The organism is Fibrella aestuarina BUZ 2 (genome assembly GCF_000331105.1).
Lineage (GTDB): Bacteria > Bacteroidota > Bacteroidia > Cytophagales > Spirosomataceae > Fibrella > Fibrella aestuarina.
Window position 1 is genome coordinate 1,619,626 of record NC_020054.1, and the last position, 115,343, is coordinate 1,734,968.

A 115,343-nucleotide genomic window follows, 5' to 3' on the forward strand; every position below is an offset into this window, starting at 1 on the left:
GGTACCACCAGAGCGTCTGCTCGGCCCGAAACATGCGTTCGTATTCAGCGCGTTTGTCAATCATAAAAGAAAGCATGGGGCAAGGGGCTGGGGACGTGGGGCATGGGTTAGGGGTAAAATCACCCCTAACCCATGCCCCATGCTTACTTACCCGTCAATTCCAGCAGCAGGCGGTCGGCTTTGTAGATATAGCGTAAGGCGGCTACAATGCCTCCGGCGTGGACAGAAACCGCCCGGTTGAGGTCGGGCACGAAGATAAAGGAGCCAGGCAGGCTTTCCATATTCCCGTCGAAAACCAGCCCTACCGCTTCCCGGTTTTTGTTGATCATCGGGCTGCCCGAGTTGCCACCGATGATGTCGTTGGTTGAAATAAAGCACATGGGCTGCTTCAGAAGCTCGGCGGGTGGGTTCATCCAGCGGGCGGGCAGGTTCCAGGGGGCTTTGTTGCGGAACGAGTAGTTGCGGTCATACAGCCCGGCGAAGGTGGTCATGATGGGGGCCTGCGTGCCGTTGTACGGATATCCTTTCACCACGCCATCGTTGATCCGCAGCGAGAAGGTCGCATCGGGCGGAATTGTGGTGCCATAGGTATCGAACAACGCTCGGCCCAGCTGGCTGCGGAGCACCTGATCGCGGGTGTTGAGGTCGCGGACCAGGCTGTTGGCCACCAGAAACCGCTGACCGCCAATTCGCCCCAGCGCCAGCAGCGGGTCGGTTGATTGGGTGATAGCTTTGGCATCGCCGCCCAGCAACTTCTCCACCACGTCGCGCTTGGTCAACTGCGTGTTGGTCAGCAGGTACGTGGCGGCTTCGGCCGGGGTACGTGTCTTGCCATCCGGGCCGGTAAGCGCGGCCTTAACGTACGGATCGTCATTGCTGAGGGCGGCTTGCGCTTCGGTCAGGTGGGCTGCCAGATAAGCCGTTTCGAGGGCGCGACTCTTCGGGCGGGGCAGTTCGTCGATTAGCCCCCGGGCTTGCTCCATCACCTGCGGGTTGAACGACGCTGCTTCGGCAATCAGCCCCAACGTCATGGCAAAGGTGGCCGTCTCGCCCAACGACAGCGGGTTGGGGGCCAGGTAGGCGTAGTCGTTGAAGCTCTGGCGTAGCTTGGCCACGTCGGTAGCAAGGGCATCCCAGGTATCGGTGGGTAGCCCTTTCTTGGCCGCGTCGGCTTTGAACTGTTTCTCAAAGGCGGCTTTACGCGCGAGCAGATACGGATCGCGCAGGCCGTCGAGCTGCCCTTTGCTGGCTTTGTAGCTGTTCTCCAGGTTGAAGATTTCGTTCAGGATGCTGTCGCTCTTGACTGTTGCGTTGTAGGCTTGCAGGGCGTTGGAGCGGTTGCGCAGCAGGGTGAGCATCTGGGGCAGGCGCAGGTCGCGGTCCAGCTCGAGTTCGGCCACGGTTTTGAGCCGTTCGGTGCTGCCGGGGTTACCCGTAACAAACGTGGGCTCGCCCTCCCGAATGCCGTTGGGGTTAAATTTGAAAAAGTGCGTTGTCTTTAGTGGTTTTCCCCCGTCGTAGACCCGGAAAAACGAGCAGTCGAGGGCGTAGCGTGGGTACGTGAAATTGTCGGGGTCGCCGCCAAAAAAGCCCAGTTGCAGTTCGGGCATAAACACCAGCCGCACGTCGGTGTAGCGTTTGAAGCCGTAAAGTGAATAACGCCCGCCATCGTAAAACGTAATCGTCTGGAGTTCGAGCCCTTTCCAGCCGGGTTTCTGCGTGTATTCGGCTTTGAGCTCGTCGAGGGCTTTTTCGCGGGCCTGTAACTGTGCCTGATTGTCGGTGCCCGCCGCCGAAATGGCATCCTGCACCCGTTTGGTTATGTCTTCCAGCTTCACGAGCTGATCGACAAACAGCCCCTCGACGCGGCGCTCCTCGGCGGGTGTTTTGGCAAAAAAGCCGGTGGCGTTGAGGTCTTCGCCTTTGCGGGCCACCCCCGTTCCCGACTCGCGGGCGCAGTGGTGGTTGGTCATCACTAGCCCGTTGGCCGACACAAACGAGGCCGAGCAATAATCGGCAAAGCGCAATGACGCCAGCCGAACTTCCTCAAACCATTTTTCGTCGGGGGTGAAGCCATACGTTTTCTTGAAATAGTCGGCGGGTGGGGTGTCGAAGGTCCACATCTTCCCCATGTCGTATTGGCCGGCTTTTACCGTATCGGCGTTGATGGGGGCGGTTTGTGCCGATGCCACAAGGGTCGTGAAAAGGCAGAAAAAGCTCGTCGCAACGATACCCTTTTGGATACAAAACTGATTACGCATGACTTATTGGTGATTGGTGGGCTAAACCTACTACTTTTAGGTACAAAAATTGCTGCGTAGCAGGCTTACGCCGTTCCGTACATTTGTGTGTGAAGAACCAACAAATCACGTAGCTTCGCTATGAAATTTGCCCGTTTCGGCATCTTCTTTATTTACCAGCGCACCTCAACCCTGGACCGATGAAAAGCTTGACATCTCCCCAACTTGCTCAACTCAGGACGCACCTGCAACGGTCAGGGGCCACACCGAGGCAAACCAGCGTTTTATTGCCATTGCTCGCTCAGGAAGTCGAGCATTATATGTGGATCGGCCTGCCGTTTGAATCAGCACTGCATAAGGTGCAGCTCGAGGCTGATCATAACCCCGTGACGTACCTGCGCCACAAGCATCAGGATGCCCTGGTAATGACCGATGAAGACCTCGATCAGATGACTCTGGACGATATTGTTTTTGCCGATCGCAACCAGGCGTATGGTGCCTACGATCTGCGCCGGGCCTACAACCGCGCCCTGATCAATGCCTTCGTGATGTCGATCGGTATTGTATTGCTGGTGCTGTCGGCCATGAACGCCTGGCAGCGGGGCGAGTGGGTATATGTGAGCTGGGGCGGGCTGGCCTGGGTAGCGGGTATTCTGCTGGTGGCGTTTGCGGGCTTCCGCTTTTACGTCGAAAACCTTAGCCAGCGGGAGGACTAGCCGCACTCGTTTTGGTTATAGTAGACAGGAGCCGAAAGGCACCCTACTAGACCATGCAAACACACTACGATATTTTAATTATTGGGGCCGGTTCGGCCGGGTTGGGCGTCAGCATCGCCATGCGCCGACTAGGCTTTTCGGTCTTGCTCATCGAGCGCGACGAACACCGTGTCGGGGGCGACTGCCTCAACGACGGTTGCGTACCCAGCAAGGCACTTATTCACGTAAGTCGACAGGTGCATCAGGCCAAGCGGGCGACCGCCTTCGGGATCACTACGGGTGATTCGGTAGATCTGGCAAAGGTGATGGCCTACGTGCGCGAGAAGCAGGACGTGATTCGGGTCCACGAAAACGCGGCCTACCTGCGGGCCACCGAACACCTCGATGTCGCGATTGGGACGGCGCGTTTTCTGGACAACGAAACCATCGAGATCAACGGGCAGTCGGTGACGGCCAAAAATATCGTCCTCTGCACGGGCTCCAAACCGCAACCGCTTGAGGCCGCTGGCGTGGAGCAGGTCGATGTGCAGACGCACCAGACCATTTTCGGCCTGACTACGCTGCCCAGTCGACTGTTGGTCGTTGGGGCGGGGCCAAACGGAATCGAGATGGCGCAGGCTTTTGCCCGGCTGGGTAGCGACGTGACCGTGGTCGGGCGCGAAGAACGGATTCTGAGCAAAGAACCACCGCCTGCCTCGGCCCTGTTGCAGCAACGCCTTGAGCAGGAAGGTATCACGTTTCACCTCAACAGCCGTGTTACCGCCTTCACCGATGCCCATACGGCCCAGATTGAGGGGCCTGACAAACAGCGAATCGAGCAGTCGTTTGACGTGGTGCTGGCCACCATCGGGCGCACGTTTGACCATTCGGCGCTTAACTTACCAGCGGCGGGTATCGATGTGGACGAGAAGGGCCGGATTGTGATCAACGATCTGTTGCAAACGACCAACCCCCACGTGTTTGTAGCAGGCGATGCAGCGGCCGCTGCGCCAGCCGGCGAGCGGTATTTTTCGCACGGTGCCGAGGTGCACGCCTCGCTGCTGGTGAGCAATTTCATCACGCCGGTATTTGACAAAAAGCTCAGCTACGACCATTTTTCGTGGGTTACTTTCACCGACCCAGAAGTAGCCACGTTTGGCCTTCTGGCCGAACAACTCACCCAACGCGGTATCGACTTCGACACCATCGAGTATGATTTTGGCAAAGATGACCGCGCCGTAGTAGAAGACTACGAATACGCCCGCATGTGGCTGCTGGTTGAACCGGCGGGCCTGAATCCCTTCAGCCGGAAAGTGCTGGGCGGCACGGTGGTCGCACCCAACGCGGGCGAGCTGATTCAGGAACTGATTCTGGCCAACCAGCAGGGCCTTCCGATCAGCGCGTTTTTCAACAAAATTTACCCGTACCCAACGGCCAGCCGGGTCAATAAGTCGGTGTGGGTGGATACCATCTCCGATAACCTGCCCGATGCCCTCAAGAAAGCCCTGAAGTGGGTTTACTGAACCAACGCAGGCAAGTAACGCTCGCGGAAAACGGCGATGTGGTTAGCCTCGTGGCCGGGTAGTATGTAAGCCAGCGCCCGTACGCTCATGGGGCCGTTACTGGCCGTGCCGATGCGGTCAAAAGCCGCGTCGGGGAAGCTGGTGAGCAGGGTAAGCGTGGCCGCCCTGACGGCATCGTACTCCGCCCAGATGTCGGCCAACGATCGGGCATCGGCGCCCGACTCCGGTACGTAGTCGTTCTGATCGAAGCCGGGCAGGGGCGTTTGATCGCCGCGCCCGATGCGCAGTGCCCGGTAAGCGAATATCCGCTCCGTATCGATGATGTGCACCAACGCTTCTTTGATGCTCCATTTACCCAGTGCGTAGCGGAACAGCGCCTGCTCGTCGGAGAGCGGCGCCAAGAGGGCTTTCAGCGTGGTGGGTTGCTCCCGCAGCAACACAAGCGGGTCGGCGCCTTCGGGAATGAGGTTGATGTAGGTGCCGTAATACGGGCTGTGTTCGGCAGCGGCCGGGCGTGAGAGTGGCATGGGTGAATCGGTTGGTTCAGTTGGCCCGACGGATAGACTCGTTAGGTACGTTATCGGGTAAACGAATAGGCGTCGTATTCGACAAAATCACTCGCTTTAAGGTCGAAACCGGTCGCTTTGCCATCGGTGATAGTGAAGGTCAGTGGGAAGATGCCAAAGGCCTGATTGCTGTACCGGAGCCGGAAGGTCTGTCCATCCATGTAGTCGAGCTGGGCAGTCAGGCCGGGGTGATGCGCAAACGACATCCGCAACCCCGTCTCGACCGCTCTGATCGTAACGGTGCCGTACAACTCGTTGGTGAACGTACCCACATAGGCCGCAATCGGGAGAGGGAGTGGACTGCGCTTCAGCACACGGGCCTGCATATCAGCCAGTTGTTTGGTCTGTTGCGCCTGCTCGGCCCGGGCGTCTTTCAGTAAAAATGCGCTTCGGTTGGTGTACGGTACGCCCAGATAGGCGTCGAGCAGTTGGTAACGCAGGGCTTCAAAAAAGCTTTGGTTGTCGTTGTTGGTCAGGATCGTGATCGCCAGTTTCTCTTCGGGCACAAAGCAGGTGTTGGTGACGAAACCAAAGGCCCCGCCCGTGTGCCAGTAAATTTGCCGACCAGCGTAGTCGGCCTGAAAAACGCCTAACCCATAGGCCTGAAAGTGCATCGGCAGCCAGCTCGATTTGCGGGTGCTCACCAGGGTCGTACCCGTGCGGGTACGTTGCACCACGGCCCAGGGTACAATTTGTTTTCCCTCGAAACGGCCACTGTCAAGCTGCATCATAAGCCAGTGGCTGAGGTCTTTCACGCACGAGACCATGCTACCCGCCGGGCCAAGGTTATCGACCTGATCGTAGGGCAGGCGTTGCAACGAGCCGAAATTACTAGTGTAGGGGCGGGCTACGTTGGGTCGGCTTTCGGCGCCCTGCGTAAGCATGTACGTGTTGGTCATGCCCAACGGACGCACGAGGGTCTGCTCAACGTATTGTTCCCACGATTGCCCGGTTGCCTTCGGGATCAGCTCGCCCGCCGTCAGGAAACCCGAGTTACAATAGCCATAATCCTGCCGAAACTGGCCCGGTGGTTTGAGCAGCCGCATCCGGCGGATGATTTCGGCACGGGGTAGGTCGGTGTCCCAGAAGGTGAAGTCGCCCTGAAAGGTCTTGGTGCCGAGGTGGTGGCTGAGCAAGTCACGCACCGTCACGAGTTGCGTGGCGGCCGGATCATACAGCTGGAAATCGGGCAGGTGTTTCGTGACCTTGTCGCTGAGCGAAAGCTTCTTTTGCGCGTCGAGGTTGGCGATGGCGGTGCCGGTGAACAGTTTGGTGTTGGACGCAATCAGGAAAAGCGTGTTTTCGTCGACCGGCTCTTTGCCCCCAATTTCCCGCACGCCATACCCTTTGGAAACCACTACTTTCCCATCTTTCACGATGGCAATAGCCAGGCCCGGAATTTGCCAGTCGGCCATACCGCGGCGGATGTAGGTATCGAGGCTGTCACGCACGAAAGCGTTGCCGCTGGGGCGGCTTTGAGCCAGGGCTGGGTACATTGCCGATGCGGCAAAGGCGGTCAGGAACGTACCTGTGTAAAGCAGGAAGCGGGTTGAGAAGCGCATAAGGTCACAAGCTGAAAAGCGGGATCAAGATACCAAACAAAAAGGAGGTGCGCGGCTTACCCCGGCACCCCCTCTACAGAAAAAACGATAAAGGCTTATAACTTTTGCCAGGCCAATTGCCAGCCGTTGGCCATTTCTTCGCGCAGTGGCATCTGTACGCCGGGTTTATTACCCTGCCCAACCGCAATGAGTTTGATCGGCAGTGTCTCGCGTGTTTGCGACGACATCACGCGGTCGGCCCGCAGGTAGATCCGCCCCGAAGTGGGTTCGATGAGCTCGATGAACGCGTAGACCAGATCACCAATTTGCAGGGTCTGCCCGTCGATGGTCTGCGCTGAGGTCACCTCAAACACATACATCTGCCCCTCGCGCACTTTGTCCTGGCTAAAGCTGCGCGTTTGTACGGCAGGCCAGCGGTGTGGCGCCAGCGATGGCTCCGAGGCGACGATCTTGGCGGCGGCTACCGGCGTCGTCGCCGGGCGGGCCGTTACTTTCCGACTGGTGCCTGGGGTAACGACGGGCGCAGCCGACGACGCCTCGGTTGGGCGATCATCGTTGCTCAATAACACCGTTGAGTTGGCCAGTGCCGACGACGACATTTCGGCAACGCGTTCACTGACAACTTCGGGGTGAGGCGTCTCCAGTGCCGACAGGATGTTGGTGCGCTCACTGGGCGAGAGAACCTCCGTGTGCTGGCTGAGGGCCAGCACCGTCTGGCTGTTCAGCAGGTAATCGTAGGCGGCCGGGCGGGTGAGCAGTTCCTTATAAGCCAGTGCCTGATACACGTATTGCTGGGTCTCGGCTTTGGCAAAGGGCAACATCAGCGGGTGCTCGGCCGGGTATTGCTTCGTGAGTTGGGCAACGTAGGACGGACCCGCGTTGTAGGCCGACGCGGCCAGCATCCACGAGCCGGTTTGGCGATAAAGCGCCCAGAGGTACTGGCAGGCCGCGTGTGTGGCCTTGCGGATGTCGTAGCGCTCGTCGTTCCGGCGCCTGACGCTCAGCCCCATTTTGCGGGCCGTTTGCGGCATCAGCTGCCACAGGCCCGCTGCCCCCTTGCGCGAGAGGGCGTGGGTTTCGAGTTCACTTTCAACCAGCGCCAGGTATTTCAGGTCTTTGGGAATCCCGTACTGCTCCAGAATCGGTTCGATAATCGGGAAAATCGCCGCTGCCTGCCGTTGAATCGCCAGCAGATCGTCGGTAGACCGGGCGCGCCGGACGATGGTCCGTTGCCAGCGCTGCGATACGGTGGGTAGATAGGTTGGGAGTTGTTCGCCGCAGAACCGGATGTCGTCATCGGCGGGCGAAACGGCCCTGACGGGTGGTGATGCCTGAACGACCGGGCTCTGAAAAAGCCCCAGACCGGCAGCGGTGGCCAGTAACAAATGTTTCATCTATGGGTAAGGCCCGAAGGCAGAAAATGGAACTACAAGCCTGACAAACCTGCCCGATGCAGGCCATTGACTATCGTCCTGATTTTCGCCTCGTTCGCTCCCTCGCCCGGCTCAGTCCAATAGCCGAATCACAAAGTTTTTCAACGCGTTTTTCTTAATCACTTTCACCAGCCGACCCTGCTCGTACACATACTCATCCTCACGATCGGCCAACTGGGCGCGATAACTGGACCGGGGGGTGGTGGTCAGGGTAAAATAATCGCCAAAGTACTCGGCGTAAGCCCGTTGATGGCTGGTTGGTTCGCTAAAGTAGAGCATAGAAACGGTAAAGTCAATCTTGCGCGTTTCGGTGGCCCGGCGGCTGTATTTATACTGATCGGCCCGTATATCATAATGTGTGCCAGTCCATTCGGTGAGCGAACTGAAATCGCCCTTGTTGGTGTGGGCCTCCACCGTCGAACGGAGCAGCTGCCCGTTTTTCATGAGGCTGACAACCTTGTAATACACCTTGAGCTTGTACACAAGGAAATTCACCTGAACGTCACTTATTTGTATGAACATAACTTCATTATTGGCACGACTTTCGCGACTAGCGGTCATGGTACCAATGCGCGCACCAGCCACTTCGATTGCATAATGATGCGTTTCGGATAACGACTGAGCCACGGATAGAGAAGTAACCAGTAAGAGGATTGTGAGGGCTAATAGTTTACGAGCAGCCTTTTTCGTATTAATCATTAGTGTATAATTGGTGGTTTTTACTTAGTAATCGAACTGCGCGGGTAGCTGTATTGGTGTCCCAAAGTACGCGTTCCCTGACCCCTCTCTGTGTTTACGTACACTATGATCCAACGCTATCGATTTGTCGTCTATGTGTTTTTTTTCATTGCCTGGCTGCCAACAAACGCTCAGAAAAAGACACCGCTTCTCCGCTGTGCTGCCCCCGACTTAACCGATGCTCAGGTGCACCGGCTCGATCGGGAAGCCCAACTTGCCTTATCGCTCAAACAGGCCTCCGGCGCCTTCGCCAGTCTGACCTACGTACCCATTCGGCCGCATATTTTCCGGAGTCTGCTCGGCTTGGGGGGGATCGACCTGCCTAAGCTGAACCGCGTGCTGGCGGCTACGAACCGCTACTACATGCTTAATGGCACCGGCATTCAGTTCTATTTTGCCGGGGCCACACCCGATTATATCGATAACGATCTGTACAACCTGCTGTTTACGGTCGGTCTGGAAGATCTTATCATAGGTAACCGCGACGCGAGCAACGCCATGAACCTGTATATGGTCAATGGGTTCGATGACAACACACTGGGGGGGTATGCTTATTTTCCGGCCAATGTTCTCTCCTCGACCCGGGCTATTATCCTGAATGAAGTCGATGAATTTGATCTGGGTAACCGGCTGCTACCGCATGAGATCGGGCATAATTTCAATCTGTTACACACGCATCAGGGCAGCACCGGCGCAACCCCCGAACTCGTCACGCGGGGCGCCGGTGCCAACTGCATGACGGCCGGCGATCTGGTCTGCGACACCCCCGCCGACCCGTATGGCCGACCGGGTGCATCGGTCGTGAACGTGAATGGCTGCCCACAGTACAACGGCACGGCTACCGACCCGCAGGGCGCAACCTACAACCCGTCGATCACCAACCTGATGTCGTACTACTTTCCCTGCACCCATGAGTTTACGCCGGGGCAGTTCGATCGGCTGGCGGCGGGGCTGGCGTTGCGCCAAAGCCACTCGGCCTACTCGCTGTCATACCCGCCCACGGCGGTGGCCGCACCGGTGAATCTGTCGGCGGTTCTGGCGGCCAACGCCAAAACGGTTTCGCTCAGCTGGCAGGACATGGCCAACAACGAAATGGGCTTTTTCGTCGAACGATCAACCAACCCCACTAATGCCTTCGTGGCTGTTGGGGGGACCGGCCCCAACCAGACGACGTTCGTGGATGCCAGCGTGCAGAGCAACGTGACGTACTACTACCGAATCCGGCCATCCAACACAACCACCGGTAGCCTGAGCCCGGTCGTGCCGGTCGATGTGCCGGTTTGCCGCCCGACCTATTCGGCCTCGTGCAACTCGACCAACGGGCTGGCGCGGGTAATGGTGAACGGGGTGGCGTTGAGTACGGGATCGGGCTGCGCCGTATCGGGTTACTCAACCACTACGGCCGTTACCACCACGGTAGGAGCGGGGCAAACCATTCCGGTGTCGGCCTCACTGCTCAACGCCGGTACGTCGTTGTTCGCCGCTGTCTGGGTCGACCTGAACCGAAACGGGGTTTACGAATCGACCGAGCGGCTGGCCAGCCGTTCCACAGCGAGCACAAGCCCGCTCGCCCTGAGTCTCACGCTGCCCGTTGGTCTGGCTTCAGGCGTGTTGCCCATGCGGTTGGTAACCGCCACAAACGTGACGCCGGGCGATCCTTGTGGCGGCTATGCCGGCGGCGAAACCGAAGATTATGTGCTGACGGTCGGAACGGTGGTCAATTGCCCAACGCCGACTGCCCTGACGGCTACCAACGTAGCGAGCACGTCGGCCCTGATCAACTGGTCGGCGGCGAGCGGCCCAACGGGCTTTGGCGTCCAATATCGGCCGTCGGGGTTCAGCAACTGGACGGTTGTGAACGTACCCAGCGCGCCCTACGCGCTCACGGGGCTCGCAGCGGGGGGGAGCTACGAATGGCAGGTATTGAGCGTGTGTGGTACGGCGGGTAGTTCGCCCTTGTCGCCCGTATCGTCGTTGAGTACGCCCTGCGCTGTACCCACAAGCCTGACCACCACGGCCATTTCTGGCAATTCGGCGCAGCTGAACTGGGGCAACATGAACACCAGCTATCGATTGCAATGGCGGCCAGCCGATAACCCAACCTGGGCGACGGTGCCGACCGTAACGGGAACGACGTTTGCCATGACGAGTCTTTCCCTGACAACGGCCTACCAGTGGCAGGTTGCGGCGGTTTGTCCGTCTGGCGTCGTGTCGGCGTTTACGAACCCCGTGAGTTTTACCACAACCGACAGGCTGGTGTATTGCCAGCCGCCCGCCAGTAGCTGCGACGATGGCGACGGGCTGGCGAGTTTTCGGCTTGGGTCTGTCAACCTGAGCAGCGGATCGGGCTGCTCGGCGGGCGGGTACCAGTCGTTTACGGCGGTGTCGGCCAATTTGCTACCGGGCCAACCTTATGCGTTCACGGCCACATTGCTGAGCGATAGCTGGCCCGAGGGACTGGCGATCTGGGTCGACCTGAACCGGAACGGAACGCTGGAACCCGCCGAACGACTCTATGCGTCGCCGGGAACAGCCACGGGCAGCCTGCTGGGTACGTTGACGCTGCCCGCCGGAACAGCCTCCGGGCGGTACCTGCTGCGGGCCCGGGTGAGTTTCGACAACGTCACGGCGGATCCTTGTGGTTTTGTTGAATTTGGCGAAACGGAAGACTATAGCATTAACGTCTGCTCACCCCCAACGGCTACGCTGACGGGGTCACAAACCCTGACGAGCGGTCAGGCAGCCACCCTCACGGCCCAACTGACGGGGAGTGCGCCGTGGTCATTGACGGTGTCGAGCGGCGCTGCGTTTACCAGCGTCGTGGCGTCTCCTTTTACGTTTACGGTCAGCCCGGCGGTGTCGACGACCTACACGCTGAGCCGTGTGACGAATGCCTGTGGCGTAGGTACGGTTGATGGGGTTGCGGCGGTGACGGTTGTGGCCCCGCCCGTGCTGATGACCGACCTGGCCTTGGCGATGACCACCAACAGCCGGATCATCCGAACCGGTGATACGTGTGTGCTGACCGTGGTGGTGAGTAACGAAGGCCCCCGGTCGGCCAGTGCAATTTGGGCGACGAGCCTACTGCCACCGCACATGGTTTTTGTGGGCAGTACGCAGGCCGCCGTCACTAGTAGCAGCGGTGCCGTGTCGATTGCGGTGGGTACGTTGCAGCCAGACGAGTCAGGTACGTTCTCCTTCAGTGTGCGGGTGACCGATCCGGGGACGTATCGCCTGGCCGCCCAACTAACCGCCGCGAGCTTGCCCGATCCCGATAGTTACCTGAATTCAGGTACGTCGGACGGCGACGATGACATGGCGCTGGTGGATCTGCGCACGAGCGAGGCGGGAGATTCGGTCTATGTATCGCCAAACCCAAACCCGCGTCCGCTGCCCGTTGTGCAGGGCAATCAACCAACGCCACCGGCAACCGAAGCCGACCTGAGCCTGGCGCTGTGGGCCAGTAATCGGGTGCCGATAAGTGGTTCGGTACTGAGCCTGTCGGTGGCCGTAACGAACCGGGGTGGATTGGTTGCTACCAACGTAGTCGTGCAACTGACCCTGCCGGCTGGCTGGAGCGTGACCAATGGGGCGGGTTTGTCGGTAGCTGGGCCACTCGTTACGGTACCGATAGCCAGTATTGCCGTTGGGCAGTTTGTCCGAGCGGGGATACCGGTTCTGGTCAGCGGCACGGGCGAACAGGTGGTGACGGCCGTTATTACGGCGGCTACCCAGCCCGATACCGATTCGCCACACACCAATGCCTACGGACAGGGCGAAGACGATGAGGCAAGTCTAAATGTACGAGTGCAGTAGGGTAAAGGAGCAAAGGGCGGTAGGTAGGGGTAGTAAAGAAGTATGGGGCTTCCTTCTTCCTCTTACTGCCTCCCTTTTTTCGGTTATCTTGCGGCAACACGGCATCTAAACAAACAAACATGGCTCAGCCAACTGCTACTACGCCCGAAACCGCTGAACACTTTAACCGATCGCTTAGCCTGCTCGACTCCACCCTGATCGTATCCGGGTCCATGATCGGGTCGGGTATTTTCATTGTTACGTCGGGGATGGCGCGTAACCTCGGCTCGTCGGGCTGGCTGTTGCTGCTGTGGGTGCTGACGGGCGTGCTGACGGTCGCGGCGGCGCTCAGCTATGGCGAACTGGCCGGGATGATGCCCAAAGCCGGTGGGCAGTATGTCTACATCCGGCGGGCGTTCAATCCGCTGCTGGGCTTCGTGTATGGCTGGACGGTATTCACCGTGATCCAGACTGGTACCATCGCCGCCGTAGCGGTGGCGTTTACCAAGTTTACGGCGGTCTTTTTCCCGGCGCTGAATCCCGAAAATACCTGGTTCTCGCTGGGACCTGTCAAATTTTCGCTCGGCAAGTTCTTCGCCATCGGGAGCCTGGTTTTCCTGACGTGGCTCAACAGCCAGGGGGTGCAGAGTGGCAAATGGGTGCAAAATATTTTTACCTCCGCCAAAATTATCGCCCTGTTTGGCCTGATCCTGCTCGGTATCGGCTTCGGCATTTCGAACGGCACACTGACGGCCAATTTCCAAGATGTCTGGTCGGCCTCGAAAACTACCGTCGATGCCGCCACCAACACAGTCAGTGTGGTACCGCTGGCGGGGCTGGCCCTGCTGCTGGCGTTTGGCAGTTCGATGATCGGCGCCCTGTTTTCGGCCGATGCCTGGAACAACGTGACCTTCATTGCGGGCGAGATCAAAAACCCGCGTCGGAATATCCCGCTGAGCCTTTTCTTCGGCACGCTGCTCGTGACGACGATCTACCTGCTGGCCAACATTGGTTATCTGGCCGTATTGCCCCTGAAAGGCGTTCCCGGCGCCACCGACGTATTTGGCCGGGGGATGCAGTTTGCCGAATTCGACCGCATCGGTACGGCGGCAGCCTCGGTAGCGTTTGGCGATGGGGCCGTGGCGATCATGGCGATTCTGATCATGATTTCGACGTTTGGCTGTAACAACGGACTGATTCTGGCCGGGGCGCGGCTGTATTACGCCATGGCCAACGACGGGCTGTTTCTGAAGGGCGCCTCGCACCTGAACAAAAATGCCGTGCCGGGAGCGGCGCTCTGGCTGCAATGTGCCTGGGCCTCGGCGCTGTGCCTGTCGGGAACCTACGGCGACCTGCTCGACTATTGCACGTTCACGTCGCTGGTATTTTACATCATCACCATTGCCGGGCTGTTCCGCCTGCGCGCCACCGAACCCAACGCTGAGCGGCCCTACCGGGCGTTTGGCTACCCCATCGTGCCCGCCTTTTACATCGTGGCTACTACGTCGATCTGCCTGCTGCTGCTCATCAACGAAGCGACCCGTTTCAATACCGGCATGGGCCTGCTAATTGCCGCCCTGGGTGTACCTGTCTATTACTGGACAAAACGGCGGGAAGCCTGATGAGCAATGCCAAGGAAAACGAGACGCTGCGGTTAGAGACCTTCAGCGACGGTGTGTTCGCCATTGCCACCACCCTGCTGGCGTTTCAGCTCGAAGCCCCCAAACACCCCGAAGGCGAGTTCAGAAGCGGTCTGTTGCTGCATGCGCTCGCTAAACAGTGGCCTGCATACATCGCCTTCTTCCTGAGCTTCGCCACCTTGTATATTCTGTGGGTGAATCACCATCGGCTCTACAACGTCATCCACCGGAGCGACGCGCGGTTTATGTTCTACAACGGCCTGCACCTGCTGTTGATCAGCATGATTCCGTTTACGACTTCGTTGCTGTCTAATTTTATCAATACCGACGCGATGGCGCTGGCCGCCCTGGTGTATATGTTCTTGTTTGCCTGTATCTGCGGCACCCTGCTGCTCATGTGGATACACGCGTCGACTGACTTCTACCTGCTCAAGCGCCCCGCCGCCGACGTGAAGGTAAAAACGGTGCGGCTGGGGCTCATCATCAGTGCCAGCGCGTATGGGGTCGCCGCCCTGTTGGCGTTGCTGGTGCCTTACGTAAGTCTGGTCATCGGGTTGGCTATCGTGATCTACCTCGCCCGGCTGAAATATCACCGGGAGCGGGTCGTTTAATAAGATGTTACGAGGCCGCAGGCAGTTGGCCATTCATGGGGGTTTTCTCTACGCCAACTGACTAATGACCAACGCTACCGTATGTATCTTATATCCTTACGCCTGCTGGTGGGCGGCTCCCTGCTGGCCCTGGCGGCGGCCTGTACCACCAACGGCCCCAACACGGGGCTGTTCCGGAGCAATACCCCGCACGAACAATACGAACGGTCATTGAAAACGGCCAACCTCGACCGTACGGCACTGGGCCTCGACTGGGTGTCGGCGGGGCAACAGGCCCTGTACGACTCATTGACCATCAGCGTGCCTTACCGGGAAAGTGGTTATTTCGGGGCTAACCGGCCCATTGCCGTGGGCTACCGCATCAACGGCAGCCGGGGCGACAAGCTCATCCTGCGGGTGGAGGTGCAGGGTCGGCAGGCCGGTCAGGTATTTATCGACGTGTTTTCGCTGGGAAGCCGCACGCCCGACGTGGTGGCGTTTGCCAAGGCCGATACGTCGGCCAACGCCGTGACCGAACTGATTTGGGAACCCCGACGTACCCAGACGTACCTGATCCGGCTTCAGCCCGAGCTCTTGCGGTCGGGGCGGTATACATTTTCGGTAACGCGCGAACCGGTGCTGAGCTTTCCCGTCAAAGGGCGGAGCAGCCGCCAGATCAGCAGCTACTTTGGTGTACCCCGCGACGGTGGCAAACGCCGCCACGAAGGCATCGACATTTTTGCGCCGAGGGGCACCCCGGCGGTTGCGTCGGTCAACGGGACGATCTCGCGGGTCGGCACCAGCAACCTGGGCGGCAACATCGTCTTTCTGTCGGACAACGAGCGGCAGCAACGCCTCTACTACGCTCACCTCGACCGGTTCAACGTGGCCGAAGGGCAGCGGGTCAGTATCGGCGATACGGTCGGCTTTATCGGAAATACGGGCAACGCCCGTACCACTGGCCCGCATTTGCACTTTGGCGTGTACACCTTTAATGAAGGGGCCGTCGATCCGTTGCCCTTTGTGCGGCAGGGGTCGGGGGCGGCCCGCCAAATACCCGTGGCGCCGGCCTTGCTGGGCGATTCGGTGCGGGTAGCGACTAACCGGGGCTTGCTGCGGGCCGGGCCGAATGGCGACGCGCCCATTGTGCGGGAGCTGGCCCGGAACCAGCCATTAACGGTGCTGGGTGGCCATGCCGACTGGCTGCGGGTTGGCTTGCCCAATGGCGTAGCTGGGTACGTGGCCAAAGGTAGTTTTGAGGCCATCAACCAGCCCCTGCGTACCGAATCGCTGCCGACGCCCCGCCCCTTGCTCGACGAGGCGCACCCGCAGGCGGCGATCCTGCGTTATCTGCCCGCCAACGCGACGGTTCGGGTGCTGGCGCAACTGCCCAATTTCTGGCTGGTGCGCACGGCAGCGGGGCAAACGGGTTGGCTCTTGTTGTGAGATTAATCCCAACCGTCGGGCTTAGCCTGGCTATTGGGCTTGGGAACACTGTCGGCTTGTAACGACGCGCCTTGCTGAGCCTGTTTCCGCAGGCGGCGGATCTCAACCTCCTGGCTGTCGAGCCGGTAATGCAGGTCATTGATTTCGTCGGCGTAACGACGTACCCGGCGGCCGTCAACCCAAACCAGTACGGCTAGTCCGGCTAATAGCATGCCAATGGCTACTAGTAGGGCATAGACTGTACTTCGCGTTGGATTCGACATGGAGAAAGCGTCTGTTTCGAAGGCGGCTTTGTCCAAAAACAAAAAGCCCCCGGTCTATTAGACGAGACCGGGGGCTTGTGGTTACTATAAAATCCGTCACTTATCGCGCGGCACCGTAATCCTGACCGGCACTTTGCGGGAAGTTTTTCATGATGCTGGCCACCGTTTCGCGGAAAGCCAGATCGCGGTTGCGCTCATTTTTGCGGGTGTTCAGCTGACCGGTTGCCCAGCCCTGCCATACGATATTGTTGGTGCGGGAGTCATATACGTTGACAACGACCCGGTTTTCTTCATACTGACGCGAGTAAACCTGGTTGTTGGGATAACCCCAGCCGCCCCAGCCCCAGCCCCAAGGGCTACCCATCCCGTTCGACTGGATTTGCTGCCGGTCTTTCGAATCGGTAAAGAAGCGCACGATCAGGTCGGCACCCAGGTCTTCGGTGGGTTTGTAGCCCAGGCCCTGCAACGATTGGTCGAGGGCTTCGGCAATCCGGCGCTGGTTCAGGTTGCTACCCACGATGGGGTCAGCGTTGCGTTGCCGATCAGCCTCAATGCGATACGTGCTGAACTGGCGCACATTCACTTTGGGGTCATAATCATACTTCACGTTGATCGACGGAGCGCAGGATGCAAGGAGGCCTGTGACAAACAACCCTGCTACTAAGCCTTTGATATTCATGGTATGTGGTGCAGTCCGCTGTGTACTGCGTGTTTGTTAAAGTAGTTAGACAATCAATCGTCTGCCCGAAGCAGGGTAAGGAATTGCGCCCCCGAGACAACGCCGACAGACTACCAATAAACGGTACGCCGCTCGTTGCTATTGTGTGGCATTAAGATAACCAAATTCACAGATCGAAGGTTCGTTCGATGCAGGCCGTTATATAGCTATTTGTTTACTGTAAATCATTGTTAATCAATGAGTTGTTTTGTCGATTGGATGCGCCTCACGAGCTTATCGGCTGCTTTCTAATAAACTATTAATCTTTGGTATGCACCAGCTATTTATTGCTAACTGGTTAGCTGAATGGTCAGGCTGAGGTTGTAGTGGTCGGTTGTGTTAGATACGACCAGATCGGCCCGGTTGCGATAGACCATGTACAGGCGTTTCCGGCAATTCTCCACCCCAATCCCTGACGAATGCTCCTTCATACCTGCCTTGTGTAGGTTGTGAATGTGTAGCTGCACGTGTTCGGCATGAACAAACAGGTAAATCTGAGCCGGGTTGTCGGCGTCGTGCAGTTCCCCATGTTTAAACACGTTTTCGATAAACGTAATCAGGATCAGCGGCAGAATGCGCAACGTACCTGGGTTGCCAATGAGGCGGTAGTCGATTTGAAGCTTGTCGCCAAAGCGCAGTCGCTGCATCTGGATGAAGTTCTCGACGTGTTGCACTTCGAGGCGGAGCGGCACTTTCCGGTCGGGTTGATCTTCGCTGAGGGCATAGCGCATCATATCCGACAGCAGAATGACCCCGTTGGCGAGGGGTTGGCTCACGGGTAGGGCTTTGCTGTAAAAGAAATTGAGCGTGTTGAACAGAAAGTGCGGGTTGATCTGGAGCCGCAGGTATTCCAGTTTCGAGTTGAGCAGTTCGGATTGCAGCTTCGCCTTTTCGCGTTCGAGCCGGGTAACGCCCGTGGCAAACCAGTACACAAACGAGTAGATCAGAAACTCGATGATGTAGAACAGGTTCAGCACCACAAACTGCTGAGGGGTTTCGGAGATATGGCTCACCGACCAGTTGACGGCCGGAAACAGGCTGTACTGCCACCAGTACTTGATCAGCAGCGTGCCGCCGACCGTCAGCAGCAGCCCGATGGCATACGATCCGTAGGCCCGGTTCTGATAAAAACGGGGCAGTAACCAAAGCGCATTGATGTAGAAGGGAATACTGAAGGTGATGTAATACGCCAGCAGATAGGGTACACTCAGCGATCGGCCAAGTACTACATTGACAATCAGCACACCTTCGTAAAAGCCGTAGGCCAGCCAGGCGAGCAGGTGATACAGCACCATTCGGCCATAGCGCTGAGTGAAAAAAACGAGTCGGTCAGGGAGAGGAAGTTGATTCACGCGGGTAAAAAAACGGGTTTTGTAAGGAATTTTAGGTTTAATAAATCATTGATAATCAGTTATATAGAATTTTGTTTAAGAAAAGTGTCTCAAGATTGGCCGGACGAACTCCCCGTTGCCAGCGACCAAGTAGAAATGGTCATCCAAGATACAGTTTATACGGTCGATCCGTGAGTAGGTGTAGTAAAATAGACAGGGTTCAGAGCGGGCTGCACTTTTGATTCAGCAATGTCGCTAAAGCCTCTTCTAACTGTCCTGTCTCATGCAAACGACTACACAACCCTCGAAACAGCCCATCTCTCTCAACAAGAAGCGCGTGTACGGATTCAATCAGCCGTCTGGTCAGAAACTAACGACCGGCACGACCATGACCACCATCACGCTGTAACGATGCGCGCCATGCCGATCTACATCCTCAGTGGTTATCTGCTATTGACCGAAACACTCGGTGAAGCATTAGAGCGGAGAGGGTACAAACCAACGATGCTCACCGAGGTTAGTCAGGCAACGCAACTCATTCTGACCACCAAAGAACCCGTTCTGCTGATCGGCTACGCGACGGAAAATTCGCTAACCGACCTGACAGCCATCAGCCGGCTGATTCGCTCGAATGGCGATGAGAGCGCTTCGGTCGCGCTGGTGGCTATCTGCACCACCTATCAGGTCGCCAACGACCTGGTGCAGATGGGCGGCATGCCCGATGCCCTGCTCCTCACGGCAACGGGGCTGTGCGAGGTGATCTTCGCCATCGAAGAGATCAAACGCGGCGCCCGCTACCGCACCGCCCACCTGCGTAACATCACGGAGTCGTCGGGGCAACCGATGACCGCCCATCCGAGCCAGTCGATTCAGACGCTAACGAAGCGGGAGCGGGAGATTATGCGCTACATCGCCGATTCCAAGACGTCGGATAGCATCGCCCAGCACCTGTTTATCAGCGTGGCTACGGTCAACAACCACAAGGCCAACATCATGGGGAAGCTCAATCTGTCGGGGCGGCATACCCTGCTCACCACGGCGCTGATGCTGCGCCCCTGGCTCGACGTGATGGCCTGAGGCAACGTACCTGTTCATTCTAGCTCAAAAGGCATTCCTTGTATGAAACCACTACACGTTTGTTCGCTGCTGCTTTGGCTGGCATACGTGCCGGTCTGCCTCGCCCAGGAGGCCGTTGTGTCGGGGTCGGTGTTCGATCAGCACGACGCCCGGCTGGCGGGGGCAAACATCAGCCTCAAAGGCACGTATGAAGGCGTCAGTGCCGATTCGCTGGGCAATTTTGTCTTCCACACCGAAACGCTGGGCCCGCAAACCTTGCTGGTATCGCTGGTGGGATACCAGACGGCCGAACTCCCCGTGTTGATTCAACCCACGGCCCCCGCCACCCTGACGGTCCGCCTGCGCGAAGCCGCCAACGAACTGAACACCGTAACGGTATCGGGTAGCTCCTTCATCATCAGCGATTCCAAGCGGATGGTGCTGATGAAACCCCTGGACATTCTGACCACGCCCGGTGCTAATGCCGACATCGTGGCCGCGCTCCAGACGTTGCCCGGTACAACCAAAGTGGGCGAAACCGAAGGGCTCTTTGTGCGCGGTGGCGCAGGCACCGAAACCCGCACCTTCCTCGACGACGCGCTGGTTGCCAACCCGTTCTACAGCGGCGGGCCCGACGTGGCGCAACGCAGCCGGTTTTCGTCGGCGGGGCTACTCTTCAAAGGTACGTCGTTTGGCAAAGGCGGGTTCTCGGCGCAATACGGGCAGGCGCTGTCGGCCATGGTAGCGCTCGAAACGCAGGACACCGATCCTATGCCCGGTACGACCCTCGCCCTCAACACGGGGGGCGTGGCGCTGACCTCGGCGAAGGAGACGGGTAAGTTCTCCTACTGGCAGAACACCTACTACACCAACATGGCGCTGTTGTTTCAGCTGATTCCGCAGAACATCAACTGGCAGCGTGCGCCCGAATACCTTGGCACCAACTTTCTGATGCGCTACCGACCCAACAGCCGGAGCATCCTGAAGCTCTACGGAATGGTGTCGGGCAACCGGTCGGCCCTGTCGTGGCGCGACACCGCCCGCCTCGATCCGCAGATGGCGCGTTACCAGATTGGTAACACCTATTACATGGGCAGCGTCAACTACCGGGCGACGTTTGGGGCCGACAACGGCTGGGTGCTGAAGGCGCTGGCTAGCTACAGCAACAACGTCGACGACCTGAACCTCACCGGTACGTTGGCGGGCCGCTCCGATGAATTGTGGCAGAGCAAAGTGCTGGTAAGCCGGTCGCTGGGCGAACTGTCGAGCCTGCTGGTGGGCACGGAAACCCAGCACTATGCCTACACCAATCGCTACGCGCAGTTCAACCGGGCCATTGCCTACCAGTACGTGGCGACCTTCGCTGAGGCCGACTGGTTTCTGACCAACCGGCTGGCCATGAAAGCCGGGCTGCGCTACGAATACACGAGCCTCAACCGGCAGGCATCAGTATCGCCCCGGTTTACGCTGGCCTACAAAACGGGTCCTTACAGCCAGATTTCAGGTAGCGCCGGTCGGTTTCTGCAACTGCCCAACAACCTGTACCTGATCAGCAACCCAACGCTGAACACCGAGCAGGCCTGGCACCTGATGGCCAACTACGAACGTACCCACAACAAACGGTCGATGCGGGTTGAGCTGTATCAGAAACAGTATGCCCAGCTGGTAACGGAGCGCGTCGCGGCCTACGACGCCAACCCGTACCGCTACCCGACGGCGGCAACCACCAACGGCGGCTTCGGCTACGCCCGCGGCCTCGATCTGTTTTTTAAAGATGCGCAGAGCCTGAAACAGCTAGAGTGGTGGGTGTCGTATTCGCTCCTCGACACGCGGCGGCTGTTTGCCAACTACCTCGCCGAAGCCGTGCCCACGTTTGTCTCGAAGCACAATGCCAACGTGGTCGTGAAGTACACCGTACCGGGTGCCAACCTGACCATCGGTGCCAACTACGTCTGGGCGAGCGGACGACCCTACTACAGCCCGACGTTCCAGGCCTACGAAACCCCGGCGTTCAACTCCATGAGCTTGAACGCCAGCTACCTCACCCGCCTGTGGGGGCACTTCACGGTACTCTACGCCAGCGCCGACAATGTGCTGGGTATCCGCAATGTCTACAGCTACCGCTTCACGGCCGACGGCACCCAGCCCGTACCAGTCATTCCGGGCGCATACCGCTCGGTGTTTGCCGGACTCAGTGTCAGCCTCAGCAACAAGTCCAAATAGTCTCTTTTCTCTGCTTACCAATCAATCTCATGAAAACAATCAACTCCCTCGGATGCATGCTGGCGCTGGCTACGCTGTTGATCGCTGCCGTGCCCCCCACCGACCCCGCCCGCTACCAGAAGGCGATGGAACTGTCGATCAAGAAGATCGACACGGCCAAGACGAAAGAGCAGTTTCTGACGGGGGCGGCCCAGTTTGAACGGATCGCCCAAGCCGAAGCTACCGAGTGGTTGCCTGCCTACTGGGCGGCCTACTCGTACGCGATGGCTACGGCCCGCGAAACCGACAAAACCCAGAAAGACGCCCTGCTCGACAAGATGGACAACTGGGTCGATACGGGTCTGCGCCGGTCGGCCAACAACGATGAACTGCTGGTGTTGCGGGCCATGTCAGCCCAGATGCGCCTGCCCGTCGATCCCATGAATCGCTGGATGAAATACGGGCCCGTGATTGGGCAGTCGCTTGAACTGGCCAAAAAGCAGAACCCGGCCAATCCGCGCGTCGACCTGGTGTATGGGCAGAATTTCTACTTCACCCCCGAGCAGTTTGGCGGTGGCTGCAAGAAAGCGTTGCCCTACCTGCAATCGGCCCAGCAGAAATGGAAGTCGTTTGTGCCAGCCAGCAGCATCGCGCCCAACTGGGGCACGCAGGATCTGGCGCATTACCTCGGAAAGTGTCAGTCGTAAACCGTCATAAACCTCTGCTTCTGTAAACCTGCTTTTGTGATGAACGCCAAAGCTAACCTCCCTACCAAAGGCCGCCACGATGCCGCCTCCGAATCCGACAACATGGAGTCGTTTGACCTGAACATGTTCGACGTCGAAAGCCGCGATATGCCCTCCATCGGTACGTCGGGCTTCGAGATCGCCTCGCTGCTGGTCGCTTTAATCATCCTGTTGGGTATCCTCTACAAACACTAACCGCCTCATGAGCAAGCTACTGATCGACGACGTTGCCATTTTCGAGAGCAACGAAGGTATTTACATCAGCCGGGGCGACCACGCGCTGGTCAACGTGAAAGGCCACGACGTACCCCTGGTGCTGAACGTGATCCGGGCCTTCCGCGAAAACGATTCGATGGACGAAGTGTACTACGACCTGATGCAGAAATACGGCATCGACGAGTCGCGCTACCACCGGATTGTGAACTGGTTGCTCAACAACCGCATCCTGCGCCAGGAACGCCCCGCCCGCACCAACACCTACCGCCTGACGGTGATCGGGTCGTTCAACAGCGCCGAGCAGGTGACCGACAAGCTACTGAGCCAGCTCGACGGGGCCGATGCCCACTTTACGCTGCAACAGTTTATCGACATCCGTCAGCCGTTTGTGCCGACCAGCCTCGATGCCGACACCGATCTGGTGGTGGTATTCTCACCGCTGTTCGAGCAGTTCGACCGGTTCAAGCAGATCAACGAAGCGCTGTACAGGCAGCAACTCCGCTACCTGCACGTAGGTATCGACGAGTCGGGCTATACGCTGGGGCCACTGGTGCTGCCTGCGCTGAAAGCCCCCTGCCTGAAGTGCTACGCCCAGCGCAAGATCGTGAACATGGCCGACCCCGACCAGTACCTGAAGTTTACGGCCCTGACCAACGTAGAAAAGCTCACCGCCATGAGCCTGCCCGCCATGCGCCACTTCGACCTGCTGGCCAAACACGTGCAACTGGTGGTTACCGACTACCTGCGTCTCGGCCATAGCGAATTCCTGGGCAAATCGGTGGTGGTTGATCTGGTGGGCAGCCAGATGCACACCTCCAAAGTGCTGAAAGTGCCTACCTGCTCGGTCTGCGGCAGCGCCGACAATGTTTTCGCGCCCTTCCACTAACCCTAACCCACTGCGCTCATGTCTATGGAACTCTCAGAGGTTATCGACCGCGAGGCGGGGCTGATCTCAGGTACGTTGTTCTCCATTCCGAACCGCCAGTTCATGCCGGCCGGTCTGTTCGCTACGGCGCTGAAAGGCACCAGCCTGCACATGCTCACCGAGTCGTCGTACAACAACGCCATCGTGGGCAGCTCCATCAGCTTTTCACAAGAGCAAAGCCTGCGGGCGTCGGTTGGTGAGTTTGTCGAACGCTACTGCGCCAACTTTTACCTGCCCGGAAACTGCATTATGGGGAGCTACGAAACCCTTTCGGCAACGTACCCCCTGATGCACCCCTCCGAGATCAAGCTCTTCGCCGACTGGCAGTATAAGCAGCCCCGCGAGCGGTTCCCGTTCCGGAAGCTGACCGTTACCGACGAGATCCGCTGGATTCGGGCGACCGACTACCTCAACCAGCGGCCCATCTACGTACCGCTGTTCATGGTCTACATGCAGTCGGCAGGTAACGACCGCTTCTATTCACCCCACACCTCCACTGGCCTGGCCGCAGGCCCCAGCCTCCAGGCTGCCATGCAGGGTGGCCTTTTCGAAGCCGCCGAACGCCATGCCTTTACCTATTTCTGGTACCATCAGCAGCAGGAGCCGTATGTGCGCTACTCGGCCCAGATGATGCTCGACGCCTACCCGAACGACCCACAGATCACCCAGTTGTTCGACAACCCGCGCGTGCAGATTGTGCTGTATGACCTACAGGCCTACACGCCCTTCGAGACCATCCTGATGATCATGTACTTCACGTTCAAAGGGCGTTCCTACCAGGCGATGGGCTGTGCCACGCGCTTCAGCAAAGTAGAGGCGATCAAGAAGGCGGCGCTGGAAACCTATCAGGGTGTGGAATACTGCCTGCAAAAAGAAAAGGCCGTCTGGGAGCTAAACGACCCCGAAGACCTCGACAAGCTCGACTCATTTGAGAAGTGCGCGATCTACTACAACCAGTATCCCGAGCAGCGCCACAAGTCGCCCCTGCTGACCGACGCCTGGCTGAACACCACGACCTACGCCCCCGCGCTGTTGCACCGGCCCGACCCGCTCAATAGCCTCGACCCCGCCGAACTGACCCGGCATGGCATCGGGCCGATGTATACGCTCGACCTCACCACGCCCGACGTGGCCGAGATTGGCTACCGGGTTTGCCGGGTTATCACGCCCAACTTCTCGCTGCTGTCGGGGAGCCGCACCTGGCCTTACCTGGGTAATCCCACCTTCGAGAAGGACGCCAGCCGGTTGTTCATCACCTACCCGCATCCGTTTCCCTGAGACACCGATTCAATCCGTTTCGACTGATGACACGCAAGAATTTTCTCTCCCTGCTCCTGATGGCCCTGATCGGCTGGGGCATTTACACCGGCCTGCAACTGCTGCGCCCCCGCGATCAGGTGGTTGACCAAATCGGCCTGAGTGCGAAAAACGACCCGCAGTTTCAGGGTATCGAGGCGCAGATCGAAACCGCCCGCAAGCAGGTCGACGACGCCACGCTGGCCGCCATCGAACAACGCCTCACTAAAGCCCAGACCGACGAGGCCGCTTACTGGCTCGCCTATACGCTCTTTCAGCGGGCGGTGATTCGCGAAGACAAAAAAGACATGGATGGGGCCAAAGCCTATGCCGAGCAGGCCCTGGCCCGGCTGGGGAAGGTAGTCCATAAAGACTCGGAAGACTACGCGCTGCTGTCGATGATCCGGGCGTATTCCATCCAGTTTGCCTCGTTCTTCGAAGTGTCGTCCCTGGCCGACCGGGCCAAACGCGAGGCTAACGCCGCCATCCGGTCCGACTCGACCAACCTGCGCGCCTTCTACGTGGCCGGCCTCAACGACTACCACACGCCGCCGATGTTTGGCGGGCGCAAAAAAGCCGAATCGTTGTTTTTAAAGGCCATCGCGCTGGGTGGCCAGCCCAACCGCCCCGGCAACATCCGCTGGGGACTCAGGCAGGCCTACGCCAACCTGGAGCAGTTTTACAAGGAGGCCGGCAATGCCCGCGCCGCCCAGCGCATCAAAGAACAGGCTACCCACCAGCCCGATCAGGTGGCTTCCATCGACTAATCCCCCTCTTTACGACCATGAGCCGCCGCAACCCGCTTGGTATTTTTCTGGCCGAGGAAAACCTCGGAGATGAAGCGAAAGACTTTCTCGAATCGCTGAAAACGCACGAATATCACCTGCTCGACCCCAGCTTCAACGAGCGGATCCGGGTGGTCAACAGCTCGAAAGAGATCGGGGGTATCATTGCCTCACACACCTTCGAACTGGGTAGCCTGCCCCAGATACCGCTGGCCCCGCTCAATCTGGATCATCCCGGCCTGCGGGCGTTGGTCGAGCAGGGCGTGCGGCGGTCGAGTCAGCGCCAGTATGGTGAGCCGCTGCCCTTCGCTACGGTGTCGCAACTGCTACAGGCGGCGTATTTCAACAAGAACAACGTTAGCCTGCCCGATGGCGTCATGGACCCGGCCGAGCAACAGCAACTCCGGTTCAAGAACATCGCGTCGGGTGGCGGGCTCTACACGGTGGAAGTCTATTACCTGAGCCTGCGCACCGACGGGCTGGCGTCGGGGGTGTATCACTACAACCTCAACGACAAGACCCTCGAACAGGTGCGGGTGCTGGATACCGACGACGACATTCTGAAGATGCAGGGCGCGTTCTTCGGCGACAAACGCAGCAACATCGACTTCGATCACGCCAGTGGCATTATCGTCATGGCTGGGATCATCAACCGGGCGTCGTTCAAATACGGCAACCGGGCCATCGCGCTCGCCTACATCGACGCCGGGGCCATCATCCACAACCTCTACACTGTGTCGAATCTGCTCGGTATTGGCTGCTGCGGCAATGGGGGTTTCCTCGACGATACCCTCCGAACGTACCTGAATCTCCGCACCACCAGCCAGGTCATTCTGGGCAGTGTCATCGTAGGCTCAACTGTATAGAACCGTCTCTTCTCATCTTCTGAATTACGTATGGAACCGCTCGTACTAAACCCCGCGCTGGAAGTCATTATCACGCCCGAAAGCGATAGTGTGCTGCTGAAGAATCATCAGACGGGTAAACTAAAACTGATCGGCAACCGCGAATGGTCGATCATCCAGGCCTGTGCCGAAGACCGGCTCACCGAACTGTACCAACTGTTTCAGGCCGACTACATGCACCGGGTCATCGCCAAAGGCCTCGAAATGCAGATTCTCTGCCCAGCCAACCAGGTAAACCAGACCGATTCGCCGGCCGTACCGACTACCTGGCTGGGCAAGGTGGGTGCGTGGGTCAGCCGGGTTACGGGCGGCCGCATCCGCTTCGATATGCGTGGCGACTTCTCCATGTTCCGGGTCTTCACACTGCGGCTGCACAAAGGCAACCCCTTCGAGTCGCTGCGGCTTCCGTGGGTGGCGGCTACCTACGGCGGGCTGTTGGTGGCACTGCTGGTGCTGATGTTGGTGGCGCCCAACACACTGCGCGAAACCTTCTTTACCGTATCGAACCGCGTGACGCATCAGATCGCTCTTTTCGTGGTGCTGACGTTCTTCAGCTCGTATGTCGTCGGGATGATCCACGAGATGGGCCACTACATCATCTATAAATCGATGGGGGGGCAATCCAACCAGATCGGCTTCGCGCTGAAGTTTCTGGTGATGCCCACGCTTTACGTCAACACCGACACCGTACACCTCTGGAAAAAACGCTGGAAGCGCATTCTGGTATCGTTTGGGGGCAGCATCATGGACGCCACCGTTGGCCTCATCATCGTGGTGCTGATCCGCCATCAGGGCCTCAACTTCCCCAATGCGGCGTTCTTTGGCTACATGATGCTGATCTCGGTGACGATCAAGCTGATCTTCAACCTGAATTTCTTCGTACACGGCACCGACGGCTACTTCATCCTGAGCGATCTGCTGGGCCGCAACAACATTCAGAAAACGGCACAGGCCGCCAAAAACCAGCTTTGGTCGGCCGTTCGGCAGGGTAACCTGGCGGCGCTGCGGTCGATGCGGGGCGAAAACTGGGTCGGCGTGGGCTACTTCGCTGTGGGGTTCATGTTCAAATGCCTCTCCATTTTCCTCACCATCTACTCGTTCATTTTCATCGGCAGCACGCTGATCAAATTCTAACCGAGCCCCGCCCCAGCCATGAAAATCGTCCAGTCGTTCTGGAGCGTGCCGGCCCTGGGTGGCGTAGGCAGCGATCAATCACTCAACCGCTCGAAGGGTGGCTGGCTGGCGGCCCGGTATCACTGGCTGGCCTGGACCTTCAGCTGCCTGCAACTGCGGCAGTTTCACGAGGAGGTCGAACTTGTCACCGACGCCCGGGGTAAACAAATCCTGATCGACCAACTACGCTTGCCGTATACGCAGGTACGTGTCGAACTCGATGCCTTCGACAACGCCAACCCGCACCTGTGGGCGCTGGGTAAGCTCTGGGCTTACCGTAGTCAGACAGTCCCCTTCCTGCACGTCGACAGCGACGTGTTTGTCTGGGATGCCCTGCCAACGTACCTGACCGACGCCCCAGTGGCGGCGCAGGGCATCGACAGCCGCGATTTGTGGTTCTACCAGGCCACGCTCGAAACCATGATCCGGGGTGGGTTCGATCTCCCGCCCGAACTTCGGCAGGCGCACCGGCTGGGTGGCTACCGAAGCCTCAACGCCGGTATTTTTGGCGGCGGCGATCTGCCCTTCATCCAGCAGTATAGTCAGTTGGCCATCGACCTGGCCCTGCGCAATCAGCACCGGCTGTCAGCCGTCGATCTGCCCGACGTGGGCGCCGGGATGGTGAATCTGGTCTACGAGCAGCTCTACGCCTGGTGCCTTGCCAAACAACATCGTCGCTCCGTTGCCGTGTTGCTGCCCCACTACCAATCGGCCGATTCGTATGACCTGATTACCAACTTCATGAACGTCTACGAGAAGCGAACAACGTACCTGCACCTGGCGGGGCGTAAGCCCAAACAGGACCTGAACCGCTGCCTGGTGCTCGAAAAGCTGGTTCGGCATTATTACCCCGATTACTACGACCGCGTGGTTGCCCTCGTTAGCCCCGCCGCCATCCATTGCCCAGCCTGATTTGCCCGGCTGGGCTTTTTTATTTCCAGTAAAGAGGCCTCAACTCGAAGCAACGCTCGGCATTCCGCCAGCGGCTCTGGCTGCTGAAAACGGCGCACGGCATGCTGTGCGCTGACAACAAAAATCCCCGGAACCCATACAGCTTCCGGGGATTTTTATGAACCAGGGCGGCTTAGCAGCAGCAGGTCGTGCAGCAACAGGCGTAGATCGAGTCGTCGGTGGCAGCAGCAGCTTCCGTGGGCAGGTCACGGCCTTCTACTTCAGTCATGTTCAGGTCGAGTGAGTCGGCGGCTGATTTGAATTCGCTGTTTGATTGGAAGAGTTCCTTTTCCATGATCGTAAAAAGTTTTTTGGTAAATGATAGATGAAAAAATAGGGTTGTCGTTTCCTGAAGCCGAGGTAGTTAACTCCCTGAACGACATGATAAAAGTAGGGGGCTGAAGTGCCCACTTTCAATGACCAGAATCGTTCATTTTTAGCCCGAAAAAGCCCGTTCTGCTCACTACGAACTGATTAGAACTGATTAGGCACCGCCAATTTTAGAACTAAGCTGGGTTGATGGCTAATTTGTTAACTAATTGACTATCAATGATTTGTGTTTTGCGAAAATTTGACCGTTCAACTAACGCCGACAATGGGCTGGTTGAGCGGGTGAATGCGGGGGTAGGTGTAAAAAAATGGGAGTCTGTATGGAAGTAGATCAACTTCGGGCTGCACTAAACACAGACCACCATGTCTCAACGAATTAGCCGCCACACCCGCCCCCTTGAGCTGGTTGGGCTTGGTGCCAGCCATTGGGCGCACCTCACGGAATGGCTTACCGAACAGGGCTGGCCCAGCGCGTTGCTCGCCACCGATCTGACCTACGGGGCCTGGCAGGCGCAGCACATCGCCAGCGAACTGGCTCGTCAGCTGCAACACCCACTCCTTCCGCCACCCGCCAGCGGACCCACGCCCTCATCGCTGGCCTACGGCGATCTGGTCGGGCGGGGTATCGACGCTGAAGCTGCCGGGGATAAAGCCCTGATCAACGCCGTCGATGCCCTGGAGCATCTGGCACCTGCGCTGGCCACCCTGCCGCCCCACACGATCGTGGTGCTGCTGCCACGGGCAACTTATACCTTCGGTGCCGACAACGCGGCTTTCGTGTACCTGTTGGCGCAGTGGCTCGAAACGCATGCATCGCACAAGCTGCTGCTACTGGATACGGATAACGCCCGTCCCCAACCCGGCGATGGATTCTGGCACATCACGTACCCGGCTGGTGTGACCCCATCGTTGCACAAACCAGCGCCGCTCACGCACCTGCTGGCCTACACGCCCTCGCTGCTGGCCGACGAATCGTATCAGCTTGCGCCCCGCACCTCGGCTCGTGCCGACGCCTGGGTAACCCTGTCGGGCGGGCAACACCTGCTCAAACCTGAATACCGCCCTATCGCTACCCCGCCCGCCGACATGCCGCCAAACCCATTGTTTGGCCGCCCGTTGCTGGCTTTCTGGCAATACCACAACCAGCCCGACTCGGCCCTGATGGGGCAGGCCTGGCAACTGTTTGGGGCGGGCTGTGCTGATATCGCCATCCAACTGGCCGTACGCTGCGTAGCCGCTGCCCAACTGCCTATTATGCGCGGGGTGTTGCTGGCGCAGTTGCAGGGCATGCGCATTGCCACCATGCGGTTTGCCGATGCTGCTGCCGAAGCCGAACCCGCCGCCGCGCTGCCCACCGGCATCCGGTCGTTTCTGCATCAGGCTATTGGCTGGGGACTCGCCATGACCAACCGGCTACCCGACGCCAAACGGCAGTTTGAACTGGCTTCTGCCTATCAGGAGCCTACCATTGCCCCGCTCGAAAAAGCGTATTTCGATAACATCCAGGCGTTTCTGCATTACCGGATGGGCGACGCCGACCAGGCCTTCCGGCTAGAAAAAGGCATTGAGGCGCTTCATCAGACGGTGCCGGACGAAGATTTTCGCCTTACCTACATCAACTCCATCAATCAGGCCCGCCTCTACAAATCGGTGGGTGATCTGGTCAACGCCGAGGCTTATTACGAACGGGCCTTTGCTACCACGCTGGGCAACCGGTCGGAGAGCGATCTGGTGTATGTGCACGTCTGCCGCGCCCTGCTCCGGCACGATCAGAACGAACCCGACGCCTGTTTCCGCGAGTGGGTGCAGGCGGCGCTCCACTGGGCCGCGGCAACGTACCCGGAAGCTGTGGGCGGCCGTACGCTGACCGCCATCCTGAACACCCATCGCCTGCCGCCCCCCACCGACCGTGTGGAGGCAACGGCACAGGCCTTCGTGGAGCGGATTATCGCCCTGGGGGCCGTGCTGAATCGGGACCTGAGCACGGAACTGTCGGGGACGCCCTGTGTCTTTGTGCACGCCAGTCAACGGCCCGGCTGTGAGACCGTAGCGGGCAACGGCTGGTTGCTGGTAGGCACGACCAACGTACCCAGCCAACCCGCCGTGGTGGGGCCACAATCCGACCGGCTCCGGGCACTGCTCACCAACCTGCTCACCACCGAGCTGGGTACGTTGGCTCAGCAACCAACTATTCTGATCGACGACCGGGGGCTCGACGAAGCGCCCTCGCCGGCAGCAGTCTGGTTGCTGGGCTGGCAATGGGCGGCAAAACGGCTTTACTGGCAGGGAACGGAACAAGCCTACGCTGATTACCTTCTGCCGCAGGTCCGGGTGGCGCTTTCACCGGCCGTGGCCCGGCGCGTAGCCGTGCCGTCGGGCGGGCAACAGCTTCAGTTCAAACGCTACCGGCAACCACTGGCCCTGACCGACAAAGCCGCCGATTGGGTCGACTGGTTTGCCGCCGGTCCGACGCTGGGTCAGTTGTGGCAACGGCACGACCGGCAAACCGTCGACGAACTCCTGCGGGTATTCCAGCAGCGCCGGATCATCCGCCTGTCGCTGCCCGACGAAGCCCTGAACGCGGCCCCTACGGCGGCCTATGCATCGTCCTTTCTTGTCTAACCTCTTTTGCCTTGTTCTATGAAATTTGACTTCTGTACGTATAAAGCGCAGGAAATGATTCGGCAGGCCGCGCAACTGGCCAAACAGGGTGGGCAACAGGCCATCGAAGCGGGTCATCTGCTGAAAGCCATCCTGCAACACGACACCGAGACCTGCACGTTTCTCTTCGACAAATGTGGCGCCCGCCTTCCCCTGTTGAGCGAGAAACTCGACGCGGTCATGAAGCTCTACCCGCGTGTTACGGGTGGCGACCCGTTCATCGGTCTGGACGCCTCCAACGCTATCCGCCGGGCGCGTGGGTTGCTGACCGAGTTCAACGACGAGTTTGTGAGCGTCGAACTGCTGCTGCTGGGGTTGCTCGAAGGCAACGACCTGGCCGCCAAGTTCATGCACGAAGCTGGCCTGCGAAGCAATGCCGTCAAAGAGGCGATTAAAAGCCTGCGCGGCCCGGCCAAAACGGTGCAGAGCGCCTCCGCCGACAAGAGCTATCAGGCGTTGCTGCGGTACGGCATCAACCTGACCGAGCGGGCGCAACAGGGGGGTATCGACCCCGTTGTCGGGCGCGACGAAGAGGTGCGGCGGCTGTTGCAGATTCTGAGTCGGCGGGGCAAAAACAACCCGGTACTGGTGGGTGAACCCGGCGTTGGGAAAACCGCCATTGTGGAGGGTCTGGCGCGCCGAATCGTGCAGGGCGACGTACCTGCGGTGCTGGCCGACAAAACCATTGTCAGCCTGGACATGGGCCTGCTCATGGCCGGGGCGAGTTACAAAGGCGAATTTGAAGAGCGCCTGAAAGCCGTGGTGCAGGAAGTGGCAGCGTCCAACGGGTCGGTTATTCTGTTCATCGACGAAATCCACACGCTCGTGGGAACCGGCAGCGGCAACAACAGCGCGCTCGATGCGGCCAACCTGCTGAAACCAGCGTTGGCCCGGGGCGAACTCCGCACCATCGGCGCTACCACGCTCGATGAGTACCAGAAATACATCGAGAAAGACAAAGCGCTCGAACGGCGGTTTCAGCCCGTGCGCGTCAACGAGCCCGACATCGACGATGCCATAAGTATCCTGCGCGGGGTGAAGGAAAAGTTTGAACTGCACCACGGTGTGCTGATCCAGGACGACGCCATCATTGCCGCCGTTGAGCTGTCGGCCCGTTATATCAATGACCGCTACCTGCCCGACAAGGCCATCGACCTGATCGACGAAGCCGGGGCCAAACTGCGCATCGAAACGGAAGCACTGCCCCAGGAACTCGACGCACTGAACCGGCGGATCGTCAAGCTCGAAATCGAACGGGAGGCCATCCGGCGGGAGAAAAAAACGCAGAAAGAAAAAGTATTGACCGATACGCTGGCCGACCTGACGGCGCAACGCGACGAACGGCTGGGCCAATGGGAACGCGAGAAACAAACGTTACTCTCTATACGTAACCTAAAGTCGCTACTTGATCAGTACCGCACCGACGTGGAGCAAAGCGAACGGCAGGCCAATTACGCCCGTCTGGCCGAACTGCGCTACCAGCTTATTCCCGACGCCGAAACCCGACTTCGGCAACTCACCGCCGAAGCCCTGGCCGCGCCGCTGATCAACGAAGAAGTGACACCCGCCGAAATTGCCGCCATCGTGACCCGCTGGACGGGCATTCCCGCAAGCCGGATGCTGCAAACCGAACAGCAGAAACTACAGGACCTGGATAGCGAACTGGCTCAGCGCGTGGCTGGTCAGCCCGCCGCCATCCGGTCGGTGGCTAATGCCGTGCGCCGGTCCAGAACGGGCTTGCAGGACCCCAAACGGCCCATCGGCAGCTTCCTGTTTCTGGGTCCAACGGGCGTGGGTAAAACCGAACTGGCCAAAGCGCTGGGCGAAGCGCTCTTCAACAATGAGCAGTCGCTGGTCCGCATCGACATGAGTGAATACCAGGAACGGCAAACAGTGAGCCGCCTGATTGGGGCCGCGCCGGGACTGGTGGGCTACGACGAAGCCGGGCAACTCACCGAGGCCGTTCGGCGCAAACCGTACAGCATTGTGCTGCTCGACGAAATCGAAAAGGCACACCCCGACGTTTGGAACATCCTGTTGCAGATTCTGGACGATGGCCGCCTCACCGACAACAAGGGGCGCGTGGTCGATTTCAAGAATACCATCGTCATCATGACGGCCAATCTGGGCAGCGCTATCATCCGGGCCAACGCGCTTCAACCCGCCACCGACGAACGGGCGTTGCGGCAAGCTGTGGTGCAGGAACTGCAAACCGTGATGCGACCCGAATTCATCAACCGAATCGATGAGATCGTGCTCTTCAACCCGCTGTCTGAGTCGGTGATTGAACAGATTCTGGCGGGCCAGCTGAAACAGCTACAGCACCGCCTTGAGCAACAGGAACTCCATCTGACGGTATCACCCGAGGCCTACCAGAAGCTGGCCGCCGAGGGCTACGATCCGGCCTTTGGGGCACGGCCGCTGAAACGGGTGGTGCAGCAACGGGTAATCGATCCGCTGGCCCATCTGCTCGTGGCGGGCAACGTACCTGCCGACCGGATGGTGTCGCTCTACGTCGATGTCGATGATGAACTGAGCGTTCGGTAGGGTTAGCGGCGCTGGCTGTTGACCATGCGCGTTTCGAGCATCGTGAAGAAAGGTAATCGGTAGGTTTCGCCCAGCGGGACCTGCCGATTGTCGCTTAAAATGATCTGGTTGCCCTCAACCATGCTGATGCTGCTGAGCGCCACAATATACGATTTATGCACCCGGATGAAGCCCCGGTTCACCAGCTGCTCTTCTAGCTCTTTGATGGGCATATGCGTGATCACCCGCCCTTTCGTGAGGTAAATCGACAGGTAATTTTTAAGCCCTTCGACGTACGTGATATCGGCAAAATTGACTTTGGCGTATTTGCCCTTCACGTCTACTTTCACGAAAATGAAATCTTCCTCAGCAGGAGCAGCGGCCGGTGGGGCTACCGGGGCGGGCACATTCGGAACCATGTATTTCTCCAGCCGCTGAGCCGCCTTGAAAAAACGGTCGAAACTGATGGGCTTGAGCAGGTAATCGACCACGTTATGCTCGAAAGCATCCACCGCATATTGCGTGTAAGCGCTCATCAGCACCACTTTGGTGCGGCCACCCAGCAGTTTCAGCACATCGATGCCTGATAGCTTGGGCATCTGAATGTCCAGAAAGAGCACGTCGATGGGTTTGGTCTGCAGGTCGATTAGCCCCGCGACGGGATCGGTCGAACTCCCACAACTGACCAGAAACGGAATGTTTGAGATGTGATGATCAATGACGTCGATAGACGCCTGCTCATCGTCAAGGGTGTAGACGTTTAGCATAGGTACCAACCAATGGAGTTTGGGCGAGAAGAGAACGGCTATGATCTGGTAGTTCGCAATTGGTCGACTGAAGCCATCTGAAAAACAAGTCGGTTGGTTATCAATGGTGTAGACAGTCACCGGTAATAAACAATAGTCGTATCATATAAACAACTGGTATGGGGACAATCGGTAAAATCAGCCATTGCTCGACGGCGTTTTCGCGCCTTGTGCATGCCCTTTCCGCTGGCGAGCCAATTGGGACTCATAGTAGCGAGCCAGAAAATGATAAACGACCATTTCCTGCTGGCGGTGCGCCGACGTAAATAGCCGGTTGAGCGTCATGTGCAGGTAGCTAGCCAGCAGCGACAGGAGGGAGGGGCCGGTAGGATTAGCGCCGCAAGCAGCACGGATCTGGTCGACCAACGTACCCAACCCCGCCGATCGGTCGCTCAGGCTGGGTACGTTCGGATCGGCCAGCCTCTGTTCAATCAGGCGTTGCTGGGCCCGAAAGCGGTCGTTCAACTGCTTACGCAACGCCTGGTCGGCGTGGTGCTCGGCCAGAAACTGGGCTTGCAGGGTCTGGAGCAGACTGGTCCTGGTGGCCAGGTCAACCGCGAAGTCGGTCAGTAGGGCATCGCAGCTTTGTAGGGCAAAGAGCCAGCGGTCGGCGGGGTCTGGCTGCTCGGCCAGGTACGTTAGCGCCGTTAGGCTATCCGCCGAAAAAAGTTGCTCGCTCAACGCCATCGTTGCCGCCCCATACCGTTCCACTTCCCGCTCGTAGGTGTCGATCTGCACCCGATGCACAATGCCCGCCGTCAGATACGGCGCGAGGCGTTCATGCAACCGGTCGAGCAGAGGACCCGTGAAGCCAACCCGCTCGCTGTGAACCCGCAGCCGGAGGTGAAAATCGGGGTCGTAATAGCGGATGAAGAACCCGGCCGTGATCTGTTCGGTCTGGTACCATTCCTGCAACAGGGGCGTCACCACAGCCGCGAGTAGCTCGTCGGCATAGTAGGCACCTGTGTACAGTTTTACGTACAACCACGCACTGCCCGGCGCAAACGAGCGCGGTAGCAGTGGGGTAGCGGTCGCCTCAAGTGGCGCTTTTGGTGGGGTGGCCGTCACCGGCTGATACGAAATCGGCAGCACTAATTCTTGCACAAACCGTTGATCGCCGTCGGTCAGCCAACAGTGTTCGGGCGTGGCCAGCCATTCGACCAGTCGCAGGGTAGTCAGCCGTTTGGCTTCGTCGAACAACGTCTGTTGCCCTACCGTCGACGACAGGTCAATGACCAATTCATTATCGCCCTGCGCCAGCGCAATCCAGCGGGGTGCATGCTGGTTCGTTTGCAGATGATGTGCCAGGTCGCCCGGCGTCGTCAGTGGGAGCGAGGCAACGGGCAGTGTCCAGTTGGCGCGGCAGAGTATGAGGTTTTTGAACGTGATACGGGGCAAAAACGCCTGCCCGTCCAGCAGGCCCCAGTGCCACCGAAGGGTCATGGTGGCGTGCTGATGCTGCAAATCGGCCAGAAACTGGTAGACGCTCAGCCCGTGCTGGTAATTGTGGGCATTGGACAGCCGCGGCACAACCGGGCGGTTATAGCGCCGGGAGCGCAGCCGCACCAGTCCGTCGGGGCCTACCGAAACCAGCAGATCGCTAGCTGGCAACTGTTGCTCCGGCCCCACCGATGCCCGGCTGATGTACGGAATCTCGTAGGGCCGAAACGCGGGCCGGATCAGGACATTGCCCAGCCGGTCGTCGGGCCAGTGTACAACCTCGGCAAACAGGGTGTCGGGTTCGTGCAGGGCTTCCTCTGCCAGACTGGCCTGAACGTGGGCTGTCAACTCAGGCGAATGAGCACAAAACCGGCCCAGCAAGTTGGCAGCAGACGGTCCCCCGGTGGCCAATAGATTAAACTGAAAGTCCCCCTTATCGAGGTCGGCTTCTGAAGCACTCAACAGGTTGCCTGCTACGTAGGCACTGGCGGGTGGCGGTGTGGGCTTGGGTAGCGCAGCCAGTTCGTCCAGTGTCAACTCGACAGCCAGTTGCCCCGTACGCAGCGCCTGCGCCCATTTTTTCAGGGCCAGTTCGTCGAAAGCGCCCCACGTCACCTGCCTGTCGGTGGGTGGTGCGGGGAACTGTAACCCATCAGTCAGGGGCGCATAAACGGTTTGGCTGCCCGCCGTGGTGCCGTAGCCCACGCCAAATTCGCCGTCCAGTGCTTCCAACAGGGGGATTTCGCGGCCATCGTACCGGTCCTGAAAACGCCGCACAAACGCCCGAAACGCCGGTATGGCGCGGGGTTGATTCAGGGGGAGCAACGTACCCAGCTGGTCGGTAATCGTCGAGACAACCCGCTCACTAAGCTGGTTGACCGTTGTCCGAATGAACAGATCCGTCTGGATCAGGTGCGTTGTCGTATTGGCGGACAGATAGGGCGCGAGCGCCTGCCGGACCTGCTCCTGTACGGCTGAGGCGGTCAGGTCTGAACGACTCAGTAGCTGCTCTACCTGATTGAGCATCGCCACAATGGCTTCCGTACCGGTCAACGGAACCAGTTTAGCCCGCAGCAGGGGCAGCATAGCGCCCCCGGTTAGCTCGGGCTCCAACTCACTAACAATCAGTTGGCTGTCGATCAGTTGCGCTACAACGTGTTGAGCCAGGTCGGGCGTGTGGCCATCGGCAACCAGCCAGTCCATGAGCTGCCCGATCGTGCGCCCGCTGACGGCTTCATCGAGCAACGCCTGCAACGATGGCGAATGGCCAACGGCACTGACGAAATAGCGTCGTTGGGCGCCACTGTTGTCGCACTCGATGTAGCGCAATTCATCGCCGATGGTATAGTGGCTGTTATTGGTAAAAAACCGGACCTGCTGCCGGATGGCTGGCTCAAGCAGCAGCTGTTGTACCAGCCGGGCAACGCAGTCCATGTCGAGCCGCCGAAAGAGGACCGCCCGTTGGGCAAGGGGTTGTAACCGTACCTGTGATAGGGCCAGGTCAACGGAACCCACCGAACAGCCCGCCATCAGGCCGAAAGGCGTCGACCGGGTGCTGATCCGCAGCACGTAGTTGGTCAGTGGCCGAAGCAGGGAAGGCGGCAGGGGCCAACCGTGCTGGTCGAGGTGCAGCTGAATGCTGGTATGCAGGGCCGGCGACGACACAAAAAGGGCGTCGTTGAACCAGCGGTCGCGCCACAGCCGGGGCAAACATACCGACGGGTCGTGGTGGAGGTCGTCGACCGTGTTGATCGGCAGGGAAGGCGTGCGCAGCAAAAAATAGGATGCTGGCGTCAGCGCGGCGCGGGCAGTCATGGAAGGGTAGTTACGGGCATACGCTACGGCGGGCGTAGCATGGATACGGAAGCTACCGCCAATTACGCAAAAAACCCGCTACCAAGGCTGGCAGCGGGTTTCCGAATGTATATTGGTGTCGTACTAAATCAAATTTACTCACTGGCAAGCGCTTCGGCTCCACCCACGATTTCGAGAATCTCTTTCGTAATGGCGGCCTGACGCGTACGGTTGTAAACGAGTTTCAGCTCTTTCAGCAGCTCACCGGCGTTTTCGGTGGCTTTGTCCATCGCTGTCATCCGCGCACCATGTTCCGAGGCGTTGGATTCCAGCACGGCTTTGTACAGCTGAATTTTTAATGTTTTTGGAATCAGTTCCGAAACGATTTGCTCTTCGTCGGGCTCAAACGTGTAATTCACGTTGGCCGTTACACCCGCGGGCGCAGGCGTCGGCACGATCGGCAACATTTGCTCCACGCGAATAACCTGCGTGGCTACGTTTTTGAATTCGTTGTAGACGATCTCGACCACGTCGAACTGACCAGCCACGAACGCGTCCATCGCTTCTTCAGCCGCCTCGCGGACGGTCGAGAAGCTCAGTGAACCAAAGGTGTCAATGTGGTTGGTGTTGACGCTGAAACCCCGACGCTGCATGCCCTCACCACCTTTCTTGCCGATGGCCATGACCTTCACGTTGCCCCGGCGTGCCTGTTCGGCATACCGCTCGTTGACGCGGGCCACGGCGGCTTTCACCACGTTGGTGTTGAACGCACCACAAAGACCCCGGTCCGACGTCACCAGAATCAGCAAGACGTTCTGGATCGGACGTACCTGCTTGTAGGGGCTGTCGGCGGCGGCTTCGGCACCGGCCGATACCGTACCGAGCATTTCGCTCAATTTCTGGGCGTAAGGGCGCATCTGCGTAATCGCGTCCTGTGCTCGCCGCAGCTTGGCCGCCGCCACCATTTTCATGGCTTTAGTGATCTGCTGCGTCGAGTTGACCGACACAATCCGGTTGCGTACTTCCTTTAAACTGGGCATGATTGGATAGTTTAAAGTTCACTATCCAAGGTTCAGGTTGACTTTCAGAAAGTCAACCTGAACCTTGAACTGTAAACCTTGAACGTGTTTCTTAATACCGCGCTGACAGGTCAGCAGCTACTTTACGGATGGCGGCAGTGGCCGTGTCGCTCAGGTTGCCCTTGCGGAGGTCGGTCAGCGCGTCGGCATGCTGCGATTCGAGCAACATGTTGAACTCCGATTCAAATGTCTTCACCTTGTCGACGGGTACTTTGTCGAGCAGGCCGTTTGTCGAGGCGTAGATGATGGCAACCTGCTGCTCAACCGGTACGGGTGAGTATTGCGGCTGCTTCAGCATCTCCTGGTTCCGGCGGCCCCGGTCGATTGTCAGCTTGGTCGAGGCGTCAAGGTCAGAACCGAACTTGGCAAACGCTTCCAGCTCGCGGAACTGCGCCTGATCGAGCTTCAGCGTACCCGCCACTTTCTTCATCGACTTGATCTGCGCGTTACCACCTACGCGTGATACCGAGATACCTACGTTAATGGCCGGGCGGATACCGGCGTTGAACAGGTTCGACTCCAGGAAGATCTGACCGTCGGTGATCGAGATTACGTTGGTCGGAATATAGGCTGATACGTCACCGGCCTGGGTTTCGATGATCGGCAGGGCCGTCAGTGAACCACCACCTTTCACCTTGTCTTTCAGGCTCGGGGGCAGGTCGTTCATGTTCCGGGCAATGTCGTCGTTGGCGTTTACCTTGGCGGCCCGCTCAAGCAGGCGGCTGTGCAGGTAGAATACGTCACCGGGGTAGGCTTCGCGGCCTGGCGGGCGACGCAGCAGCAGCGATACCTCCCGGTAAGCAACGGCCTGTTTTGACAGGTCATCGTATACCACGAGAGCGGGGCGGCCCGTGTCGCGGAAATACTCACCGATAGCGGCACCCGTAAACGGCGCGAAGAACTGCATCGGTGAGGGGTCAGAGGCGGCAGCGGCAACGATTACGGTGTAATCCATCGCACCGGCTTTCCGCAGCGTCGCTTCGATCTGCTTGATCGTCGAGGCTTTCTGGCCGCAGGCTACGTAGATACAGTAAACGGGTTCGCCTTTCTCGTAAAATTCTTTCTGGTTGATGATCGTGTCGATGGCCACGGCGGTCTTACCCGTCTGGCGGTCACCGATGATCAGTTCGCGCTGACCCCGACCGATGGGAATCATGGCGTCGATGGCCTTGATGCCCGTTTGCAGCGGCTCGTTTACCGGCTGGCGGTAGATAACGCCGGGTGCTTTCCGCTCGAGGGGCATCGCGTAGGTTTCGCCCTGGATGGGGCCGTTACCGTCGATGGGCAGGCCAAGCGTGTTTACCACACGGCCCAGGATACCTTCGCCCACGTTGACGTAGGCAATCTGGTTGGTGCGCTTAACGGTGTCGCCTTCCTTTACTTCCGAGTAATCGCCGAGCAATACCGCACCGACGTTATCTTCTTCAAGGTTAAGAGCGAGCGCTTGCAAACCGTTGTTGAAGGCGAGCAACTCACCGGCCTGTACTTTCGACAAACCGTAGATACGCGCCACACCGTCGCCGATCTGCAGCACCGTACCCACTTCTTCGAGTTCGGCTTCGGTTTGCGCCCCGGCAAGCTGGGCACGAAGGATAGCCGATACCTCATCGGGTCTTACGGACACCATATAGTCTGAGTAATCGTTAGTTAGTGATCAATTTTCGGGCGCAAAGGTAAGGTTAAAATTTGATAAATCAGCGATTACGCCTCAACATTGAACGTGTTTATTAGACTTTTCTAAGAATTCGACCCGTAAAAAATGGACCGGGGCGTATGGCGAAAATTCCTGTCCAATTTCGGGTGGTTTGGTTACCATATTTTCGCGGGGTACTTTCCCTCTTAGTAACCCATTTAAGTATGCGTCACCTACCATCGTCCGGCCGCTCTATGGTTCGTTTCCTCCTCCGCTGCTGGGTGGTCACGACCGGGCTGACGGGCCTCGCCAACCCGCTGTTGGCCCAGGCCACCGGGCCGGATCGTTACCGGGCCCGCGTGGTTACCACCGCCGGTCGGCGGTTCCACGGCGTGCTTGAGGATGTCGATTCGTATGGGGTGTACCTGCGGCAGGCCACCTCGGCCCGCAACCAGTTTGACCAGGATGGCTACCTGCCGATCAGCACGATTCGGAAAGTGGTGGTGGTGCGTCGACAGAAGAAGCGGCTACAAGTGGCAGGGGCGGCTATTGGGGCGGCGGCGCTCGGGTTTGTGTCCTACGAAGCACTGAAGAAAAACCCACCCCGGTCAGATATTTCGTACGGCCTGACGCTCACCTTTTCGGCTGCCGCCGGGGCCGCTATCGGCTACGCGCTGGGCAGCGGGGCCAACGCCCTGTTCGATCAGGCCAATCGGCGCGTGTTTCGGCCTGCCTACCCCGGCGATTCAACGACGCTGATTCGCCAATTGCAACCCTTCTGCGAGCGCTACCGGCAGGAGTTGTTCGACCGAAAACCAACCACCAACCAACCCGAATGACAGCAGCAACGCCCGCTTCGCTACAGTATCGATTAGCAACCGAGGCCGATCTGGCCCACATTGTCGGTATGCTCGCCGATGATCCGTTGGGGCAGCGGCGGGAAGCCTTCCAACTACCCTTGCCGGCAACGTACCTGGCGGCTTTTGAGCGGATTCGTACCGACCCGCAGCAGGAACTAACCGTTGTGGCCCAGGACGGCGTGATTGTGGGTACGTTCCAACTGAGCTTTATTCAGTACCTCACGTACCAGGGGGGCGTGCGGGCGCAGATCGAAGCCGTACGGGTTCGGGCGGGGTATCGGGGACAAGGCATCGGCACGGCCATCTTTCGGTACGCGATCGAGCGAGCCACCAAACGGGGCGCCCATCTGCTCCAGTTGACGACCGACAAGCAACGCCCCGACGCCCGTCGCTTCTACGAGTCGCTGGGCTTTGTGGCCTCACATGAAGGCATGAAGCTGGCGTTATGACCCCGACGGACTACTGCCGCAATTGCTGAAACCATTCCAGCGATCGGCGGATGGAGCTGACTTCGGCAACCACATGATACCCAGTTGGTAAGGTCACCAGGTTTACGTTTTTGGAGCCCCGTTGCTTAAGCGCCGCCGCCGTGTGCTCGGTCGTTAGAAAGGGAATAATGTCATCTTCCCGGCTGTGAATCAGGCGGGTAGGCGTCTGGGCCGTCCAGTTGGTCAGATCATCGTCAGCCAGGGCTTGGGCAAAGGCAGAGGTCGGGTTGCGGAGATCGGCTTTGAACGCATCGGTGCAGAGCGCGTCGAAACTGGTTTCGGTCGTCCAGGCGTTGTTCAGCGATTCAGTAATCTGTTCCGCGTAAGGCGATTTGAAATAATACGTAAGTGGCTTGTTGAGGCCATAAGTCCGGTTGTAGCTCAGTACCTGCCACGTATAAATGTAGTTGGCTACGCGGCCTATCGTTCGGTTGTGCGTGATGTACTCGAAAAACCCCGACATATCGTAGGGCCCTGCTCCGCAGCTGGTACCTGCCAACGGAATGGCCGAGCTGTACTTCTCTTCAATCAGCTTTTGGGCGGATAGCGTGGCATAGCCTCCCTCCGAATAGCCAACCATGAACGTTTGGGGGGTATAGCTGATGCCTTTCTGCGCCAGGAACGCGTTGGCGGCCAGTAGCATGTCGACCGTTGCCTGGGCCAGCGTTTGTCGGTGTTCATACCGATGCGAAAACTTGTCGGCTACGCCATAGCCAATGTAATCGGGCGCTACCACGATATAGCCGTGAGTCGCAAAGTAAAGGCTGTAAGAAAAGCCCGGCTGTCCGTAGTTGGCACCCGAGGGCGCCTCTGTATTCGAGAAGGCCGTTGGGTGCTGGTAGCTCAGGATCGGGTAGGGTTTCTGGGGCGGGGTGGGCTGGCTGGGCACAAACACGATTCCGGAGGCATCAACGGCGCTGCCGTCTTCGAGCGTGGTCTGGTAAACGAGCCGGTAAATCGTAAGCCGGTAATCGGCGGGGGTGTATTCCAGCGAATCGTTTGTGGTTGTCAGTTGCCGCAACACAGCGTTACTGTAGTCGGCAAGCTGCGTTGCCGAGACTAAAACGGGTTTGGGCTGGGGATCATCCGGTGTGCAGGCCACCAGAAAAAGTAAATACAGGCAAGCGCAAAAGGCAATAAACAGGTATCTCATGTAGCGTAGGTACGACTGCGGCGGTGGGCACGCAAACAGGCCAACCGGTTGGGTTAACCAACTAGCTAAGACGTAAACACGCTACTTAACGTCACGCTTGGGGCGGACGCGTCTACCGACAATGCAATCAATTCGCCGAATACTCCTGCTTGTATTTCACGGCCAGCCCTTCGAGCGAATAGCCGTTGGCAGTGGCGGTGGTATAATACTGGTACTTGACGTTGACGAGGGCGTCGGCGCCCAGCCGCTGTGCCTGCAACGTCAGCTTACCCATCAGCGCATCTTTGTCGAGCATCGTATTGCCGCGGTCGAGCATCCGGCCGCCGCGCACCCGCTGCTTGGCCTGCAGGGGCACCTCGTCGGAGATTGTCAGAAACTTCAATTCCTCGTAGGGGCGGGTAGGTTGCTGCTGTCCGTAAAACAATTCGACGGGGTATTTAGGGCCGGTAGAGATAGGAATGGCTGGCCGGAAACAGCTCGTCAGCAAGCAAAGTGATAGCCCTGTTAAGTAACCAATAAATCGTATCGAAAGAATTGGAAGTCTCATGAGAATGTGTTTGTTTGCTCTACAGTCGGGCGATTGAACTAAGTTAACCGATACCGACCTACTATTGGTACCTACTACGCGCTATCCAACGAAGGTCAGACGAATTCGGCCTCTCTTATTCACATGAGTATTCGCTTACCGTTGTTTTGTTTGCTCTCGTGCCTGCTACAACCCGATGGAATCGCTCAGACGTTCCACGAAACGTACGAAACGGTAGCGAAAGGCCCCGCCCCCCGGCCCGAAACCCGGCCCGTGGCGCTGAGCGTGACCCCGGCTGTGGCGCGGCCGTGGGTACGTCTGATGGGGCAGGTCGAAACAGACGGCAAGATAAAACTACGCTGGCAGACCAACTACGCTAAAGCGGCCCGCTCGTTTCGGGTTGAACGTTCAGCCGACGGGGTAGACTGGAGTGCGCTGGGCGAAGTAGACGGTACCGATTCCGTACAGCGCAATGCGTATCAGTTTATCGATGAGACCCCTGTTCGGATGGCGGTTTACCGGTTACAGAGCCGACACGACGATGGCAGTATGCCTTATTCGGCGGTGTTGTCAGTCGTAAACCCGCGCCACGCCAGCCAGCCGGTGCTGTATTATAGCGTCGATGGGCAGGTGGTGCTGATCGGCATTGAGCCGATGAATCTCATTTACCCGGTTACGGCCAACCTGTATGCTGAATCGGGCCGGTTGCTTTGTTACGACAACCTGCCGCCCCAAACCGACGAGTTTCGGATCGACATACCGGCGACCAAAGACGGCGCCGTCAAGGTACAAATTGTCGACGGAGCCCACCGGGTGTTGACCGTCCGCCGGGTTTTGCTGTCTAAATGACACCCAGCCGCGGGGTGCAACAGAGCGCACCCTAATCAGCGTATTACCATTTACTCACTTAGCGGGCCGACAGTTGCCACCGGTACAACAGACGTTGTATGTTTGGTTTACTGGTAGTTACTTAGTGGTATCGCCCCTTGTTAGTCGCGCTTTATTCATCTGGGCTATGAACAATACGAACAAAGTGTCTGATCGTTCCCATGATTGCACGTCTACTGTTGTTGTGTGCCTTGTTTGGCTGCCGACCAATCGGCAGTCGCGCGCAGGGCTTTATCGCACCCACCATGGCTGTATCGTATGAAGGTAAAGCCAGCAATTCCCTCAAGGCGGTCGCTGCCGTAGCGACCACGCCACCAAGCCCGCCCCCGGCCCCCGAATTGGTGCGCCCCTGGGTACGTCTGAACGCCCGGCCCGACGCCGACGGGACTGTGCGGGTACAATGGCAAACCCACCCCAAACAAGTCAATAAAACGTTTCTGCTCGAACGTTCGGCGGATGGCATCACCTGGGAGCCACTGGGGCAGGTAAGCGGCAACGAAACCGCTTCGGGAAAAAACACCTACGAGTTTGTCTCGGCGCAGCCGTTGGCTTCCGAACGGTACCGGCTGTTCTGCCTGCTGGCCGACAACACGAAGCTGTATTCGTCGGTGGTGGCGCTGGTGAGTACCGGTCAGCCACATCAGGCGGTTCGGTACTACGCCGCTCAGCAGAGTGCCATTACGGTGGGCTTGCTGCCTAGCCGCCTTACGTTTCCGGTAACGGTCAACGTGTATACGGCCGCCGGCGCGATGCTTTGCTACGACAGTCTGGTCAAATCGGCCAACGAGTTCATGGTAGAGTTACCCGCCACGAAAGAGAGCACGCTGCGGTTGCAGGTCGTCGATGCGTCGAATCGGGTGGTGCTGATGCGCAACGTGGCTATGCCGTCCGCTCTGCAGACCGACGTTGCGTCAGCACCTCGCCAATGACGCGGGGGTAGTGCTCATATTCCAGCTCATGCACCTTCTGGGCCACATCGTCGGGCGTATCGGTGGGCAGGACGGGGCAGGTTGCCTGAAAAATAATCTGGCCCTCGTCGTACTGCTCATTCACGAAATGGATGGTGATGCCCGACTGCGTTTCGCCCGCCGCCACAACAGCTTCGTGCACATGCTGCCCATACATGCCCTTGCCCCCGAAGTTGGGTAATAGCGCCGGGTGGACATTGACGATCTGGCCCGGAAACGCCTGCACCAACGTACCTGGCACCAGCCACATAAACCCCGCGAGCACCACCAGATCGATGCCCTGCGCCAGCAGCAGGTCGACTACCCGGCTGGTCTGGTAAAAGCCTGGCCGGTCGAACACCAGCACCGGCACGTGCTGCGCGCAGCCGAAACCCCGCCGCGCCCGGTCGATCACCCCGGCCTTGGGGTTGTTGGTCAGAATGAGCGACACCGTTACGTCGGGTGACGCCGCAAAATGACGGGTAATCTGTTCGGCGTTGCTGCCCGAACCGGAAGCGAAAATGGCGATACGTTGCATACGAGGACTAAAGGGGGTGAACGGTAAGTGACCAATGGGTGGGCGTGCAAAAGTAAGGCGGGGTTGCCTTTCCCTGGCATGCATCGTTCGTCCTCATCATTCATCCCTGCCTGTACATTGTTCGTTGGCCGTTCCCCGTCTACCTTTGCGGTCAGGTACGTTCCCAAACGGCTATGCTCAAGACTCAACAGCTTACGTTTGCCTATTCCCCCACCAAACGCTTTCAGTTTCCTGACGTTCACTGCGCCGACCGCGACGCCCTGCTGATTCTGGGCCGGTCGGGAACGGGTAAGACGACGTTTCTGCATTTGCTGGCGCTGCTGCTCAAGCCCGAAGCGGGACGTGTGGTCATCAACGATACGGATCTGACTACCCTGTCGCCCGCACAAACGGCGGCGTTTCGGGCGCAGCACGTGGGTCTTGTTTACCAAAAACCGCATTTCGTGAGCGCGTTGTCGGTGATGGACAATCTGCTGTTGGCCAATTACCTGGCCAACAAAACGCAGGCCCGCGACCGCGCCGAACAACTGGCGACCCAGCTCGGCTTTGCGGAGCAACTGGGCAAGAAAACGGCGCAGATGAGTCAGGGAGAGCAGCAGCGGGTGAGCATCGCCCGGGCGATGATGAATCAGCCGACCCTGATTTTGGCCGACGAACCCACGTCGAGCCTCGACGACGCCAACGCCGACCGGGTTATCAGCCTGCTGCGTGATCAATCGGAGCAGATCGGGGCGAGTCTGGTGGTGGTTACGCACGATCAACGCCTCAAAGACGCGTTCACCAACCGAGTTATTTTATAACCGTTTACAGTCCGCCGCCCACTGTTATCAGGCCGTTGTTTGCCAGTACGTTGCCGACTTTCAGGGAACCGAAAAACAGCAGACAGCCGATTGTAAACAGCAAACCGACGACTTACTCATTAGTCTATGCGCCCTTTACTTATTAGTATTGCCTTACTCCTTGCCAGCGTTGCCGTTGGGCAGAATACCCGCAAGAAAGATTACCTGGTGGAGATCAAAACCGACCTGGGGAAGATGCACCTGATTCTCTTTGAGCAAACGCCGAAGCACCGCGACAACTTTATCAAGCTGGTGAAGGACGGGTATTACAACAACGTGCTGTTTCACCGGGTCATCGACAAGTTCATGATTCAGGGCGGCGATCCCGACTCGAAAACGGCCGTTGCCGGGCAGGCGCTGGGGAGCGGCGACGCAGGGTATACCATCCCGGCGGAGTTTTTACCGACACTGTTTCACCGCAAAGGAGCCATAGCTGCTGCCCGCGACAATAACCCGCAGAAGGCATCGAGCGGTGCGCAATTTTATATTGTGCAGGGGCGCGTCTGGAACGACGAAGACTTGCAAAAACAGATTGACCGGGGCCACACCCGCGCCCCGGAACGCATCTACACCGACGAGCAGAAGCAAGTCTACAAAACCCTTGGTGGCACCCCGCATCTCGACGGTAGTTACACCGTATTTGGGCAGCTTCTGGACGGGTATGACGTGGTCGACGCCATTGCCCGCCAACCCCGCGACGCCAAAGACCGCCCACTCAAAGACATCCGGATGCAGGTGAAAGGCAAGTGGGTCCGCAAGAAAAAGATCACCAAACTCTACGAGTACACCTACGAACCATAACACCCCACCCCTGGCCCCTCCCCTTAACCAAGGGGAGGGGGATGCGCTACAACAGGGATCGCCCCAAAGGCAGCGCACTCCCCCCTCCCCTGAAATACAGGGGAGGGGTCGGGGGTAGGGTCAAACCATATGAAGAAGATTCTGATTACCGGGGCCAATGGCCTGCTTGGACAAAAACTGGTGGCCCTGCTGGCCAATCAGCCCGATGTGGAACTGACAGCGACGGCGCGGGGGGCCAACCGCCTGCCCCATACCGATGGCTATACGTACCTGGCGATGGACATCACCAATCGCGACGAGGTACTCAGCGTGATTGGCCAGGTACGTCCCGACGCGGTTATCCACGGCGCTGCGATGACCGATGTGGATAAGTGCGAACTGGACAAAGACGCCTGCTGGGCGCAGAACGTAACCGCCGTCGAGTACATCGTGGAAGCCTGCCGCGCCACCAACGCCTTCCTCTGCCACGTGTCGACGGATTTTATCTTCGACGGGGCGGCGGGGCCGTACACCGAAGAAGCCGAGGGGAATCCTATCAGCTTCTACGGTTGGAGCAAATACGCCGCCGAGAAAGTAGTGAAGCACTCAGGACTGCGCTGGGCCATTGCCCGCACCGTGCTTGTGTATGGCATTGCGCACGACATGAGCCGCAGCAACATCATCCTCTGGGTGAAAAAATCGCTCGAAGACGGCAAAACCATCAACGTGGTGACCGATCAGTTCCGCAGCCCAACTCTGGCCGAAGATCTGGCTGCCGGTTGTGCGCTCATTGCCCGGCAGGAAGCCGAAGGGATCTTCAATATTTCGGGCAGCGACGTGCTGACGCCCTACGAGATGGCCATTCAGACCGCCGACTATTTCAGCCTCGACAAATCGCTGATCAAACCCGCCGATGGGAGCACGTTCCGGCAAACGGCCCGGCGTCCGCCCCGCACCGGTTTCGTGATCGATAAGGCCCGTACGGTGCTGGGCTACAACCCGCGTTCGTTCAGCGAAGGCATTGCCGTGCTGGCCGGGCAACTATAGCCGTTCGCGCCGTGAAACAGCGCTTTAGCTTACCTAAAAGCCAGTCTATCAGCGGGTAGGCTGGCTTTTTTGTGGTCTGCCGGCATGGCTCAGTAAAATCAATACAGCTGTAACAACTTATGGGTAGCCGGGTTATTCATGCAGGAAGCCACCTACGGCGCGCGCCAATGTGGTGCCGAGGCTCCTGCCAAAACACGTAACCCAACCGCATATGAGCAACCTGTTGGCCCGATTCTACAAGACGCTCTTTGCCGACTCGATACCCATGACAAGTACAACAAGTACACCGGCTACGTCGAAAGGGAGCTTTTTCAGCAACGTCTGGACTGTGCTCCGCGACGCCTTCAACGGATTTATGGACGACCGTTGCCTGAAACTAAGCGCTTCGCTGGCCTATTACACCATCTTCTCGCTCTCGCCACTGCTGGTGCTGATGATCTCGCTGGCCAGTATTTTTCTGGGTGAAGAGGCCATCCGAGGTCAGATTTTCGGCCAGATCAACGGATTGGTGGGCAACGATGCCGCCAAGCAGATTCAGGACATGATCAAAAGCGTAGAGCTGTCTAACAAGACGAATACCGCCCTCGCGGTGAGCATCGTGACGCTGCTGGTTGGGGCCACCAGTATTTTCATTGAAATTCAGGATTCGGTCAACATCATCTGGCGGGTGAAGGCCAAACCGAAACGGGGCTGGCTCAAGATGCTGAAAGACCGGCTGCTGTCGTCGTCACTCATTGTCAGCCTGGGATTCTTGCTGCTGGTGTCGTTGCTCATTAACGGGTTGATTCTGGCCCTGAGTGATCAGCTGACCCGCATTTTGCCCGGCCTGAGCGTTTACCTGGTCAGCGCCATCAACTTCTGCATCAGTACCGCCGTCATCACGGTGCTGTTTGGTGTCATTTTCAAAGTGCTGCCCGACGCCAAAATTGCCTGGAAAGACGTGCGGTGGGGGGCTATCTTCACGGCGCTACTCTTCATGCTGGGGCGCTACCTCATTGGGCTATACATCGACACCAGCGGCACCAGTTCGACCTACGGCGCGGCGGGGTCGCTTATCGTGATTCTGACCTGGATCTACTACACGGCGGCCATTCTGTATTTTGGGGCTGAGTTTACGCAGGCCTACGCCAACCACTACGGCATCAAAATCGAACCCGCCGACTACGCCGTTTATGTGGAGCAAACCGAACGCGAGCGCGATGTCACGACCATCCCGACCGAGCACAAAGTGGAGGCGGCGAAGAAAAGCGAGTAGCCAACCGGCGGGCGCGTTAAGGTCGGTCAGGTACGTTGCTTCGGCGGTGGCTGGGTACGTTGGCCAACGTGACCACAACCTAAAATTGAATCCGGGCGAAATCCAACCGAAAACCTTTTCCGTATATCGGTTGGAGCATGAGGCTCTACCAATGCTAATTAAAAAGACCGCCACAGTTTTGAGGCGGTCTTTTTGCGCAAAAAGGGGTTCTGCGCGCTCAAATGGCCGGTAAATAGACGCTGAACGTAGCCCCCCGATCGGGCTGACTGCTGGCGCTCAGGGTGCCTCCGTGGTTTTCAGCCACCTTCTGGCAAATGGCCAGTCCAATGCCCGTGCCGGGAAAATTGGCCCGGCTGTGCAAGCGCTGAAAGACCTGAAAAATCCGTTGGGTGTATTTTTCGTCGAAGCCAATACCGTTGTCCGCGACGTCGATTCGGTAGTAGGTAGCCGCGTGGCGCGTGGGTTTTACCGACGCAGGTACGTTGGCTGACATCACCGATTCATACCGAACGCTGACCACCGGCGCAACGCCCTCACGCCGGAACTTGAGCGCGTTGCTCAGCAGATTCTGGAAGAGCTGCCCCAGCTGCGACGTGTCGCCCCGAATGGTGGGCAGCGGCGCCACCTCCACCGCGGCACCGGCTTCGCTGATGATCAGATCCAGGTCGGCCAATACAGCGTTCAACAGGTTAGTAAGCGACACCCGTTCGTGGGTTTCCTGCCGGGTCGAGATGCGCGAAAAGGCGAGCAGATCCCGAATGAGCGTCGACATGCGATTGGCGGCCAACTGCATCCGCTCGAGGTGCTTGACCCCGTCGCCCAACGGTTGGGCGTATTGGGTTTTAAGCAAATCGCCGAATGACTGAATCTTGCGGAGCGGCTCCTGTAAGTCGTGGGAGGCCACGTAGGCAAACTGTTGCAGGTTTTCGTTGGAGCGTTGCAGATCGAGCACCGAGGCCTGAAGCTGCTCGGTGCGGCCGTCTACCTGTTGTTCCAGATCGGCCGCCAGCGTACGGTAGCGCTGTTCGCTTTCGGCCAGTTCGTCCCGGCTTTTCACGGCCTGTGTGGTTTCAGAGCAGGTCACCAGCACGCCGTTCACGGCGGCCGTATCGTCGATCAGTGGGCTGAAGCTGTACGTCCAGTAGGCATAGTCCATAACGCCCTCCCGGTAGATGGGCAGCTTCTGATCTTCGAACCAGACCGCGTCACCACCCGCCATAATGCCGTGAATCATGGGGCCGATGACGGGCCACGATTCTGCCCAGCTCACCTCGCCGCGCTGCCCCAGCGAGGCCGGGTGCTTCCCGTTGTTGCCCAGACTGGGCCGGAAGGCGTCGTTGTAAAAGGTGATCAACCCGGGTCCCCAGAAGATGAGCATGGGGAACCGCGAGGTCAGCATCATATTGACCAGCGTACGCAGGCTCGACGACCAAGCGCCGGGCTCGCCCAGCGACGTTGTCGACCAGTCGAACTGACGGGTAAGCAGCCCCATTTCACCCCCGCCCTGTAAAAAAGGGTAGGCTGGGGGCGGGGTACCCGAGGAGGTGGAAGGGAAAGATGAGTCCATAACGTCGCCGTGAGCAGTCTGGAGATCGAACCGCCAGGCGGTGCTATCTGTGGCAAAGGTAAGCAAGCCCAGACCGACGAAGCGGACCATCTGGTAGAAAGGCGGCTCAGACCATAGCTACTTTATGACGTTGCCACTCTTATCCGTTACGCACAGATCGGTCGACCAGGCTTCGGGAGCGACTACTTCCCATTTTTTGGCGCCAGTTGCCAGGTTGAGGGCATACAGCTGCTTATTCCAGGTGGTTAAATAAACGGCGTTGTAGCCGAGCGCCATGTGAGCGTAGCCTGTGGTATACTCCCATTTCTTAAGGCCGGTAGTTGCGTCAACCGCGTAGAATTGATCTGTGCCGTCCCCGTTACCCACATAGACGATGCCGTTGAGTACGTTCAGGTCAGAAATCTGAAAGTTGCCCGGCGTATCAAAAGCCCATTTTTGCCGGCCCGTAGTTTCTTCGATGGCGTAGAGTTTTTCGAGCCCTTCGGCATAAACCGTTCCTTCGTGTACATATACAAAGCCTGACGTATGGCTGTAGATCGGAAATTCCCATTTTTGGGTACCGCTCGTGGCGTTGATAGCCAGAAGCTTGCTGTTCGCTCCGACGTAAAGCACCCCATTCGCCAACGCCAGGTAGGCACCCGAAACATTGCTGAGGGTCGATTTCCAGCGAACAACCCCCGTTGACTGCTTAATCGCGTAGAGCGTCTGTTCGTCCAGGATATACACATGATCCTGATCGGTGATTGGCGCTGTATAGGGGTTGGTTAGGGGTAACTCCCAGTACTGTTCCCCTGAGGTAGCTGATCGGGCAGCGAGCTTTCGCTGGGTGCCCGTTGCAAATAAGGTGTTGTTGGCTAGAGTCAGGCCGGAGCTGCCAACGGTAGTAGTCCATTGCCGTATCCCATTACGGCGGTCGAGGGCGTAAATAACCCCATAATCAGCCCCGACGTAGCAGGTTTTATCGTCTAACAGGAGTGTCCCGCTGAGGGCCGACGAAGCTAGTCGGGATTCCCATTGCTTCATCCCGGTGGTTGTGTTGAATGCAGACACCGTTTTACTCCTATCGGCTCCATATAAAACACCGTTGGCAACGGTAGGTCGGCCGATCGGATAATCAGCCACTGTGGCTTGCCAGCGTATAAGGCTCGTTGGCGCATCGACAGCGACAAATTTATTGTCGGCGTTTCCCACGTAGATCGCATCGTCGACATGGGCGGGCGTGGACGGTGGATTGATGGGGTCGGTCGGTTTACAAGTGACCAAACTGGTGCACAACAACAGGCTAAAGCGTAGATACCGAAGGGAGAAACTCATGTATATGAAAAAGCAACAAATGTTATAAAAGTAACTACTTGTTGGCTTACTTTTTTGCTGTCGGTCATAACTCTGTATTCTGCACTTGCCGGGAAGCCAATTTATAGCCTAAATAGGGGCCATGCATTCAGTGGTTTCCAGGCCAACATGCGCGTACTTAGCTGACCGCTTGACTCGAAACGATGAGGCGTGAAACGAACAAGGGTTGGTATTAAGCGTTTATCAACGTATGTAGAAGTGATTGATTGATGAAAACAGGAGACTTTATCTACGTTCGCTACATTGGTAATATCCGCCACTGGAGCCGCGATCCGTTCAGGGCACCGATCACTTGGGTAGGCGCCAAACACTTCAACGTGGCGATTAACGGGCAGACGGCTCGTTTTGAGCGGGCTACCTTGCGCCACGAGAATCAGGGCCATAGCCCGTCGTACCAGCTTTTCCTGTCGATGGATACGTACCGGCAGGAGGTGGAACTGGTAGCGTTACGAAACTTAATGAATCGCACGGATTTTCTGGCGCTGACCGTGGAGAAGCAGCGGGCGATTAAAGCCATTCTGGAATCCTAACGGTGGCCGAGTTCCCCGCCGATCTGAACAAGCCGAAATCAGGCTCACCGAGCGCAGCCTGTTGTCTTATACAATCGTAGGGTGCGGGTGCTTGTAAGGTGCCCGGTAGGTACGTTCGAGGAGCTTGGTAGCCTCGGGGTCACCCACGACGATTCGCTTTTGGGGGTCATACACGAGCGGACGCCCGACCTTCATCGACAGGTTCGCCAGAATGCAGCTCGCCGTGGAAATGTGCCCTTCTTCGATGTCGGCCACCGGACGGCTGTTTTTGTCGATCGCATCCAGGAAATTGAGCATGTGCAACCGGGTGGCGGGGGCGGCGTTCAATTCGATCTTGGGCTCAGTCGGTTCGGTCAGGTCTTCGGGGTATTTCTCCTTTTCATAGACCACATCCAGGTGAATCTTCTTCTCTTTGGGATCGGCCGGGATGAAATCGCACTGCATGGTGCTGGCCCATAGTGTGCCCTTGTCGCCGTAGAGCGTAAACGACCACGGATAGTCGGGGTTGTTGGGCGTGCCCCAGGTGCGGTGCTGCCAGACGCAGTTGAGCCCGTCGTATTCAAATACCGCCGACTGCGTGTCGCTGATGTTGGATTTGCCTTCTTTCTGCACGTAAATACCCCCCTCTGAGCTAATGCGCTTCGGCCAGCCCAGCCCGAGCATCCACCGAACTGCGTCGAACATGTGCACGCACATATCGCCGACGACGCCGTTGCCGTATTCCATAAACGTCCGCCACCAGCGCACGTGCGGAATGCCGTCGTAGGCTCGTAGGGGTGCCGGACCCGTCCAGCGTTCGTAGTCGAGGAAATCAGGAACGGGCTGTACCGGCGGGTTGCCGTTGGCCCGCATGTGGTAGTAACAGCACATCTCCACGTGCGAGATCTTACCCAGCAGCCCGGCTTCGACGATGTCGCGCTTGGCGGTGATGAGGTGGGGCGTGCTTTTCCGCTGCGTACCCACCTGCACCACTTTCTTGTATTTGCGGGCCGCTGCCACCATCGCTTCGCCTTCCATGACGTCGACACTGATGGGTTTCTGCACGTAGACGTGCGATCCAGCCTTCACGGCATCAATCATCTGTAGCGCGTGCCAGTGGTCGGGCGTGCCGATCAGGACAATATCCAGTTCGTTTTCGGCCAGCATCTTCTGGTAATCGCCGTAGAGCCGGGGCGTTTTGCCCGACTTCTGCCGCTGACTCACCAGCTGACCAGCCTTTGCCAGCATGTTCTTATCGACGTCGCACAGAGCCACCACCTCGACTGGCACCACCTGAACCAGCCGGAGCAGATCACTCTTGCCGTACCAGCCCGTACCGATCAGCCCCACGCGCATGGTTTTCGCTGGGTGAATAAGATCCAGACCGCGGGCGCCGAAGGTAGAGAGCGCGAGGGCGGCCGTTGTGCCCTGCATAAACCGGCGCCGATTGATGGTAAACATAGACGTTGACTGTTAATAGTCGCCAACCTACTCCGCTGACGAAAAAGGGTTCAGCCAATAAAGGCACCCAACGTCGGTGTTTACCTGAATAGCATAGTCGCTGATAGCCGATTGCGCATGATTGTATCAATCGGCTCGCTAATTTGTCCAAACACAAAAAAGCCAGTCAACATGGCTGCTAACTGGCTGATATTCTGTTGTGGGAGTTGAGGAAGATGAACTATTTGCGTAAGTGTCTGATATATAGAGCGTTAAGATGGGGATCGTATTTAGCGTCAGTCAGTTAGATTTCCCGTCTGCTTATCTATGATGATACTATAATGTTATACTCAGCGTAAATGATTGATTATCAAGAGTAAGTCAACTTGAATATCGACATTGTTATGTATGTTGAGCTTTATATTTATAGGCATGACTTTAAGAATCATTCCTACTCATATACTTGTAAGTAATTAATTTATATATTTACTAATAAAAAACACAAAAGGTATGGCTGTGTCTGGAGCTCTATTGGGTAGCTGGCTGTTTAAAAAAGTTGGCGATGAAGCTGTTAAGATGTTTTCAGAGGATGAAATAAATAAGCAATTTAAGAAGTGTCTTTCACAGGCGTCTAAAGACTTAAGTCTTAAGTATCCGACTGCTTTTGGTGGGAGTATTGCCAGTTTTTTGCAAACAGAGGAAGTCTATGATGAAGTATTCAAAATGCTATTTATTAATGTTGATTTAGACAAGGAAAAATTATCAAAACATATTGACTTTGCTACTTTACCAGATTCTTTTTTTGAAGATATGGTAGTTACTATAAAATCCCAAATATTGAAAGATTATAAATTATTTCCATTGTTTAGTAATATGGAGATTCTCAATAAAGTTTCACAGTTAATCGAAGGTAAAAACAATTTGACTGATATATCAAGTCGTAACCTGAGAGAAACATTAGATATAAAAAAATCGTTAGATGAATACTTTTCAAAAAAGTTTTCTTATAACGATTTTATAGATATATATTTTCGTAATGCAAAAATAACTATTAAAGATGTAAATTTTTTTGGATTAGGTATTGAACAGACCTATAAGAAACCACGTGTAGATTTAAAAAAGATTTTTATTGAGCCATACTTTAAATATACTTTTAAAGATAGTAATTTTGATTCATTAGTGTCTAAGGTAATTAGAGATGCCGATGGTAATAATTCGCGTAAATTAAATGCAAATGATATCTTCAAGATATCAAGAAATATAATAATACTAGGTAATCCAGGTGCTGGAAAATCTATGTTCATAAAAGCGATTATGTATGGTATACTTTTTAAAGAAAGTAGTCATCTTAATTTTTCTCACATTAATGAATGTATTCCGATTAGAATTGAGCTTAGAAAATATTTAGCATATAAGAAAAATCAGGGTGGGGGGATTTTGCAATATATTGCCTATCTATTCAAGAATGAATATTCTATCGACTTTATTGATGTCGATGATATTTTGATTATCATAAGTCGGAATAGTGTATTAGTGTTTTTTGACGGTTTGGACGAAATTTTTAATATAAATGATAAAACATTGGTTAGAAATGATATAGTAAATTTTGTTGATCAGCATAAAGTATATTCTTTAGTTACTTCTAGATTCACAGGATATGATGATGCAAAACTAGATGACAAGCATCTTGAGATAGAAATACTAGATTTTAATACAGCTCAAATAAAAGAGTATGTAGAAAAGTGGTATGAAATTGAGGAATCTGATAATGATACAAGGAGAATAGAAATAAACAATTTCCTGTCTGTAAGTGACAAACTTTCAAACGAGCTGTTGCATAATCCTTTGTTGCTTTCGTTAATAGTTATACTTTATAGGAATAATCTTAGATTGCCTGAATCGAAGCTTGAGATATATCAAAGCTGCACCAAGACACTGGTAGATAAATGGGATGCTCAAAAGGATTTAGATATTGTGCTACCTGAAAATATTCTAAACAGGAAAGAAACTATATTTGCAGATTTGGCTCATTGGCAGTATAAATTAATCAGCGATCATCCTAGTAAGCTAAACTATAATGCAGTTCTTGACGCTGTAACTAATTCTATAAAAGATAGATTGAAAATTGATGATTGGGCATATGCTCGAAATATGTCAGAAATATTTATGAATTATGCGGAGAGAAGGTCAATTTACTTTGACAATAATTTCACCCATAAGACATTTTTGGAATATTTTACCGCATTCTGGATATATTCAAATTATGATAAAAAATATTTAATAGAAGAACGAAACAAGTTGATAGATAAATATATTGACAATCCTTTTTGGTTTATTGTTTTCGAGTTATTATTAAATATGATAGATAATAGTCAACCTGATTCCGACATTATTGATGAGATTTATGATCGCCAAATAAATGTTGGACAAAAGACTTATGAGTTTTTGTTAATCGCATTATCTTCATTGAAAAATATATCCCGGCAAATTATCTATAAGTTAGTAAAGGCGTCATTTAGTTATTTATTAATGAAGTATAGATTTACTCAAGAGAATAGATTTTATGTAAATTCTGAAGCGAGAAGTGAAGAGCATTCTATATTCGAAGCTTTACGTACATATATAAACGGTACAAATAACAGTGAATTATTAATTGATATAGGTAAATCTTGCATTCAATCAAATGTTGATGATATTAACAAGGTATCTTCTTTGGTTTTTGAATTGTTGCACCGAACACCTGCCGCTAATTTCATTAAAATTTATAACTCGTTGATAGGTGAGGAATCTCGCGGCATACCGGCAGGGAAGCAAGAACATTTCGCATACATTGCATATTTATATGCTCTTAAAGATAGTAAGGATATAGTGGAAAATTTAAGGGTATTTAAGGAGAGGTATGGTATGCATAGTTTTTTTGTTTCATTTGCACCGTGTTACGGTGAGTGGTCTTACGTTTCAGTGTCTCAATACTTTCTAACCTCAGTATTTTCTTCCGAAAACCCTGAGGTTTTGTGTAAATTTTTTAACCAGATATTTAGTGAAAAAAGAGATAAAGACTCTTTTTTGTATAATATATATATAAAATCAGAAAGTTTACTTTATCGATCAGTCAGCGAAATTCAGTTCAAACAACTTTTGGATGCATACGGAGCAGAGGATAATATTTATAATAAAGTTTTACTTTTAATATTAATTGTAAATTTTGTAGCAAGAGATAGAATAAGGGGATCTTCTAAGCAAGGTTTAGATTTATTAGAAGATGTAAGGCTGAAAGAGGCATACATCAGATACAAGAATCCGAAAAAAGGTTTAAGTGAGTTTAAGAAATTTAGAAGTTTTGTGCAGGATGTTTTGATGAACTCGTGAAACTTTTTAGATTATATTAATCTGGTCGGTTGTTAGGACTTAAGTTTTGCATGTCATCTATCATTTTAGATGCACTTTCCTTAGCCCATTTTTCTAATTTGCCATCTGGATCGATCTGTTTTTTGAAGATTTCCTCTGTTATACCAAAGCCTTCAATGCCTTTGCTCATCTGTATAAAAAAGCTAATTAATACTTCTATTTTGCGTTGATTATCTATCAGATAGTCATTTCTTTCTTGGAGGGTCTGTATTACTCTATTCAATTTATGAACAGTCTCGCCTCCCTTCCTTACCGCTTCTATCTCCAAGGGGAATAGTATATCTATTGGCTGCACCCCTAACGCTTGAGCTATATCTATGACCTGATTAATCGAAAGGTCATTACCCCGCTTTTCCAAACGGCTGTAGTTGCTCCTCTCCATGTTAAGTTTCTCAGCAATGTCTACCTGAGTAAGCCTTTTTTCTTCGCGTATCTCCTTGATTCGCTTAGCAACGTCAGTAATCATACGTGTATTTTTTGCAAAGTAACGCATTGATAATGAGTTGTTAAGAAAAATATTTTACACATATGTTATCAAATATTGCACATGATGTGAAAAATATAAATCTTTGCATGATCGATATTGATCATTATCAGAGCAATGATGCATACAGAAACACCTATAAGCCGGGCGATAGCAGGCTTTGAAGACAGATTAGGGCTTACCATCAAGTTTGATGAGCGCTTCTATAATCGAACAGGCATTAACCAGAAGCGTTGGGGTATGCTACGAACTGGTAAGCTAAAGCCCAACTCAGATGAGCTTAAGAGCATTGCTATTGTCTTCAACATACCTGTAACCGATTTGATCTAGCTGCACAGCCTTGTATCAAGCTGATATAAGGCTGTGCTCAATCCTACCTTCATGGGCACATACACTAACACACTCAAGCAGGAAAGAATAAAGCCGTTTAGGGTCATCTGTTGGCGTCGGAAACAGAGTGAGAACTCGCAAGGGCTAGCACCAGTGATGTATGAGCTAAAGTTCAACGGCCAATCTAAAACCGTTCATTCGGGCATATACTGTAAAGCCGATGAGCTGAACACAAAGGAGTTCTCTATTGCTGGAAATGTACCTGCAACTCAACTGTTACAGAGTCAACGGGTAAGCTTTGACCAAGCATTCAGTAAGATAACCTTAGCAGGGGAAAGCGTTGATCTTAACCGCCTTGCCGAGATGGTAATGAAACAAGTTGGCTACACTGAGAAGACTCCGCTCTTTCGGGAATTACTAGCTCAACTTGTTGACAGATATAAGCAGCAAACTGGCAAAGGGACTACTAAAGGAACTCTTAAAGCCATTGTAACGGCCCAATTCCGTTTACTTGATTATCTGAAAGATACTGGAAAACAGAGTTTACGGTTAGGGGAAATAAAGCCCGTTTTTGTGGCTGATGTGCTAGCCTATATGAAGGGTAGGAAATACTCTCAGAATTATGCTAATAAAGTTATACGAGTTGCTATGCAGGTCTTAAACCTTGCTGAAGACTCTGAGCATATACCCCGTAACCCGCTCCGAAACGTTCGGCTCAAGCATGAACGGGTAAACATTGTCTATCTCGATGAAACAGAGATTGAGAAGCTCAGAGCTTATCAGTTCCATAATGATACGTTTGATCTGGTTAGAGATGGGTTCATGTTCCAGATTTATACCGGATTAGCTTATACAGACCCTTACAACGTTACAAAGGAGTGTATAACTGTCATTGATGAAATGACTTGCTTACGTATTAAGCGTACTAAGACGCAAGCCCCTTGCATCATTCCGCTATTGCCGCCCGCCTTGGCTCTCATCGAAAAATATAAAGGGTGGGGTTACTGCGAGTTTCACGGTAAACTGATTCCGCTGATCTCGAATCAAAAAATGAACAGTTATCTAAAAGAGATAGCTGGTATCTGTGGGATTCCCAAACACCTCACTACGCACGTTGGCCGCAAATCAGCGGCAACGTTTCTGGTAAACAACGGCATTACGCCCGTTGCGCTTCAATCAATTTTGGGTCATTCGTCTTTCACCACTACCGCCAAGCATTACGCCGTGACGATGGATAGAACGGTAGTACGTGAAATGGGTGATCTCTCTAAACGCAAATTCGCTATGACATAACCAGCACCCATAAAAAAGCCCGCTCACTATTACCAGTAGTGAGCGGGCTTGAGTCTCAGACACGGCGGCAAACCATCTCTAAGAGTTTCAAAAACAAAAATCTCTATGGCAAATATAGCCAAAAACTCTGTTCAAACCGAACAGATTCCAATCATCACGCGCATACGTGAATACCTTACTGAGCGGTATGAATTCAGACTTGATGTCGTTTCTAACGTTCTACAGTACAAGCCTGTTGGCGAACCCTGCTTTAGGGAAATGAACGAAAACAACCTGCTACGGGAGCTTTACGAAAAAGGTTTTGGTCGATTTAAAGACCAGTTGAAGGCCCTGCTACGCTCAGACTTCATTCCAGAGCATGACCCATTCAAAGAGTACTTTGAAGGCCTACCGCAATGGGATAGAACACAACCGGATTATATAGCTGACTTTGCATCTTACGTTGATGTACCTGACCCTAGCTGGTTTGGGTCAATGTTCAAAAAGATGCTCGTAAGGACAGTTGCTTGCTCTATTGGCCATGCTAAGTTCAACAAGCAATGCTTCGTGCTGTACGGCAAGCAGAACGACGGTAAAACGTCTTTTCTACGGTTCCTGTGTCCGCTCTCATTGCGGGACTACTATAAAGAGAATATCGATTTTGAAAGTAAAGACGGACGTATTGCATTAGGGGAAAACATACTCATCAACCTTGATGAGTTGTCTTCTCTGTCAAAGTCAGATACGAACAAGTTTAAAGCCTATCTGACAGAGGAGCGGGTAAAGATTCGACGGCCCTACGCTGAACGGGAAACTCAGATACAACGGCGGGCAAGCTTTCTAGGTAGCACTAACCAAAACGAGTTTTTAACCGACGTAACAGGTAACGTCCGTTGGCTTGTCTTTGAAACCTACGGCATCAAACACGATCTAGGCGGGCCAAAGGGGTACGGGGCAAACGTTGATATCAACAAGGTGTGGGCACAAGCCTATGCGCTATTGAAAGGCGGCTTTAAGTACGAGTTGACTCGTGAGGAACTGGAACGCTCTGAGAGCAACAACCGCAAACACCAGCGGACTACACCAGAGATTGATCTACTTAATCATTACTTCTTGCCTGTAGAAAGAGCCAAGACCAAAGAGAATCCCAAAGCGGAGTTTCTTACCGCTACTGAGATAGGAAAACGGCTCAGCATCCTGACAGAGGGAAAAGTGAGGCTTAACGATAATAACATTGGTAAAGCCTTAGTACATCTAGGTTTTGAACAGATTACGGCAAGACGACCAAACGGATTATTTCCTGTTAAAGGGTACTGGGTCTCTCAAACGTTAACCGGTTCAATAAACCAATAACTCTTAGACCTAACCTTACTACATTACTACAAATAGACGTAAGTCATTGATTTATAGTCTGTTTGAGTGTAGTAAGGTTAGGTCTTTTTTCATTACTACAAACTGAGTTTCCCTACTACTTTTTAATCGTAACCCTACTACACAGAAAAAAGCCTACTACACATATTCGATTGATTATCAGCTTGATACTCTCTCTTCGTAGTAAAGTAGTAGCGTAGTAAGGAGTTTTTGGAAAAAGTTAGGAAGGGTTACCGCTAAAAGAAAAAAGACGTGAATAAAGCTCCTCAAATCATCCAACAGGTCAAACAAATACCCATCGTTGACTATCTATCCAGTCTTGGTATTATGCCCGCTCACAAAGCAGGAAATCAGTTCTTTTATTGCTCTCCAAAAACCAATGAGAGAACGCCTTCATTGGCCGTTAACCCCGAGAAAAACGTTTACTTCGATTGGAGCGGAGATAGTAAAGGAGATATTATATCGTTGGTTCAACATCTAGCAGGATGTACGTTCCTTGATGCCGTTACGAAGCTTGAGCCATTTTCGATGGAGCCGCCGAAAAATTCTTTTTCTTTTAGCGGTCAACTCTCAACAGTCAATACATCGGGTATTGACATTATAGACGTTAAACCGCTTCAACATCAAGCATTGATTCAATACGTAGAAGCTAGAGGTATTTCGAGAAAGGTATATAGCCGATATCTACGAGAGATTCACTATCAGTTAAACAAAAAGAAATACTTTGCTGTAGGCTTTCCAAATGATGTTGGTGGATACGAAGTACGGAATCAATATTTTAAAGGCTCATTCGCGCCCAAAACCGTATCTACATTCAATGTTGACGGTAGTAGTACACTTCTACTATTTGAGGGCTTCTTTGATTACCTGTCCGCAATGGAATATTATAACAAAGTGACACTTCCTGCAACTGTGATTGTCCTGAACTCCTTATCCAACCTTAACAAGGTTTTACCAACCATTAGTCAGTACAAGCGGGTAAGTACGTTCTTCGACTATGACGAAACAGGCCGTAAAGCCCAAATCAAAGTAAAGTTGGCAGCATCGAACGTCACCGACTTTTCAACAATCTACAAAGGTTTTAAAGACTTCAATGAAATGCTTTGCAAGTAACTTATTCGCCGATGATATACTTACTGCTCAAGAAATCTTCTTTAAACGTATGATATGCTTTTGTACTTGTTAACTCTTCATAAGCATTATTCATGTGTTTATAAAAGCCATTAATGTAGTTATTGATTTGTTCTGTTGTAGCCGATTGAGGGAGATTACGCCGGAAGAAACAGTAATCTAGCATAGTGAAGTAATCGCCGTGCTCTGAACAGTAAGCTTCAAACTCACCTAATGAGAAATCCGCTTTGGGCGTTCTGCTTACAGAAACAGGCTGTAACGGAACGCCCGCTTTGTTTTTAAGATATGCTTGTTGTTTACAAGCATTAGAGCAAAACTGTTTGCTTTTACGGTACGGGAACCCCTTACCACATACTAAGCATTGTACTGTAGCCTCTGTTACCATAAATTTTGCGGTTATTGTGACTTTATGAATGACAGTCTTTTATTGTTTGTTTATGGTATAATTTACGAAATTTTACTAAAATGTGCAAAATGATTTACATTTTTATTTTACTCAATATAACATTGATCGATGTCTCTCAAATAAATAACTGAATGTTTTTGCGGAATCAATGCCAATATCTTCTAGTATAATGGTTATTAATACGATTTTACATTTAATTGTAAGTTGATACAATTCTTCTAGTTCTAGTTGATATTCAGGTTTTAATGTTCCATCTCCATAATGGGTTAAATAATTTCTGTTCTCTTTGATTAAAGAGCATGCATCTTTTATGTTAGGAAATAGCTTATTAAATTCTGATTCATTGCAGGTAGATTTAAGCTTGTCGAGTATGGCTTGTAGGCGGCTATTAAGAGACATCTGTTTTACTTTTGTCTTATGAAACACTTCTAAGCCTCTCACAAACTCTAAAAATACTTCTTGTGAGAATGGTGTTATGTTTCTTGACGCAACCCAAGAGACATAGGTTAAATCTCCTGATTCATTAAATAAAAACCATTTTCTGAATATCTCTTCTGCTACATTTTTAATGTCTGAAAATTTCATTAATGGTAAGCTGCTTGATGATCGTTTTTGAGAATTTCCTATGTTTTCCTGTTTAAAATATCTTTCGACTCCAATCTGCATATTTAATCTAAAAAACCTTTGTCTGTATATATAGCAATTACTATAGTACATTAACGATAGTAATCTTCGAAAATGCTCACTATACTGAACAAGCTTATCACTCTCCAATGAGCCAGCCTTAGAGTATATAATTATCGAGCTGTTGTTTTCTAGATAGAAGCCTCTACTATCATCCATTTCGTGGCTAGTTGAATAGCCAAAAGCAAAACAAATTTTTATTTTATCGTTAATATCAAAGTATATGTTTTCTGGGTGTGTGTACGTAATGGAAAGTCCGTGTTTATCATCTTCAAGAAAATCGTAAGAAATATAAGTACTATCACTGTCGATCCACTCTGATAAAGCCGAATAATCCACAACAACTCTGTCAAATTTTAAATCGTCTACATCATCATAAAATATATTATCAAATACTTCAGATACAGTTAGGGTTATGGAAATTCCCGCCGATCTTGACGCCCCAGAAGTTGTAGACTTTCGTAACAGGACATTTCTATGGGTTACGTTCTCTAAGCCGTTTATAGTGAGAAATTTCTTTGCATTAAAAATAAAATCAAATGTCTCCCTTGATGCATCATCTGTAGAGGCTTTTAGAATACAACCATATAAAGGGGAATACTTCAGAACTCCGTAGACTATAATTTCTTGGTTTTGTGGTGTAATGATAGCCCACTTGCCTACCCATTCTTTCTCCTCTTTCATTAGTTAAAAACAGTTGTGCATCTCTTTTGTAAACCTTTCAACTTACTAAATAACCAACAGTATACAAAGAAAAACCCCTCAGAGATCATCTCTGAGGGGTTTTTAAACTTTTCGTGGGAGTTGAGGGATTCGAACCCCCGACCCTCTGCTTGTAAGGCAGATGCTCTGAACCAACTGAGCTAAACTCCCTTTCTTTTACGCTCTCTGCTCGCTCGACTCTCACGCTGAAACGCGTGATGCGCTGAACCAACTGAGCTAAACTTTCTTGCCGCTACGGTGTCTTTTCCCGTTTTGGTGGTGCAAAGATAGGGGCCTGAATGGCCGTTTTGCAAGCATTTTGCTTAAAAAAGATGAAGTTTTTTGCAAAATCCTGAAAGTCAGGTACGTTCCGAGGGTGGGCTTTCGGGCTGGGAAACTATCATCGACCATCCTGCTGGTTGGGTACGTTAAGGGAATGACGTGTGGCTAAGGTGTCTGTTTTGACTGGGGTCAGGGACCCCAAAATGGTCAGATCGGGGATCTGACGACACCGCTACTCAAAATGTAGATACAGCGTCACGGCGTGGGTGGTGAGGCGCTGTATGCCGGCGCTTGAGGGGTTGGCCGTGTTGCCCGCAAAGACGTTGGGCAGGCCGTGGGTGAACCGCAGTTCGGGCGCAAATTTGAAGTACTCGAAAAACTGCTCGAAGCCGATGCCGTACTCGATGGAGAGGTCGGTGGTGTTGGTGTTGAGACGGCCCTGACTCTGGGCGAGGCGCTTCTTCACGTTGGTTTCGATGCCCACCACGGCCCCGGCGAGCAGATACATGCGCGAGTTGAGTCGCCGCGCCGATTTGTATTTAAACACAAACGGCAGCTCGATCCAGGTCGATTCGCGCACGTCGCTCTTATCCTCGGCGTTGGCGTAGGCATACTTCACCTCCCGGCTGTAGATCGATACGCCGGGCGTCATCCGGAAGTCGAACCGGTCGTTCATGTAGGCATTCACCGAAAACCCCACCCGAAACCCCGAGTTGGTGGGCGAGGTGATGCGCAGCAATGACGGGTCGTTGGTGGACGTGGCGAAATCGGGGCGGTACGTCAGGTTGTAGCGCGTAAAGGGCAGCGCGTAGTAAAACCCGAAATGCACCACCTTGTCGTCGTAGTCTTCCTTGTGCTTGCGAATGTATTTGTAGGTCGACTGCGCCATCGCCAGCGGCGCGAGCAGCAGCAACAAGGCAACGACACTCGCGCAGCGGATCGCTACGATGGCTGTTTTTGGCCCAGATAAATCGACGCGATGCCGAAGGAAAGAGGAATCCATTGAGTATGACGAAAACCGGCTTTTTCAAACACCTGAATGAAGTCGGGGCCATCGGGGAAGGCCTTCATCGACTCATCAAGGTATGCATACGCCGAGGTGTCTTTGCTGACCATCTTCCCGAAAAAGGGCACGACCGTAGCGGTGTAAAAATTATAGAACTGCTTGAACGGAAACCGGCGGGGCCGCGAAAACTCGAGCACCATGCAGACGCCACCGGGGCGAACAACGCGGTGCATATCGGTGAGGCCCGCCAGCAGGTTCTCGAAGTTGCGTACGCCAAAGGAAACGATGGCAGCGTCAAATTCATTGTCTGCCAGTGGTAATCGTTCCGAATCGCCCGAGCGCAGTTCGATGATGTGGTCGACGCCCCGCTCTTTCATTTTCTGCCGCCCCACGGCCAGCATGCCCTCCGAAATATCGACGCCGATGATCTTGTCGGGTTTCAGCGAGAGGGCTTCCAAGGCCAGATCGCCCGTGCCGGTGGCAATGTCGAGGATGCGTTTGGGCGCAAACGGCCGCAGCAGCCGGATGGCTTTCTTTCGCCACAGGATGTCGATACCCGCACTCAGAAAGTGGTTCAGGAAGTCGTATTTCGGCGCGATGTTGTCGAACATCTCACCCACCTGCTGCCGTTTCGAGGCATCTTTATCTTTGTACGGAACGATCATGAGCTTAAAGAGCGAAAGAGTGAATGCGGTACGCCGCCCGGAGTGAAAGAGCGAAAGGAAGTATGTAGAGAAGCACTCTTTCACACTTTCTGTCTTTCACTCATTCGGAAACGGCCGGTTTCGGGGGAAAGTTTCGGGCTGCACCGACGGGTTGGCGGGAAGCGGGTCAATTCATTACCTTGCACCATGACCCGCTTCTCCCCAGCCCTGCTGCTCCTGCTGACAGCCTGTGCGCCAACGGCCCGCCAATCGACCTCCCTGCACCAGCGTATTCTGACCCTAGACACCCACGCCGACGCGCCGATTATGATGCAGAAGCCGGGATTCGACGTGGGCGTTCGGCATGATGTCCGGCGCGATGAGTCGCAGATCGATTTCCCCCGGATGGCGGCGGGCGGCATGGACGCCATGTTTTTTGCGGTCTACACGGCGCAGGGACCACGTACGCCCGAGGGCCATGCCGAGGCCAAACGCAACGCGCTGAACCAGTTTGCGCTGATCGAGACGGCGCTGACAAAATACTCCAATCTGGCCGAACTGGCGACCACACCGGCCGACGCCTACCGACTCGAAAAAGCGGGCAAGCGCGCCATTTTCATCGGGATGGAAAACGGCTACCCCATCGGCGAAGACCTGTCGCTGGTAAAAACCTACTTCGATAAGGGGTGTCGGTACGTTACGCTGTCGCATTTCGCCAACAATGCCATCTGCGATTCGGCCACCGACCCCGACGGCCCGCTGCACAACGGCCTGAGCCCGTTTGGTCGGCAGGTGGTGGCCGAAATGAACCGGCTGGGCATGCTGATCGACATTTCGCACGTGTCGGATAAGTCGTTCTACGACGTGCTGGCCCTGTCGAAAGTGCCCGTGATTGCCTCGCACTCCAACTGCCGCGCCCTCTGTGATTTTCCCCGCAACATGACCGACGACATGATCCGGGCGCTGGCGGCAAAAGGCGGCGTGGTGCAGGTCAATTTCGTCAGCGACTACCTGCGTAAACCGTCGGAGGCGCACCGGGCCGCGCTCACGAGCCTGCGCATGTCGGGCGTGGGCAAGGCACGTACCCCGGCGATGGAAGCCCGGCAGCAGGCTCTCACCGATTCGGTGAAGCGGGTCTATGCGGCCGAGCGGGCGAGTGTCGCCGACATTGCCAACCACATCGACCATATCGTGAAGCTGGTGGGCATCAACCACGTCGGCATCGGGTCGGACCTGGATGGGGGCGGGGGCGTCAACGGCCTCGAAGACGTGAGCGACATCGAAGTCCTGACGAAGGAGTTGGTGCGGCGTGGCTATTCCGAAAAGGACATCGCCCAGATTTGGGGCGGTAATCTGCTACGCGTACTAAGCCAGGCCAAAGCGGCTAACTAGAGGCGGCATACTAATGGAATCACTGGCGATCGTCTATGCCTGCGGGGTGCACAGCCTGGGTCTAGCGCTGTTTCATGCGGCGTTCTGGCGTATTTTCCGGTGGCGACACGATCTGCAAACAAGCAGCCTACCGACGCGAGCTATTATTCAGATCGCCAATTTGCGGCTGATCCATGTGTTTCTGCTGGCAGCGGTACTGTGCTTTGGTTTTCCTGATGAGTTACTCCAGACTAATCTGGGTCGGACGTATATAATAGGCATGGCCCTTTTCTGGCTGGGGCGAACCATTGAACAATTTATTTTTCTACCATACAACCGGTTCTTTGTGCACCTGCTGACTGCCGTATTTCTGCTGGGGGCGGTGTTGTTTGCGCTACCGGTGCTGCTTTGACGATTGCCTGAACCCAAAATCTGTTTCGTACCATGACCGCCGATTCTGTTTTTCAACTGGCCAACACGCTGGTGCTGCCCCAGTGGCTGTTGATGATTGTGGCGCCGCGCTGGCGCGTAACCCGCTGGCTCATGCAGTCGTATCTGATTCCGGTTTGTCTGGCAGTCATCTACGTCAGCTATCTGTTCAGTGGTGGCCCGGTCGATTTTGCCGCGTTTGGGTCGCTGTCGGGCATCAAACACCTGTTTGCCACCGGGGGCGACGGCGTGATGCTGGCGGGTTGGGTGCACTACCTGGCGTTCGATCTGGTGGCGGGCACGGTAATCGTGCGGGACGCGCAGGAAAAGGCGATTCCCCACGGGTACGTTGTTGTGCCGCTGCTTGGCTGCTTCATGCTCGGGCCGGTTGGGCTGCTGTTGTATTGGCTCATTCGCACCATACGTACTCGGACGCTATCGGCTTAGCCGGGTTTCGCGCATAGGCAGCGGTGATAAAACGGTTGCTTTTGTCTTTGGCAGGTTGAGCCGTCGGTGCTCGTTGCCGACAGCCGTTACTGACTAAGCGCCTGCTTTGCCCATGAACCGCTCCGATTTTCTGAAAACGTCTGCGTTAGCCACCGCAGGTACGTTGCTGTTGCCCCAGTCACCGGCCTCGGCTGTCCCGTTTATTTACCATCGGCCGCCGCAGAAATTCCGGGTGGCGCTCATCGGCTCCGGCTGGTGGGGCATGAATATCCTGCGCGCCGCCATGCAGTCGGGCGAGGTAACGGTGGTGGCGCTTTGCGACGTAGACAAGGCGCAGGTGCAACGGGCGCAGGCCGACGTAACCAAACTCAGCAACGAGCGGCCCAAGCTCTACGGTGATTTTCGGGAGCTGCTAAACGCCGAGAAACCCGACATCGCCATTGTGGCTACCCCCGATCACTGGCACCCGCTGATCGCCATCGCGGCCATGCAGACGGGCGCGCATGTGTATGTGGAGAAACCCATCAGCCACACCATCAATGAAGGCAAGGCGATGGTGCGGGCGGCGCGGGCTACGGGCAAGGTTTGCCAGGTAGGTACGCACCGGCGCATCTCGCCCCACAACGTGTCAGGTATGGACTTTCTGCGGTCGGGGAAGGCCGGGAAGATCGGGATGGTGCGGGCCTTTGTGAGCTACGGCGGAAACGAAGGCAAGGTTACGCCCGACGCCGAGCCGCCCCGCGATCTCGACTGGGATATGTGGTGTGGGCCGGCGCCGCTCCGGGCCTATAACCCGACGATTCACCCGCGGGGCTTCCGGCAGTATCTCGACTATGCCAACGGACAACTCGGCGACTGGGGCATTCACTGGCTCGACCAGGTTTTGTGGTGGACCGACGAAAAAGCGCCGCGCAAGGTATACTCGACCGGCGGCCGGGCTATCCGACGCGATCAGACTGACGCGCCCGATCATCAGGTGGCGACGTATGAGTTTGAAGGGTTCACGGCTATCTGGGAGCATCGCCTGTTTGCGGGGAATAACGCCGAGAAAACAATGCCCAATCAGGCGGTGGGTTGCTATTTCTACGGCACCGAAGGCACATTTCACATGGGCTGGCTCGATGGCTGGACGTTTTACCCCGTCGATCCGAAAAAGCCGACGATTCATCAGGACGCCCAACTCGACAAACCCGACGACCAGAACATCGCCGGGCTCTGGACCAACTTCACCGACTCGATCCGGAACAACCGCACGCCGGTCTGTGACATCGAAATCGGGCAGCGATCGACCAACATGGCGCTGCTGGGTATGTTGTCCATGAAACTGGGCCGGAGTGTGGCCTGGGATCAGACGACGCAGACGATTCTCAACGACCCCGAAGCCAACGCGCTGCTGAGCCGGCCCTACCGGGGCAGCTGGCAATACCCGACCTAGCGGTAAGCAACGTACCTGTGGCGAACGCGCGGACGACTACGCACCAGTCTGCTACCGATACGTTGGTATCGGCTAGGTGCGGCGTTGTAAAAATGCCTAACTTACCATGTATATTTGCAACACTTGTTGGCCGTACCCGCTATTGGGAGGCAACGAGTCAGGTACGTTCCGAAACGATGAAATCCGTTGTCGCTCTTTTTCTGGTTCAGCTTATGCTCGGAAGCAGTCTGCTTCCCGGCTTCGGCATTGACCAGTCGGCCCGCTGGGCAGAGCTGATTCATCATTACCAGCACCACCGGGTCGAAGACACGTCGCTGGGTTTCGTCGATTTTCTGCTGATGCACTACGATACCAGTTCGGAGCATCAGAAACACCCCAATCATTGCCATCATAACCTGCCCTCGGCGGGCCATTTTGTATCGGTACCGACCCCCAGCCCCCTGCGGCTGGACGCCGAACCCCCGGCGGTGTCGTTGATCCGCGTAGCCAGGGCTACTTTTTTCCGGAAGGCTGATTTGTATGCCTTCGCCGCGATTCGTTCGCTCATCAATCCTCCCCGACGGTAGACGGTTGCTTCGCGTCAGTGCGCCTTGCTTTCATTCGCTTTGCGGTCATTCATGGTCATTCGTTGCGTCGGCAATGGTTGGCGCCCAATGACTATGAATGACGCGTAGCTCAATCCTATCCGTTCATGCTGAATGCCATTATCCGGTTCTCTATCCAGAACAAACTCATTATTGGCCTGCTCACGCTGGGGCTGATCCTGTGGGGCGGCTGGTCGGCTACCCAATTGCCGATCGACGCCGTCCCCGACATTACCAACAACCAGGTGCAGGTGATCACGAGCAGCCCGTCGCTGGCGGCCGAAGACATCGAACGCCTTGTCACGTTTCCGATCGAGGTCAGCCTGTCCAATATTCCGGACATTACCGAACTGCGCTCCTTTTCGCGCTTCGGCCTGTCGATCGTCACGGTGGTATTCACCGATGCCACCGACGTGTACTGGGCGAGGCAGCAGATTGCCGAACGCCTGCAAACCGTGACGGGGCAGATTCCGCCCGGCGTGGGTACGCCCGTGATGGCCCCCGTGACCACGGGCCTGGGCGAGATTTTCCAGTATACGGTGGTGCCCCGGAAAGGCTACGAAAACCGCTATACCCTCAGCGACCTGCGGACCATTCAGGACTGGACGATCCGGCGGGGGCTGCTGGGTACGCCGGGGGTAGCCGAGGTGAGCGGGTTTGGCGGGCAGTTGAAGCAATATGAAATCGCGATCGACCCCGACCGGCTCCGTAGCGCCAACATCACCATTGCCGACCTGTTTCGGGCGCTGGAGCAGAATAACCAGAACACGGGTGGGGCGTACATCGACAAAAAGCCCAACGCCTATTTCATCCGGTCGGAGGGCCTGATTGGTAACCCCGATGATATTGCCAACATCGTCGTGCAGCTGGGTCATTCGTCGGGTAGCGACCTGGGCACGCCGGTGCGCGTGCGCGACATCGCCACGGTGCAGGTCGGTTCGGCGGTGCGTTACGGGGCCGTGACGCGCAACGGCGATGGCGAAACGGTGGGGGGCGTGGTCATGATGATCAAAGGCGAGAACTCGTCCGCGGTGATCAAACGGGTAAAGGCTAATATCGCCGAGATCCAGAAAACCCTGCCGGAGGGTGTTGACATCATCCCGTTTCTGGACCGCACCAAGATGGTCAACAGCGCCATCGGGACGGTAGAGAAAAACCTGATGGAAGGGGCGCTGATCGTCATTTTCGTGCTGGTGCTGCTGCTGGGTAACGTGCGGGCGGGCTTGGTGGTGGCGTCGGTGATTCCGCTGGCGCTGCTGTTTGCCGTTTCCATGATGAACCTCTTCGGCGTGTCGGGCAATTTGATGAGCCTTGGTGCCATCGACTTCGGCCTAATCGTCGACGGCGCCGTGATCATCGTTGAAGCCACGCTGCACCATATTGTGCTTCGCGCCGGGAGTGCCTTCGGCGCCGGGGTAGCAGGGGCGGGCAAGGATGGACTAATGGACAAGACAACCCCTGCCATCCCAGCTATCCCTGCCCGCTTTACGCAGGCGCAGATGGACGAGGAGGTATTTGGGGCGGCGAGCCGGATCCGGTCGTCGGCGGCGTTTGGCGAGATCATCATCCTGATCGTGTACCTGCCGATTCTGGCCTTGTCGGGCATTGAAGGGAAGATGTTCCGGCCGATGGCCCTGACGGTGGCCTTCGCCATTCTGGGGGCGTTTATTCTGTCGCTGACCTACGTACCCATGATTTCGGCGCTTTTCCTGAGCAAGAAAACCGAGTACAAGACCTCCTTCTCCGACAAGCTGATGGGCCGGATTTTCCGGGTTTACGAACCGGTGCTGCTGTGGTCGCTGCGGAACCGGGCGCTGGTGCTGGGTACGTCGGTGGCGCTGCTGGTGGTAGCCATCTTTACCTTCACACGCATGGGGGGCGAGTTTATCCCGCAACTCGATGAGGGCGATTTCGCCGTCGACACGCGCACGCTGGTGGGCAGTTCGTTGAGCGAAACGGTCGATGCTACGCTGAAAGGTGAGCGCATTTTGCTAAAACAGTTTCCCGAGGTGGAGCAGGTGGTGGCCAAGATCGGCTCCGGCGAAGTACCCACTGACCCCATGCCCATCGAAGCAGCCGATATGATGGTGGTGCTGAAACCCAAAGACCAGTGGACGTCGGCCACCACGCGCGACGAACTGGCCGAAAAAATGGCGGAGGCGCTCTCGGTCGTGCCGGGGGTGACGTTTGGCTTCCAGCAGCCCGTACAGATGCGGTTCAACGAGCTGATGACCGGAGCCCGGCAGGATGTGGCCCTGAAAATTTACGGCGAAGACCTCAATCAGCTGGAACGGCTGGCCGGCGAGGTGGGGCGGCTGATCCAGAAAATCGACGGGGCGGCGGATCTGTACGTCGAGCAGGTAGCGGGGCTGGCCCAGATTCTGATTAAACTCGACCGCAACGCCATTGCCCATTACGGCCTCAACGTGTCGGATGTCAACCAGGCCATTAACACGGCGTTTGCGGGGCAGTCGGCGGGGTCGGTGTTTGAGGGGGAAAAGCGCTTCGATCTGGTGCTGCGGCTCGCCGAAACCAAACGGCAGAGCGTCGACGACATCCGGAACCTGTACGTAGCGACCCCCGCGGGCGAGCAGCTGCCACTGAGCCAGATTGCCGACGTACGGATTGTGCAGGCCCCCAACCAGATTCAGCGGGATCAGACCAAACGGCGCATCACGCTCGGGTTCAACGTGCGCGGCCGTGACGTGGAGAGCATCGTGGCTGACCTGCAACAGCAGGTGAACCAGCGGGTCAAGCTGCCCGCCGGCTACTCGATCACCTACGGCGGTACATTTCAGAACCTGATCGAAGCCAAGCAGCGGCTTGGCGTGGCGGTGCCGCTGGCACTGGCGCTCATCTTCGCCCTGCTCTTTTTTACGTTCAACTCCATCCGCCAGAGCCTGATGATCTTCATGGCGATTCCGCTGGCAGCCATCGGTGGGGTGTTTGCCCTCCTGCTGCGCGATATGCCGTTCAGCATTTCGGCGGGGGTAGGGTTCATTGCGCTTTTTGGCGTGGCCGTGCTGAACGGGATTGTGTTGTTGGCCGAATTTAACCACCTGCGGCAGGAGCAGGGCCTTACTGATATGAAAGAGATTATCCGGCAAGGGGCCGAAACGCGCTTGCGCCCCGTGATTATGACGGCCCTGGTGGCTTCGTTTGGGTTTATTCCGATGGCCCTGTCCAATTCGGCGGGGGCTGAAGTACAAAAGCCGCTGGCTACGGTCGTGATTGGCGGCCTGCTGACGGCTACCTTGCTGACGTTGATCGTGTTGCCCATTCTGTATTCCATTTTCGAACGAAAATCATTGGCCAAAGAAGCCGCTGGGCGCCCGGTGAACCCGCCAAAAAGCAACGTACCGGCGGCGCTGACGGGCCTGCTGTTGCTGCTGGGTACGTTGCCCGCCATCGGCCAGACGCCACAACTGCTCTCCCTGGAGCAGGCGCTGCAACAGGCCAACACCCGAAACCCGCAGATTCAGCTGGGTACGTTGGGCATCACGCAGCAACAGGCACTGCGCCGCACGGCCTACGATGCCGGGCGGCTTTCGGCTACGGCGCTGTTGGGCCAGTACAACAGCCGCCGGTTCGACAATAACCTGACCGTCACGCACACGATTCCGAACCCCACGCTGGTGCGCCGCCTGGCCGACCTGAACGATCGCTCCGTCACGGCGCGGGAAGCCAGTCTGGCTGTCACCCAGCATCAGATCCGGTATGAGGTGAAGTCGACCTTCTATGAACTCGATTACCTGCATCAGCGGCGGCGGCTGTTTCGGCAGCAGGATACGCTCCTGGCCGAATTTGTGCAGGCGGCGAGCATCCGGTTCAAAACCGGCGAAACGGGTAGTCTCGAAAAAGCAACGGCCGAGAGTCAGCTCGCCGATCAGCGGGTGCGGCTGGCCCAACTCGACGCCGACCTGACCGGCGCCCGCACGCGCCTGAAAACGCTGCTCAACAAGCCCGATGCCTTCGAGGTGGCCGATCAGCCCCTGCCCAAGCTGACCCTGCCGGTGGCCCTCGATAGCCTGCAAAGCACGCAGGCGGGGCAGCATCCGCAACTTCGGCAGTTGCAGCAGCAGATTCAGGTGGCCGAGCAAACCCGACTGGTCGAGCAGGCGCGACTCCGGCCCGACTTTCTGGTGGGGCTGTTTTCGCAGACGCTCATCGGCAACCAGCTGATCGACGGGCAGGAACTGTATTTCGGGCCGGGGGCGCGGTTCTGGGGTGGGCAAATCGGGGTGACTTTCCCGCTGCTGGGCAATGCCCAAAAGGCCCGCGTCGAAGCGGCCCGGGTGAGCGAGCAGGTAGCCCAAACGGAATTGCAGGCGGGGCAATTTGCGCTGACTCAGCAAGTACAGCAGGCTATCAGCCAGTACAATCAGTACCGGTCGGCGTTGGCCTATTACGAGCAAAATGGCCTCACGCAGGCGCAACTCATTCAGACCAACGCGCGCCGGTCGTTTCGGGCGGGCGATATCGGGTACGTCGAGTTTTCGCTGGCGTTGCAACAGGCGCTCACCATCCGCTCGTCGTACCTCGACATTCTGAATCAGTACAATCAGTCGGTGCTGTACATCAACTACTTACTTGGGTATTGATAAACGGTTCGTTCAGTACATACTGCCACCACACACGTTATTTCTTCTGAAACTATGACTGCTTTTCGTGCCCTGACTACCGCCTGTCGGCTTGGGCTGATGATCTATTTACTGACCGCCTGTGGTTCCGAGAAAACACGGAATGGTCCCGAACTGGCCGCGGCGGCCACCGACTCCTCGGCAAAGGAGCCGACCGAAACCGGTGAGGTGCTGGTGTCGCTCACGCAGGCGCAATACAACATGGCGGGTATTCAGTTGGGGCAGCCAACGAGCCGGGCGCTGAGCACCGTGCTGAAAGCCAATGGGCAGATCGACGTACCGGCCTCCAACCTGGTGTCGGTGTCGGTACCGTTTGGCGGGTACATCCGCAAGATCGACCTTGAGCCGGGGCAACGGGTGCGCAAAGGGCAGACGCTGGTGGTCCTCGAAAACCCCGACTACATTCAGTTGCAGCAGGAGTACCTCGACACCAAAGCCAAACTGGACTACGCCGACCTCGACTACGCCCGGCAGGAAGAACTGAGCCGCGAGAATGTGAGCGCGCTTAAAACCTTCCAGCAAACGCGCTCGAACCGGCAGAGCCTGCAGGCACAACTGGCCGCCGCCGCCCAACGACTGAGTATGCTGGGCATTAGCCCCACGCAGCTAACCCCCGCCCGCCTGACGCGCACCGTCAGCGTACCCGCGCCGGCGTCGGGCTACATCACCAACGTACCTGTGAATACGGGGCGATTCGTGAATCCGGCGGATGTGCTCGTGGAAATCACCAACGTCGAACACCTGCACGTTCGGCTCAATATCTTTGAGAAGGACATCAATCAGATCCGGCTGGGACAGGCTGTGCGGTTTGGCATGGGAGGCGACGCTGCCCCCGTGCACCGGGCCGATGTGTTTCTGATCGGGAAATCGCTCGCGCCCGACCGTACCATTCCCGTGCTGGCTCACCCCGACGAATTAAAGCCCGTTTTTATCCCCGGCGGGTACGTGTCGGCACAGATCGACGTGAAGACGCAGTCGGTCCCAACGCTGCCCGAAACGGCCGTCATTGGTTTTGGCGGCAAGTCGTACGTGTATGTGCTCGACCGGAAAGACGGGCAACCCACGGTGTATCAGTTTCGGCAGGTGGAAGTGCGCACGGGCGTCCGCGAAGCTGGGTACGTGGCCGTGTCATTGCCCGCTACGATTGATCCAGCCCGAACGCCGGTTGTGTTGGCGGGAGGCTATAGCTTACTCAGCAAACTGAACAATAGCGAAGAGGAGTAAACGGGTAGTACTACTTGGCAGTAGGTAAGCTTCATACGCGCGTTTGAGTTAGTCAAAGAGCACGTGACCAAACGGGTACATACGAATACACCGAATAATATATTTTCAAGACGAATGTCAACCTGAACCGTTTTTTCGGCTAGTAAAATGGTAGATTTAGGTGATTTTTAATGGACTACTCATAGGTTATGTTACTCATATTTGCTATGATTGCATACCTAATTTGAGCGCCTAATGAAATCATACGTAATTACTTATCATTACGGTCAGCAAACGCACCGCGCCTATGCCGCCTCGGTGGATGAGGCCAAGGCATACGCCGCCGAGCTGATCCAGCATAATCGGATTTTGCCCGAAGATGCCATGTCGATTGTCCAGTTGCCCGAGCAACGGGTCATTTACTACCGGCCCGACCATATCACGCTGCATAGTCTTTACGCGCAGACCTCGTTGGTGTATCGGTTCCTGGATCGCGCCAAATCGTTGATCGGCCGCACCCCGTCTGAAGCGTCGTTGCAGCAGGTAAGTGCCTAGGCCATAAGCCGATTGGCTGCCGTGGCCGATACGACTAAATCTGGTTACTGGTTCCCCCACTTTTTAAAACAAATACCCCATTGCATCAGTACATACAGGAGTACGTGCCTCAACGGAAACTGTTATGCTGAAGTTTGATAAATTATCACTGAATATACCGGATACCAATAAACCCCGCGTCGTTGTGATCGGCGGCGGTTTTGGGGGTATCAACTTAGTTAAAGGGCTGAAAAATAAGGGCTTCCAGATCGTGATGTTCGATAAGCAGAACTATCACGGCTTCTGGCCGCTGCTCTATCAGGTAGCCACGGCCGGCCTCGAACCCGACGCCATTGCCGAGCCGCTCCGTAAACTCTTCGACGAAGAGTACGACGACTTTCATTTTCGGCTCGTGCGCGTGACGGGCGTAGACCCAGCCGCCAAAACGGTCAAGACACTCATCGGCGAGCTGAAATACGATCACCTGGTGATTGCCACGGGCTCACGGTCCAATTTCTTCGGGAACGATACGATCAAGAACAATTCGTTTCCACTTAAGACCATCCCCGACGCGCTCAACCTGCGGAGTCAGCTGCTGCAATCCTTCGAGCAGGCGAGCATCATCAAAGATCCGGTGATGCGGCAGAGCCTGCTCAACTTCGTGATTGTAGGCGGTGGCCCAACGGGCGTCGAGCTGGCGGGCTCACTAGCCGAAATGCGGAAACACGTGCTGCCCAACGATTATCCGGGGCTGGATTTCAGCAAGATGAATATCTACCTCGTTGAAGGGCTCGATCGGGTGTTGCCCCCGATGTCGCCCGAATCGGCGGCCAAAACGCAGGGTTACCTCGATGAACTGGGCGTGGTCACGAAAGTGAAAACCCTGGTCGATTCGTATGATGGCGACACCGTTACGTTCAAAAATGGCGAAACCATCCCGACGCAGACGCTTATCTGGGCGGCGGGGGTAGCGGGCGCCACCATTGAAGGCCTACCCGCCGAATCGGTCGAGAAAGGCCGGTACCTGGTCGACGAGTACAACCGCGTTAAAGGCGTCGAGGGGGTATATGCGGTGGGCGACGTGGCACTGATGAAAACCGAGAAATGGCCCAACGGGCACCCCGGTGTGGCGCAACCGGCTATTCAGCAGGGCGAACACCTGGCCACCAACCTGACGTTGCTTCAGCGGGGCGGTCAGCTTCGTCCGTTCGACTATTTCGACAAAGGGTCGCTGGCTATTATCGGTCGTGTGCGGGCGGTAGCCGATCTGCCCAAAAAGCTGCACCTGAGTGGCTTCATTGCCTGGATGGCCTGGCTATTTGTGCACATCTGGTACCTCATCGGCTTCCGTAGCAAGCTGGTCGTGCTCAGCAACTGGCTCTATCGCCTATTTACCTACGACCGGGGTACGCGCCTGATCATCCGGCCGTTTGTTCGGAAGGCCGATAAGGAAGGGCAGGAGTTTGCCATCCGCAACAGCGGTGAAGTCGTTACCGATCAGCCCACGTTGTAAGGCGTGGGGCGCGGGGCTCGGAGCAGGGGTGAAACTTTACCCTATGCCCCGCGCTTTACTGCTTCTTCATAAGTTCGGCCAACGTACCCCGGATGGTGGTGACGAACTGGCTATTCTTGAACATAGGATCGTTGTTCTTATCGAGAATTTTGCAGCTAAACGCAATCTCAACGGGCGTATCCTTCTTGTCGAACAACATCTTGGGCAACAACCCCAGCGTTTGGCCGGGCTTCACCGTCACGGGCAACACAAAGGGCGTGGTGCCCTGCGCTTTGATCAGGATGGGTTCAGCCTGCACGCCCTGCGCAATCTCCTTCCCGTTGATCGTAACGGTGTAGCGGGCATCGGTGATGTTATACGGAAACTTGTTCTTGTTGGTGCACGATATCGTTGCGGCCACGTCGGTTTTCTTCAGCCCGAATTTGCCCAGATCAATGTCTTTGACCTCAATCTTCGGGATGTAATAGGTCGGTCCTCGCAGCGACTGCGATACCGTGAAAGTCCGTTCGCCCGCGATGGGTACGTCGAGGTCGAAGGTAGTGCGCAGGCGGTAGTCCGTGCTGTCGACGCCCTGGGCTTCCAGCCGTTTCAATACGCGCGTCATCTTCGCCGCCAGCAGCTTGGCCGGTAACGCTATCAGCGTGCTATCCTGCGATTTTACCTCCACTACCTTATCGTAGCTGTCTTTCACGACCTCTTCATTGTCGATGAAAAAGCTGTAATCGACACGCCGTGCCTTGAAACCGACCGGCAGCGGATTGTCGATGAGCAGGTACATGTTCATCTGGATGGCGTCGTCGCTGATGTCGGTGAAATCAAAGCGACTCAGTTCGAGCCGGGGTTTGAGTGTGCCATCGTAGGCTCCATCCTCAGATCGGGCCTTTTGCTTGAGGTTGGTATAATAGATATAGCCGCCAATACCGAGCAGGAGCAAAATGCCCAGCGTAATCAATAAGCCTTTTTTCATAACGTTGTCTTCGAGCAATACTCGTTTTGTGTAAACAACGAAAGCCGGGAATAGTCCCGGCTTTCATGCAGTTAGTAAGGCAACGTACCTGGCTACTTGGCGTAGGCCACCGAGCGCATTTCGCGGATGACCGTGACCTTGATCTGGCCGGGGTACTGCATCTCTTTCTCGATCTTCTGCGAAATCTCGAACGACAGCGCACCCGCCCGGTCGTCGGTGACGCGCTCGGCATCGACCATCACGCGCAACTCGCGGCCCGCCTGAATGGCGTAGCACTTGGTTACGCCCTGGAAGTTGGTGGCGAGTTCCTCGAGTTCTTTCAGGCGTTTGATGTACGACTCCATCATCTCGCGGCGGGCGCCGGGGCGCGAACCCGAAATGGCGTCACAGACCTGTACGATGGGCGAAATCATGCTCGTCATCTCGATCTCGTCGTGGTGAGCACCAATGGCGTTGACGACCTCGGGGTTCTCCTTGTACTTTTTGGCCAGCTCCATACCCAGCAGGGCGTGGGGCAGTTCAGCTTCTTCAGGCCACACTTTACCAATGTCGTGCAGAAGACCGGCGCGTTTGGCAAGCTTGGCGTTGAGGCCCAACTCGGCGGCCATCGTGGCGCAGAGTTTGGCCACTTCGCGTGAGTGTTGCAACAGGTTCTGCCCGTAGCTCGACCGGAAGCGCATCCGACCGATCATCTTGATCAACTCGGGGTGCAGGCCGTGAATGCCCAGGTCGATTACCGTACGTTCGCCAATCTCCACAATCTCGTCTTCGATGTTCTTGCGGGTCTTGGCCACGATTTCCTCGATGCGGGCGGGGTGAATGCGCCCATCCTGCACGAGGCGGTGCAGCGAGAGCCGGGCCACTTCGCGCCGAACCGGATCGAAGCCCGAAATAATGATCGCTTCCGGCGTATCGTCGACGATGATTTCGACGCCCGTGGCAGCTTCCAGCGTGCGGATATTGCGCCCTTCCCGCCCGATTACCTTGCCTTTCACGTCGTCGGATTCGATGTTGAACACCGATACGCAGTTTTCGATGGCATGCTCGGTAGCGGTGCGCTGAATGGTCTCGATCACCACCTTCTTCGCCTCTTTGGTCGCCGTCAGCTTGGCTTCCTCGACGATGTTCTTGACGTACGACGATGCGCGCGTTTCAGCTTCGGCTTTCAGGGTTTCGACCAGTTGCTCGCGGGCCTGCTCGGCGGATAGCCCGGCAATTTTCTCCAGTTGAGACACCTGTTCGGCCAGCATTTTGTCGGCCTCAACCTGTCGGCGATCCACGTCGGCGGCGCGGCGGTTAAGGGCTTCGGTCTGCTGCGTCAGCGCACTTTTCTGTTGATTGATCTCGTTTTTGAGCTGATTCAGTTCGCCTTCGCGGTTACGCTGCTGATCGGCCTGTTGCATGAGCTGCTGCTCGCGTTGCTTTAGTTTGGCCTCGTTTTGCTGCAACAAACCCCGTTTCTGGTTGCTCTGCTCTTCAAATTCGGCTTTGAGCTTGAGGTATTTCTCTTTGGCTTCGAGCATCCGATCCTTCTTGATCGTCTCGGCCTGCAACTCGGCATTCTTGATGATGTCGGCGGCTTTGGCTTCAGCTTCCTGCTGTTTGCCGCTGAAGGTTTTGTGAAGCAGTTTCCGGCCCACAAAAACACCGATGCCCAGCGCAAGCAAATCGCTCAGGAACATCAGCAATATGTTAGTTGTCGTCATTTGTTCGTGTCGTTAGTGTTGAACATAGCAGCGTTGCGCCCTGTTGTTCCGACACGGTGCCTGTGAGGCGAAATAAGGCTACATCCCGGTCACGCCAGCGTGGAAATGACCAACTGATTTAGCTTGGCAACTTTGTCATAAACCCGATTCTGTAACTGCCGCGACTGTTCGTCTGACTTCAGACTGGTCACCAGACATTCGATGGCAATCAGGGCCATTACGTCCTGCGTATCGCGCATACCCCGGTTGCGATGCACCTCCACTCGGTCGCGGATGAGCCGCCAGGCTTCGCGCAGCATGGTTTCCTCTTCAGGTGGCGACTTGAAGGTGTAATCGCGGTCGGCGATTTTCAGGTGTATGGATAGCAGTTCTTCCATCAACTCGATCAATTACAGGGCACGTAATCCGATTCACCGCAAAAAGGTCTAGGAATGAATGGGTTAGTGAACCGGGGTACGTAGGGTACTGGTACTTTATGACAAGGTGCTCAGGTAAGCAATACAGCGATCCAGATCGCGTATGTACTCATCGAGCTTCTGCTTTACTTCTTCACGGGCAACCGTATCAGGTAGGTTGCTGCTTACAAGTTTACCAAAATCTTTCGACTTTGTAAGCGCGGGCGGCGTATCTGTCGCTTTTTTCGTTTGTTGTTTTAACTGATTTTGTTGGTCCCGAAGCAGCTCGTTGAGTCGGTTGTTTTCCGATTCCAGATGGGCAATACGTTGTTTCTGCTGAGCGACTAACTCAGTCAAATCGAAGATCTTGTGTTCAAAATCTTCCAGCAACACAAAGAGCCGTGATCCGGAAATCATCAGGGTAGCGGTTTCGGTTTACGAGGCGGGTGTTCTTGATTTAGTCATTATAGTAACCCACAGGGCTACCGATCGGATTGACAAAAAAACACCCGCCTTTGCACGGAAAACTTATTTTCTGATCGTTGCCCCCAACTCGCGTTCGAAGGCAGCCATCAGGCGTTGCATGGTTTTGTCGATGACGGCGTCGGTCAGAGTTTGGGTCGCGTCCTGCAAGGTGAAACTGACGGCGTAGGCTTTTTTGCCCGCGCCCAGGTTCGCGCCTTCATACACGTCAAACACGTTCAGCCCCGTCAGCAACTTGCGTTCGGTTTGCCGGGCCACCTGCTCAATCTGCGCAAACGATACCGACCGGTCGATCACGAGCGAGAGGTCACGGCGCACCTCGGGGAAGCGCGACACCTCCGCGTAGCTGGCCTTACCGCTATACCGCTTCGTGAGCAACGCCCAGTCGAAATCCGCATAATAAACAGGCACTTTGGCATCGGCCAATTTAGCCAATTTCGGGTTGAGTAACCCAAAGGTTACAACCGGCTTTTTACCTAACGTATAGGTCAAACCATATTGAAACAGCGTGGGGTCGGCCGGTTGCTGGTCCGTTGGCTTGATCCGCAGCGACGACAGCACACGGTTTACCGCCGCCGCCATGTCGTGAAAGGCGACGGCTTTACCCGGTTGCTGCCAGGTTTCGGCCGTTGTGTTGCCCGCCATGACCAGCGCGAGCCGGGGCGACTCGTGGTACTTGGTGGCACCGGTGCCGTTGTCGCCCGTGCTGACCGAGGAGCCGTAGACTTTGCCAAATTCAAACAGGCTGAGGTCGCGTTGACGTCGGTTGAGATTATACACCAGCGCATCGAGCATCGAGAACACCATCGACTGCCGCAGCACCGAAAGCTCTTCGCTCAACGGGTTCAGTAGGCGCACGTCGGCGAGGGGGAGTGTGGCCCGGATGGCCTCGTGGTAAGCGGGGCGGGTCATCGACAGCGACATGGCTTCGACAAAGCCGGTAGCCGCTAGTACGGTGCCGATGCGCGCCTGCAACTGATTCACGTCGACCTCGGGAAACTCCGACAGCGTATCGGCGGCCAGGCTGGCCGACAGGGGTACGTTGTCGAGACCATAAATCCGCAGGATCTCTTCCACCACGTCGGCCTCGCGGGTAACGTCGACCCGGTAGGGCGGCACCACCGCTACGAATCCCGACTCGGTCAGTTCGTCGGTCTGGATGTCGAGGCCGTACAGGATGTCGTGCATCCGCTGCCGGTCGATCTGAATCCCGATGAGCCGGTCGATGTTGCGGTACGTGACCGGCACGCGGAAATCGGCGATGGGGGTTGGGTACACATCGATCACGTCGGACGTAATCTGGCCACCCGCTACTTCCTGAATCAGCAGGGCCGCGAAGCGCAGGGCGAACGGCGGCATGTTGGGGTCGGTGCCACGCTCATACCGGAACGACGCGTCGGTTTTGAGCCCGTGTTGCTGCGCGGTTTTCCGAATCGACGCGGGCGAGAAATAGGCACACTCCAGAAAGATGCGCGTCGTCTCAGCCGATACGCCCGAAGTCTTTCCGCCAAATACGCCCCCAATACACATCGGCTCGGCGTCGCCATTGCAGATCATCAGATCGGTGGGCGTCAGCTTGCGATCAACGCCGTCGAGCGTCGTGAACGGCGTGCCGGCAGGCAGCGTTTTCACGACCACCTCGCCCGTGGTGATGGCGGCAGCATCAAACGCGTGCATGGGTTGCCCCAGCCCGTGGCAAACGAAATTGGTAACGTCGACAATGTTGTTGATGGGCGTCAGACCGATGCTCAACAGGCGTTTTTTCAGCCACTCGGGCGATTCGCCCACATGCAGGTTGCTCAGCGTCAGGCCCATGTAGCGGGGGCAGGCGGCGGTGTCTTCGACACGTACCTGGATGGTAAACTCGGTTGAGTCGACCTTGAAGGCGTCAATCGACGGCCACTTGACCGGCTTGCCCAGCAGAGCACGCAGGTCGCGGGCCACGCCGAGGTGCGAGGCCGCATCGGCGCGGTTGGGCGTGAGACCGATTTCGATGCGGTGGTCGGCTTCGAGCTGAAAGTACCGGGCGGCGGCTGTGCCGTTGGGTACGTCGGTGGTCAACACCATAATGCCGTCGTGCGACGTACCCAGCCCGATTTCGTCTTCGGCGCAAAGCATACCTTCCGAGGCTGCCCCCCGAATTTTGGCTCTCTTGATCTGAAAAGGCTCGCCGCTGCTGGGGTGCAGTGTGGCCCCTACGGTGGCCACCACCACGCGCTGGCCGGCGGCTACGTTGGGCGCGCCGCAAACGATGCTGAGGGGTGTTTCGCCGCCCACGTCGACGGTGGTCAGGCTTAGTTTATCGGCGTCGGGGTGGCGCTCGCAGGTCAATACGGTGCCAATAACCACGCCCGTCAGGCCACCCGGCACCGCCTCGATGGTGTCGATGCCGTCGACTTCCAGACCGGTACTGGTCAATAGCTTACCCAACTCGTCGGGCGTTTGGTCAACGTCAATGAACTGCGTAAGCCAGTTATACGAAATATTCATGTTTCAGGCAGGAAGGTCACGCATGGATACGGGCCGTGGGTACGTGCCTGTCGCCAATAGGCAAACAAGCGCCGACAAACGCCCCCAATGCATGCATGACCATCTAAAAAAAGCCCGACCGTTGCTAGTCGAGCCAACTAAGATGATCACAAAAATAAGCAAGCCCCTGCGTACTTTCGAGCAAGACCGGCTGGCTTATTGCGGATTATCAGCCGTTAACTGCAACAACACTACGGGCCGGTACGCGGACCCGCCAATCCATAACGTTGAGCTGGAGCCGTCGGCGAATGGGCAGAAACCCGCTGGAACGCCTGGTAATCGACGGCCTGTTGCGGGCGCTCAATCGTGGGCTACGTAGCGTTCACCGGCTTTTACGGCTACCGGCAACTTGTTTTCGGGCGGGGGCAGCGGGCAGGCGTAATCGGGATTGTAGGCGCAATAGGGATTGTAAGCCGTGTTGAAATCCAGCACCACCTGATTGTCGGCAACTGTGTTGGGCTCGATGTCGATGTAGCGGCCGCCGCCATAGGTGTCTTTGCCCGAGGTGCCATCCTGAAACAGTACTGTCAGGTTACCGTCGAACTTCAGCACCAGTAACCGGCACGATTGGCCACCAAGCGTGAAGTTGGCGTGGGCATATTTTTCGTACACTTCCTCTGAACCGTCGGTGAGGCGCACGACCAGCTTTTGCGTCTGCCCCGTCGGGAAAGGCTCCAGCCGGGCGAGCACCCGGAAACTGGCGTCGGGATCAAAATAGCTCAGCCCCTTAAACCCTCCCTTATCCTGAATGGGTGAGTCGGCACTAGTCCGCATGAAGTTGTCCTTCTTCTGCCGACTGGCCAGCACTTCGGCTCGATAAGCCGCCGGGTCGACAGCGTCCGTAGCGCCCGGTTGGTCGGGAAGCAGGAGCAGCCAGCCAACGCCCAGCAGAATGGGGAGTGCGATGATCCAGACAATAGGTTTTTTTAGCCAGGTGGTAATAGACATAGAAAAGATTGCACTGCTGCGTTACTCAGTCATTATTTTTTTAATCTGTATTTAATGATAGGCGAAAATACTGCATTTGCCCGTGTACTGCTGCGTATATTGGCCGACGGTTTGGTTCTTAGTCAGCATATATCCAAAATAATGGCGAAACTCGTCAATCTGGACACATTTACGTCAACATCAGGCAGTTTAACCGTATACAACAACATTCTACCAGGTGACATCAAACGTGTATTTTACATCTATGGGGCCGAAAATGCGACACGCGGCGGACATCGGCATCATCAGGCCTGGAACGCGCTGATTTGTGTGACGGGCAAGTGCTGTGTGTACACACACGACGGAGAGACGGAGCAGGACGTATGGCTGGATGAGCCAACAAAATGCCTGATTCTGGAGCCCGCCGACTGGCATGTGATGAACCAGTTTAGTGCCGACGCTGTGCTGCTGGTCTTATCCAACGAACCCTATCGGCTGGCCGATTACATCGACGATCCTTATCCGACTGGTCGCTATGCGTCTTCGCCTGTCTCGTCATGATTCCGTTTCTTGATCTGGCCCGGCTCAACGCCCCGCATCAGCACCGGATTCAGGCGGCCATGCAGCGCGTAGCCGAGTCGGGTTGGTATGTGTTGGGGCAGGAGGTGAAGGCTTTTGAAGCTGCCTTTGCCAGGTACGTGGGTGTGCGGCACTGCATTGGCGTCGCAAACGGGTTGGAGGCGCTTACACTCGTGTTGAAAGCGTGGGCGTTTGAGGCGGGCAGCGAGGTACTAGTACCATCCAATGCCTATATTGCTTCGGTGCTGGCCATCACGCACGCGGGCCTGACCCCGGTGCTGGTCGAGCCCGACCCGCAAACGTATACCCTCGACCCGGCGCGGTTGGGGGCGGCACTAACCAGCCGAACGAGGGCGATTCTGCCCGTGCATCTGTATGGTCGCTGTACCGATATGGCGCCGCTGCTGGCTTTCGCCGCAACCCACAAGTTGCGCGTACTGGAAGATGCGGCGCAGGCTCATGGGGCTACGTACCGGGGCAGGCAGGCGGGGAGTCTGGGGCACGCGGCGGGGTTTAGTTTTTACCCGACCAAGAACCTGGGTGCCTTAGGCGACGCCGGCGCGATTACCACCGACGACGATGCGCTGGCCGAGCAGTTGCGGATGTGGCGTAACTACGGGTCGGCGCAAAAGTATGTCAACGACGTACCTGGCCACAACAGCCGGTTGGATGAGCTTCAGGCGGCGATTTTAGGGGAAAAGCTACCGTTTGTTGCGGCCGAAAACGATCGCCGCCGCCAGTTGGCCCGCCGCTACCTGGCGGAGCTGACCCTGCCCGACCTGACGTTGCCACCCGCTGATGCTGTCGATGCGGATGCCTGGCATTTGTTTGTGGTACGGCACCCCGAGCGCGACGCTTTTCGAACGTACCTGCAACAACAGGGGATTGGTACCGATATTCATTACCCCATACCGCCTTACCGCCAACGGGCCTATGCCACTAGCTGGGCCGGAACGGACTGGCCGATTGCCGAAGCAATGCACCGCGAGGTGCTGAGCCTGCCCCTGAACCCCACACTAACCGACGACGAAGTGACGCGCTGCGTCAGAACCATCAACGCGTATATGAAGTGACTCTATCAACAAGCATGTATGGAACTCAGTATCATTATTCCTGTCTACAACAGCGAACGCACGCTGACGCCCTTACTCGAACGGCTGGAGGTTTGTTTATCGGGCTATGATTTTGAGGTGGTACTGGTCAACGATGGGAGCCGCGACCGCTCGGAGTGGGTTTGCGAACGGCTGGCCGATCGGTATGACAACGTGCGGGCAATCAGCCTGCGCCGCAACTTCGGTGAGTTCAACGCCGTTTTGTGTGGGCTGAATTATGCGTCGGCGCAGTTTGCCGTCATCATCGACGACGATTTCCAGAACCCGCCCGAGTCCATTCTGACGCTCGTTGAAGCCGCCAAATCGGACGACTACGATGTGGTGTACAGCTATTATGCCGACAAGCGCCACCATTGGTTTCGTAACGTGGGCAGTGACCTCACCAACCGCCTGGCCACGTACCTGCTGGGCAAGCCCCGGGACCTGTACCTATCGAGCTTCAAGCTGATCCGGCGCGAGGTGGTCGACGAGATTATCCAGTATCAGGGGCCGTATCCCTACATCGATGGGCTGATTTTTCGGGTAACCACCAACGTCGGGAGCGTCGAAGTGCCGCACCACGACCGGCAGGAGGGCCGCTCGAACTACACGTTCCGCAAGCTGCTGTCGCTCTTTCTGACGGTGCTGGTGGGCTATTCGGTCTTGCCGTTGCGGGTCCTGACGGGCGTGGGCATGATGCTGATGGGCGCCAGCCTGCTGTTCGGCGTTACGCTGTTCACAGCGCACCTGACCGGCTGGTTCGACGTGCGCGCCTGGGAGCTGGTTGTCTGGGCGGTGGCCATACTAGGCGGCCTGCAACTGCTGTTCGTTGGGGTACTGGGCGAGTATGTTGGGCGGCTGTTCATGACGCAGAGCGGCCTGCCTCCCTACGTAGTCAAACGAACCCGGGGCGTCGTGACGGCCCGGTAAGCACGCCAGTCGAGCCCATTCGCTCTATAGTTGCCCATTCGATAAATAGAATACCGCATAGTCTGGCCGGTTTATTCGATAGCCAATATAGATGAGTAAATTAAACTACTCATTTACAGTGACTATTGAATAAACGATTATGAAGAAATGGTTATACGTAACCGTAATGCTCTTACCGGTACTGGCGCAGGCCCGGCACATCATCGGGGGCGAATTAACCATGCGTTCGCTGGGCCGCCCCGGCTACTTCCGGGTACAGATGGACCAGTATTGGAACGAGGTGTACTCCAACAGCCAGAACAATGACGCCACCATCACGCTCTTTATTTACCAGCGGCGGGGACCAACCCTGATTGAGAGCATCACCCTGCCGCTGCTGACGTCTACGCCCATCATTTACGCCAACGCCGCCTGCGCTCAGTCGCAGAGCCTCAAAACGCTCAAAGGCACGTATTACAAAGACATTCAGTTCGACGTGGCTGACTACGGCGATAGCGAGGGGTATTACATGGTTTGGGAGCGTTGCTGCCGCGACAACGCCATCACCAATCTGGCCAATGCAACCGATATCGGGATGCTGTTTTACCTGGAGTTTCCGGCCATGCAGCGCAACGGGGCGGCATTTACTAATTCGTCGCCGGTGTTTGGGCAACCCAACGGCGAATACATCTGCATCAACAAGCCCACGGCCTTTGCCTACACGGCGACCGATGCCGACGGCGACCAGCTCCGGTACAGTCTGGTAACGCCCTATCAGGGCTACACGACGGCGACGGAGGTATATGGCCGTAGCACCCCCAGAGCCAACTACCCACTTGTCACCTGGGGGACGGGTATTGCCGCCGACCGGGCTATTTCGGGGAATCCGGCGTTGCAAATCAATCCCAATACGGGGCAACTCACCGTGCGGGCCAACAAGGCGGGCTACTACCTGTTTGGCGTGCAGTGCGATGAGTTTCGGAATGGGCAGCGCATCGGGTCTATCCGCCGCGATTTTGTGTTGCCCGTAATCGATTGTAACCTGACACCCTTGCCCATTCCCGTTATTCAGGCAGCCGGCGCAACAGCAACCGAGCTAAACATTTGTCCAGGTACGTCGGCTACGTTGACTGCCGATGCCAACCCGCAATGGGCCTACCAGTGGCGGCTCGACGGGAGTAACATCGACGGGGCAAATTCGCCAACGCTGGCTGTACAGAAAACCGGTAGCTATACCGTCCTGCGCAGTTTGGCCGGGCGCTGCGCCAACGATACCCTCTCGCAACCCTTTTTGGTGAAACAGCTGCCTCTGCCCGCCGTAACAGCCGATTCGGTGCCAACTGTCTGCGCCAGTCACGATGCGCTTCCACTGGTTGGTCAGCCGCTGAGTGGCACCTGGACCGGTGCGGGGGTGGCCAACAACCAGTTCGACCCGGCGCAGGCGGGGGTGGGGTTGCACAAACTGGTGTATACCGCCAAAGGAGCCAATGGCTGCACCAATACCACCACGCGCTGGGCCGATGTCTCCCCGCCGATCACACTCAGTGGGCCGGTGTTGTACCGGATTCAGCGGGGCAGCACCGGTCAGCTTATTCAAACGCCTAGCGTTGCCAGTGCCACCGTACTCTGGTCGCCCGCTCTGTACCTGGACGATCCCGGCAGCACCACGCCGCTCTGTAGCCCGGTCGATTCACAAACCTACACGGTGCGGGCCGAAGCGCTGGGCGGGTGTACGGCCAATGCGTCGGTAACGGTGCTGGTGGTTGACCGGCTGTATATCCCGTCGGCTTTTTCGCCCAACGGCGACGGGCAGAACGACGTGTGGCGCCTGCAAAACACCGAATCGTTTCCCGATTGCGACGTGCGGGTGTTCAACCGCTGGGGTGAGCTGGTCTACCAGTGTGCGGGCCTGCCCAACGAGCCCTGGGACGGCACCTATCGGCAGATACCCGTGGAGGCAGGTACGTATACGTACCTGATCCGAACGGAAGCCGATCGGCCTGCGCTACGCGGCAGTGTCACGGTGTTGAGGTAAGCTACGGGCTGATGGGTACGTTTGAAAGGTCTGCCGAAAACGTACCCACCGAAAACGCACAAACTGAAAGCTGTAAACTATTTTTGAGAATGTTTACAGGGATTGTTGAAACGATGGGACGGGTAACGGCCATCGACACCGAAGGCACGAATCTGACCTTCCATATCGAATCGCCCATCACGAATGAGCTAAAGATCGATCAGAGCATCAGTCACAATGGCGTGTGCCTCACCGTGACGAGCCTCACCGATACCAGCTACACAGTGACGGCGGTTGACGAAACACTCAAAAAAACAAACCTTGGTCAGCTGGCCGTGGGCGATCTGGTCAATCTGGAACGCTGCATGCCCGCTACGGGCCGCTTTGACGGGCATATCGTGCAGGGGCACGTCGATCAGACCGGTACGTGCGTGAACGTGCAGGACATGGACGGCAGCTGGCTGTACGATTTTCAGTATGACCCCGCCGTGGGTAACATCACCGTCGAGAAGGGCTCGATCTGCATCAACGGCGTGAGCCTCACCGTTTTCGACTCGCACGACGACGGCTTCCGGGTGACGATCATTCCCTACACGTACGAGCACACGACCTTCTGCAATTTGCGCCCCGGCCACGTCGTTAATCTTGAGTTCGATATCGTGGGAAAGTATATCAAGAAGATGCTGTCGGCGTATAAGTGACAGGAGCGCGCGTAGAGCGGATATAAAGGGTCGGCGCAGCTTTTCTCGCCTGAGCGGGCTGCGCTCGTAAATCTGTACCGATCCGTTTAGAGCCGTTTCATCCGTGTTCCCATCCAGTTTACCTTTACCACATGACGAAACTGAGTACCCGTACCCGCACCGATCTATTCATTCATCTTGGCATTATTCTGGCTCTGGCGGTTGTGCTGGTGCTGACGTTTTTCTTTGGCTACCTGCCGTTCTCGACCAACCACGGTCAGACGATCACCGTGCCCGACCTGAAACAGATGAGTTTAGACGAACTCGAAAACTACCTCGACGACCGGAAGCTGCGCTACGAAGTGAGCGACTGCACGTTTGTGGCCGGGGGCGTTCCGCTGACGGTTTTTGCGCAGTATCCGCAGCCGGGGTCGAACGTGAAGGAAGGGCGGAAAATCTACCTTACCGTGGTGAAACGCATGGCGCCGCAACTGGCCATGCCCAATCTGATTGACCTGACATCGCGCTCGGCCGAATTGTTGATCCGCTCGATGGGCCTGGTGATGGGTGACCTTACCTACGAACCCGATCTGGGTAAGAACAAGGTATTGCGGCAATATGCCAACGGCCAGGAAATCAAAGCCGGAATGCCCGTTGCCAAAGGCACCAAGATCGACCTGGTTGTGGGCGATGGCGAAGGCAATGTCTATTTCCCCACCCCCGACGTAACCAACCTGCCTTACGACGAAGCGGCCACGGCCATTCAGGGCGCGGGGCTGCGCGTGGGCGTGCGGGTGCCGGTCGATGACCCCGAGCAGGAGGTAGGCACGGTGATCAAGCAGAAACCCCGGGCTGGTGAGCGCATCCGCGTCGGGCAGTCGGTCGATGTGTGGGTCGTAGGACCGTTAGACAGTAATACGGATGCAAATCAGTAGGGTAGGGCTGGTCATCAGTCTGGTGTTGATGAGCCTGACTGGCTGGGCACAGACGTTGCGACTGCCTTTTTTCGACGACTTTTCAACGACACCGCTCGCCCCCTCACCAGCGCGCTGGGTGGCGGGCAGTGGCGTCTACATCAACAACACGCTGACGACCGACCACCCTTCGGCCAACATCGCGACGTTCGACGGACTGCGGGCCAATGGCCTGCCCTACGACCTCACCAACGAAAATGCCGAGGGCGGCACCGATACCCTCACCTCGCTGCCGATCGATCTGGGCGGGCTAAGCGTCCGTGACTCGGTCTATATCAGCTTTTTCTGGCAGCGGCGTGGCCTCGGCGAACTGCCCGATGCCGCCGATTCGCTGGCGCTGGAGTTTCTGGGCAGCGATGGCCGCTGGCAGAAAGTATGGAGCGAGAGCGGCGGCGTGGTCAATAACAACTACACGCAGCAACTGGTTAGAACGGATAATGCCCTGTTTTTTCACTCGGCCTTTCGCTTTCGATTTCGGAGCCGGGGGCGGCAGTCGGGCGCCTTCGATCAGTGGCACCTCGATTACATCTACATGAACCGGGGACGTACCCGCTTCGACCGCTTTGTGCGCGACCTAGCCATTCGGCGGCCGGTTTCGCCGTTGTTGCGCCGGTATTCAGCCATGCCGTTGCGACAGTTTCTGGCCAAAGCGACGACCGAACTGGCCGACACCGTTTCGTCGGATGCCCGAAACCTCTTCAACGATCCGGCCGGGTTCAACCAGTTGAATTTCCGGTTTACGCTGCGTAACCAGCAAACGGGCACTGTCTTTCAAAGCGATACGCTGGCCAATTCGCTGTCGGTGCCGTCATTGGGCGCGCAGGCAGTGACATGGCGTCGGCCAACGGTGATCACCAGCGATTTGTCGGGGCGAGCTGTATTACAGGCCCAGTTCAGGTTGCTCACCAACGTGTCGGCGGCCGACCCGGTCGATTTCCGGCTCAACGATACCCTCTCCAATGTGACGGTGCTCGACAACTATTACGCCTACGACGACGGGTCGGCCGAGATTGCGACGCAGATCAACCAACGGTTGGCGCGGGTGGCGGTGCGCTTCGTCAACAACCTGCCCGACGCCGTGAAGGGTGTGCGCATCTACATTGCCCCCACGCGGCGCAACCAGGAAAACCAGCAGATCGCGTTCAGCATCTTCAACGATGCCGGCAACAACAGCCCCGCCACGCGCCAACTGATGCAGCAGACGTTCCCGATCAAATACGCGACCGTCCGCAACGGCTTTGTCGACTACCTGTTCACCAATCCCGTCAACGTCCGGGATACGTTCTACGTCGCCTACGCGCAACTCGACGATCCCCCGATTCCGATCGGGTTCGACCGCAACAGCCCCTTTCGGAACAACACGTTCATCAACCTCGGTACGCGTTGGGATGCCGTAACGGGGCCGGAAGGGGCAGGCGCGCTGATGATCCGGCCCATCATGAACAATGGTCCCGCTACCGTGCTGACGGCCACCGAACCAGAAGCCCCGGCGCAGGTGTTTCCCAATCCCAGTACGGGCGCTGTTAACTGGGGCGGCTCGCTCGCAGGCTCGGTACGCCTCGACGTTACTGATCTGAGCGGACGTACCTGGCTGACCATGTCACTCGCACCTACGCAAACGAAAGCCGAACTGGGTCAGTTGCCCGACGGGTTCTACCTGCTCCGTTTCACCAACGAAGCGGAACGTACCCGAACCGTAAAATGGATCATTCGCCATTAGTTTGCTGTTTCGGGCGTAATTAACCAGCCAGACAAACCACAACTAATCAACCAGACAACATCATGGATATCACCGTACAGGAACTGCGCGAACGCCTCGACAAGGGCGAAAAACTGAACCTCATCGACGTGCGTGAACCCAACGAGTATGCCGAAGACAACATCGGAGCCACGTTGATTCCGCTGGGCGAACTGCCTTATCGCATCGACGAGATCGAGAGCCTGCAAGATGAAGAAGTCATCGTGCATTGCCGGTCGGGTGCCCGCTCGGCCCGCGCGCAGCAGTTTCTGGAAGAAAATGGCTTCACCAACGTTCGCAACCTGCAAGGCGGCATGTTGGCCTATAGGGCTTAAGAATGTATAATGAATAATGCACAATGAATAATGTATAATGGGCTGACGCTAAATCAACTGTCTTAGCGTCAGCCCATTATACATTATTCATTGTGCATTATTCATTATACATTCCTTCTAGCTCATCATCCGGGCTGATCCAGCGGAAATCGTTCTGATGGCGGAACCAGGTCAGCTGCCGTTTGGCGTAGCGGCGTGAGTTTCGTTTGAGCAGATCGACCATAGTGGCGTAGTCGTAGTCACCATCGAGGTAGCCAAAGACCTCTTTGTAACCAACCGTTTTCAGGGCGGGCGTGTGGCGGTAAGCCGTCAGGCCGCGCACCTCATCCACTAACCCCGCCGCCAGCATCTGATCCATGCGCTGATCGATGCGGGCGTAGAGCTCGTCGCGGGGGCGTTCCAGGGCAATCAACACCGTCTGGAATGGGCGCTCGGGCAACTGCCGCCGCCGAAACGACGAGTAGGGCCGCCCCGACACCAGGCTTACTTCCAGCGCCCGCATCACACGTTGCGTGTTGTTGAGGTCGGCGAGGGTAGCGTAGTCGGGGTCGAGACGTTGAAGCTCATTTTGCAACGGTGTGATCCCTTCTGCTTCAAACTGACGTTGCAGCCGTTCGCGCAGGGCATCATCGCCCACAGGCATATCGTCGAGACCATGCAATACGGCGTTGATATACAGCCCCGTTCCGCCGGTCATAATCACCTTGTCGTAGGTTTGAAAAAGCTCGTCGAGCAGAGCGAGGGCTTCACGTTCATACTGCCCCGCGCTGATGGGGGCATCAATACTGTGGCTGTCAATGAAGTAATGGGGAATGCCGTCCAGTTCCTCGGGCGTGGGTTTGGCGGTACCGATGCTAAGCTCACGGTAAAACTGCCGTGAATCGGCGGATACGACTACGGTATGGAGCCGACGCGCCAACCGGACGCAAAAGGCCGTCTTGCCAACGCCCGTTGGTCCGGCTATAACGATGAGTGTTTTGGTGGAATGTACCATGCTGACCTCAAAACTACCGACCAAAAGGACGCCCTATTGGTGACCGACAGTTTCATGAAAAATATACCATTTCTATAGTTTTAATATGATTTCTAACAATTTATGTGCGAAATTAGTGTGGAGTTATGATGAAGTATCCCAATTATGAAAACTGAATACTATGCAGGCTAGCTTCGTATAAGCTCATTCGTTAGTTGCCGTTAATCTAGAAAAAAGAATTGATGGGTTGAAGGGCTGGTTATGACCACGTTTGGGACCAACCAGTTGATATTGACATCTTCTTGGAAGAGAAATAGTTGATATTAAATTAAATTTCTGCCCAAAAATGTATGTTTCTTTTTTACGGAAACGAATTGTTAGGAACATAGATTAACTTTGTGTCAACACATAAGTGCTTACAAATCAGTCATTTACAAACCAAAAGGTTAGTTACGGTACGTTACAATGAACGCAAAAACCCAACCGGATTTAATGGCCGAAGAGGACCGTCTTATCATCAGGAAAGCATTGGAGGTCATCTGCGGCAAGTGGCGGTTGTTCATCTTACTTCATCTGGGGCAAAAGACACGTCGTTACAGTGAACTGCGTCGGTTACTTCCCGACGTAAGCGAAAAGGTGTTAATCCAGGAGTTAAAAGCCCTGGTTGAGTTGGGGGTTCTGGAAAAGCAGTCCTTCAATGAAGTACCCCCTCGAGTAGAGTATCGGTTATCGGAGCGCGGGCAGGCCGTATTGCCCACGCTTCTTCAAATTAAAGAAGTTGGGAAGCACTTTATGCCTGCCTATTGAGCTATTTATATCGAACCGACCTCAAGAACGCCAACAAAAATGCCGACCTCGGACAACGGGGCCGGCATTTTTGCTGATTAGCCGAATGAGGTTTATTCAACACCACCCATCCATCGCCGTAACGGTTTGACCAACACCAGCATGAGTGCGCTGGCTACCAGCGAGAACGTAGCGACGCTCTGAAACAGATTGGGCATTTGCTGCACGTTTTTTTCGTCGAAACCGCTGGCAAACAGACCCGCGATGAGGTTACCCAGCGACGACCCGATGAACCAGATACCCATCAGTTGACTAGCGTAGCGCTTGGGCGCCAGTTTCGTCGAGGCACTCAGCCCAACCGGGCTAATAAACAGTTCGCCGAGCGTGAAGAACAGGTACGTTACGACCAGGTAAAGCGGGGTGGTACGGGGGCCGGCAAGGGCTGCTTTGGCGGCAACCACCATCACCAAGTAGGCCAGGCCGAGCAACAGCAGGCCCGTCGCCATTTTGGCGGGAGCGGGAAAACTGATCTTACGATTAGCCAGAAAAATCCAGAGACTGGCCAGTACGGGGGAGAGCGTCAGGATGAAAGCCGGGTTCAGGTTCTGAAACCAACTCGACGGAATGCTGAAGCCAAACAGCTCCAGGTCGGTAAAGCGGTCGGCAAAAATCTGTAGCGACGAGCCCTGCTGCTCGTTACCTGCCCAGTAGGCGGCTGAGGCCAACACAAACACGAACAGCACCACCACACGTTTCTTCTCTACGTCGGTCATATCGCTGGCAAGCAGGACAAAGCCGAGATAGCCCACCGCGATAAGTAAAATGAAAATACCCATTGCCTGTGCCAGCCCGACGGCGGTCGTCAGGTCGAGCAAGCCAGTAAGTTGCAACGTACCCAGTATGAGCACCAGCACAGCCAGAAACGTCAAGACGGCACGGTTTTGACTGCTGTCACCAGCCTTTTTCTCAGCACCTGACGGATTAAAATTCCCCAAGTCGGCCAAGTATTTTGCGCCCTGCGTACGAAAGACGATAAGGCCGAGTAGCATGCCAACGGCCGCCGCCCCAAATCCGTAATGCCACCCTACTTTTTGGCCCAGGTAGCCCACGATGGTAATGCCCAGCAGCGAGCCGAGGTTGATGCCCACGTAAAAGATCGAGAAGGCCGCATCGCGGCGAGCCCCACCTTCGGGATAGAGTTCACCCACGAGGGCACTGATGTTGGGCTTGAGCAGACCCGTTCCTGAGGCTACGGTGAGCAGCCCCAAATAGAAGAGCACTGTTCCGCCCGGAATGGCCAGAATCAGGTGGCCCAGCATAATGATGATACCGCCATACCAGATAGCCCGACGTTGCCCCAGCAGGTTATCGGCAATCCAGCCACCGGCTACAGGCAGCAGGTAAGCCGATGAGGTGTAGATACCGTAAATGGCCCCCCCCTCAGCCGCACTCAATCCCATGCCCCCACGCACATTATCGATTAGGAAAAGGAGCAGGATGGCCCGCATCCCGTAGTAGCTGAACCGTTCCCACATTTCGGTCAGGAAAAGAATATACAGACCGGTGGGATGGCCGGTTTTGGCTGGCATGGTTGGGGTTGAAGCTGGGTTCATAGTGGGGTAAAACGAGTTTGACGTTTATCGGTTGCTGTTAAGCGTTGCAAGCCAGGCTAACGTTAAACAGCAAACAACAAACGTCAAACTAAACGGAAATCTACATTTTGTCGGCAATGACCTCCCGAATATCGGAAATGATTTTGTTGGCGAGGTAGTCGGCCGTCGACAGGGTATCCGATTCGGAGTAGATGCGGATGATGGGTTCTGTGTTCGATTTACGCAGGTGTACCCATTCCTTGTCGAACTCGATCTTCACACCGTCGGCCGTATTGACGGGGTTTCGGGCGTATTTAGCCTTGATCTTGTCCAGCACCGCATCTACGTCGATGTTGGGCGTCAGCTCGATCTTGTTCTTGGAGATGTAGTAGCTGGGGTACGTTCGGCGCAGGATCGAGGCCGATTTACCAAAACGAGCCAGATGGCTCAGAAAGAGGGCAATGCCCACGAGGGCGTCGCGGCCATAGTGCAGTTCGGGGTAGATGATACCGCCGTTGCCTTCGCCACCGATCAGCGCGTCGTTTGCCTTCATCATCTCCACAACATTAACTTCCCCGACAGCCGAGGCAAAGTGCTGCCCGCCATATTTCTGGGTGACGTCGCGCAGGGCGATGGTGCTGGACAGGTTCGAGACGGTGTTGCGGCGGCCTTCGGGGCTGTTTTTCAGCACATAATCGGCAACGGCAACCAGCGTGTATTCTTCGCCAAAGGGGGAGCCGTCTTCGCAGATGAACGCCAGCCGGTCTACGTCGGGGTCGACCACGATACCCAAGTCCTGCGAGTCGCGACGGGTGGCGTTGAGGATGTCGGTGAGGTTCTCGGGCAGCGGCTCGGGGTTGTGGGCAAAATTGCCGGTGGGTTCGCAGTGGAGTTTGGTAATCAGCTCCACGCCCAGCGCCGTCAGCAGCATCGGAACGGCCAGGCCACCGGTTGAGTTGACGGCATCGACTACGACTTTAAAATTCCGCTTGACGATGGCCTCCCGATCGACCAGCGGCAGTGCCAGAATCTGGTCGATGTGTTTCTGCATCCACGACGTTTCGCTGGCTGAGTCGGTGCGGTATTGGCCCAGCTTTTTCACTTCGGCAAAGGTAAACGACTCGGCCTCGGCAATGGCCAGCAGCGCTTCGCCATCGGCACCCGATATAAATTCGCCTTTGCTGTTCAGCAGTTTAAGGGCATTCCACTGGATGGGGTTGTGGCTGGCGGTCAGGATGATACCGCCAATGGCGTTTTCGCCGGGAACGGCCATTTCGACGGTGGGGGTGGTCGACAGGCCCAGATCCAGCACGTTGAGGCCCATGCCCTGCAGGGTAGCGGCCACCAGTTGGGAGACCATTGGCCCCGATAATCGCCCATCCCGACCAATCACAACGGTATGCGGCCCCGGTTGCCCGCGTTGCCCATTGAGTAGCCATTGCCCGAAAGCAGCCGTAAACTTCACTACATCGAGCGGGGTGAGGCTTTCGCCGGTGCGCCCGCCAATGGTTCCCCGGATACCGGAGATGGATTTAATTAATGCCACGTGATAGGGTTGTAATTGTTGTTTGTCTGCCTTGGGTACGTTGGTCTGTTGGTCTGCCAATGCTACACAGATACATACACAACGAAACAGCCAAACTGTAAAGTAGACAGCTACAAAGATAAATTTAGCAACTACGAAACCCTATCAGTTTAGTCGGAAAGGAGAAAAAAAGCGAGAGGCGTTGGGCAGGGGGCTTAGGGCAGGGATGGCAGGGAGCAGGGGGGGCAGCTCTGTAAGCCCTGCCCCCCCTGCTCCCTGCCATCCCCGCTATTTAAACTTGACGTCGCCGAATACCGATACGACGCGGATACGGGGACCATCGCCATCGCCCACCCGCCCCACATACTGCTGCCGTCTGCCAGCGCGGGGGGCAGCCTGCGCGCTACCAGGCTGCGAGATAAGGTGCAGGTTGGGTAGCGTGGGGTAGGTGAACCCACCATTGGTGACCGTGATGTCGAAGTCGCAGTGGGTCTGGGTCTGCACCGGCAGCGCCACCGACGAAAATTTGGCGTTGACTTCCAGCTGATCGGCCGAGGCGGGGAGCTGATCGAGCCGAAACTGCTTGGTGTAGTTCATGTTGAGCTTGCCCGATTGCCGGATGGCCCCGATGATGGCGTCGGCGTAGCTCATGTTTACGTCGACCCGGTTGGTTTCGCCGATGCGCAACTTGCCGTAGTTCTGCACGATCGTCAGCACGTTGCCCGAACTGATGTCAAGGTCGCCAAATTCCATCTTCACCTTACCGTTCTGCACGTCGCGGATCGACACGTTGCCAAACGAGGCGTTGATGGTGGTGGCGGGGTTAGTCATCGCCGCGCCGTAGATGTTGCCAAACTGCGATTCGACGGCCAACGGGGCCGAAAAGTCCGGGATGTTTACGTTGCCAAACTTATTCCGAATGGTGAGGCCGTTGGCGCGGGGCATGGCAATGCGGTAATCAACCCGCAGGAAATTGGTGCGGTCGCCTTTTTTCCAGCCACCGCTGAACGCTTCGGCGATGTGGGTCTTGAACCCGTGGGCATTGTCTTTATGGTCTTCGTTGATCGTGACCCCTTCCAGCGCCCGCCGGGCCCGTTCGGCGTTTTCCGACGATGAGGTGATCACGACCTCGACGCGCATTTCGTTCCGGTCCCAGTGCGATACGGTTACGTCGCCAAAATGATTATCGATCGTGAGCACATCGCTGGGGGTTACGGCGTAGGACTTGATCAGCCGTCGGTGTAGTTCCGTCCGTTCCTGGGTGCCCTCCTGCGCGGCGAGCGGGTCTGCGGGCGACGGCGTGAGTGCGTAAGCGGCCACAATCCGTTCGGGTGGGGTAGGGGGGAACGGGGGTAGGGTTGCCGGCTCAGGCTGCGCGTAGCCGGCTGCCGAGGCCAGAAGGCAGACGGCGAGCAGGTTAAATCGGTTTGGCAGGCAGTTCATTGGTCGATGTGGTTTGTTGTTTGATGCGTTTACCCACGCGTAACTGTTCGTTGAGCAGGTCGATCTGGAGTTGCAGATTCCGAATCATGGCCTGAATGAGCACGTCCTGATTCGGCGTTTGCGGCAGGTCGGCCTTGAGCGATTCGTAGCTGGTTTCCAGACTTTTCAGGTCGCCCGAAAATTGCTGATACAGATCGGGGTTCGATTTGGTCAGCTGCCGGAGCTCGTCCTGCTTGTCGTCGATGAGGCTGGCATAGTGCGTCACCTCTTTGGCGTAACTGGGGCTGATGGCCACAATTTCGGGTTGCTGCGTGACACCATAGCGGGTGTTGAGCCACCAGCCGGCGCCCGTCAGCAGCAGCAGCGCTACCGAGGCAGCCCACCGCCACTGCATGCGGCCCGGCCCGGCCTCACTGGCCGTACGGTGCACCGCCCGAAACGGTTGCTCGGGCCGCGGTTTGGGTACGTTGTTGTTGGATAAGCCGATGGAAGGCACCGTCGGGTCAGGTACGTCGGCGGTTGGCGCGTCGTCGGTACCGGAGTCGTCGGGAAGCTGATCGGCAATGCGGAGCCAGAGGTCAGCCGAGGGGCCGTCCTGTTCAAACGCCGCCCGGTTGTTCTGGATAAATTGTTCGAGATCCATTGTCTGACTGATAAACAATAAACGCTGGGGAATGGATGGACTGGCTGCTGGTTACACCCGTGAGGCCAGTCTGTCGGTCAGGAGTTATCGTTCACCTCTTTTCATGCATTCGTTCTATTAACTTTTTCTTAGCCCTGAGGTACTGCGACCGGGAAGTAGACTCCCCAATACCGAGGATCTGGCCAATTTCCTCGTGGTCGTATCCCTCAAACAAATACAGCGACAGCACCACCCGGTACCCTTCGGGCAGGGTGGTCATGCACTGCCGAACGCGTTCGACGTCCCACTCAATCGCTTCCTCATCGAGGCTATCGGTGTGGTCGGGGCGGTCGAGGTCGCCTTCGGCAACAGCTTCGGTACTGACGAGCAGCAACCGACGGCTGCGTAAATGCCCAATGGCCCGATTGATAACGATCTGCTTCAGCCACGCGCCAAACGTGCTTTCGGCCCGGAACCGATGCAGGTTCGTGAAAGCATCCAGAAACGCTTCCTGGAGCACGTCTTCGGCTTCGGCCTGATGCACCACAATGCGCAGGCAGACGTTGTACATCGCCTTGGCATAACGGCCATACAGGTCATACTGAGCCCGTCGGTCGCCATTGCGGCAGCGTTCGACTAAAGCCGTGATCAGGTCGGGAGCTGGGTACGTTGCCAACGGTATCGCTTCCTTCGGGAAAAGGCTACCGCAGATGCTGTAGCCAGATTAAGGGTCAATTCTACAGCAATGACGCACCGAAATCGTCCGCGTTGCACGCGCCTGAAAATAGTTGGTCGTATTTGTACGAGACAGGGCTAGACGCCCACGGGTAACCAGGAGGTTTTGCGCTGTTGCACCGCAATGGCATCGCCCACGCGAATGGTCTGGCCGAGGCTGCTACGGGCTGGCATCACGTTTTCGCCAAACAGGATGGCGTTGTTGTGTCGGCGGTAGGTCGCCAGTGTTTTGAGGGGTTCGGCGCCGCGCTCGCCGGTGGCGGGGTCGATGGTGGTGAGCACGCAGCGGATGCAGGGCTTCACGCCGTAAAACACCGCGTCGCCAATCTGGAATGCCCCCCAGGTGTCTTCGTCGTGCGGCCAGCACAGGCCACCCGCCACCAGATTGGGCCGGAACCGCGCCATGCTCAGTGTCTGTTCGGCGCGTCGGTTCAGTTCGTCGAGCGACGACTGGGTCGCCAGCAGGATCGGCAGGCCGTCGGCAAAACTCACGACCTTGTCGACGTCACCCGCGGCTTTTACCCGGCCTGATGTAACGGCGCGTTGGGTGGCATCGGGCATATACACTAACTGGCAGTCCTTACCAATTACCCGACTAAACCACGCGTCGGCCTCCGTGCTAACCAGTCGGCTGGGTACGTCTTCACTCGCCCAGATCGTGACGGGCAACTTACCCAGCAGGCGGGCTTCGTCGTGCACGAGCGGCAGCGTCAGCACATCGTCGGGCGCGTGGCGATGCCAGACCCGCAGTTCGTTCGTTGCCACGTCGATCGCCACGTCGATCAGCGCCATCGAGTGCTGGGTACGTTGGGTGATGAACGTACCGGGGTGGCCTCCCGTGGCGGGCGTGACGAGCATATACCGGCGGTCGTAGCGCAGGCCCTTGGCGTCGATGTGCGCTTCGTTGACCGAGACACCGCCCAGCGATTTGATTGGGTAGAGGGTAATCGACTGGAGTTGCATGGAAATCAGGCTGCGGTTGGGGATGGAAATGGCTTACGGAAGGTAAAGGCAAAAGGCGTATCACCGTGTTCATCGAGTGATTGCAGTCGCTCTTTGGCTTCGGCAATGGTAGGTACGTGGCCTTCGGGTATCCACCAAAGGGCCATATAGGCCGTTGCAAATTTGGCGAACCACTCGCGTCGGCGTTTCAGGTAGTCCATATGGTCCGACTGGAAGGCAAAGGCCCGCAGCGCGTCAAGGCTTTCCCAGACCGACATGTTGACGATAATCTGGTCATCGGCAAACGGGTGGTAGCCGGTGGCATTGTTAGTCTCGTCTTTAAGCCGCCAGACAAAACCGGGGCTACCTTCGGCCAACGCATTGATCGGGTCGAGACCGGCGACGAAATCGGCCAGCGCCGGTGTATCGAGCGGCGCTATCAGGCGGCCAATGTTGATCTGAGCGAGGTGCATGAGGGATAGGGGTTTGGTATTTCTAGTTTCGGGTTTTCAGTTGGCTGGCGCAGGCTTAGACGGCCAGCAACTAACTGAAAAACCGAAACTAGAAACTGGTCTACAATTCCATTCGGGGCAGTGGGCTGACGTCCTGCCCGACGAAATCGTGGTGCTGGTATTTGAAATAGCCTGCCATCGCAATCATGGCGGCGTTGTCGGTACAGTAGGCAAAATCGGGGATATAGACTGTCCATCCTTGCTGATCGGCCAGTTCGGTCAGGCGTTGGCGCAGGCCGCTGTTGGCCGACACGCCGCCCGCAATAGCGACATGGCGGATGCCGGTTTCCTGCGCAGCGCGCTCCAGTTTGGTCAACAGCATCTGAATGAGCGTGTGCTGAATGCTGGCGCAGATGTCGTCGAGGTGGTCGGCCACGAAAGTGGGGTTTTGCCGCGTGTGGTCACGCAGAAAATACATGATGGCCGTTTTGATGCCGCTGAACGAAAAATCGAGGCCAGGCATGTCGGTCATCGGGAAGCGAAACGCCAGCGGGTTGCCCTGCCGCGCGTGTTTGTCGATCAGCGGCCCACCGGGATAGGGCAGGCCCAGCAACTTCGCCGATTTGTCGAAGGCTTCGCCCACCGCGTCGTCCTGCGTCTGGCCAATAACGTGCATAGCCAGCGGTCCATCGACGCGCACGAGTTGGGTGTGCCCTCCACTGACGGTCAGGCACAGAAATGGAAAGGGGGGTACGGCCTTCTGGGGGACGGCCTGGTTAGGATTGTCCTGGATGAAATGAGCCAGCACGTGCGCCTGCATGTGGTTGACTTCGATGAGCGGAATGTTCAGCCCCAGCGCCAGCGCTTTGGCGAAGGATGCCCCGACTAGCAGCGCGCCCAGCAGGCCCGGCCCGCGCGTAAAGGCTACCGCCGACAGCTCCGATTTGGTCACGTTAGCTACCGTCAGTGCTTCCTCCACAACCCGCACGATGTGTTGCTGGTGCGCGCGCGAAGCCAGTTCAGGCACCACGCCGCCGTATTGCTGGTGGATAAGCTGAGTCGCGATGATATTCGACAGCACCTGTCCGTCGGTCAGGACCGAAGCGGAGGTTTCGTCGCAGGAAGATTCGATGGCAAGCAGTGTCATTAGTACAAAAATACGGCTGATAGTTAACGTTTGGTGTTCAGGGTTGGCTGGCATAAGCTTACTTAGGTGCCAGCCAACGTTAAACCTTAGACTTCAAACGTCAAACGCATTTCCATGATTCAGCGCCTTGCTCATGTAGCCCTTGTCGTGACTGATTACGACGAGGCCATTCGGTTTTACACCGAAACTCTTTCGTTCGATTTGATCGAAGACACGTACCTGCCCGACCAGGACAAACGCTGGGTGCTGGTGTCGCCGCCGGGTGGCCAGAGCTGCAACCTGCTGCTGGCTAAGGCCAGCACCGACGAGCAACGTACCTACGTGGGCAATCAGGCGGGTGGCCGGGTGTTTCTTTTCCTGCAAACCGACGATTTCTGGCGCGACTACGAGCAGATGCGGCAGCGGGGCGTCCGGTTCGTGCGTGAGCCCGTCGAGCAGGCCTACGGCACCGTCGCTGTTTTTGCCGATCTGTATGGCAACCTCTGGGACCTGCTCGGCCCCGCGCCGCAACCCGCGACCTAGATCGTCAGCACGAGTTTACCCAACTGCTCGCCCGCGTTCATGCGGTCGTAGGCGGCCTGGGCCTCGGCTAGGGGGCGCACCGAGTCGATCACCGGCACGGGCTGATGCGTTTCCAGGAACGACAGCATGGCGCCAAACTCGGCGTCGTTGCCCATCGTCGTCCCGAAAATGTTCAACTGCTTGAAGAAAATGGCCGCGGGCAGCACGTCGCTGATTTTGCCGGTGGTGCCGCCGAAGAGGGCAATGCGGGCGCCACCCGCCGCCACCTGCGTCAGCTTGTTAAAGTCGGGTCCGGCGGCGCTGTCGATGATTACGTCGAAATAACCTGCTTTGGACAGTGCCTTGTCGCCGTTGGTAACGGTGGCCAGCAAGGTCTTGTGCCAGTCGGGCTCTTTGTACAGCACGCCGCCTTTCGCTCCCAGGCTCACCGCCTTCGCCAGCTTCTCGGGCGAGCCGGCCGTTACCCAGACGTCGGCCCCGGCGGCTACGGCAAACTGAATCGCGAAGAGGGCGGCTCCGCCCCCGGCTCCCGTTATCAGCACGCGCTCGGGTTGCCCGGTCTGATTGGGCTTCAGGGCGGCGCGGCTCATGAGTGCCCGCCAGGCTGTGAGGCCCGCTAGCGGCAGGGCAGCGGCCTGCTCGAAGGTCAGGTACGTTGGTTTGCCATAGACATGGCTGGCCGGCACCACTACCTTCTCGGCAAACGTACCGGCGTCGGGCATGCCCAGAATCTTGAATTGCGGGCTGTTCATGGCCGGATTTGGCCCCCACTGCAAGCCCGGGTTGATCACCACCTCGCGCCCCAGCCAGGCCACGTCGACGCCCTCACCCACCGCCGATACGACGCCTGCACCGTCGGAGCCGGGCACACTGGGCAGTATAATGCCGGGGTACAACCCTTGTTGGATAAACACGTCGCGGTGGTTCAGCGCGGCGGCGCGGAGGTTAACCACCACCTCGCCCGGACCGGGTGTCGGGTCGGGTAGATCGATAAGCGCGAGGGGCTGGTGGAGAGCGGTAAGCTGAATGGCTTTCATGGGATTGACGGGGAGCCGTTTGTGGTCTTGTTCTGGCACGTATGCCCAATATTACCACCCTGAACGATCAATTGTTACTGTATAGCTAAACCGATAGTATTATGAAATGGATGGGATGGGTCGCGCTGACCTGTTTGACACTGACTCACGCCTTTGGCCAGTCGACCCGGCCGGTGGTGCGCGTCGCCAATGGGCCGCTGGAAGGCACTCAGGAAGCCAGCGGCGTGTATGCGTATAAAGGCATTCCGTTTGCGCAGGCGCCCGTGGGTAAGCTGCGCTGGCGCGAGCCGCAACCTGCCCAGAACTGGTCGGGCACGCGGCAGGCTACTCAGTTTGGGCCGCGCGCCATGCAACTCCCGATTTTCGGTGATATGAATTTCCGGTCGAATGGGGTAAGCGAAGACTGCCTCTACCTGAACGTCTGGACGCCCGCCAAACCGGGGCAGAAAGGTGGCCTGCCAGTGCTGGTGTATTTCTACGGCGGCGGGTTTATGGCGGGCGATGGCTCGGAGCCCCGCTACGACGGCGAAAGCATGGCCAAACGGGGTATTGTGGCCCTTACGGTCAATTATCGGCTGGGCGTTTTTGGCTTCATGGCCCACCCCGAGCTAACCGCCGAATCGCCGCATAAAGCGTCGGGCAACTACGGCTTCCTCGATCAGCAGGCAGCGCTGGCGTGGGTGCAGCGCAACATTGCGGCCTTTGGCGGCGATCCCAAACGGGTAACGATCGCGGGCGAATCGGCCGGTTCGGTGTCGGTGAGTGCGCAGATGGCCTCGCCCTTGTCGAAAAACCTGATGGCTGGTGCCATTGGCGAAAGCGGCTCGCTGCTGGGTACGTTGTCGCCGGTGAGTCTGGCCGATGCCGAAGCGGCCGGCAAGAAATTTGGGGAGGCCATTGGGGCCACTACCCTCGACGCCCTGCGTGCGCTTCCGGCCGATAAACTGCTGGCCGATGCAAGCAAGCCTGGTATGGGTCGGTTCAGCCCCTGCATCGATGGCTATTTCTTCCCCAAATCGGTAGCCGCCATTTTCGCGGCGGGCGAGCAGGCACGGGTGCCGTTGCTGGCAGGCTGGAATTCGGAGGAGATGAACGGCCGGGCGATCCTGGGGCAGGGCAACGCCCCCACGGTAGCCAACTACACGGCGGCGGTGCAAAAACTGTATGCCGACAAAGCGCCCGATGCCTTGAAAGCCTACGCGGCTGCCGACGATGCGGCGGTTGAGCAGGTAGCGACCGATCTGGCCGGCGACCGCTTTATTGGGTTCAGCACCTGGAAATGGATTGACCTGCACAGCCAGACGAGCGGCAAACCCGTGTATCGCTATCTCTATGCCCGCCCTCGCCCCGCCATGACCGCCCAGATGGGCAACGCCACCGCTGGGCTGGCCGGTGGGGTAGTCAGAAACAACGACGCTGCCGCCCCCAAACCACCGCAACCTAAAGGGGCGGTACATTCGGCCGAGATCGAGTATGCGATGGGGAATCTGGCCAGCAACAAGGTTTACGACTGGACGCCAGAGGACTATGCCGTGTCGAAAACAATGCAGGAATACTTTGTCAACTTCATTAAAACGGGCAATCCGAATGGATCGGACCTGCCGAAATGGGACGTGGTAAAGGCAGGGCAACCGGCTCCGTTCATGCGCATCGACGTGACAACTAAACCCGACGTGGAGGCGAATCGGGCGCGGTATCAGTTCCTCGACCAGTTTTTTGTGAAGTAGGTAAACCCTGCTGACATAGGGCTGTCAGTGTCGGCGTAGACCTTTGGGCTGGTACTAAACACAACCCGATTATGTCAATGATCCCGATGCTGCTGAAGGAGATGGACCTGGAAGCCAACACGACCCGCAAGATGCTCAGCCGCGTGCCCGACGACAAACTCGACTGGCGGCCGCACCCCAAAAGTATGGTGATGCGCGATCTGGCCGTTCACATCGCCGAAATCCCGACCTGGGTGGCACTGGCCCTGCAGACCGACGGGCTGGATTTTGCCACGATGCCCTACGCGCCTACGCCCATCGAGACTAACGCCGAGTTGCTGGCGTTGTTGGAGAAATCGCTGGCCGAGGGCAGAAAGGCGTTAAGCGAGGCGACTGATGCCGATCTGGAACCAACCTGGACGTTACGCAACGGCGACACGGTTTATAGTACAGATACCGTTGGCGAGACCATCCGACATGCGTTTGCGCAGACTACGCACCACCGTGCTCAACTGGGCGTGTACCTGCGTCTGCTCGACATCCCGATTCCCGGCAGCTACGGCCCCAGCGCCGACGATCCGGGTACGTGGTGAGTGATTGATCCTGAACAGCCAACTGGCTGGATTCTCGACGCTGACCAAAACGGTCAGCGTCTTTTTTTTGAGGTGAAGGTTACAGGCAGGCGGGGCAGGGGGATATGCGATTGAAACCAACACATTAACTAGTCATTCGCATGAAACGCTTTCTGCTAACCACCCTCGCTGCCCTTGTCCTGCTAGCAAGTTGCAAAGACCCGATCACTGAACCTTCGGCTACGCCCGCCCCGGCTGCCCGCCCCACCTCGGCCAACGCCCGGTGTCTGGCTTCTTCAATCGGGGTCACGACCCCCAATTACTCGTCGACGGGCAAGATTGCCGTTGATCCAACGAAGCTCGCCTACTATCTGGCTTTTGAAGCGTCGGGAACCGTCACTATCAACGGGCACACGTATACTTATCCTGGTCAGGCGGTGTATCTGGTAAAATACAATGCGTCCAATGCCGTGGAGTGGGTCAGTTCAATTGGAGGAGCCAACGCAGCATCGGGGGCCTACGAACCGCAGGTGGAAGTTGATTACATCGGGCGGGTCTTTGTGGCCTTACACTTTGTTGGAACCATAGCTGTTGACAACACGACGGTGCTGACTCCTACCAGCGGGGATACCGATGGGCTGGTGGCACGCTACATGGCGGCCGGTGGCACGCCTCAACTGCGACGTTTCAATGGTTCTGGTAATTGCTCGGCACTCAGGCTGGCACACAACCCTGCAAATGGCGATCTGTACGTAAGCAGCCGAATCCAGGACGGAATTACCAATTTCGGGCCGGGCACCACGCCCTACAATGCCCCTTCTCGATCCGATATCGCCTTGGTTAAATTGCCCGCCAACAGTATAACTGCTCAACTACAGGTATTGGGTACGCCGTCGGCTTACGAGCAGATCGATGACCTTTTTTTTGATCAGCAACTCTATTTCTCCGGGCAATACACGGGCAGCAATAGCTCTTTCTGGGGAATGAGTACTACACTGATCCCATCCCGGTATACATACTTCGCTGGACAGCTTACGTTGGGGACTACCGGCAAAATACGTATGGTGCTCAGCTCTTTATATGGCAGTAAGCCCCTTAGTGTAGCCGCCCACAATAATCTTTGCTACGTGGGGGGCGAATTTTATGGGGATGGCACCACTGATTTTATGCTCAATTCGCCAAACTTCCAGACGGTTAGTACCGATGGTTTTGTGCTACGCATGGACCTCACAGGGGGACCAAGTCAGTGGGCTGATTATATGACAATCGTTGCTGGCCCTGCTATAAGCTCAGATGCCATCTACGATATCACGATCAAATCGGGCGTCTTACTGGCTGCGGGCCGAAAGAAGGACGCTTACTACCACGCCTACGTGTTGCGCAAGGATCTGACCAATCCGAACACCCCTGCAGATGAAACGTTGTTTGGCGTTGACCCCGGCCCATGGCCCTATGATCCGGTCGTTGCTACCGCCGGTTTTCGTAGTATCCAACAAATCAGGGCGATTGCTGGCAATTCAACGAACGGCCCTCTGTTGTATGCGTTAGGCAACACCAGTGGAAACTCGCCTATCTACCTCTGTAACCAGACCTTACCCGCAAACGGCGCCTTTATCATTCACGAATAAGCACTTTGCTTACCTTTAGGTCGGGTATGTTGCTGGTTGCGCAACGCACCCGGTTCCACCGTTTACGATCATGAAACTAGTTGTAGTACTGACCATTGCCCTCTGGGCGGTAGGTAGTTGGGTAGCCGTGGGCCAAACGCGCCCTGGTGCCTTGGAAAAAGGCTTTGCGCTGGTGCAGAGCCGCGCCGACATGGATAGCCTGCACCCGCTAAAAGGCCGAAGTATCCGGGCCATTCCATTTGGCGTGGGCCAACCGCTTCATCCGATCAGGAAATACGGCGCCGTCCGCCCGGTCGGGGCCAATGCGATCTACATACAGAGTTCTACTACCCTTCGGCTGTACGTTTTCCCCAATGGGTTGCCCAATGCGGTTGATCTGGCAACGTTCGACCCTAAACCGGTTGTGCCGATGCGGACGGTGGCTACTGTCAGCGAAGGGCGTGATTTGTTGCTCGATATCGACTTCGAGCAGCGCGTGATGACGACCATGAAACCCAACCGGTCAGCCAATCGGATGGTCAATTATTATTCGGCCACCATCGGCGGGGCCGCAGCTATCTGGAGCGAATGGCCCATCGACTACCACGTCGGCACGAAATTCCATTACCAACCCTGCCAGGCGCCTTACGACATCAATGCCATCAAAAACGGCGCTGTTTCGGGACCAAGTCAGGGGAGTAGCGAGCAACGTACTGTCTTACTGAACCGTACCGCCTACGCCTACCCGCTCTTCGACTCGCTGGGTACCAGCCTGACCAACAGCTACCTCCGCCAGACGCGGCCGGCCTATGCCGCCAGCGGTTTCCACCTCACCAGCAGCCAGTCGCCCCTGATCATCGATACCGACGGTCGGCTCGATCTGGAAAATAGCGATCGTGATCCGGTGGATGGCGAAGTATGCAACGACGTAGGCTATCAGTACCGGGGCGTTTATTATCAACTGCATTTCCGGTATGCGCGGCGGAACCTCAACGCCTCGGGCCTGATCGATTGCAGTCCTGGGCTAAGCTGCGCGGCGGGGTATCGGCAGCGCCTCGCCATACCCAGCCGGACCGATCAACTGAACCTGCGCCAAAACACTAATGTCACCTGGCCGCAGGTGGGGCAATTGCTGATTATCCTCGTTCCCGACGATGGCGACGTAGCGGGGCATCCGCGTTTCAGCGAATGAAGCCAGGCGCGGTATGTCGATTGGTTGGTCTGTTCATGGGACTGCTGAGTCAGTTAGGAATGGCTCAGTCGTCGTATGTTTGGCAGGGTAATCAACTAAAAACAAGGGCCGATTCGCTGTATGTAGCGGGCAACAAACCTTTGGCCGAACAGCACTACCGACAACTGGTTCGCTATTACGAGCAGCACCAGGACGCGGCTCGAACGGCAAAGGCCCTGACCGATCTGGCCGTGTTGCAACTGGCAAAGCGGGAGTATCCCTACGGTATCCGGCTGCTGCGAAGGTCGTTGGCCCGGTTGGCTGGCCCGGCGTCGCCCGACTCGACCCGCTTTCGGGCGTACAGCTATCTGGGTCTGTTTTTCAAGCGGATGGGCCGCTTCGATTCGTGTCAGATCTACTATGACCGGGCAACGGAGTTGCTGGACCATACCCATACCCGGCAAAATTCCGGTACGCTCATTAGCTACTACACCAATCAGGGCGTGTGGGAAATCGACCGGGGCGACTACCGACAGGCCGAGCTGTTTTTGCAAAAAGCCCACGCCCTGCTGGCGGCTGAACCGGGCTTCAACCGGCGAATTATTGACCAGAACCGGGCCTTCGTCTACCTGCAAACTGGGCGTTATGCGCAGGCGTTAGCGTCGTTTGACGAGGCGCTGCGCACGGCCACGTCCGCCGATTACCTGGTTATCGCCAACAAAGCGCTCTGCCTGCTCAAGCTGAATCGTCTCTCCGAGGCGCGGGCCACCATGCAGCAGTCGATGACCGCCTACCGCGCCGTCTGTGCACACACAAAAGGCTACACCGACTCGTATTTTCTGGCGATTCATTACCGCGATTTGGGGGCTTATTACCACAAAAAACGATTATTTACGACCGCCATCCGGCAGTTTCGGCAGAGCCTGGCCGTGGCCGACCCGACCAACCGGGCGGGGCGTTCGGAAGCCTGGCGGTTTATGGGTCAGACGTTGCAAGAGCAGGGGAAGGTAGACCAGGCAGTCAATTGTTTTCAGCAAGCGATTCATTGGGCGCACCCCTCGTTTCGGAATCCTGATCCGTATACTAACCCGGCGAAGACGCAGACCTGGCTCGCGCGGGAGTTGTTTCGGGCACTGACGGCCAAAGCCGGGGCGTTGGCGCAACTGGGTTTGCTGCGGGCCGACCACCGGGCGCTCGACGCCAGTTTCGACACGTACCTGCGCGCTATCGACCTGGCCGAGCAGATGCGCCGTAGCTACCAAACGGACTGGGGCCGGTTGTTTTTTACCGAAACGGCGTTCGATACGTACCTGAAGGCCCTGGAAGTGACTCAGCAACTCTACAGGCAAACCGGCCAACCCCGCTACCGGGAGGCCCTGTTTACAATCGCCGAACAAAGCCGGGCCGCTACCCTGACCAGCCTGGTGCGGGAGGCCGGCCTGAAACTACGCACTCTGCCCACTCAGGAACGAACCGCCGAGCGGGCGCTGCTCGATCAGCTGTCGGGGCTGCAAAGTAGCCTTGGGTACGAAACCGACAGCCTGAAACGGCGGCAAACGGAGCAGTTGCTCAATGAGACCGAGTTGGCCCACAGCCGCCTGCTCACTCGCTTTGAACATGACTACCCAGCCTATTACCAGCTCAAATACGCCCCGACGGCAGTCTCTACGGCCACTGTGCAACGTTGGCTGCCCGATACCAACACGCTCTTGTTGTCGTACACGTTGTTGTCCAACCAACTGCTGATGCAGGCGATTGATAAGGGGCGGGTTTCGATCCATACCGTACCGGTTGATGGTCGGTTCTTCGCGCTGGTTCGGCAGTTTCGGGGGGCGCTGGGTACGTCGCCGGGCGGGCGGCAGTATGCGGGACATAAGGCCGCAATGGCCTTGTATACGTACCTGATAGCGCCCCTTCGCGATGAGTTGCGCGGGAAGCAGCGATTGCTGATTCTGCGGGACGGCGTGCTGAACCTGCTGCCGTTTGAGGTATTGGCACCCAAAACCGGAACGTACCTGCTTCAGACGCATACGATTAGCTACGGCTACTCCGCCCACTGGCTTTTGCTGATGGCGAACCACCACCCAACCACTACCGACCGGCTGGCGATGGCGCCGTTTAATGAGCCGGTTGGCGAGGCGGGAACGTACCGCGCTGCAACGTTGGCTGTGCTGCCCCACTCGGGCAGTGAGGTGGCGGGTGTTCGGGGCGACGTGCTGCTGGGGGCGGCGGCCACCCGAACGGCCTTTCTGGAAAACTATGCAAGCAAACGCCTGATCCACCTGGCCACCCATGCCATCACCGATGACCGGGAGCCTCTACGGTCGCGCGTCGCTTTTTTCCCGGACCAGCCTGCTCACCTGCTCTCAACCGAAGCCATCTACAACCTGAACCTCCAACAGACCAGCCTGGTGGTGCTTAGCGCCTGCGAGACAGGCGCGGGGAAGCTGCAACAGGGGGAAGGGGTACTGTCGCTGGCGCGGGCGTTCAACTACGCTGGTGCGCGGGCGGTGCTGACAACCCTCTGGAATGCGCACGACGAGGCCTCGGCCTTTTTATTGACGCGCTTTCAGCAGCATCTGGATAAGGGTGCTGCCACCGACGAAGCCCTCTGGCAAGCCAAACTCGATTTCCTGAAAAGTGATCTGGCCCCGCGCTACGATCACCCCTACTTCTGGGCCAATTTCGTGCTGATCGGCCCGGCAGAAGTGATCGAAACACCGCCGCGCCGCTGGCTGTGGGGGCTGCTGGGTACGTTGGGTGTAGGAGGGCTAGGCTGGGGCGTCCGTCAGTACCACACGCGCAACCGCACGCGCAGCCGGTCGGCAATGGGGATCGGATAAGCAAACGCGGGGTCGGCGTCGATTGCGTTTAGTCGCTGCCGGGCCAGGGGTTTGTTGGTATGGGCCAGAGCGACCACTTCATACCAGCGGGCTGCATCCCGGTAATAAGCCGTCAGGCTGGTATCCAACTGGGTTTGTCGGAGCCGGGGTAACGCTGCGTCGTAGGCCCCCTGTTGCAATTGAGCCAGCCCCGTTTCAAACTGACTCAGTGGCGACGGTGCTGTGGCTGTTTTGGAAGTGCCCCGTTCGATCTCGCTGATGGTCAGGTAGCTTACGTCTGAAAGGCGTAGGTACGCGACGACCAACAGGCAGGCTGCCGCAACCGAAGTGGCCCAGCGGCCCCACCCAAGGCGCCGCACCGGCTCGGTGCCGAACGCCGCTATACTGGCCTCATGCTGCTGGCGAGCCTGCGCCAGCAGTCGGCTCCGTGCCGCCACCGAACGTACCTGCTGTAGGTTGGCCAACTCGGCGCGCAAGGCGCCATCGGTGGCCAGTCGCTGCTCAAGTGCCAGCCGTTCCGCCGCCGAGAGCTGGTTGTTGAGGTAGTTGGCCAGTGTATCCAGTTCCGCTTCGCTCATCGCAGTAGGCTGGTTAGTTTTTTCAGGCAATCACTTTTCGTATTGCGGATCACCTGCTCATTTTTTAGTTTTCCTTCGCGCACCATCACTTCCGTAATCGCTCCGTTGTCGAGGCCGTCTACCAGCCAGAGTGTCAGAATCTGTCGACAGTGCTTACCCGCCCGATCGAAGAGCAGCAGGTAGCGCGTCCATTGCTGCTGGTTGTGCAGCCACTGCTCCACATCCGGCAGCTCACTGGGCTCCATCGCCTGCCAAAAGGCTTCTTCGCGCCGGTCCCGGTTCTCTTCCTGACTCACGGCCTTATACCACAGGTTGCGGCAAATACTCACCAGATACGCCCGTAGAGGCGTTTGCGAACTGGGTACGTAGTGACCATCGAGCACGTTATGCAATACCGCCGTTATGGCCTCCCAGATAATATCTTCTGGCTCCTTGACGAAATACAGCCCGTTTTGTTTACTGCGTAGAAAGCGCGTCAGGAACGCCTGATTCTGTTCGTAGAGGGCTTCAATGGCTTTGTTTTGTGCCCGTTCTGTGCCCCGAAGCCCTGCTACGATGTCTGCATCGGTGAGCGGCTGCCTGCCGCCCAATAGCGTCTTTAGAGTCATATACAGCTGAGACAGGCTTTTGTAA

99 protein-coding genes and 1 tRNA gene (1 of these 100 running past the window's edge) are annotated in these 115,343 nt (G+C 56.4%); 56 read left to right on the forward strand and 44 right to left on the reverse strand.

Annotated elements, in window-relative coordinates; translation table 11 throughout:
• On the reverse strand, nucleotides 1-76 hold the 5' portion of the coding sequence (locus FAES_RS06570; RefSeq protein WP_015330419.1) for a class I SAM-dependent DNA methyltransferase. Its footprint begins 698 nt before the window's first position; 76 of the gene's 774 nt are visible here — the first part of the coding sequence; it begins with the start codon at nucleotides 74-76; its stop codon lies off the left edge, out of view.
• A gap of 67 nt (nucleotides 77-143) precedes the next feature.
• A complete protein-coding gene (locus FAES_RS06575) occupies nucleotides 144-2,261 on the reverse strand; it encodes a S46 family peptidase (RefSeq protein ID WP_015330420.1) in 2,118 nt (705 codons plus the stop codon).
• A gap of 179 nt (nucleotides 2,262-2,440) precedes the next feature.
• Here FAES_RS06575 and FAES_RS06580 point away from each other — a divergent pair, with 179 nt between their 5' ends.
• Nucleotides 2,441-2,956, forward strand: coding sequence for a hypothetical protein (locus FAES_RS06580; protein ID WP_015330421.1), 516 nt, complete (start codon nucleotides 2,441-2,443; stop codon nucleotides 2,954-2,956).
• Between the two features lie 53 nt (nucleotides 2,957-3,009).
• On the forward strand, nucleotides 3,010-4,458 hold the full coding sequence (locus FAES_RS06585) for a dihydrolipoyl dehydrogenase family protein (protein ID WP_015330422.1): 1,449 nt from the start codon (nucleotides 3,010-3,012) through the stop codon (nucleotides 4,456-4,458).
• Here FAES_RS06585 and FAES_RS06590 read toward each other — a convergent pair.
• The 4 genes from FAES_RS06590 to FAES_RS06605 form a co-directional block, all read right to left on the reverse strand.
• On the reverse strand, nucleotides 4,452-4,985 hold the full coding sequence (locus tag FAES_RS06590) for a DinB family protein (protein WP_015330423.1): 534 nt from the start codon (nucleotides 4,983-4,985) through the stop codon (nucleotides 4,452-4,454). The two genes, FAES_RS06585 and FAES_RS06590, sit on opposite strands and share 7 nt — an antisense overlap.
• A 50-nt stretch (nucleotides 4,986-5,035) precedes the next feature.
• Nucleotides 5,036-6,586, reverse strand: a complete 1,551-nt coding sequence (locus tag FAES_RS06595; RefSeq protein WP_015330424.1) for a serine hydrolase — start codon at nucleotides 6,584-6,586, stop codon at nucleotides 5,036-5,038.
• A 95-nt stretch (nucleotides 6,587-6,681) separates the two neighbouring features.
• Complete coding sequence (locus FAES_RS06600) at nucleotides 6,682-7,980, reverse strand: lytic transglycosylase domain-containing protein (RefSeq protein WP_015330425.1); 1,299 nt, start codon at nucleotides 7,978-7,980, stop codon at nucleotides 6,682-6,684.
• Between the two features lie 111 nt (nucleotides 7,981-8,091).
• Nucleotides 8,092-8,718, reverse strand: coding sequence for a DUF6134 family protein (locus FAES_RS06605; protein ID WP_015330426.1), 627 nt, complete (start codon nucleotides 8,716-8,718; stop codon nucleotides 8,092-8,094).
• Between the two features lie 105 nt (nucleotides 8,719-8,823).
• On the opposite strand from FAES_RS06605, the gene FAES_RS28860 reads away from it, so the two are divergent.
• From FAES_RS28860 to FAES_RS06625, 4 genes are all read left to right on the forward strand, one after another.
• The gene (locus tag FAES_RS28860; RefSeq protein WP_015330427.1) at nucleotides 8,824-12,573 is read left to right on the forward strand and encodes a GEVED domain-containing protein; all 3,750 of its coding nucleotides are present in this window, start codon (nucleotides 8,824-8,826) and stop codon (nucleotides 12,571-12,573) included.
• A gap of 119 nt (nucleotides 12,574-12,692) precedes the next feature.
• Nucleotides 12,693-14,174 carry an APC family permease gene (locus FAES_RS06615; protein ID WP_015330428.1) on the forward strand — a complete coding sequence of 494 codons (1,482 nt, stop codon included), beginning with the start codon at nucleotides 12,693-12,695 and terminating at the stop codon, nucleotides 14,172-14,174.
• On the forward strand, nucleotides 14,174-14,803 hold the full coding sequence (locus FAES_RS06620) for a TMEM175 family protein (RefSeq protein WP_015330429.1): 630 nt from the start codon (nucleotides 14,174-14,176) through the stop codon (nucleotides 14,801-14,803). Before FAES_RS06615 ends, FAES_RS06620 begins: the two co-directional genes overlap by 1 nt.
• Nucleotides 14,804-14,884: 81 nt before the next feature.
• Nucleotides 14,885-16,228 carry a M23 family metallopeptidase gene (locus FAES_RS06625; protein WP_015330430.1) on the forward strand — a complete coding sequence of 448 codons (1,344 nt, stop codon included), beginning with the start codon at nucleotides 14,885-14,887 and terminating at the stop codon, nucleotides 16,226-16,228.
• Between the two features lie 2 nt (nucleotides 16,229-16,230).
• On the opposite strand, the gene FAES_RS06630 is transcribed toward FAES_RS06625, so the two are convergent.
• The 3 genes from FAES_RS06630 to FAES_RS06640 all read right to left on the reverse strand — a co-directional run bounded on the left by FAES_RS06630 (nucleotide 16,231) and on the right by FAES_RS06640 (nucleotide 18,561).
• Complete coding sequence (locus FAES_RS06630; RefSeq protein ID WP_015330431.1) at nucleotides 16,231-16,491, reverse strand: hypothetical protein; 261 nt, start codon at nucleotides 16,489-16,491, stop codon at nucleotides 16,231-16,233.
• Between the two features lie 100 nt (nucleotides 16,492-16,591).
• Nucleotides 16,592-17,170 carry a DUF4136 domain-containing protein gene (locus tag FAES_RS06635; protein WP_015330432.1) on the reverse strand — a complete coding sequence of 193 codons (579 nt, stop codon included), beginning with the start codon at nucleotides 17,168-17,170 and terminating at the stop codon, nucleotides 16,592-16,594.
• 329 nt (nucleotides 17,171-17,499) lie between these two features.
• Nucleotides 17,500-18,561 carry a sensor histidine kinase gene (locus tag FAES_RS06640; RefSeq protein ID WP_148289303.1) on the reverse strand — a complete coding sequence of 354 codons (1,062 nt, stop codon included), beginning with the start codon at nucleotides 18,559-18,561 and terminating at the stop codon, nucleotides 17,500-17,502.
• A gap of 262 nt (nucleotides 18,562-18,823) precedes the next feature.
• On the opposite strand from FAES_RS06640, the gene FAES_RS30725 reads away from it, so the two are divergent.
• From FAES_RS30725 to FAES_RS06690, 11 genes are read left to right on the forward strand one after another with little or no spacing between them, the layout of a single operon-like run.
• Nucleotides 18,824-18,949 (forward strand): hypothetical protein, encoded by a 126-nt coding sequence (locus FAES_RS30725; RefSeq protein ID WP_262493767.1) that lies wholly within the window; start codon nucleotides 18,824-18,826, stop codon nucleotides 18,947-18,949.
• A 2-nt stretch (nucleotides 18,950-18,951) separates the two neighbouring features.
• Nucleotides 18,952-19,617 carry a LuxR C-terminal-related transcriptional regulator gene (locus FAES_RS28865; protein ID WP_198409035.1) on the forward strand — a complete coding sequence of 222 codons (666 nt, stop codon included), beginning with the start codon at nucleotides 18,952-18,954 and terminating at the stop codon, nucleotides 19,615-19,617.
• 42 nt (nucleotides 19,618-19,659) lie between these two features.
• Entirely contained in the window at nucleotides 19,660-21,819 is a 2,160-nt protein-coding gene (locus FAES_RS06650; RefSeq protein ID WP_015330435.1) for a TonB-dependent receptor, read from the forward strand.
• Between the two features lie 29 nt (nucleotides 21,820-21,848).
• On the forward strand, nucleotides 21,849-22,505 hold the full coding sequence (locus FAES_RS06655) for a hypothetical protein (protein ID WP_015330436.1): 657 nt from the start codon (nucleotides 21,849-21,851) through the stop codon (nucleotides 22,503-22,505).
• Nucleotides 22,506-22,544: 39 nt separating this feature from the next.
• On the forward strand, nucleotides 22,545-22,739 hold the full coding sequence (locus FAES_RS06660) for a hypothetical protein (RefSeq protein ID WP_015330437.1): 195 nt from the start codon (nucleotides 22,545-22,547) through the stop codon (nucleotides 22,737-22,739).
• A gap of 7 nt (nucleotides 22,740-22,746) precedes the next feature.
• Nucleotides 22,747-23,646 carry a hypothetical protein gene (locus FAES_RS06665; protein WP_015330438.1) on the forward strand — a complete coding sequence of 300 codons (900 nt, stop codon included), beginning with the start codon at nucleotides 22,747-22,749 and terminating at the stop codon, nucleotides 23,644-23,646.
• Between the two features lie 24 nt (nucleotides 23,647-23,670).
• On the forward strand, nucleotides 23,671-24,963 hold the full coding sequence (locus FAES_RS06670; protein ID WP_041257614.1) for a YcaO-like family protein: 1,293 nt from the start codon (nucleotides 23,671-23,673) through the stop codon (nucleotides 24,961-24,963).
• A gap of 26 nt (nucleotides 24,964-24,989) precedes the next feature.
• Nucleotides 24,990-25,748, forward strand: a complete 759-nt coding sequence (locus FAES_RS06675) for a hypothetical protein (protein WP_015330440.1) — start codon at nucleotides 24,990-24,992, stop codon at nucleotides 25,746-25,748.
• 17 nt (nucleotides 25,749-25,765) lie between these two features.
• A complete protein-coding gene (locus FAES_RS06680) occupies nucleotides 25,766-26,632 on the forward strand; it encodes a SagB/ThcOx family dehydrogenase (RefSeq protein ID WP_015330441.1) in 867 nt (288 codons plus the stop codon).
• A 30-nt stretch (nucleotides 26,633-26,662) separates the two neighbouring features.
• Nucleotides 26,663-27,805: a M50 family metallopeptidase gene (locus FAES_RS06685; protein ID WP_015330442.1), complete on the forward strand. Its 1,143-nt coding sequence runs from the start codon at nucleotides 26,663-26,665 to the stop codon at nucleotides 27,803-27,805.
• Between the two features lie 18 nt (nucleotides 27,806-27,823).
• Nucleotides 27,824-28,756 carry a DUF6734 family protein gene (locus FAES_RS06690; protein WP_015330443.1) on the forward strand — a complete coding sequence of 311 codons (933 nt, stop codon included), beginning with the start codon at nucleotides 27,824-27,826 and terminating at the stop codon, nucleotides 28,754-28,756.
• Between the two features lie 172 nt (nucleotides 28,757-28,928).
• Here the strand turns inward: FAES_RS06690 and FAES_RS30305 are convergent, their stop codons facing one another.
• A complete protein-coding gene (locus tag FAES_RS30305) occupies nucleotides 28,929-29,090 on the reverse strand; it encodes a hypothetical protein (protein WP_015330444.1) in 162 nt (53 codons plus the stop codon).
• Nucleotides 29,091-29,488: 398 nt separating this feature from the next.
• On the opposite strand from FAES_RS30305, the gene FAES_RS06695 reads away from it, so the two are divergent.
• On the forward strand, nucleotides 29,489-31,747 hold the full coding sequence (locus FAES_RS06695; protein ID WP_015330445.1) for a tetratricopeptide repeat protein: 2,259 nt from the start codon (nucleotides 29,489-29,491) through the stop codon (nucleotides 31,745-31,747).
• Between the two features lie 18 nt (nucleotides 31,748-31,765).
• Nucleotides 31,766-34,333 carry an ATP-dependent Clp protease ATP-binding subunit gene (locus FAES_RS06700; RefSeq protein WP_015330446.1) on the forward strand — a complete coding sequence of 856 codons (2,568 nt, stop codon included), beginning with the start codon at nucleotides 31,766-31,768 and terminating at the stop codon, nucleotides 34,331-34,333.
• A 2-nt stretch (nucleotides 34,334-34,335) separates the two neighbouring features.
• On the opposite strand, the gene FAES_RS06705 is transcribed toward FAES_RS06700, so the two are convergent.
• From FAES_RS06705 to atpA, 4 genes are all read right to left on the reverse strand, one after another.
• Nucleotides 34,336-35,079, reverse strand: coding sequence for a LytR/AlgR family response regulator transcription factor (locus FAES_RS06705; protein WP_015330447.1), 744 nt, complete (start codon nucleotides 35,077-35,079; stop codon nucleotides 34,336-34,338).
• A 177-nt stretch (nucleotides 35,080-35,256) separates the two neighbouring features.
• A complete protein-coding gene (locus FAES_RS06710; RefSeq protein WP_015330448.1) occupies nucleotides 35,257-38,373 on the reverse strand; it encodes a lantibiotic dehydratase in 3,117 nt (1,038 codons plus the stop codon).
• A gap of 134 nt (nucleotides 38,374-38,507) precedes the next feature.
• Nucleotides 38,508-39,392 (reverse strand): ATP synthase F1 subunit gamma, encoded by an 885-nt coding sequence (gene atpG / locus FAES_RS06715; RefSeq protein WP_015330449.1) that lies wholly within the window; start codon nucleotides 39,390-39,392, stop codon nucleotides 38,508-38,510.
• 91 nt (nucleotides 39,393-39,483) lie between these two features.
• Entirely contained in the window at nucleotides 39,484-41,058 is a 1,575-nt protein-coding gene (atpA, locus tag FAES_RS06720) for a F0F1 ATP synthase subunit alpha (RefSeq protein ID WP_015330450.1), read from the reverse strand.
• 260 nt (nucleotides 41,059-41,318) lie between these two features.
• On the opposite strand from atpA, the gene FAES_RS06725 reads away from it, so the two are divergent.
• Nucleotides 41,319-41,903, forward strand: a complete 585-nt coding sequence (locus FAES_RS06725; RefSeq protein WP_041257615.1) for a hypothetical protein — start codon at nucleotides 41,319-41,321, stop codon at nucleotides 41,901-41,903.
• Nucleotides 41,900-42,373: a GNAT family N-acetyltransferase gene (locus FAES_RS06730; RefSeq protein ID WP_015330452.1), complete on the forward strand. Its 474-nt coding sequence runs from the start codon at nucleotides 41,900-41,902 to the stop codon at nucleotides 42,371-42,373. Before FAES_RS06725 ends, FAES_RS06730 begins: the two co-directional genes overlap by 4 nt.
• A gap of 10 nt (nucleotides 42,374-42,383) precedes the next feature.
• Here the strand turns inward: FAES_RS06730 and FAES_RS06735 are convergent, their stop codons facing one another.
• Both FAES_RS06735 and FAES_RS06740 read right to left on the reverse strand, forming a co-directional pair.
• Nucleotides 42,384-43,565 (reverse strand): alpha/beta hydrolase family protein, encoded by a 1,182-nt coding sequence (locus tag FAES_RS06735; protein WP_015330453.1) that lies wholly within the window; start codon nucleotides 43,563-43,565, stop codon nucleotides 42,384-42,386.
• 127 nt (nucleotides 43,566-43,692) lie between these two features.
• Nucleotides 43,693-44,052: a hypothetical protein gene (locus tag FAES_RS06740; protein ID WP_229364436.1), complete on the reverse strand. Its 360-nt coding sequence runs from the start codon at nucleotides 44,050-44,052 to the stop codon at nucleotides 43,693-43,695.
• Between the two features lie 183 nt (nucleotides 44,053-44,235).
• Between FAES_RS06740 and FAES_RS06745 the strand changes: the two genes are divergently transcribed.
• Together FAES_RS06745 and FAES_RS06750 are read left to right on the forward strand one after the other, a co-directional pair.
• Nucleotides 44,236-44,940, forward strand: coding sequence for a hypothetical protein (locus FAES_RS06745; RefSeq protein WP_015330455.1), 705 nt, complete (start codon nucleotides 44,236-44,238; stop codon nucleotides 44,938-44,940).
• Nucleotides 44,941-45,140: 200 nt separating this feature from the next.
• Nucleotides 45,141-45,908, forward strand: a complete 768-nt coding sequence (locus tag FAES_RS06750; RefSeq protein ID WP_015330456.1) for a hypothetical protein — start codon at nucleotides 45,141-45,143, stop codon at nucleotides 45,906-45,908.
• Here FAES_RS06750 and purN read toward each other — a convergent pair.
• On the reverse strand, nucleotides 45,859-46,464 hold the full coding sequence (gene purN, locus FAES_RS06755) for a phosphoribosylglycinamide formyltransferase (RefSeq protein WP_041257617.1): 606 nt from the start codon (nucleotides 46,462-46,464) through the stop codon (nucleotides 45,859-45,861). The genes FAES_RS06750 and purN overlap by 50 nt on opposite strands.
• 173 nt (nucleotides 46,465-46,637) lie before the next feature.
• Here purN and FAES_RS06760 point away from each other — a divergent pair, with 173 nt between their 5' ends.
• The 4 genes from FAES_RS06760 (at nucleotide 46,638) to FAES_RS06775 (ending at nucleotide 50,385) form a co-directional block, all read left to right on the forward strand.
• A complete protein-coding gene (locus FAES_RS06760; RefSeq protein ID WP_015330458.1) occupies nucleotides 46,638-47,264 on the forward strand; it encodes an ABC transporter ATP-binding protein in 627 nt (208 codons plus the stop codon).
• A gap of 126 nt (nucleotides 47,265-47,390) precedes the next feature.
• Complete coding sequence (locus tag FAES_RS06765) at nucleotides 47,391-48,104, forward strand: peptidylprolyl isomerase (RefSeq protein WP_015330460.1); 714 nt, start codon at nucleotides 47,391-47,393, stop codon at nucleotides 48,102-48,104.
• A gap of 129 nt (nucleotides 48,105-48,233) precedes the next feature.
• Nucleotides 48,234-49,130, forward strand: coding sequence for an SDR family oxidoreductase (locus tag FAES_RS06770; RefSeq protein WP_015330461.1), 897 nt, complete (start codon nucleotides 48,234-48,236; stop codon nucleotides 49,128-49,130).
• Between the two features lie 265 nt (nucleotides 49,131-49,395).
• Nucleotides 49,396-50,385: a YihY/virulence factor BrkB family protein gene (locus tag FAES_RS06775; RefSeq protein WP_051054377.1), complete on the forward strand. Its 990-nt coding sequence runs from the start codon at nucleotides 49,396-49,398 to the stop codon at nucleotides 50,383-50,385.
• Between the two features lie 217 nt (nucleotides 50,386-50,602).
• On the opposite strand, the gene FAES_RS28870 is transcribed toward FAES_RS06775, so the two are convergent.
• A complete protein-coding gene (locus FAES_RS28870) occupies nucleotides 50,603-51,952 on the reverse strand; it encodes a sensor histidine kinase (RefSeq protein ID WP_065814292.1) in 1,350 nt (449 codons plus the stop codon).
• A gap of 117 nt (nucleotides 51,953-52,069) precedes the next feature.
• Complete coding sequence (locus FAES_RS06785; RefSeq protein ID WP_015330464.1) at nucleotides 52,070-53,266, reverse strand: PQQ-binding-like beta-propeller repeat protein; 1,197 nt, start codon at nucleotides 53,264-53,266, stop codon at nucleotides 52,070-52,072.
• Between the two features lie 248 nt (nucleotides 53,267-53,514).
• Here FAES_RS06785 and FAES_RS06790 point away from each other — a divergent pair, with 248 nt between their 5' ends.
• A complete protein-coding gene (locus FAES_RS06790; RefSeq protein WP_015330465.1) occupies nucleotides 53,515-53,835 on the forward strand; it encodes a beta barrel domain-containing protein in 321 nt (106 codons plus the stop codon).
• A 66-nt stretch (nucleotides 53,836-53,901) separates the two neighbouring features.
• Here the strand turns inward: FAES_RS06790 and FAES_RS06795 are convergent, their stop codons facing one another.
• Nucleotides 53,902-55,275, reverse strand: a complete 1,374-nt coding sequence (locus FAES_RS06795) for a Gfo/Idh/MocA family protein (RefSeq protein ID WP_015330466.1) — start codon at nucleotides 55,273-55,275, stop codon at nucleotides 53,902-53,904.
• Nucleotides 55,276-55,764: 489 nt separating this feature from the next.
• On the opposite strand from FAES_RS06795, the gene FAES_RS06800 reads away from it, so the two are divergent.
• On the forward strand, nucleotides 55,765-58,623 hold the full coding sequence (locus tag FAES_RS06800) for an NACHT domain-containing protein (RefSeq protein WP_015330467.1): 2,859 nt from the start codon (nucleotides 55,765-55,767) through the stop codon (nucleotides 58,621-58,623).
• A 16-nt stretch (nucleotides 58,624-58,639) separates the two neighbouring features.
• Here FAES_RS06800 and FAES_RS06805 read toward each other — a convergent pair whose 3' ends face one another.
• Entirely contained in the window at nucleotides 58,640-59,155 is a 516-nt protein-coding gene (locus FAES_RS06805) for a helix-turn-helix domain-containing protein (RefSeq protein ID WP_083891468.1), read from the reverse strand.
• Between the two features lie 372 nt (nucleotides 59,156-59,527).
• On the opposite strand from FAES_RS06805, the gene FAES_RS06815 reads away from it, so the two are divergent.
• From FAES_RS06815 to FAES_RS06825, 3 genes are all read left to right on the forward strand, one after another.
• Nucleotides 59,528-60,769, forward strand: coding sequence for a site-specific integrase (locus FAES_RS06815; RefSeq protein WP_041257621.1), 1,242 nt, complete (start codon nucleotides 59,528-59,530; stop codon nucleotides 60,767-60,769).
• Between the two features lie 105 nt (nucleotides 60,770-60,874).
• A complete protein-coding gene (locus tag FAES_RS06820) occupies nucleotides 60,875-62,101 on the forward strand; it encodes a VapE domain-containing protein (protein WP_015330469.1) in 1,227 nt (408 codons plus the stop codon).
• A 270-nt stretch (nucleotides 62,102-62,371) separates the two neighbouring features.
• Entirely contained in the window at nucleotides 62,372-63,232 is an 861-nt protein-coding gene (locus FAES_RS06825; protein WP_083891469.1) for a DUF8464 domain-containing protein, read from the forward strand.
• Between the two features lies 1 nt (nucleotide 63,233).
• On the opposite strand, the gene FAES_RS29980 is transcribed toward FAES_RS06825, so the two are convergent.
• The 5 genes from FAES_RS29980 to ubiE form a co-directional block, all read right to left on the reverse strand.
• Entirely contained in the window at nucleotides 63,234-63,635 is a 402-nt protein-coding gene (locus tag FAES_RS29980; RefSeq protein ID WP_148289304.1) for a hypothetical protein, read from the reverse strand.
• A 111-nt stretch (nucleotides 63,636-63,746) separates the two neighbouring features.
• The gene (locus tag FAES_RS06830) at nucleotides 63,747-65,024 is read right to left on the reverse strand and encodes an ApeA N-terminal domain 1-containing protein (protein ID WP_015330470.1); all 1,278 of its coding nucleotides are present in this window, start codon (nucleotides 65,022-65,024) and stop codon (nucleotides 63,747-63,749) included.
• Between the two features lie 114 nt (nucleotides 65,025-65,138).
• Nucleotides 65,139-65,213 (reverse strand) — tRNA-Val (locus tag FAES_RS06835).
• A gap of 343 nt (nucleotides 65,214-65,556) precedes the next feature.
• Entirely contained in the window at nucleotides 65,557-66,327 is a 771-nt protein-coding gene (gene porT, locus FAES_RS06840; RefSeq protein WP_015330471.1) for a type IX secretion/gliding motility protein PorT/SprT, read from the reverse strand.
• A complete protein-coding gene (ubiE, locus tag FAES_RS06845; RefSeq protein WP_015330472.1) occupies nucleotides 66,267-66,995 on the reverse strand; it encodes a bifunctional demethylmenaquinone methyltransferase/2-methoxy-6-polyprenyl-1,4-benzoquinol methylase UbiE in 729 nt (242 codons plus the stop codon). The genes porT and ubiE overlap by 61 nt, the downstream gene beginning before the upstream one ends.
• A gap of 186 nt (nucleotides 66,996-67,181) precedes the next feature.
• On the opposite strand from ubiE, the gene FAES_RS06850 reads away from it, so the two are divergent.
• The 9 genes from FAES_RS06850 to FAES_RS06890 all read left to right on the forward strand — a co-directional run bounded on the left by FAES_RS06850 (nucleotide 67,182) and on the right by FAES_RS06890 (nucleotide 79,130).
• Complete coding sequence (locus tag FAES_RS06850) at nucleotides 67,182-68,366, forward strand: dipeptidase (RefSeq protein WP_015330473.1); 1,185 nt, start codon at nucleotides 67,182-67,184, stop codon at nucleotides 68,364-68,366.
• A gap of 13 nt (nucleotides 68,367-68,379) precedes the next feature.
• The gene (locus tag FAES_RS06855) at nucleotides 68,380-68,757 is read left to right on the forward strand and encodes a hypothetical protein (protein ID WP_015330474.1); all 378 of its coding nucleotides are present in this window, start codon (nucleotides 68,380-68,382) and stop codon (nucleotides 68,755-68,757) included.
• Nucleotides 68,758-68,789: 32 nt separating this feature from the next.
• Entirely contained in the window at nucleotides 68,790-69,221 is a 432-nt protein-coding gene (locus FAES_RS06860; protein ID WP_015330475.1) for an ABA4-like family protein, read from the forward strand.
• 112 nt (nucleotides 69,222-69,333) lie between these two features.
• The gene (locus FAES_RS06865) at nucleotides 69,334-70,656 is read left to right on the forward strand and encodes a Gfo/Idh/MocA family protein (RefSeq protein ID WP_015330476.1); all 1,323 of its coding nucleotides are present in this window, start codon (nucleotides 69,334-69,336) and stop codon (nucleotides 70,654-70,656) included.
• 176 nt (nucleotides 70,657-70,832) lie between these two features.
• Entirely contained in the window at nucleotides 70,833-71,222 is a 390-nt protein-coding gene (locus FAES_RS06870) for a hypothetical protein (protein WP_041257622.1), read from the forward strand.
• Between the two features lie 125 nt (nucleotides 71,223-71,347).
• Complete coding sequence (locus FAES_RS06875; RefSeq protein WP_015330478.1) at nucleotides 71,348-75,841, forward strand: CusA/CzcA family heavy metal efflux RND transporter; 4,494 nt, start codon at nucleotides 71,348-71,350, stop codon at nucleotides 75,839-75,841.
• A 54-nt stretch (nucleotides 75,842-75,895) separates the two neighbouring features.
• Nucleotides 75,896-77,104 carry an efflux RND transporter periplasmic adaptor subunit gene (locus FAES_RS06880; protein ID WP_015330479.1) on the forward strand — a complete coding sequence of 403 codons (1,209 nt, stop codon included), beginning with the start codon at nucleotides 75,896-75,898 and terminating at the stop codon, nucleotides 77,102-77,104.
• Between the two features lie 234 nt (nucleotides 77,105-77,338).
• Nucleotides 77,339-77,638: a hypothetical protein gene (locus tag FAES_RS06885; protein WP_015330480.1), complete on the forward strand. Its 300-nt coding sequence runs from the start codon at nucleotides 77,339-77,341 to the stop codon at nucleotides 77,636-77,638.
• A gap of 124 nt (nucleotides 77,639-77,762) precedes the next feature.
• On the forward strand, nucleotides 77,763-79,130 hold the full coding sequence (locus tag FAES_RS06890) for an NAD(P)/FAD-dependent oxidoreductase (RefSeq protein ID WP_015330481.1): 1,368 nt from the start codon (nucleotides 77,763-77,765) through the stop codon (nucleotides 79,128-79,130).
• Nucleotides 79,131-79,185: 55 nt separating this feature from the next.
• Here FAES_RS06890 and FAES_RS06895 read toward each other — a convergent pair whose 3' ends face one another.
• The 6 genes from FAES_RS06895 to FAES_RS06920 all read right to left on the reverse strand — a co-directional run bounded on the left by FAES_RS06895 (nucleotide 79,186) and on the right by FAES_RS06920 (nucleotide 86,158).
• Nucleotides 79,186-80,097, reverse strand: a complete 912-nt coding sequence (locus tag FAES_RS06895) for an LEA/WHy family protein (RefSeq protein WP_015330482.1) — start codon at nucleotides 80,095-80,097, stop codon at nucleotides 79,186-79,188.
• 92 nt (nucleotides 80,098-80,189) lie between these two features.
• Nucleotides 80,190-81,803, reverse strand: coding sequence for a ribonuclease Y (gene rny / locus FAES_RS06900; protein ID WP_015330483.1), 1,614 nt, complete (start codon nucleotides 81,801-81,803; stop codon nucleotides 80,190-80,192).
• Between the two features lie 89 nt (nucleotides 81,804-81,892).
• On the reverse strand, nucleotides 81,893-82,180 hold the full coding sequence (locus tag FAES_RS06905) for a cell division protein ZapA (protein WP_015330484.1): 288 nt from the start codon (nucleotides 82,178-82,180) through the stop codon (nucleotides 81,893-81,895).
• Between the two features lie 96 nt (nucleotides 82,181-82,276).
• Nucleotides 82,277-82,615 carry a hypothetical protein gene (locus tag FAES_RS06910; protein WP_015330485.1) on the reverse strand — a complete coding sequence of 113 codons (339 nt, stop codon included), beginning with the start codon at nucleotides 82,613-82,615 and terminating at the stop codon, nucleotides 82,277-82,279.
• 111 nt (nucleotides 82,616-82,726) lie between these two features.
• Nucleotides 82,727-85,171 carry a phenylalanine--tRNA ligase subunit beta gene (gene pheT, locus FAES_RS06915; protein WP_015330486.1) on the reverse strand — a complete coding sequence of 815 codons (2,445 nt, stop codon included), beginning with the start codon at nucleotides 85,169-85,171 and terminating at the stop codon, nucleotides 82,727-82,729.
• 339 nt (nucleotides 85,172-85,510) lie between these two features.
• Nucleotides 85,511-86,158, reverse strand: coding sequence for a DUF1684 domain-containing protein (locus FAES_RS06920; RefSeq protein ID WP_015330487.1), 648 nt, complete (start codon nucleotides 86,156-86,158; stop codon nucleotides 85,511-85,513).
• Between the two features lie 141 nt (nucleotides 86,159-86,299).
• Between FAES_RS06920 and FAES_RS06925 the strand changes: the two genes are divergently transcribed.
• The 8 genes from FAES_RS06925 (at nucleotide 86,300) to FAES_RS06960 (ending at nucleotide 94,457) form a co-directional block, all read left to right on the forward strand.
• Nucleotides 86,300-86,698: a sugar 3,4-ketoisomerase gene (locus FAES_RS06925; RefSeq protein WP_041257623.1), complete on the forward strand. Its 399-nt coding sequence runs from the start codon at nucleotides 86,300-86,302 to the stop codon at nucleotides 86,696-86,698.
• The gene (locus FAES_RS06930; protein WP_015330489.1) at nucleotides 86,695-87,789 is read left to right on the forward strand and encodes a DegT/DnrJ/EryC1/StrS family aminotransferase; all 1,095 of its coding nucleotides are present in this window, start codon (nucleotides 86,695-86,697) and stop codon (nucleotides 87,787-87,789) included. Before FAES_RS06925 ends, FAES_RS06930 begins: the two co-directional genes overlap by 4 nt.
• An 18-nt stretch (nucleotides 87,790-87,807) precedes the next feature.
• The gene (locus FAES_RS06935) at nucleotides 87,808-88,737 is read left to right on the forward strand and encodes a glycosyltransferase family 2 protein (protein WP_015330490.1); all 930 of its coding nucleotides are present in this window, start codon (nucleotides 87,808-87,810) and stop codon (nucleotides 88,735-88,737) included.
• Nucleotides 88,738-88,876: 139 nt separating this feature from the next.
• Nucleotides 88,877-90,751: a T9SS type B sorting domain-containing protein gene (locus FAES_RS06940; RefSeq protein ID WP_015330491.1), complete on the forward strand. Its 1,875-nt coding sequence runs from the start codon at nucleotides 88,877-88,879 to the stop codon at nucleotides 90,749-90,751.
• Between the two features lie 89 nt (nucleotides 90,752-90,840).
• Nucleotides 90,841-91,431, forward strand: a complete 591-nt coding sequence (locus FAES_RS06945; protein ID WP_041257624.1) for a riboflavin synthase — start codon at nucleotides 90,841-90,843, stop codon at nucleotides 91,429-91,431.
• A gap of 131 nt (nucleotides 91,432-91,562) precedes the next feature.
• Nucleotides 91,563-92,345 carry a PASTA domain-containing protein gene (locus tag FAES_RS06950; RefSeq protein ID WP_015330493.1) on the forward strand — a complete coding sequence of 261 codons (783 nt, stop codon included), beginning with the start codon at nucleotides 91,563-91,565 and terminating at the stop codon, nucleotides 92,343-92,345.
• Nucleotides 92,332-94,104 (forward strand): T9SS type A sorting domain-containing protein, encoded by a 1,773-nt coding sequence (locus tag FAES_RS06955; protein WP_015330494.1) that lies wholly within the window; start codon nucleotides 92,332-92,334, stop codon nucleotides 94,102-94,104. Before FAES_RS06950 ends, FAES_RS06955 begins: the two co-directional genes overlap by 14 nt.
• A gap of 62 nt (nucleotides 94,105-94,166) precedes the next feature.
• On the forward strand, nucleotides 94,167-94,457 hold the full coding sequence (locus FAES_RS06960) for a rhodanese-like domain-containing protein (protein WP_015330495.1): 291 nt from the start codon (nucleotides 94,167-94,169) through the stop codon (nucleotides 94,455-94,457).
• Between the two features lie 97 nt (nucleotides 94,458-94,554).
• Here the strand turns inward: FAES_RS06960 and miaA are convergent, their stop codons facing one another.
• Complete coding sequence (gene miaA, locus FAES_RS06965) at nucleotides 94,555-95,451, reverse strand: tRNA (adenosine(37)-N6)-dimethylallyltransferase MiaA (RefSeq protein WP_015330496.1); 897 nt, start codon at nucleotides 95,449-95,451, stop codon at nucleotides 94,555-94,557.
• 444 nt (nucleotides 95,452-95,895) lie between these two features.
• On the opposite strand from miaA, the gene FAES_RS06970 reads away from it, so the two are divergent.
• Nucleotides 95,896-96,237 carry a winged helix-turn-helix transcriptional regulator gene (locus FAES_RS06970; RefSeq protein ID WP_041257625.1) on the forward strand — a complete coding sequence of 114 codons (342 nt, stop codon included), beginning with the start codon at nucleotides 95,896-95,898 and terminating at the stop codon, nucleotides 96,235-96,237.
• A gap of 92 nt (nucleotides 96,238-96,329) precedes the next feature.
• Here the strand turns inward: FAES_RS06970 and FAES_RS06975 are convergent, their stop codons facing one another.
• From FAES_RS06975 to tsaD, 8 genes are all read right to left on the reverse strand, one after another.
• Complete coding sequence (locus tag FAES_RS06975; RefSeq protein ID WP_015330497.1) at nucleotides 96,330-97,829, reverse strand: peptide MFS transporter; 1,500 nt, start codon at nucleotides 97,827-97,829, stop codon at nucleotides 96,330-96,332.
• A 100-nt stretch (nucleotides 97,830-97,929) separates the two neighbouring features.
• Nucleotides 97,930-99,354 (reverse strand): phosphoglucosamine mutase, encoded by a 1,425-nt coding sequence (gene glmM / locus FAES_RS06980; RefSeq protein WP_041257627.1) that lies wholly within the window; start codon nucleotides 99,352-99,354, stop codon nucleotides 97,930-97,932.
• A 267-nt stretch (nucleotides 99,355-99,621) separates the two neighbouring features.
• On the reverse strand, nucleotides 99,622-100,776 hold the full coding sequence (locus tag FAES_RS06985; RefSeq protein WP_015330500.1) for a DUF4097 family beta strand repeat-containing protein: 1,155 nt from the start codon (nucleotides 100,774-100,776) through the stop codon (nucleotides 99,622-99,624).
• The gene (locus tag FAES_RS06990) at nucleotides 100,751-101,419 is read right to left on the reverse strand and encodes a hypothetical protein (protein WP_015330501.1); all 669 of its coding nucleotides are present in this window, start codon (nucleotides 101,417-101,419) and stop codon (nucleotides 100,751-100,753) included. Before FAES_RS06990 ends, FAES_RS06985 begins: the two co-directional genes overlap by 26 nt.
• A gap of 91 nt (nucleotides 101,420-101,510) precedes the next feature.
• Nucleotides 101,511-102,074, reverse strand: a complete 564-nt coding sequence (locus tag FAES_RS06995) for an RNA polymerase sigma factor (protein ID WP_015330502.1) — start codon at nucleotides 102,072-102,074, stop codon at nucleotides 101,511-101,513.
• Nucleotides 102,075-102,211: 137 nt separating this feature from the next.
• Nucleotides 102,212-103,096 carry an MOSC domain-containing protein gene (locus FAES_RS07000; RefSeq protein WP_015330503.1) on the reverse strand — a complete coding sequence of 295 codons (885 nt, stop codon included), beginning with the start codon at nucleotides 103,094-103,096 and terminating at the stop codon, nucleotides 102,212-102,214.
• A 5-nt stretch (nucleotides 103,097-103,101) separates the two neighbouring features.
• Nucleotides 103,102-103,548, reverse strand: coding sequence for a DUF3291 domain-containing protein (locus tag FAES_RS07005; RefSeq protein WP_015330504.1), 447 nt, complete (start codon nucleotides 103,546-103,548; stop codon nucleotides 103,102-103,104).
• A 100-nt stretch (nucleotides 103,549-103,648) separates the two neighbouring features.
• Nucleotides 103,649-104,674 carry a tRNA (adenosine(37)-N6)-threonylcarbamoyltransferase complex transferase subunit TsaD gene (gene tsaD / locus FAES_RS07010; RefSeq protein ID WP_041257628.1) on the reverse strand — a complete coding sequence of 342 codons (1,026 nt, stop codon included), beginning with the start codon at nucleotides 104,672-104,674 and terminating at the stop codon, nucleotides 103,649-103,651.
• Nucleotides 104,675-104,788: 114 nt separating this feature from the next.
• Here tsaD and FAES_RS07015 point away from each other — a divergent pair, with 114 nt between their 5' ends.
• Nucleotides 104,789-105,196 carry a VOC family protein gene (locus FAES_RS07015; RefSeq protein WP_015330506.1) on the forward strand — a complete coding sequence of 136 codons (408 nt, stop codon included), beginning with the start codon at nucleotides 104,789-104,791 and terminating at the stop codon, nucleotides 105,194-105,196.
• Here the strand turns inward: FAES_RS07015 and FAES_RS07020 are convergent.
• Entirely contained in the window at nucleotides 105,193-106,233 is a 1,041-nt protein-coding gene (locus FAES_RS07020) for a zinc-binding dehydrogenase (protein ID WP_015330507.1), read from the reverse strand. The two genes, FAES_RS07015 and FAES_RS07020, sit on opposite strands and share 4 nt — an antisense overlap.
• A 101-nt stretch (nucleotides 106,234-106,334) precedes the next feature.
• Between FAES_RS07020 and FAES_RS07025 the strand changes: the two genes are divergently transcribed.
• The 5 genes from FAES_RS07025 (at nucleotide 106,335) to FAES_RS07045 (ending at nucleotide 114,132) form a co-directional block, all read left to right on the forward strand.
• A complete protein-coding gene (locus FAES_RS07025; RefSeq protein ID WP_015330508.1) occupies nucleotides 106,335-107,960 on the forward strand; it encodes a carboxylesterase/lipase family protein in 1,626 nt (541 codons plus the stop codon).
• Nucleotides 107,961-108,031: 71 nt separating this feature from the next.
• On the forward strand, nucleotides 108,032-108,532 hold the full coding sequence (locus tag FAES_RS07030; protein WP_015330509.1) for a DinB family protein: 501 nt from the start codon (nucleotides 108,032-108,034) through the stop codon (nucleotides 108,530-108,532).
• A 140-nt stretch (nucleotides 108,533-108,672) separates the two neighbouring features.
• Complete coding sequence (locus FAES_RS07035; RefSeq protein ID WP_015330510.1) at nucleotides 108,673-110,139, forward strand: hypothetical protein; 1,467 nt, start codon at nucleotides 108,673-108,675, stop codon at nucleotides 110,137-110,139.
• Between the two features lie 70 nt (nucleotides 110,140-110,209).
• Entirely contained in the window at nucleotides 110,210-111,310 is a 1,101-nt protein-coding gene (locus FAES_RS07040) for a hypothetical protein (protein ID WP_015330511.1), read from the forward strand.
• On the forward strand, nucleotides 111,307-114,132 hold the full coding sequence (locus FAES_RS07045; RefSeq protein WP_015330512.1) for a CHAT domain-containing protein: 2,826 nt from the start codon (nucleotides 111,307-111,309) through the stop codon (nucleotides 114,130-114,132). The genes FAES_RS07040 and FAES_RS07045 overlap by 4 nt, the downstream gene beginning before the upstream one ends.
• Here FAES_RS07045 and FAES_RS07050 read toward each other — a convergent pair.
• Together FAES_RS07050 and FAES_RS07055 are read right to left on the reverse strand one after the other, a co-directional pair.
• Nucleotides 114,078-114,710, reverse strand: a complete 633-nt coding sequence (locus FAES_RS07050) for an anti-sigma factor (RefSeq protein WP_041257630.1) — start codon at nucleotides 114,708-114,710, stop codon at nucleotides 114,078-114,080. The genes FAES_RS07045 and FAES_RS07050 overlap by 55 nt on opposite strands.
• A complete protein-coding gene (locus FAES_RS07055) occupies nucleotides 114,707-115,318 on the reverse strand; it encodes an RNA polymerase sigma factor (protein WP_015330513.1) in 612 nt (203 codons plus the stop codon). The genes FAES_RS07050 and FAES_RS07055 overlap by 4 nt, the downstream gene beginning before the upstream one ends.
• Nucleotides 115,319-115,343 lie beyond the last annotated feature (25 nt).

Excerpts from the sequence above, each read along its gene's own strand:
- FAES_RS06575 (WP_015330420.1), bottom strand. The coding sequence starts at position 2,261 with ATGCGTAATCAGTTTTGTATCCAAAAGGGTATCGTTGCGACGAGCTTT.
- FAES_RS06580 (WP_015330421.1), top strand. The coding sequence starts at position 2,441 with ATGAAAAGCTTGACATCTCCCCAACTTGCTCAACTCAGGACGCACCTG.
- FAES_RS06585 (WP_015330422.1), top strand. The coding sequence starts at position 3,010 with ATGCAAACACACTACGATATTTTAATTATTGGGGCCGGTTCGGCCGGG.
- FAES_RS06590 (WP_015330423.1), bottom strand. The coding sequence starts at position 4,985 with ATGCCACTCTCACGCCCGGCCGCTGCCGAACACAGCCCGTATTACGGC.
- FAES_RS06595 (WP_015330424.1), bottom strand. The coding sequence starts at position 6,586 with ATGCGCTTCTCAACCCGCTTCCTGCTTTACACAGGTACGTTCCTGACC.
- FAES_RS06600 (WP_015330425.1), bottom strand. The coding sequence starts at position 7,980 with ATGAAACATTTGTTACTGGCCACCGCTGCCGGTCTGGGGCTTTTTCAG.
- FAES_RS06605 (WP_015330426.1), bottom strand. The coding sequence starts at position 8,718 with ATGATTAATACGAAAAAGGCTGCTCGTAAACTATTAGCCCTCACAATC.
- FAES_RS28860 (WP_015330427.1), top strand. The coding sequence starts at position 8,824 with ATGATCCAACGCTATCGATTTGTCGTCTATGTGTTTTTTTTCATTGCC.
- FAES_RS06615 (WP_015330428.1), top strand. The coding sequence starts at position 12,693 with ATGGCTCAGCCAACTGCTACTACGCCCGAAACCGCTGAACACTTTAAC.
- FAES_RS06620 (WP_015330429.1), top strand. The coding sequence starts at position 14,174 with ATGAGCAATGCCAAGGAAAACGAGACGCTGCGGTTAGAGACCTTCAGC.
- FAES_RS06625 (WP_015330430.1), top strand. The coding sequence starts at position 14,885 with ATGTATCTTATATCCTTACGCCTGCTGGTGGGCGGCTCCCTGCTGGCC.
- FAES_RS06630 (WP_015330431.1), bottom strand. The coding sequence starts at position 16,491 with ATGTCGAATCCAACGCGAAGTACAGTCTATGCCCTACTAGTAGCCATT.
- FAES_RS06635 (WP_015330432.1), bottom strand. The coding sequence starts at position 17,170 with ATGAATATCAAAGGCTTAGTAGCAGGGTTGTTTGTCACAGGCCTCCTT.
- FAES_RS30725 (WP_262493767.1), top strand. The coding sequence starts at position 18,824 with ATGCAAACGACTACACAACCCTCGAAACAGCCCATCTCTCTCAACAAG.
- FAES_RS28865 (WP_198409035.1), top strand. The coding sequence starts at position 18,952 with ATGCGCGCCATGCCGATCTACATCCTCAGTGGTTATCTGCTATTGACC.
- FAES_RS06650 (WP_015330435.1), top strand. The coding sequence starts at position 19,660 with ATGAAACCACTACACGTTTGTTCGCTGCTGCTTTGGCTGGCATACGTG.
- FAES_RS06655 (WP_015330436.1), top strand. The coding sequence starts at position 21,849 with ATGAAAACAATCAACTCCCTCGGATGCATGCTGGCGCTGGCTACGCTG.
- FAES_RS06660 (WP_015330437.1), top strand. The coding sequence starts at position 22,545 with ATGAACGCCAAAGCTAACCTCCCTACCAAAGGCCGCCACGATGCCGCC.
- FAES_RS06665 (WP_015330438.1), top strand. The coding sequence starts at position 22,747 with ATGAGCAAGCTACTGATCGACGACGTTGCCATTTTCGAGAGCAACGAA.
- FAES_RS06670 (WP_041257614.1), top strand. The coding sequence starts at position 23,671 with ATGGAACTCTCAGAGGTTATCGACCGCGAGGCGGGGCTGATCTCAGGT.
- FAES_RS06675 (WP_015330440.1), top strand. The coding sequence starts at position 24,990 with ATGACACGCAAGAATTTTCTCTCCCTGCTCCTGATGGCCCTGATCGGC.
- FAES_RS06680 (WP_015330441.1), top strand. The coding sequence starts at position 25,766 with ATGAGCCGCCGCAACCCGCTTGGTATTTTTCTGGCCGAGGAAAACCTC.
- FAES_RS06685 (WP_015330442.1), top strand. The coding sequence starts at position 26,663 with ATGGAACCGCTCGTACTAAACCCCGCGCTGGAAGTCATTATCACGCCC.
- FAES_RS06690 (WP_015330443.1), top strand. The coding sequence starts at position 27,824 with ATGAAAATCGTCCAGTCGTTCTGGAGCGTGCCGGCCCTGGGTGGCGTA.
- FAES_RS30305 (WP_015330444.1), bottom strand. The coding sequence starts at position 29,090 with ATGGAAAAGGAACTCTTCCAATCAAACAGCGAATTCAAATCAGCCGCC.
- FAES_RS06695 (WP_015330445.1), top strand. The coding sequence starts at position 29,489 with ATGTCTCAACGAATTAGCCGCCACACCCGCCCCCTTGAGCTGGTTGGG.
- FAES_RS06700 (WP_015330446.1), top strand. The coding sequence starts at position 31,766 with ATGAAATTTGACTTCTGTACGTATAAAGCGCAGGAAATGATTCGGCAG.
- FAES_RS06705 (WP_015330447.1), bottom strand. The coding sequence starts at position 35,079 with ATGCTAAACGTCTACACCCTTGACGATGAGCAGGCGTCTATCGACGTC.
- FAES_RS06710 (WP_015330448.1), bottom strand. The coding sequence starts at position 38,373 with ATGACTGCCCGCGCCGCGCTGACGCCAGCATCCTATTTTTTGCTGCGC.
- atpG (WP_015330449.1), bottom strand. The coding sequence starts at position 39,392 with ATGCCCAGTTTAAAGGAAGTACGCAACCGGATTGTGTCGGTCAACTCG.
- atpA (WP_015330450.1), bottom strand. The coding sequence starts at position 41,058 with ATGGTGTCCGTAAGACCCGATGAGGTATCGGCTATCCTTCGTGCCCAG.
- FAES_RS06725 (WP_041257615.1), top strand. The coding sequence starts at position 41,319 with ATGGTTCGTTTCCTCCTCCGCTGCTGGGTGGTCACGACCGGGCTGACG.
- FAES_RS06730 (WP_015330452.1), top strand. The coding sequence starts at position 41,900 with ATGACAGCAGCAACGCCCGCTTCGCTACAGTATCGATTAGCAACCGAG.
- FAES_RS06735 (WP_015330453.1), bottom strand. The coding sequence starts at position 43,565 with ATGAGATACCTGTTTATTGCCTTTTGCGCTTGCCTGTATTTACTTTTT.
- FAES_RS06745 (WP_015330455.1), top strand. The coding sequence starts at position 44,236 with ATGAGTATTCGCTTACCGTTGTTTTGTTTGCTCTCGTGCCTGCTACAA.
- FAES_RS06750 (WP_015330456.1), top strand. The coding sequence starts at position 45,141 with ATGATTGCACGTCTACTGTTGTTGTGTGCCTTGTTTGGCTGCCGACCA.
- purN (WP_041257617.1), bottom strand. The coding sequence starts at position 46,464 with ATGCAACGTATCGCCATTTTCGCTTCCGGTTCGGGCAGCAACGCCGAA.
- FAES_RS06760 (WP_015330458.1), top strand. The coding sequence starts at position 46,638 with ATGCTCAAGACTCAACAGCTTACGTTTGCCTATTCCCCCACCAAACGC.
- FAES_RS06765 (WP_015330460.1), top strand. The coding sequence starts at position 47,391 with ATGCGCCCTTTACTTATTAGTATTGCCTTACTCCTTGCCAGCGTTGCC.
- FAES_RS06770 (WP_015330461.1), top strand. The coding sequence starts at position 48,234 with ATGAAGAAGATTCTGATTACCGGGGCCAATGGCCTGCTTGGACAAAAA.
- FAES_RS06775 (WP_051054377.1), top strand. The coding sequence starts at position 49,396 with ATGACAAGTACAACAAGTACACCGGCTACGTCGAAAGGGAGCTTTTTC.
- FAES_RS28870 (WP_065814292.1), bottom strand. The coding sequence starts at position 51,952 with ATGGACTCATCTTTCCCTTCCACCTCCTCGGGTACCCCGCCCCCAGCC.
- FAES_RS06785 (WP_015330464.1), bottom strand. The coding sequence starts at position 53,266 with ATGAGTTTCTCCCTTCGGTATCTACGCTTTAGCCTGTTGTTGTGCACC.
- FAES_RS06790 (WP_015330465.1), top strand. The coding sequence starts at position 53,515 with ATGAAAACAGGAGACTTTATCTACGTTCGCTACATTGGTAATATCCGC.
- FAES_RS06795 (WP_015330466.1), bottom strand. The coding sequence starts at position 55,275 with ATGTTTACCATCAATCGGCGCCGGTTTATGCAGGGCACAACGGCCGCC.
- FAES_RS06800 (WP_015330467.1), top strand. The coding sequence starts at position 55,765 with ATGGCTGTGTCTGGAGCTCTATTGGGTAGCTGGCTGTTTAAAAAAGTT.
- FAES_RS06805 (WP_083891468.1), bottom strand. The coding sequence starts at position 59,155 with ATGCGTTACTTTGCAAAAAATACACGTATGATTACTGACGTTGCTAAG.
- FAES_RS06815 (WP_041257621.1), top strand. The coding sequence starts at position 59,528 with ATGGGCACATACACTAACACACTCAAGCAGGAAAGAATAAAGCCGTTT.
- FAES_RS06820 (WP_015330469.1), top strand. The coding sequence starts at position 60,875 with ATGGCAAATATAGCCAAAAACTCTGTTCAAACCGAACAGATTCCAATC.
- FAES_RS29980 (WP_148289304.1), bottom strand. The coding sequence starts at position 63,635 with ATGGTAACAGAGGCTACAGTACAATGCTTAGTATGTGGTAAGGGGTTC.
- FAES_RS06830 (WP_015330470.1), bottom strand. The coding sequence starts at position 65,024 with ATGAAAGAGGAGAAAGAATGGGTAGGCAAGTGGGCTATCATTACACCA.
- porT (WP_015330471.1), bottom strand. The coding sequence starts at position 66,327 with ATGGATTCCTCTTTCCTTCGGCATCGCGTCGATTTATCTGGGCCAAAA.
- ubiE (WP_015330472.1), bottom strand. The coding sequence starts at position 66,995 with ATGATCGTTCCGTACAAAGATAAAGATGCCTCGAAACGGCAGCAGGTG.
- FAES_RS06850 (WP_015330473.1), top strand. The coding sequence starts at position 67,182 with ATGACCCGCTTCTCCCCAGCCCTGCTGCTCCTGCTGACAGCCTGTGCG.
- FAES_RS06855 (WP_015330474.1), top strand. The coding sequence starts at position 68,380 with ATGGAATCACTGGCGATCGTCTATGCCTGCGGGGTGCACAGCCTGGGT.
- FAES_RS06860 (WP_015330475.1), top strand. The coding sequence starts at position 68,790 with ATGACCGCCGATTCTGTTTTTCAACTGGCCAACACGCTGGTGCTGCCC.
- FAES_RS06865 (WP_015330476.1), top strand. The coding sequence starts at position 69,334 with ATGAACCGCTCCGATTTTCTGAAAACGTCTGCGTTAGCCACCGCAGGT.
- FAES_RS06870 (WP_041257622.1), top strand. The coding sequence starts at position 70,833 with ATGAAATCCGTTGTCGCTCTTTTTCTGGTTCAGCTTATGCTCGGAAGC.
- FAES_RS06875 (WP_015330478.1), top strand. The coding sequence starts at position 71,348 with ATGCTGAATGCCATTATCCGGTTCTCTATCCAGAACAAACTCATTATT.
- FAES_RS06880 (WP_015330479.1), top strand. The coding sequence starts at position 75,896 with ATGACTGCTTTTCGTGCCCTGACTACCGCCTGTCGGCTTGGGCTGATG.
- FAES_RS06885 (WP_015330480.1), top strand. The coding sequence starts at position 77,339 with ATGAAATCATACGTAATTACTTATCATTACGGTCAGCAAACGCACCGC.
- FAES_RS06890 (WP_015330481.1), top strand. The coding sequence starts at position 77,763 with ATGCTGAAGTTTGATAAATTATCACTGAATATACCGGATACCAATAAA.
- FAES_RS06895 (WP_015330482.1), bottom strand. The coding sequence starts at position 80,097 with ATGAAAAAAGGCTTATTGATTACGCTGGGCATTTTGCTCCTGCTCGGT.
- rny (WP_015330483.1), bottom strand. The coding sequence starts at position 81,803 with ATGACGACAACTAACATATTGCTGATGTTCCTGAGCGATTTGCTTGCG.
- FAES_RS06905 (WP_015330484.1), bottom strand. The coding sequence starts at position 82,180 with ATGGAAGAACTGCTATCCATACACCTGAAAATCGCCGACCGCGATTAC.
- FAES_RS06910 (WP_015330485.1), bottom strand. The coding sequence starts at position 82,615 with ATGATTTCCGGATCACGGCTCTTTGTGTTGCTGGAAGATTTTGAACAC.
- pheT (WP_015330486.1), bottom strand. The coding sequence starts at position 85,171 with ATGAATATTTCGTATAACTGGCTTACGCAGTTCATTGACGTTGACCAA.
- FAES_RS06920 (WP_015330487.1), bottom strand. The coding sequence starts at position 86,158 with ATGTCTATTACCACCTGGCTAAAAAAACCTATTGTCTGGATCATCGCA.
- FAES_RS06925 (WP_041257623.1), top strand. The coding sequence starts at position 86,300 with ATGGCGAAACTCGTCAATCTGGACACATTTACGTCAACATCAGGCAGT.
- FAES_RS06930 (WP_015330489.1), top strand. The coding sequence starts at position 86,695 with ATGATTCCGTTTCTTGATCTGGCCCGGCTCAACGCCCCGCATCAGCAC.
- FAES_RS06935 (WP_015330490.1), top strand. The coding sequence starts at position 87,808 with ATGGAACTCAGTATCATTATTCCTGTCTACAACAGCGAACGCACGCTG.
- FAES_RS06940 (WP_015330491.1), top strand. The coding sequence starts at position 88,877 with ATGAAGAAATGGTTATACGTAACCGTAATGCTCTTACCGGTACTGGCG.
- FAES_RS06945 (WP_041257624.1), top strand. The coding sequence starts at position 90,841 with ATGTTTACAGGGATTGTTGAAACGATGGGACGGGTAACGGCCATCGAC.
- FAES_RS06950 (WP_015330493.1), top strand. The coding sequence starts at position 91,563 with ATGACGAAACTGAGTACCCGTACCCGCACCGATCTATTCATTCATCTT.
- FAES_RS06955 (WP_015330494.1), top strand. The coding sequence starts at position 92,332 with ATGCAAATCAGTAGGGTAGGGCTGGTCATCAGTCTGGTGTTGATGAGC.
- FAES_RS06960 (WP_015330495.1), top strand. The coding sequence starts at position 94,167 with ATGGATATCACCGTACAGGAACTGCGCGAACGCCTCGACAAGGGCGAA.
- miaA (WP_015330496.1), bottom strand. The coding sequence starts at position 95,451 with ATGGTACATTCCACCAAAACACTCATCGTTATAGCCGGACCAACGGGC.
- FAES_RS06970 (WP_041257625.1), top strand. The coding sequence starts at position 95,896 with ATGAACGCAAAAACCCAACCGGATTTAATGGCCGAAGAGGACCGTCTT.
- FAES_RS06975 (WP_015330497.1), bottom strand. The coding sequence starts at position 97,829 with ATGAACCCAGCTTCAACCCCAACCATGCCAGCCAAAACCGGCCATCCC.
- FAES_RS06985 (WP_015330500.1), bottom strand. The coding sequence starts at position 100,776 with ATGAACTGCCTGCCAAACCGATTTAACCTGCTCGCCGTCTGCCTTCTG.
- FAES_RS06990 (WP_015330501.1), bottom strand. The coding sequence starts at position 101,419 with ATGGATCTCGAACAATTTATCCAGAACAACCGGGCGGCGTTTGAACAG.
- FAES_RS07000 (WP_015330503.1), bottom strand. The coding sequence starts at position 103,096 with ATGCAACTCCAGTCGATTACCCTCTACCCAATCAAATCGCTGGGCGGT.
- FAES_RS07005 (WP_015330504.1), bottom strand. The coding sequence starts at position 103,548 with ATGCACCTCGCTCAGATCAACATTGGCCGCCTGATAGCGCCGCTCGAT.
- tsaD (WP_041257628.1), bottom strand. The coding sequence starts at position 104,674 with ATGACACTGCTTGCCATCGAATCTTCCTGCGACGAAACCTCCGCTTCG.
- FAES_RS07015 (WP_015330506.1), top strand. The coding sequence starts at position 104,789 with ATGATTCAGCGCCTTGCTCATGTAGCCCTTGTCGTGACTGATTACGAC.
- FAES_RS07020 (WP_015330507.1), bottom strand. The coding sequence starts at position 106,233 with ATGAAAGCCATTCAGCTTACCGCTCTCCACCAGCCCCTCGCGCTTATC.
- FAES_RS07025 (WP_015330508.1), top strand. The coding sequence starts at position 106,335 with ATGAAATGGATGGGATGGGTCGCGCTGACCTGTTTGACACTGACTCAC.
- FAES_RS07030 (WP_015330509.1), top strand. The coding sequence starts at position 108,032 with ATGTCAATGATCCCGATGCTGCTGAAGGAGATGGACCTGGAAGCCAAC.
- FAES_RS07035 (WP_015330510.1), top strand. The coding sequence starts at position 108,673 with ATGAAACGCTTTCTGCTAACCACCCTCGCTGCCCTTGTCCTGCTAGCA.
- FAES_RS07040 (WP_015330511.1), top strand. The coding sequence starts at position 110,210 with ATGAAACTAGTTGTAGTACTGACCATTGCCCTCTGGGCGGTAGGTAGT.
- FAES_RS07045 (WP_015330512.1), top strand. The coding sequence starts at position 111,307 with ATGAAGCCAGGCGCGGTATGTCGATTGGTTGGTCTGTTCATGGGACTG.
- FAES_RS07050 (WP_041257630.1), bottom strand. The coding sequence starts at position 114,710 with ATGAGCGAAGCGGAACTGGATACACTGGCCAACTACCTCAACAACCAG.
- FAES_RS07055 (WP_015330513.1), bottom strand. The coding sequence starts at position 115,318 with ATGACTCTAAAGACGCTATTGGGCGGCAGGCAGCCGCTCACCGATGCA.